Annotated in this window: 112 protein-coding genes, 2 tRNA genes and 1 pseudogene (2 of these 115 only partly in view); 63 read left to right on the forward strand and 52 right to left on the reverse strand. The window is 67.9% G+C overall.

Annotated elements, in window-relative coordinates; genetic code table 11:
- The 4 genes in view from secD to D3218_RS01395 are tightly spaced (at most 23 nt apart) and all read left to right on the forward strand, a layout consistent with a single transcriptional unit that may run on beyond the window.
- Window positions 1–1,269 carry the 3' end of a protein translocase subunit SecD gene (gene secD, locus D3218_RS01380; protein WP_119538098.1) on the forward strand. The gene continues 1,320 nt to the left of window position 1, outside the view, so the window shows 1,269 of its 2,589 coding nt (coding positions 1,321–2,589); its start codon lies off the left edge, out of view; the stop codon is at window positions 1,267–1,269.
- A 1-nt stretch (window position 1,270) separates the two neighbouring features.
- On the forward strand, window positions 1,271–1,654 hold the full coding sequence (locus D3218_RS01385; RefSeq protein ID WP_119538465.1) for an Mth938-like domain-containing protein: 384 nt from the start codon (window positions 1,271–1,273) through the stop codon (window positions 1,652–1,654).
- Complete coding sequence (locus D3218_RS01390; RefSeq protein WP_119538099.1) at window positions 1,651–2,481, forward strand: phytoene/squalene synthase family protein; 831 nt, start codon at window positions 1,651–1,653, stop codon at window positions 2,479–2,481. The genes D3218_RS01385 and D3218_RS01390 overlap by 4 nt, the downstream gene beginning before the upstream one ends.
- A 23-nt stretch (window positions 2,482–2,504) precedes the next feature.
- Window positions 2,505–4,241: a DUF4153 domain-containing protein gene (locus D3218_RS01395; RefSeq protein ID WP_119538100.1), complete on the forward strand. Its 1,737-nt coding sequence runs from the start codon at window positions 2,505–2,507 to the stop codon at window positions 4,239–4,241.
- 12 nt (window positions 4,242–4,253) lie between these two features.
- Here the strand turns inward: D3218_RS01395 and trmFO are convergent, their stop codons facing one another.
- On the reverse strand, window positions 4,254–5,669 hold the full coding sequence (gene trmFO, locus D3218_RS01400) for a methylenetetrahydrofolate--tRNA-(uracil(54)-C(5))-methyltransferase (FADH(2)-oxidizing) TrmFO (RefSeq protein ID WP_119538101.1): 1,416 nt from the start codon (window positions 5,667–5,669) through the stop codon (window positions 4,254–4,256).
- Window positions 5,670–5,847: 178 nt separating this feature from the next.
- Complete coding sequence (locus D3218_RS01405) at window positions 5,848–5,991, reverse strand: DUF1127 domain-containing protein (protein ID WP_119538102.1); 144 nt, start codon at window positions 5,989–5,991, stop codon at window positions 5,848–5,850.
- A 332-nt stretch (window positions 5,992–6,323) separates the two neighbouring features.
- Between D3218_RS01405 and D3218_RS01410 the strand changes: the two genes are divergently transcribed.
- From D3218_RS01410 to D3218_RS01445, 8 genes are all read left to right on the forward strand, one after another.
- Window positions 6,324–6,407 (forward strand) — tRNA-Leu (locus D3218_RS01410).
- A gap of 424 nt (window positions 6,408–6,831) precedes the next feature.
- The gene (tig, locus tag D3218_RS01415) at window positions 6,832–8,190 is read left to right on the forward strand and encodes a trigger factor (protein ID WP_119538466.1); all 1,359 of its coding nucleotides are present in this window, start codon (window positions 6,832–6,834) and stop codon (window positions 8,188–8,190) included.
- 186 nt (window positions 8,191–8,376) lie between these two features.
- Window positions 8,377–10,797, forward strand: a complete 2,421-nt coding sequence (locus D3218_RS01420) for a mechanosensitive ion channel domain-containing protein (protein WP_168990381.1) — start codon at window positions 8,377–8,379, stop codon at window positions 10,795–10,797.
- A 142-nt stretch (window positions 10,798–10,939) separates the two neighbouring features.
- Entirely contained in the window at window positions 10,940–11,572 is a 633-nt protein-coding gene (locus tag D3218_RS01425) for an ATP-dependent Clp protease proteolytic subunit (RefSeq protein ID WP_119538104.1), read from the forward strand.
- A 242-nt stretch (window positions 11,573–11,814) separates the two neighbouring features.
- Window positions 11,815–13,083: an ATP-dependent Clp protease ATP-binding subunit ClpX gene (gene clpX / locus D3218_RS01430; protein WP_119538105.1), complete on the forward strand. Its 1,269-nt coding sequence runs from the start codon at window positions 11,815–11,817 to the stop codon at window positions 13,081–13,083.
- 249 nt (window positions 13,084–13,332) lie between these two features.
- On the forward strand, window positions 13,333–15,756 hold the full coding sequence (lon, locus tag D3218_RS01435) for an endopeptidase La (RefSeq protein ID WP_119538106.1): 2,424 nt from the start codon (window positions 13,333–13,335) through the stop codon (window positions 15,754–15,756).
- 173 nt (window positions 15,757–15,929) lie between these two features.
- Complete coding sequence (locus D3218_RS01440; RefSeq protein ID WP_119538107.1) at window positions 15,930–16,232, forward strand: HU family DNA-binding protein; 303 nt, start codon at window positions 15,930–15,932, stop codon at window positions 16,230–16,232.
- Between the two features lie 166 nt (window positions 16,233–16,398).
- Window positions 16,399–17,544 carry an amidohydrolase gene (locus tag D3218_RS01445; protein WP_119538108.1) on the forward strand — a complete coding sequence of 382 codons (1,146 nt, stop codon included), beginning with the start codon at window positions 16,399–16,401 and terminating at the stop codon, window positions 17,542–17,544.
- Between the two features lie 19 nt (window positions 17,545–17,563).
- Here the strand turns inward: D3218_RS01445 and D3218_RS01450 are convergent, their stop codons facing one another.
- Window positions 17,564–18,604, reverse strand: coding sequence for an HWE histidine kinase domain-containing protein (locus D3218_RS01450; RefSeq protein ID WP_119538109.1), 1,041 nt, complete (start codon window positions 18,602–18,604; stop codon window positions 17,564–17,566).
- A gap of 114 nt (window positions 18,605–18,718) precedes the next feature.
- Here D3218_RS01450 and D3218_RS01455 point away from each other — a divergent pair, with 114 nt between their 5' ends.
- Window positions 18,719–19,042, forward strand: coding sequence for a BLUF domain-containing protein (locus D3218_RS01455; RefSeq protein WP_119538110.1), 324 nt, complete (start codon window positions 18,719–18,721; stop codon window positions 19,040–19,042).
- Between the two features lie 73 nt (window positions 19,043–19,115).
- Here D3218_RS01455 and D3218_RS01460 read toward each other — a convergent pair whose 3' ends face one another.
- The 4 genes from D3218_RS01460 to D3218_RS01475 form a co-directional block, all read right to left on the reverse strand.
- Window positions 19,116–19,862 carry a superoxide dismutase gene (locus D3218_RS01460; protein ID WP_119538111.1) on the reverse strand — a complete coding sequence of 249 codons (747 nt, stop codon included), beginning with the start codon at window positions 19,860–19,862 and terminating at the stop codon, window positions 19,116–19,118.
- A gap of 102 nt (window positions 19,863–19,964) precedes the next feature.
- A complete protein-coding gene (locus D3218_RS01465) occupies window positions 19,965–20,471 on the reverse strand; it encodes a copper chaperone PCu(A)C (RefSeq protein ID WP_119538112.1) in 507 nt (168 codons plus the stop codon).
- A gap of 91 nt (window positions 20,472–20,562) precedes the next feature.
- Complete coding sequence (locus D3218_RS01470; RefSeq protein WP_119538113.1) at window positions 20,563–21,930, reverse strand: PepSY-associated TM helix domain-containing protein; 1,368 nt, start codon at window positions 21,928–21,930, stop codon at window positions 20,563–20,565.
- Between the two features lie 139 nt (window positions 21,931–22,069).
- A complete protein-coding gene (locus D3218_RS01475) occupies window positions 22,070–22,597 on the reverse strand; it encodes a DUF2946 family protein (protein WP_136625031.1) in 528 nt (175 codons plus the stop codon).
- A 99-nt stretch (window positions 22,598–22,696) separates the two neighbouring features.
- On the opposite strand from D3218_RS01475, the gene zwf reads away from it, so the two are divergent.
- The 3 genes from zwf (at window position 22,697) to D3218_RS01490 (ending at window position 27,045) form a co-directional block, all read left to right on the forward strand.
- Window positions 22,697–24,214 carry a glucose-6-phosphate dehydrogenase gene (gene zwf, locus D3218_RS01480; RefSeq protein WP_245414876.1) on the forward strand — a complete coding sequence of 506 codons (1,518 nt, stop codon included), beginning with the start codon at window positions 22,697–22,699 and terminating at the stop codon, window positions 24,212–24,214.
- A 144-nt stretch (window positions 24,215–24,358) separates the two neighbouring features.
- Window positions 24,359–25,495: an HlyD family secretion protein gene (locus D3218_RS01485; RefSeq protein ID WP_119538116.1), complete on the forward strand. Its 1,137-nt coding sequence runs from the start codon at window positions 24,359–24,361 to the stop codon at window positions 25,493–25,495.
- Window positions 25,492–27,045 (forward strand): DHA2 family efflux MFS transporter permease subunit, encoded by a 1,554-nt coding sequence (locus D3218_RS01490; RefSeq protein WP_119538117.1) that lies wholly within the window; start codon window positions 25,492–25,494, stop codon window positions 27,043–27,045. The genes D3218_RS01485 and D3218_RS01490 overlap by 4 nt, the downstream gene beginning before the upstream one ends.
- A 15-nt stretch (window positions 27,046–27,060) precedes the next feature.
- Here D3218_RS01490 and D3218_RS01495 read toward each other — a convergent pair whose 3' ends face one another.
- Both D3218_RS01495 and D3218_RS01500 read right to left on the reverse strand, forming a co-directional pair.
- Window positions 27,061–28,953, reverse strand: coding sequence for a bifunctional sugar phosphate isomerase/epimerase/4-hydroxyphenylpyruvate dioxygenase family protein (locus D3218_RS01495; protein WP_119538118.1), 1,893 nt, complete (start codon window positions 28,951–28,953; stop codon window positions 27,061–27,063).
- A gap of 162 nt (window positions 28,954–29,115) precedes the next feature.
- Window positions 29,116–30,267, reverse strand: coding sequence for a M24 family metallopeptidase (locus tag D3218_RS01500; RefSeq protein WP_119538119.1), 1,152 nt, complete (start codon window positions 30,265–30,267; stop codon window positions 29,116–29,118).
- Window positions 30,268–30,446: 179 nt separating this feature from the next.
- Between D3218_RS01500 and D3218_RS01505 the strand changes: the two genes are divergently transcribed.
- The 3 genes from D3218_RS01505 to D3218_RS01515 all read left to right on the forward strand — a co-directional run bounded on the left by D3218_RS01505 (window position 30,447) and on the right by D3218_RS01515 (window position 35,217).
- Entirely contained in the window at window positions 30,447–31,343 is an 897-nt protein-coding gene (locus tag D3218_RS01505) for a DMT family transporter (protein WP_119538120.1), read from the forward strand.
- Window positions 31,344–31,437: 94 nt separating this feature from the next.
- Entirely contained in the window at window positions 31,438–32,607 is a 1,170-nt protein-coding gene (locus D3218_RS01510) for an acetyl-CoA acetyltransferase (RefSeq protein WP_119538121.1), read from the forward strand.
- 225 nt (window positions 32,608–32,832) lie between these two features.
- A complete protein-coding gene (locus D3218_RS01515) occupies window positions 32,833–35,217 on the forward strand; it encodes a bifunctional diguanylate cyclase/phosphodiesterase (protein WP_168990383.1) in 2,385 nt (794 codons plus the stop codon).
- Between the two features lie 61 nt (window positions 35,218–35,278).
- On the opposite strand, the gene D3218_RS01520 is transcribed toward D3218_RS01515, so the two are convergent.
- The 4 genes from D3218_RS01520 to D3218_RS01535 all read right to left on the reverse strand — a co-directional run bounded on the left by D3218_RS01520 (window position 35,279) and on the right by D3218_RS01535 (window position 37,950).
- Window positions 35,279–35,602, reverse strand: coding sequence for a hypothetical protein (locus D3218_RS01520; protein ID WP_136625032.1), 324 nt, complete (start codon window positions 35,600–35,602; stop codon window positions 35,279–35,281).
- Between the two features lie 265 nt (window positions 35,603–35,867).
- Entirely contained in the window at window positions 35,868–36,647 is a 780-nt protein-coding gene (locus tag D3218_RS01525) for an SDR family NAD(P)-dependent oxidoreductase (RefSeq protein ID WP_119538124.1), read from the reverse strand.
- Window positions 36,644–37,504, reverse strand: a complete 861-nt coding sequence (locus D3218_RS01530; RefSeq protein WP_119538125.1) for a fumarylacetoacetate hydrolase family protein — start codon at window positions 37,502–37,504, stop codon at window positions 36,644–36,646. Before D3218_RS01530 ends, D3218_RS01525 begins: the two co-directional genes overlap by 4 nt.
- A gap of 14 nt (window positions 37,505–37,518) precedes the next feature.
- Entirely contained in the window at window positions 37,519–37,950 is a 432-nt protein-coding gene (locus D3218_RS01535; RefSeq protein WP_119538126.1) for a cupin domain-containing protein, read from the reverse strand.
- 151 nt (window positions 37,951–38,101) lie between these two features.
- Between D3218_RS01535 and D3218_RS01540 the strand changes: the two genes are divergently transcribed.
- On the forward strand, window positions 38,102–38,626 hold the full coding sequence (locus D3218_RS01540; RefSeq protein WP_119538127.1) for a MarR family winged helix-turn-helix transcriptional regulator: 525 nt from the start codon (window positions 38,102–38,104) through the stop codon (window positions 38,624–38,626).
- Here D3218_RS01540 and D3218_RS01545 read toward each other — a convergent pair.
- From D3218_RS01545 to D3218_RS01560, 4 genes are read right to left on the reverse strand one after another with little or no spacing between them, the layout of a single operon-like run.
- A complete protein-coding gene (locus tag D3218_RS01545) occupies window positions 38,607–39,011 on the reverse strand; it encodes a RidA family protein (protein WP_119538128.1) in 405 nt (134 codons plus the stop codon). The two genes, D3218_RS01540 and D3218_RS01545, sit on opposite strands and share 20 nt — an antisense overlap.
- Entirely contained in the window at window positions 39,008–39,421 is a 414-nt protein-coding gene (locus tag D3218_RS01550) for an acyl-CoA thioesterase (RefSeq protein ID WP_119538129.1), read from the reverse strand. The genes D3218_RS01545 and D3218_RS01550 overlap by 4 nt, the downstream gene beginning before the upstream one ends.
- 14 nt (window positions 39,422–39,435) lie before the next feature.
- Complete coding sequence (locus D3218_RS01555) at window positions 39,436–40,224, reverse strand: SDR family NAD(P)-dependent oxidoreductase (RefSeq protein WP_119538130.1); 789 nt, start codon at window positions 40,222–40,224, stop codon at window positions 39,436–39,438.
- Complete coding sequence (locus D3218_RS01560; RefSeq protein ID WP_119538131.1) at window positions 40,221–42,533, reverse strand: bifunctional salicylyl-CoA 5-hydroxylase/oxidoreductase; 2,313 nt, start codon at window positions 42,531–42,533, stop codon at window positions 40,221–40,223. Before D3218_RS01560 ends, D3218_RS01555 begins: the two co-directional genes overlap by 4 nt.
- A 404-nt stretch (window positions 42,534–42,937) precedes the next feature.
- Here D3218_RS01560 and D3218_RS01565 point away from each other — a divergent pair.
- Window positions 42,938–43,612: pseudogene (locus D3218_RS01565) on the forward strand (TetR family transcriptional regulator C-terminal domain-containing protein); the annotation flags it as partial.
- A 61-nt stretch (window positions 43,613–43,673) separates the two neighbouring features.
- Here D3218_RS01565 and D3218_RS01570 read toward each other — a convergent pair.
- Genes D3218_RS01570 through rutA form a run of 5 tightly spaced genes read right to left on the reverse strand, consistent with a single transcriptional unit; the run spans window position 43,674 to window position 47,220 of the window.
- Window positions 43,674–44,192 carry a flavin reductase gene (locus D3218_RS01570; protein WP_119538132.1) on the reverse strand — a complete coding sequence of 173 codons (519 nt, stop codon included), beginning with the start codon at window positions 44,190–44,192 and terminating at the stop codon, window positions 43,674–43,676.
- Window positions 44,189–44,980, reverse strand: coding sequence for a pyrimidine utilization protein D (gene rutD / locus D3218_RS01575; RefSeq protein ID WP_119538133.1), 792 nt, complete (start codon window positions 44,978–44,980; stop codon window positions 44,189–44,191). Before rutD ends, D3218_RS01570 begins: the two co-directional genes overlap by 4 nt.
- The gene (gene rutC, locus D3218_RS01580) at window positions 44,977–45,366 is read right to left on the reverse strand and encodes a pyrimidine utilization protein C (protein ID WP_119538134.1); all 390 of its coding nucleotides are present in this window, start codon (window positions 45,364–45,366) and stop codon (window positions 44,977–44,979) included. The genes rutD and rutC overlap by 4 nt, the downstream gene beginning before the upstream one ends.
- Before the next feature lie 13 nt (window positions 45,367–45,379).
- Window positions 45,380–46,132 (reverse strand): pyrimidine utilization protein B, encoded by a 753-nt coding sequence (gene rutB, locus D3218_RS01585; RefSeq protein WP_119538135.1) that lies wholly within the window; start codon window positions 46,130–46,132, stop codon window positions 45,380–45,382.
- The gene (gene rutA, locus D3218_RS01590; protein ID WP_119538136.1) at window positions 46,129–47,220 is read right to left on the reverse strand and encodes a pyrimidine utilization protein A; all 1,092 of its coding nucleotides are present in this window, start codon (window positions 47,218–47,220) and stop codon (window positions 46,129–46,131) included. The genes rutB and rutA overlap by 4 nt, the downstream gene beginning before the upstream one ends.
- 729 nt (window positions 47,221–47,949) lie before the next feature.
- Here rutA and D3218_RS01595 point away from each other — a divergent pair.
- Window positions 47,950–49,179, forward strand: a complete 1,230-nt coding sequence (locus D3218_RS01595) for a tyrosine-type recombinase/integrase (protein ID WP_119538137.1) — start codon at window positions 47,950–47,952, stop codon at window positions 49,177–49,179.
- A 69-nt stretch (window positions 49,180–49,248) separates the two neighbouring features.
- On the opposite strand, the gene D3218_RS19440 is transcribed toward D3218_RS01595, so the two are convergent.
- From D3218_RS19440 to D3218_RS01610, 4 genes are all read right to left on the reverse strand, one after another.
- Window positions 49,249–49,617, reverse strand: coding sequence for a hypothetical protein (locus D3218_RS19440; protein ID WP_136625033.1), 369 nt, complete (start codon window positions 49,615–49,617; stop codon window positions 49,249–49,251).
- 91 nt (window positions 49,618–49,708) lie between these two features.
- Window positions 49,709–50,362, reverse strand: coding sequence for an SOS response-associated peptidase (locus D3218_RS01600; protein ID WP_119538138.1), 654 nt, complete (start codon window positions 50,360–50,362; stop codon window positions 49,709–49,711).
- A 65-nt stretch (window positions 50,363–50,427) separates the two neighbouring features.
- Window positions 50,428–50,952, reverse strand: coding sequence for a hypothetical protein (locus tag D3218_RS19445; protein ID WP_136625034.1), 525 nt, complete (start codon window positions 50,950–50,952; stop codon window positions 50,428–50,430).
- A 58-nt stretch (window positions 50,953–51,010) separates the two neighbouring features.
- The gene (locus tag D3218_RS01610; protein WP_136625035.1) at window positions 51,011–51,733 is read right to left on the reverse strand and encodes a hypothetical protein; all 723 of its coding nucleotides are present in this window, start codon (window positions 51,731–51,733) and stop codon (window positions 51,011–51,013) included.
- 16 nt (window positions 51,734–51,749) lie between these two features.
- Between D3218_RS01610 and D3218_RS01615 the strand changes: the two genes are divergently transcribed.
- Window positions 51,750–51,980: a hypothetical protein gene (locus D3218_RS01615; protein WP_119538141.1), complete on the forward strand. Its 231-nt coding sequence runs from the start codon at window positions 51,750–51,752 to the stop codon at window positions 51,978–51,980.
- A gap of 7 nt (window positions 51,981–51,987) precedes the next feature.
- Here the strand turns inward: D3218_RS01615 and D3218_RS01620 are convergent, their stop codons facing one another.
- The 3 genes from D3218_RS01620 to D3218_RS20350 form a co-directional block, all read right to left on the reverse strand.
- Complete coding sequence (locus D3218_RS01620; protein ID WP_168990384.1) at window positions 51,988–52,500, reverse strand: helix-turn-helix domain-containing protein; 513 nt, start codon at window positions 52,498–52,500, stop codon at window positions 51,988–51,990.
- Window positions 52,497–52,838, reverse strand: coding sequence for a DUF4258 domain-containing protein (locus D3218_RS20345; RefSeq protein WP_119538143.1), 342 nt, complete (start codon window positions 52,836–52,838; stop codon window positions 52,497–52,499). Before D3218_RS20345 ends, D3218_RS01620 begins: the two co-directional genes overlap by 4 nt.
- Window positions 52,839–52,938: 100 nt before the next feature.
- Window positions 52,939–53,403 carry a helix-turn-helix domain-containing protein gene (locus tag D3218_RS20350; RefSeq protein WP_119538144.1) on the reverse strand — a complete coding sequence of 155 codons (465 nt, stop codon included), beginning with the start codon at window positions 53,401–53,403 and terminating at the stop codon, window positions 52,939–52,941.
- Window positions 53,404–53,512: 109 nt separating this feature from the next.
- On the opposite strand from D3218_RS20350, the gene D3218_RS01635 reads away from it, so the two are divergent.
- The 15 genes from D3218_RS01635 to D3218_RS01690 all read left to right on the forward strand — a co-directional run bounded on the left by D3218_RS01635 (window position 53,513) and on the right by D3218_RS01690 (window position 60,882).
- Entirely contained in the window at window positions 53,513–53,800 is a 288-nt protein-coding gene (locus tag D3218_RS01635) for a hypothetical protein (protein WP_136625036.1), read from the forward strand.
- Window positions 53,801–53,863: 63 nt separating this feature from the next.
- Window positions 53,864–54,277 carry a hypothetical protein gene (locus tag D3218_RS19605; RefSeq protein ID WP_168990385.1) on the forward strand — a complete coding sequence of 138 codons (414 nt, stop codon included), beginning with the start codon at window positions 53,864–53,866 and terminating at the stop codon, window positions 54,275–54,277.
- Window positions 54,274–54,552, forward strand: a complete 279-nt coding sequence (locus D3218_RS19610) for a twin-arginine translocation signal domain-containing protein (protein WP_168990386.1) — start codon at window positions 54,274–54,276, stop codon at window positions 54,550–54,552. The genes D3218_RS19605 and D3218_RS19610 overlap by 4 nt, the downstream gene beginning before the upstream one ends.
- Complete coding sequence (locus D3218_RS01645) at window positions 54,552–54,995, forward strand: hypothetical protein (RefSeq protein ID WP_119538147.1); 444 nt, start codon at window positions 54,552–54,554, stop codon at window positions 54,993–54,995. The genes D3218_RS19610 and D3218_RS01645 overlap by 1 nt, the downstream gene beginning before the upstream one ends.
- Before the next feature lie 2 nt (window positions 54,996–54,997).
- Complete coding sequence (locus tag D3218_RS01650) at window positions 54,998–55,378, forward strand: Rieske (2Fe-2S) protein (RefSeq protein WP_119538148.1); 381 nt, start codon at window positions 54,998–55,000, stop codon at window positions 55,376–55,378.
- Window positions 55,378–55,824: a hypothetical protein gene (locus D3218_RS01655; RefSeq protein ID WP_119538149.1), complete on the forward strand. Its 447-nt coding sequence runs from the start codon at window positions 55,378–55,380 to the stop codon at window positions 55,822–55,824. Before D3218_RS01650 ends, D3218_RS01655 begins: the two co-directional genes overlap by 1 nt.
- 140 nt (window positions 55,825–55,964) lie before the next feature.
- Window positions 55,965–56,321 carry a hypothetical protein gene (locus D3218_RS01660; protein ID WP_119538150.1) on the forward strand — a complete coding sequence of 119 codons (357 nt, stop codon included), beginning with the start codon at window positions 55,965–55,967 and terminating at the stop codon, window positions 56,319–56,321.
- A gap of 161 nt (window positions 56,322–56,482) precedes the next feature.
- A complete protein-coding gene (locus tag D3218_RS19450; RefSeq protein WP_136625037.1) occupies window positions 56,483–57,229 on the forward strand; it encodes a hypothetical protein in 747 nt (248 codons plus the stop codon).
- Window positions 57,230–57,351: 122 nt separating this feature from the next.
- Window positions 57,352–57,576, forward strand: a complete 225-nt coding sequence (locus D3218_RS01665; RefSeq protein WP_245414877.1) for a DNA-binding protein — start codon at window positions 57,352–57,354, stop codon at window positions 57,574–57,576.
- 5 nt (window positions 57,577–57,581) lie between these two features.
- The gene (locus D3218_RS19455) at window positions 57,582–57,782 is read left to right on the forward strand and encodes a hypothetical protein (RefSeq protein WP_136625038.1); all 201 of its coding nucleotides are present in this window, start codon (window positions 57,582–57,584) and stop codon (window positions 57,780–57,782) included.
- Entirely contained in the window at window positions 57,779–58,078 is a 300-nt protein-coding gene (locus D3218_RS01670; RefSeq protein WP_119538151.1) for a winged helix domain-containing protein, read from the forward strand. The genes D3218_RS19455 and D3218_RS01670 overlap by 4 nt, the downstream gene beginning before the upstream one ends.
- Window positions 58,075–58,287 carry a hypothetical protein gene (locus D3218_RS01675; protein ID WP_119538152.1) on the forward strand — a complete coding sequence of 71 codons (213 nt, stop codon included), beginning with the start codon at window positions 58,075–58,077 and terminating at the stop codon, window positions 58,285–58,287. The genes D3218_RS01670 and D3218_RS01675 overlap by 4 nt, the downstream gene beginning before the upstream one ends.
- Entirely contained in the window at window positions 58,284–59,717 is a 1,434-nt protein-coding gene (locus tag D3218_RS01680) for a replicative DNA helicase (RefSeq protein ID WP_119538153.1), read from the forward strand. Before D3218_RS01675 ends, D3218_RS01680 begins: the two co-directional genes overlap by 4 nt.
- On the forward strand, window positions 59,714–60,604 hold the full coding sequence (locus D3218_RS01685; protein ID WP_136625039.1) for a hypothetical protein: 891 nt from the start codon (window positions 59,714–59,716) through the stop codon (window positions 60,602–60,604). Before D3218_RS01680 ends, D3218_RS01685 begins: the two co-directional genes overlap by 4 nt.
- Window positions 60,604–60,882, forward strand: a complete 279-nt coding sequence (locus tag D3218_RS01690) for a hypothetical protein (RefSeq protein ID WP_210209619.1) — start codon at window positions 60,604–60,606, stop codon at window positions 60,880–60,882. Before D3218_RS01685 ends, D3218_RS01690 begins: the two co-directional genes overlap by 1 nt.
- A gap of 5 nt (window positions 60,883–60,887) precedes the next feature.
- Here D3218_RS01690 and D3218_RS19460 read toward each other — a convergent pair whose 3' ends face one another.
- The gene (locus D3218_RS19460) at window positions 60,888–62,198 is read right to left on the reverse strand and encodes a hypothetical protein (RefSeq protein WP_136625040.1); all 1,311 of its coding nucleotides are present in this window, start codon (window positions 62,196–62,198) and stop codon (window positions 60,888–60,890) included.
- 113 nt (window positions 62,199–62,311) lie between these two features.
- On the opposite strand from D3218_RS19460, the gene D3218_RS01695 reads away from it, so the two are divergent.
- The 9 genes from D3218_RS01695 to D3218_RS01745 are packed head-to-tail and all read left to right on the forward strand — an operon-like array spanning window position 62,312 to window position 71,014.
- Window positions 62,312–62,548, forward strand: a complete 237-nt coding sequence (locus D3218_RS01695) for a hypothetical protein (protein WP_119538155.1) — start codon at window positions 62,312–62,314, stop codon at window positions 62,546–62,548.
- On the forward strand, window positions 62,548–64,959 hold the full coding sequence (locus D3218_RS19900) for a phage tail tip lysozyme (RefSeq protein WP_119538156.1): 2,412 nt from the start codon (window positions 62,548–62,550) through the stop codon (window positions 64,957–64,959). Before D3218_RS01695 ends, D3218_RS19900 begins: the two co-directional genes overlap by 1 nt.
- A 6-nt stretch (window positions 64,960–64,965) precedes the next feature.
- The gene (locus D3218_RS19465) at window positions 64,966–68,139 is read left to right on the forward strand and encodes a hypothetical protein (RefSeq protein ID WP_136625041.1); all 3,174 of its coding nucleotides are present in this window, start codon (window positions 64,966–64,968) and stop codon (window positions 68,137–68,139) included.
- Window positions 68,140–68,148: 9 nt separating this feature from the next.
- The gene (locus D3218_RS01720) at window positions 68,149–68,505 is read left to right on the forward strand and encodes a hypothetical protein (RefSeq protein ID WP_119538160.1); all 357 of its coding nucleotides are present in this window, start codon (window positions 68,149–68,151) and stop codon (window positions 68,503–68,505) included.
- A 12-nt stretch (window positions 68,506–68,517) separates the two neighbouring features.
- Window positions 68,518–68,772, forward strand: coding sequence for a hypothetical protein (locus D3218_RS01725; protein ID WP_119538161.1), 255 nt, complete (start codon window positions 68,518–68,520; stop codon window positions 68,770–68,772).
- A 9-nt stretch (window positions 68,773–68,781) separates the two neighbouring features.
- The gene (locus D3218_RS01730) at window positions 68,782–69,051 is read left to right on the forward strand and encodes a hypothetical protein (RefSeq protein ID WP_119538162.1); all 270 of its coding nucleotides are present in this window, start codon (window positions 68,782–68,784) and stop codon (window positions 69,049–69,051) included.
- Window positions 69,048–69,281, forward strand: coding sequence for a hypothetical protein (locus D3218_RS01735; protein WP_119538163.1), 234 nt, complete (start codon window positions 69,048–69,050; stop codon window positions 69,279–69,281). The genes D3218_RS01730 and D3218_RS01735 overlap by 4 nt, the downstream gene beginning before the upstream one ends.
- Before the next feature lie 21 nt (window positions 69,282–69,302).
- Window positions 69,303–69,755 carry a hypothetical protein gene (locus D3218_RS01740; RefSeq protein WP_119538164.1) on the forward strand — a complete coding sequence of 151 codons (453 nt, stop codon included), beginning with the start codon at window positions 69,303–69,305 and terminating at the stop codon, window positions 69,753–69,755.
- Window positions 69,756–69,757: 2 nt separating this feature from the next.
- Window positions 69,758–71,014, forward strand: coding sequence for a phosphoadenosine phosphosulfate reductase family protein (locus D3218_RS01745; RefSeq protein WP_136625042.1), 1,257 nt, complete (start codon window positions 69,758–69,760; stop codon window positions 71,012–71,014).
- A 25-nt stretch (window positions 71,015–71,039) separates the two neighbouring features.
- On the opposite strand, the gene D3218_RS01750 is transcribed toward D3218_RS01745, so the two are convergent.
- Window positions 71,040–71,312 carry a hypothetical protein gene (locus tag D3218_RS01750; RefSeq protein WP_119538166.1) on the reverse strand — a complete coding sequence of 91 codons (273 nt, stop codon included), beginning with the start codon at window positions 71,310–71,312 and terminating at the stop codon, window positions 71,040–71,042.
- Window positions 71,313–71,442: 130 nt separating this feature from the next.
- Between D3218_RS01750 and D3218_RS01755 the strand changes: the two genes are divergently transcribed.
- Complete coding sequence (locus D3218_RS01755; protein WP_119538167.1) at window positions 71,443–71,919, forward strand: hypothetical protein; 477 nt, start codon at window positions 71,443–71,445, stop codon at window positions 71,917–71,919.
- 123 nt (window positions 71,920–72,042) lie between these two features.
- Here the strand turns inward: D3218_RS01755 and D3218_RS01760 are convergent.
- Window positions 72,043–72,132, reverse strand: a tRNA-Ser gene (locus D3218_RS01760).
- A 211-nt stretch (window positions 72,133–72,343) separates the two neighbouring features.
- Here D3218_RS01760 and D3218_RS01765 point away from each other — a divergent pair.
- The 5 genes from D3218_RS01765 to D3218_RS01785 all read left to right on the forward strand — a co-directional run bounded on the left by D3218_RS01765 (window position 72,344) and on the right by D3218_RS01785 (window position 77,909).
- A complete protein-coding gene (locus D3218_RS01765) occupies window positions 72,344–73,705 on the forward strand; it encodes a LysM peptidoglycan-binding domain-containing protein (RefSeq protein ID WP_119538168.1) in 1,362 nt (453 codons plus the stop codon).
- A 181-nt stretch (window positions 73,706–73,886) separates the two neighbouring features.
- Window positions 73,887–75,734: an ABCB family ABC transporter ATP-binding protein/permease gene (locus tag D3218_RS01770; RefSeq protein WP_119538169.1), complete on the forward strand. Its 1,848-nt coding sequence runs from the start codon at window positions 73,887–73,889 to the stop codon at window positions 75,732–75,734.
- Window positions 75,735–75,860: 126 nt separating this feature from the next.
- Complete coding sequence (locus D3218_RS01775) at window positions 75,861–76,559, forward strand: phosphatidylserine decarboxylase (RefSeq protein ID WP_119538170.1); 699 nt, start codon at window positions 75,861–75,863, stop codon at window positions 76,557–76,559.
- Between the two features lie 5 nt (window positions 76,560–76,564).
- Window positions 76,565–77,341 (forward strand): CDP-diacylglycerol--serine O-phosphatidyltransferase, encoded by a 777-nt coding sequence (pssA, locus tag D3218_RS01780; protein ID WP_119538171.1) that lies wholly within the window; start codon window positions 76,565–76,567, stop codon window positions 77,339–77,341.
- A 13-nt stretch (window positions 77,342–77,354) separates the two neighbouring features.
- Window positions 77,355–77,909 (forward strand): pyridoxamine 5'-phosphate oxidase family protein, encoded by a 555-nt coding sequence (locus D3218_RS01785; RefSeq protein WP_119538172.1) that lies wholly within the window; start codon window positions 77,355–77,357, stop codon window positions 77,907–77,909.
- Between the two features lie 6 nt (window positions 77,910–77,915).
- Here D3218_RS01785 and D3218_RS01790 read toward each other — a convergent pair whose 3' ends face one another.
- The 11 genes from D3218_RS01790 to D3218_RS01840 form a co-directional block, all read right to left on the reverse strand.
- Window positions 77,916–78,656 carry an SDR family NAD(P)-dependent oxidoreductase gene (locus D3218_RS01790; RefSeq protein WP_119538173.1) on the reverse strand — a complete coding sequence of 247 codons (741 nt, stop codon included), beginning with the start codon at window positions 78,654–78,656 and terminating at the stop codon, window positions 77,916–77,918.
- 39 nt (window positions 78,657–78,695) lie between these two features.
- Window positions 78,696–80,171 (reverse strand): amidophosphoribosyltransferase, encoded by a 1,476-nt coding sequence (gene purF / locus D3218_RS01795; RefSeq protein ID WP_119538469.1) that lies wholly within the window; start codon window positions 80,169–80,171, stop codon window positions 78,696–78,698.
- A 159-nt stretch (window positions 80,172–80,330) separates the two neighbouring features.
- A complete protein-coding gene (locus D3218_RS01800; protein WP_119538174.1) occupies window positions 80,331–80,966 on the reverse strand; it encodes a CvpA family protein in 636 nt (211 codons plus the stop codon).
- Between the two features lie 80 nt (window positions 80,967–81,046).
- Window positions 81,047–82,435, reverse strand: a complete 1,389-nt coding sequence (radA, locus tag D3218_RS01805; protein WP_119538175.1) for a DNA repair protein RadA — start codon at window positions 82,433–82,435, stop codon at window positions 81,047–81,049.
- Window positions 82,436–82,518: 83 nt separating this feature from the next.
- The gene (locus D3218_RS01810) at window positions 82,519–84,003 is read right to left on the reverse strand and encodes a replicative DNA helicase (protein ID WP_119538176.1); all 1,485 of its coding nucleotides are present in this window, start codon (window positions 84,001–84,003) and stop codon (window positions 82,519–82,521) included.
- Window positions 84,004–84,149: 146 nt separating this feature from the next.
- Window positions 84,150–85,424, reverse strand: coding sequence for a cyclopropane fatty acid synthase (locus D3218_RS01815; protein ID WP_119538177.1), 1,275 nt, complete (start codon window positions 85,422–85,424; stop codon window positions 84,150–84,152).
- Window positions 85,425–85,590: 166 nt separating this feature from the next.
- Window positions 85,591–86,172 (reverse strand): 50S ribosomal protein L9, encoded by a 582-nt coding sequence (gene rplI, locus D3218_RS01820; RefSeq protein WP_119538178.1) that lies wholly within the window; start codon window positions 86,170–86,172, stop codon window positions 85,591–85,593.
- 24 nt (window positions 86,173–86,196) lie between these two features.
- Window positions 86,197–87,120: a DUF2232 domain-containing protein gene (locus D3218_RS01825; protein ID WP_119538179.1), complete on the reverse strand. Its 924-nt coding sequence runs from the start codon at window positions 87,118–87,120 to the stop codon at window positions 86,197–86,199.
- A gap of 168 nt (window positions 87,121–87,288) precedes the next feature.
- A complete protein-coding gene (gene rpsR, locus D3218_RS01830) occupies window positions 87,289–87,537 on the reverse strand; it encodes a 30S ribosomal protein S18 (protein WP_062011642.1) in 249 nt (82 codons plus the stop codon).
- Window positions 87,538–87,975 carry a 30S ribosomal protein S6 gene (rpsF, locus tag D3218_RS01835; RefSeq protein ID WP_119538180.1) on the reverse strand — a complete coding sequence of 146 codons (438 nt, stop codon included), beginning with the start codon at window positions 87,973–87,975 and terminating at the stop codon, window positions 87,538–87,540.
- A gap of 271 nt (window positions 87,976–88,246) precedes the next feature.
- The gene (locus D3218_RS01840; RefSeq protein ID WP_168990388.1) at window positions 88,247–89,941 is read right to left on the reverse strand and encodes a putative bifunctional diguanylate cyclase/phosphodiesterase; all 1,695 of its coding nucleotides are present in this window, start codon (window positions 89,939–89,941) and stop codon (window positions 88,247–88,249) included.
- Window positions 89,942–90,198: 257 nt separating this feature from the next.
- Here D3218_RS01840 and fabD point away from each other — a divergent pair, with 257 nt between their 5' ends.
- The 7 genes from fabD (at window position 90,199) to gmk (ending at window position 96,539) form a co-directional block, all read left to right on the forward strand.
- Window positions 90,199–91,140: an ACP S-malonyltransferase gene (gene fabD, locus D3218_RS01845; protein WP_119538182.1), complete on the forward strand. Its 942-nt coding sequence runs from the start codon at window positions 90,199–90,201 to the stop codon at window positions 91,138–91,140.
- A 27-nt stretch (window positions 91,141–91,167) separates the two neighbouring features.
- Complete coding sequence (gene fabG / locus D3218_RS01850) at window positions 91,168–91,905, forward strand: 3-oxoacyl-[acyl-carrier-protein] reductase (RefSeq protein ID WP_119538183.1); 738 nt, start codon at window positions 91,168–91,170, stop codon at window positions 91,903–91,905.
- 173 nt (window positions 91,906–92,078) lie between these two features.
- A complete protein-coding gene (locus D3218_RS01855) occupies window positions 92,079–92,315 on the forward strand; it encodes an acyl carrier protein (RefSeq protein ID WP_026358398.1) in 237 nt (78 codons plus the stop codon).
- 41 nt (window positions 92,316–92,356) lie between these two features.
- A complete protein-coding gene (fabF, locus tag D3218_RS01860; RefSeq protein ID WP_119538184.1) occupies window positions 92,357–93,622 on the forward strand; it encodes a beta-ketoacyl-ACP synthase II in 1,266 nt (421 codons plus the stop codon).
- Between the two features lie 141 nt (window positions 93,623–93,763).
- The gene (gene mltG / locus D3218_RS01865) at window positions 93,764–94,915 is read left to right on the forward strand and encodes an endolytic transglycosylase MltG (protein ID WP_245414878.1); all 1,152 of its coding nucleotides are present in this window, start codon (window positions 93,764–93,766) and stop codon (window positions 94,913–94,915) included.
- A gap of 47 nt (window positions 94,916–94,962) precedes the next feature.
- Entirely contained in the window at window positions 94,963–95,853 is an 891-nt protein-coding gene (locus D3218_RS01870) for a YicC/YloC family endoribonuclease (RefSeq protein ID WP_119538186.1), read from the forward strand.
- A complete protein-coding gene (gene gmk, locus D3218_RS01875) occupies window positions 95,850–96,539 on the forward strand; it encodes a guanylate kinase (RefSeq protein ID WP_119538187.1) in 690 nt (229 codons plus the stop codon). The genes D3218_RS01870 and gmk overlap by 4 nt, the downstream gene beginning before the upstream one ends.
- Window positions 96,540–96,543: 4 nt before the next feature.
- Here the strand turns inward: gmk and rsmA are convergent, their stop codons facing one another.
- From rsmA to D3218_RS01905, 6 genes are all read right to left on the reverse strand, one after another.
- Window positions 96,544–97,374: a 16S rRNA (adenine(1518)-N(6)/adenine(1519)-N(6))-dimethyltransferase RsmA gene (gene rsmA, locus D3218_RS01880; RefSeq protein ID WP_119538188.1), complete on the reverse strand. Its 831-nt coding sequence runs from the start codon at window positions 97,372–97,374 to the stop codon at window positions 96,544–96,546.
- Window positions 97,371–98,411, reverse strand: a complete 1,041-nt coding sequence (gene pdxA / locus D3218_RS01885) for a 4-hydroxythreonine-4-phosphate dehydrogenase PdxA (RefSeq protein ID WP_119538189.1) — start codon at window positions 98,409–98,411, stop codon at window positions 97,371–97,373. The genes rsmA and pdxA overlap by 4 nt, the downstream gene beginning before the upstream one ends.
- A gap of 1 nt (window position 98,412) precedes the next feature.
- Entirely contained in the window at window positions 98,413–99,354 is a 942-nt protein-coding gene (locus D3218_RS01890; RefSeq protein WP_119538190.1) for a SurA N-terminal domain-containing protein, read from the reverse strand.
- A gap of 103 nt (window positions 99,355–99,457) precedes the next feature.
- Window positions 99,458–101,905: an LPS-assembly protein LptD gene (locus D3218_RS01895; protein ID WP_245414879.1), complete on the reverse strand. Its 2,448-nt coding sequence runs from the start codon at window positions 101,903–101,905 to the stop codon at window positions 99,458–99,460.
- Window position 101,906: 1 nt separating this feature from the next.
- Window positions 101,907–102,986, reverse strand: a complete 1,080-nt coding sequence (gene lptG, locus D3218_RS01900) for an LPS export ABC transporter permease LptG (RefSeq protein WP_119538191.1) — start codon at window positions 102,984–102,986, stop codon at window positions 101,907–101,909.
- Entirely contained in the window at window positions 102,983–104,173 is a 1,191-nt protein-coding gene (locus tag D3218_RS01905) for an LptF/LptG family permease (protein WP_119538192.1), read from the reverse strand. Before D3218_RS01905 ends, lptG begins: the two co-directional genes overlap by 4 nt.
- Before the next feature lie 250 nt (window positions 104,174–104,423).
- Here D3218_RS01905 and D3218_RS01910 point away from each other — a divergent pair, with 250 nt between their 5' ends.
- Together D3218_RS01910 and D3218_RS01915 are read left to right on the forward strand one after the other, a co-directional pair.
- Complete coding sequence (locus D3218_RS01910; RefSeq protein ID WP_119538193.1) at window positions 104,424–105,923, forward strand: leucyl aminopeptidase; 1,500 nt, start codon at window positions 104,424–104,426, stop codon at window positions 105,921–105,923.
- 7 nt (window positions 105,924–105,930) lie between these two features.
- Complete coding sequence (locus D3218_RS01915; RefSeq protein WP_119538194.1) at window positions 105,931–106,383, forward strand: DNA polymerase III subunit chi; 453 nt, start codon at window positions 105,931–105,933, stop codon at window positions 106,381–106,383.
- 7 nt (window positions 106,384–106,390) lie between these two features.
- Here D3218_RS01915 and D3218_RS01920 read toward each other — a convergent pair whose 3' ends face one another.
- From D3218_RS01920 to D3218_RS01930, 3 genes are all read right to left on the reverse strand, one after another.
- Window positions 106,391–107,185 (reverse strand): alpha/beta fold hydrolase, encoded by a 795-nt coding sequence (locus D3218_RS01920; RefSeq protein WP_119538471.1) that lies wholly within the window; start codon window positions 107,183–107,185, stop codon window positions 106,391–106,393.
- Between the two features lie 166 nt (window positions 107,186–107,351).
- Window positions 107,352–109,250, reverse strand: coding sequence for an ABC-F family ATP-binding cassette domain-containing protein (locus tag D3218_RS01925; protein ID WP_119538195.1), 1,899 nt, complete (start codon window positions 109,248–109,250; stop codon window positions 107,352–107,354).
- A gap of 51 nt (window positions 109,251–109,301) precedes the next feature.
- Window positions 109,302–109,808, reverse strand: a complete 507-nt coding sequence (locus D3218_RS01930; protein WP_119538196.1) for a DinB family protein — start codon at window positions 109,806–109,808, stop codon at window positions 109,302–109,304.
- A 29-nt stretch (window positions 109,809–109,837) separates the two neighbouring features.
- Between D3218_RS01930 and D3218_RS01935 the strand changes: the two genes are divergently transcribed.
- Window positions 109,838–109,900, forward strand: the start of a protein-coding gene (locus D3218_RS01935) for a glutathione S-transferase family protein (protein ID WP_119538197.1). Its footprint extends 633 nt past the window's final position; 63 of the gene's 696 nt are visible here — the first part of the coding sequence; the start codon lies at window positions 109,838–109,840; the stop codon falls past the right edge of the window.

A 109,900-nucleotide genomic window follows, 5' to 3' on the forward strand; every position in this document is an offset into this window, starting at 1 on the left:
GATTCGAACGTCCTGATCTACGAGCGCATTCTCGAGGAGCGGAGAAACGGTCGCTCGGTGGTGCAGTCCATCGACGCCGGCTTCCACAAGGCGCTCGGCACCATCATGGATGCGAACGTCACGACGCTGATCGCGGCGGTGATCCTGTTCTTCCTGGGTTCCGGCCCGGTGCGCGGCTTCGCCGTGACGCTGGCGCTCGGCATCTTCACCACCATCTTCACCGCGCTGACGCTGACGCGCTGGCTCGTGGCCTTCTGGGTCCGCCGGCGCCGCCCGAAGGAGGTTCCGAAAGGCTGGGTCTCCTTCGTGCCGCACGGCACGGTGATCCGCTTCATGGCGATCCGCAAGTGGGCTTTCGCCATCACCATCGGCCTGTCGCTCGCCTCGATCGGCAGCCTGTTCGTGGGTGGGCTCAACTTCGGCATCGACTTCACCGGCGGCACGGTTCTGGAGGTGAAGTCCACGGCACCGCAGGCCGACGTCGCCAAGATCCGCGAGGACCTGACGCCGATCATCGAGGGCGACGTGCAGGTGCAGGAATTCGGCTCGCCGCAGGACGTGCTGATCCGCTACGCCGTGCAGGAGCAGGACCAGCAGACGCCGCAGGCGAGCGTCAACGCGGTGCGTGCCGCGCTGCAGGCCGACTACACGTTCGAGCGCGTCGAGGTGGTCGGGCCGACGGTGTCGGGCGAGCTCGCCTGGGCGGCGATCGTCGGCGTCGCCGCCTCGCTGCTGGCCATCGCCGCCTATGTCTGGATTCGGTTCGAGTGGCAGTTCGCGATCGGCGCGCTGCTGGCGACCGCGCACGACGTCGCCATGACGATGGGTTTCCTCGTGGTGACGCAGCTCGAGTTCAACCTGACCTCGATCGCCGCGCTCCTGACCATCGTCGGCTATTCGCTGAACGACACGGTCGTGGTGTTCGACCGCATCCGCGAGAACCTTCGCAAGTACAAAAAGATGCCGATTTCCGACATCATCGACCGGTCGCTCAACGAAACCCTGTCGCGCACCATCCTGACGGCGGCGACGCTGGTCCTGGCGCTGGTCGCACTCTACGGCTTCGGCGGCGACGTGATCCGCGTCTTCGTGGCGCCGATGCTCGCGGGCGTGCTGGTCGGCGTCTACTCTTCGGTGTTCATCGCGGCCCCGGTCCTGATCTACTTCAAGCTGCGGCCGGAGACGATCCGCGGCGGCGAGGCGGAGGAGAACGCGGACGGGACCAAGAAGCCTCGCGTCGGCAACGCGCCGCGTGCCGGGCGGGCCTGAGGTGAACGGCGAGGTTCGCGACGCGCACTATCCGCGTCGCGCCCCCATCGACGCCTACGGCAACGGTGGGTTCCGCTTCGCCGACATGTCGCATCGCGGCTCGATCCTCTGCCTGCCGTCCGGCATCTACGGCTGGTCGGCCACCGCCGAGCAACCGTTTTCGGGGGATCGCCTGATGAAGGTGCTGGAGGAAGCCGACGACATCCGCTTCCTTCTCTTCGGCACGGGAGCGGACATCCGCCGGCCGCCGGCACCGCTGCTGGCACGCCTGCGCGATCGCGGGATCTCGTGCGATCCGATGTCCACCGGCGCGGCGGTGCGGACCTACAACATCATGCTTTCGGAAGGCCGCCCGGTCGCCGCCGCGCTCGTGGCGGTGGAATGACGCGAGAGCCGGCTTTCGCCGACGCCTATGCCGAGTGCGCGCGCATCGTGCAGGAGGGCGACCCGGATCGGGCCGTCTCGGTCGGCTTCGCCCCGGAATCGTGCCGGGACGGTCTCTGGGCGCTCTACGCCTTCGCGCTGGAAACGGCGCGGGTGCGCGATCACGTGAGCCAGCCGTTGCCGGGCGAAATCCGCCTGCAATGGTGGCGCGACCGTCTGAACGCCGAGGATGCGGAGCCGGAGGCGGCGGGGCAGGGCTCGCCGATCGCCACCGCGCTGGCCGACACGGTGCGGCGCCACGACCTGCCGCTGGACGCCTTCGACCGGTATCTCGACGCCCGGATCTTCGATCTCTACGCCGACCCGATGGGCGACCGGCCGGAATTCGAGGCCTATGCCGGTGAGACGCAGTCGGCCGTCATCATGCTGGCCGCGATGATCCTCGACCGGGCCGAGGCACCGAAGGCGGCGGACGCGGCGGGCCATGCCGGGGTCGCGGCCTGCGCCGCCTGGATCGTGCGGGACGCCGCTCGGCACCGCGCGCGCCATCAGGTGTTCGCGCCGGCCGATCTCCTGGCGGCGACCGGGCTGGACGCTTCCGGCTGGCTCGTCGGCGGAAGCGCGGCCGAACCGGCCCGCCAAGCCGTGATCGCCTTCGCGCGGGAGCACGAGCAGCGTGCGGAGGCACAGGTCGCTCGGCTCGCGCCGTCCCTTCGCCCCGCCTTGCTGCCGGCGCTCTTCGCGGCTCGCTCGATCGAGCGGACAAGTCCCTCGGTTTCCGAGCCGATGCGCCGCCTTTGGTTCTATTGGCGGACCATGCGCCGCTGAGGCGCCGGCAGGGAGTGCCCGACATGCTGCGCGCCGTCCTTCGACCCGTCCGTCTCCTGCGCTCGCTCTCGGTGCGGGCCGGCCAGGCCACCTTCCGCTTCCCGGCCGCGGCGGCAGCGATCATCGCGATCGGTTTGATCGCGAACTGGACGGTGCGACGCGACTTCGATGTGGCCGAACCGCTGGCCCGCGTGCTTCTGGCGCTGACGGCGGGGGCGGCGGCCTCCGTCGCCATGACGCTCCTTGCGGAAAGTCGCGGCGCGGTCGCGATCGCCGCACGGCTGGCCGGTGGGCTCGCGCTCGCGGCGACGGCCGCCGCCGTCGGCTTCGCGCATCCCTTTCTGCTGCATGGACCCGCGCTGACGATCGCGATCGTCGCGGCCGTGCCGCTCGCGCCGTTCGTCGGGCGCGGGTCGTCGCGCGCCTTCTGGGACTTCGCTCTCTGGACCGCGCTCGGCGTCACGCTCGGATGGTTCTCCGTGCTGATCTTCCTGCTGGGCTTCACGGCCATCTTCGAGATGGTGCGGACGCTGTTCGGCTTCGGCCTCGGCGGCGACGCCTACAGCCATCTCTTCGCCACCGGCCTGACGCTCGTCGGGCCGCTGTTCGCCCTCGGACGGATTCCCCATCCCGGCGAAGTGGAGGCGCGGGACTGGGCGGGCGATCGCCTGGAGCGCGCGGTGCGCCCGCTGTTCGAATGGATCACGGCGCCGCTGGTCCTCGCGGTCGCCGTCATCATCCACGCCTATGCCGCGCGGATCGCGCTGACCGGCAACGTGCCGATCGGCGAGATCGGCTGGGTGGTGCTCCTGTATGGTGCCTTCGTGCTGTCCTTGCGCGTCGGGCTCGAGCCGTTCCTCGCGCACTTGCCTCAGCCGGCACGATTCGTGGCGCATCGCTGGGCCGCCATGCTGGTCGTACCGCTCGCGCTTTTCGCCTATGCCCTGGCCGTGCGGGTGGCCGCGGAGGGATGGACGGTGGAGCGGTACTTCGCCGCCGCCTACGGCGTGGCGGCGGCCCTTGCCGTCCTGCTGCAGCTTGCGCCGCGCACGCGGTCGGACATCCGTCTCGTGGTCGCCGTCCCGCCCGTTCTCCTGGCGCTGTCGACGTTCGGCCCCTGGGGCGTCGCCGATACGGTGGGGCGCAGCCAGGTGGCGATGATCGAGCGGCGCGACGGCGAGGCGCTGCGTGGGGGCGCCGAGACGATCCGCGGCCTGGACGCGCCCGCGCGCCAGTCGCTTCTGTCGCGGCTCAGCGTCCTGGAGACGGTGGAACGGACGGATCGTCTCGCGCCGCTTCTCGGTGCGGTCGGAAGCGGGGATGCCGCGCAGCGCGTCGCCGCGCTTCGGGGCGCGTTGAACGAGGGCGCGGCCCTCGAGACGCAGGCGGCGGAAGCGGAGAACCAGAGCTTCTCGGTCGACGGCGCCTTCGATGTGGGCGGCTTCGACCGCGTCTTCCCGGCGCTCGATGCGGCCGTCGGACGAACCGATGGCAGCGTGCCCATGCGCCTCGACGGGCGATGGCTCGTGGTCACCTATCGCGGACGGACGGACCGCTTCGAGCTTCCGCCGACGCTCGGCCGGCCGAGCGGGCGCGCGCCGAGCGGAGGCCTTCCGCCGCTGGTGATCGATCTGCGGTCGGCGGAAGGACGCAGCCTGCGCCTGCGTCTCTCGCGCGTGCGCCGGGACGCGCAAGGCGTTCCGGTCTTCGTCCAGGGCTCGCTCGCCCTGCGGCACGGCGAATGGGCGAGCCCGCCCTGACGGGCGAAGCGCCTATTCGGCGGCCGTGAGCAGGACGCCGTTCTCGTCGGCGAGCCAGGTGGCGAAGTCGGCTAGGGCCCGGCGCGACAGGGCGCGCTTCTTGGCGATGGTCTTTTCCTTGCCGCGCAGCCGCTTCCCCTCCTCGCGAGGAACTTCGACCGGCGGGAACAGCCCGAAATTGACGTTCATCGGCTGGAACGAGCGCTTTCCGCCTTCTTCGTCCGCCGACAGGTGCCCGCCGGTGATGTGCGCCAGAAGGGCGCCCATGGCGGTCGTCGCCGGCGGCGGCGCGGCGGCGCGGCCCAGCGCCTCGGCGGCAGCGAAGCGGCCCGCCATCAGCCCGACGGAGGCCGACTCCACGTAGCCCTCGCAACCGGTGATCTGTCCCGCGAAGCGCAGCGACGGCCGGCTCTTCAGGCGCAGCGTTCCGTCGAGCAGCGTCGGCGAGTCGAGATAGGTGTTGCGATGGAGGCCCCCCAACCGCGCGAACTCGGCGTTCTCGAGGCCCGGGATGGTGCGGAAGACGCGCACCTGATCGGCGTATTTCAGCTTCGTCTGGAAGCCGACCATGTTGTAGAGCGTGCCCAGCGCGTTGTCCTGGCGCAACTGGACGACTGCATAGGCCTTCACGGTCGGGTTGTGCGCGTTGGTCAGGCCCATCGGCTTCATCGGCCCGTGACGCAGCGTTTCCGGTCCGCGCTCGGCCATCACCTCGATCGGGAGGCAGCCGTCGAAATAGGGCGTGCCTTCCCACTTGCGGAACTCGGTCTTGTCGCCTGCCACCAGCGCGGCGACGAACGCCTCGTACTGGTCGCGATCCATCGGGCAGTTCACGTAGTCCTTGCCCGTGCCGCCGGGGCCGACCTTGTCGTAGCGCGACTGGAACCACGCCTTGTCCATGTCGATCGTGTCGAAATGCACGATGGGCGCGATGGCGTCGAAGAAGGCGAGGGCATCCGCCCCCGTCTCGGCCCGGATCGCCTCGGCGAGGCCCGTCGCGGTGAGCGGGCCCGTCGCGACGATGGCGCGGCCCCATTCGGCCGGAGGCAGCGCGCCGATCTCCTCGCGCACGATCCGAACCAGCGGATGCGCGGCGAGCGCGGCGGTCACGGCATCGGCGAAACCGTCGCGGTCCACCGCCAGCGCGCCGCCGGCCGGCACCTGGTGCGCGTCGGCGCAACGCATGATGAGCGAGCCCGCCAGCCGCATCTCGGCATGCAGGACGCCGACCGCGTTGGTTTCGGCATCGTCGGAGCGAAAGGAGTTGGAGCAGACCAGCTCGGCCAGGGCATCGGTCTTGTGCGCGTCCGTGCCGCGCGTGCCGCGCATCTCGTGCAGGACGACCGGAACGCCCGCCTGCGCGAGTTGCCATGCGGCTTCGGAGCCGGCGAGGCCGCCGCCGACGATGTGGATGTGATCGTGTGCCATGGCGCTTGATAGCACCGGGGGCGGACGGGCGGAACACCCGGAAACGACAACACCCGCCGGGGGAGGACCGGCGGGTGTCGTTGGAAAGCCCGCGGATGGGAGGAGGAGACCGCGGGCTCGGATCCGCTCGGGCCCTTTGGGAGGAGGATGGGCCCTCGCGAAAGCTGTCTGGTATGTCTTAGCGCGTCGCCTGGCGGGCCAGGTCGCGGATGTCGGAGCGGGCGATCCCGAGGTCCGAGAGCTCGCGGCTCGAAAGCCGGTTCAGCTCGGCGCAGGTCTCGCGGTAACGACGCCAGTTGTTGTAGGAGCGGACGATGTTCATGGGTTTGCCGGGGGCTCGAACGTTGTGACTGAGAAGCGAAAGCCATTCGCCATCGCTTCGATGAGGTGAATATAATCGGTTCAAGCGAGTGGAGTGATAAGGAAGATTGCATGGCTGCCCTGCGACTTGTGCAACGCACAATGGCGCGAGTTCGCCGCCCCGGCGCATTTTCGTTCACGCTTTCGAAAGGATGCTTCCGATGGGAGCGTATCGCCGCCCCGCGGCCGTGAAGCCCACCGGCGCGGACGCGAGGCGGCGGCTTTTCGCCTTGGCTGTTGGCGAGACGCGATGATATAGGGGCGCTGCGTGTCTTCTCGGATACGCGCGGTGCTGCGGGTGTGGCGAAACTGGTAGACGCACTAGATTTAGGTTCTAGCGCCAAAAGCGTGGGGGTTCGAGTCCCTCCACCCGCACCAGCCGCTGCAGCAGCGGATGGTTCTCCGCTCACCCGCCCGGCGTTTCTTGACGGTGTGCCTTGGAGGCCAATTCCGTCGGTGTCGGCGCGCCCGGCGTCTCCCGTGCTCTGGATGACGGGGGGCGGGCAGGGCATCCGTTTCGACCCTGGACGTGCCATGATGCGGTGCGGCAAGGTGTTTCGGGATCGGCGCTTGCGGCATGGTCGGCGCCGTTCGACGGCATGGTCCATGCCGTCATCACCACTTGATCCACCAAAGTCCCTCAACTACAAGGCCCCGGATGGCCGGGTGGCGGGTGTTGCGTTCCGACAGCCCGCGGCGTGAAGGTCCGTTTCCTCGGCCCGCGCCGGCTCGGCGGCAACAAGATTCAATCAGGATCGGCGGCGGGACTTGGGCCGCCGGTCGAGACCATGAAGGGTTGACGATGCAGGTTAGGGAAACCAAGGCCGAAGGCCTGAAGCGCGAGATCGAGATCGTCGTGCCGGCGTCCGATCTGGAAGCGCGGCTGCAGACTCGCCTCTACGAGATCAAGGACCAGGTCAAGCTCAAGGGCTTCCGCCCCGGCAAGGTGCCGATGAGCCACATGCGCAAGTCGTATGGCCGCTCCGTCATGGCCGAGATCGTCAACCAGATCATCAACGAGACCCCGCGCTCCGTGATCGCGGAGCGCAACGAGCGCTCGGCCATGCAGCCCGAGATCCAGATGACCGAGGACGAGGGCGAGGCCGAGAAGGTTCTGCGCGGCGAGAGCGACTTCCGCTTCACGGTCGCCTACGAGACCCTGCCGGCCTTCGAGCTGAAGGAGACCGACGGCATCAAGATCGAGCGTCCGGTGGTCGAGATCGCCGACGAGGAGGTCGAGGACCAGGTCAAGCGCATCGCCGAGAGCGCGCGGACCTTCCAGCCCAAGGACGGCGCCGCCGAGACCGGCGACCGCGTCACGATGGACTTCGTCGGCAAGGTCGACGGCGAGGCGTTCCAGGGCGGCTCCGCTCAGGACTCCAACCTCGTGCTGGGTTCGGGCCAGTTCATCCCGGGCTTCGAGGACCAGCTCGTCGGCGCCAAGGCCGGCGACGAGAAGACCGTCGAGGTCAAGTTCCCCGAGGACTACGGTGCGGCGCACCTGGCCGGCAAGGACGCGGTGTTCGACGTCACCGTCAAGGCCGTCGCTTCGCCGGACGCGATGGAACTCGACGACGAGATGGCCAAGAAGCTCGGCCTTGAGTCGATCGCCCGCCTGCGCGAGATCGTGCGCGGCCAGATCGAGAGCCAGTTCGGCCAGGCGACCCGCCAGAAGGTGAAGCGCCAGCTTCTCGACCAGCTCGACGCCGAATACAGCTTCGAGCTGCCGGAGAAGCTCGTCGAAGCGGAGTTCAACAACATCTGGAACCAGGTGTCGCGCGAGCTCGAGCAGAGCGGCAAGAGCTTCGAGGACGAGGACACGACCGAGGAGAAGGCCCGGGCCGAGTATCGCAAGCTCGCCGAGCGCCGCGTCCGCCTCGGGCTGGTGCTGTCGGAGATCGGCGAGAAGGCCGGCGTCACCGTCTCGGACGAGGAGCTGCAGCGCGCCGTGATCGAGCAGGTCCGCCAGTACCCGGGCCAGGAGCAGCAGGTCTACGACTACTTCCGCAAGACGCCGGAAGCGATCCAGAGCCTGCGCGCGCCGATCTACGAGGAGAAGGTGGTCGATCACCTGCTCGCCACGGTCGACGTGACGGACAAGACCGTCTCCAAGGACGAGTTGATGAAGGACGACGAGGACGAGCTGTCCTCGGCCGCCTGAGGCATCACTGCCTCCTGTATCGCGGGCCGCCCCTCGGGGCGGCCCTTTTTCGTTCGCGGGTGCGAGAAGTTCGCCGCCTTGCCATGGCTCTGACGCATCCGGACTCTAGTTCGGCCGATGAGCCGACCGGGACCCGTCCTCCGACAGCCCGGCGAAGACACAAAGCCCGCCACGGACCGGAGCTTCATGATCCGACACACCGGTGTTCGAGCGCTGCTCCTTGCGCTTCTCTACGTTCTCCCGTCCCTCGTTCTCGCGGGACCCGTTTCCGCCCAGACGCCGAGCCTCCTGCCGGGGCTGCCCACCTCGTCGACGTCCTCGACCCCCTCCACCGAAACGGCACCCTCGGCGACGGATCGGCAGCAGCTCGACGAGCTGATCCGCATCCTGGAAACCGAGGCGACGCGCGACCGGCTGATCGAGTCGCTGAAGGCCGCCGCCTACCAAAGCGCACCCGCCGACGAAACGGCGGGGACGGCCGCGCCGTCCGGCGAGGCGGACCTGGCCGAGTCGGTGCCAGCGCATCTCGCCTCCTACACGCGGTCCACGGTGGCCGCGTTGCAGGAGGGGGCGGCCGAGATCGGCGGCCTCGTGGCGCAAGCCGGATACTTCCTCTCTGGCGCGCAGGCCATCAATCTGCCCCGCGTGTGGAACGCCATCCTGCCGGTCTCCACGATCGCCTTTGCGACCCTCGCGGCGCTGGCGCTGGCGTCGTTCGTCCGTCGGCGCATCGCGCGCTGGCTCGGATCGAAGGCCAAGCCCAAGGCTCCGGTGCTCCGCCTCGCGCTGGCGACGGTGGCGATGCTCGCCGACGCGCTGACGGTGATCCTGGCGGCGGCGGCCGGCCATGCGACCTCGCTGTTCCTGACGGGCGGCCCGCCGGACATCAACGAGGCGCTCTTCCTCAACGCCTTCGCCCTGACCGAACTCATCAAGGTCGGGCTCGCGGCCTTCGTGTCGCCGCACGTGCCATCGCTGCGGCTGACGCCGTTCAGCGACGGGCAAGCGCGCTACTGGTACCGCCGCCTCGCGCTGGTCGTCACGCTGCTCGGCTACACGTTCCTGTTCGTCGCGCCCGTCGTGCAGTCGATTTCGAGCGTCGCCGCCGGGAACGCGGTGCGCTTCATGGTCGTGACCGTTTCGTTCCTGTTCGTGCTTTGGCTGATCCTGGCCAACCGCGAGCGGGTGAAGCTCCGGCTTCAGCGTTCCTACCGGGAGGGGGCTCGCAACCCGCAGTCCCGCTTCTATCAGTTCCTCGGCCATGTCTGGTGGCTGCTGGCGGCTTCCTTCGTCACGGCACTCTTCGCGCTGTGGATCAGCAGCCCGCGCAGCGGCTTCCAGTTCATGCTCAGCGCGTCTCTGGTCTCGGTCGCCGCGATGGCGATCGGCGGGCTCGTGGTGTCGATCCTGACCCGGATCATCGTACGTGGCATCCGCGTCTCGGACGCCACGCGCGACCGCTTCCCGCTTCTGGAACGTCGGATCAACTCCTTCATCCCGAAGCTGCTCCTCGTGCTGCGGATCATCGTCATCGCGACGGTGGTCGCCGTGATCCTGGACGCCTGGTCGATCTTCGACCTCGACACGTTCTCCTCCAGCGCGTTCGGCCGTCGATTCTCGGGAGGTCTTCTCGGCGCTCTCCTGATCCTCACGGTCGGCTTCGCGATCCATCTCGTGTTCTCGTCCTGGGTCGAGTATCGCCTGAACCCCAATTTCGGGTCGGTTCCGACGGCGCGCGAGCGCACGCTCCTGTCGCTGTTCCGAAACGCCTTGACGATCGCTCTGGCGCTGATGGTCCTGATGCTGGTCCTGTCCCAGATCGGCATCAACATCGCGCCGCTCCTGGCCGGCGCCGGCGTGGTCGGCCTGGCGGTCGGCTTCGGCGCGCAGAAGCTGGTGCAGGACATCATCACCGGCGCCTTCATCCAGATCGAGAACGCGCTGAACGAGGGCGACGTGGTGCAGCTCGGCTCCGTGTCGGGCGTGGTCGAGAAGCTGACCATCCGCTCGGTGAGCCTGCGCTCGCTCGACGGGACCTACTACCTGATCCCGTTCTCTTCGGTGGATCAGGTCGCCAACATGACCAAGGACTTCTCGAACTTCGTCGCCGACGTGTCCGTCGCCTTCCGCGAGGACGTTGCCGAGGTGAAGGATCTCATGCAGGAAGCCTTCCGGCGCGTGCGCGAGAGCTCGGAGGGGATCCACATCATCGCCGACTTCGAGATGCTGGGCGTCGAGACGCTGGGGGACAACGCGGTGCTGGTCCGGGGGCGCGTCCGTACGCTTCCGGGCAAGCAATGGGGCGTCGGCCGCCTCTACAAGGAGGTCGTCAAGAGCCTCATGGACGAGCGGGGGATCGGGATTCCGTTCCCGCAGACCACCGTATGGTTCGGCGAGTCGAAGACCCACGAGACGCCGCCGTTGCGGGTTGCCGGGGCAGCCGGCACGGCGCTCGGCGACGCCGAGGACGGTGCGAGGGGGCGCGCGGCTGCCTCCGGTGCGGGCGCGGGGCGGAACCTGCGAACCGCGACGCGCAACCCGGACGGAACGCCGATCCCTCCCGATCCGAAGGACGACGACGCCGACGAGGGCGATCCCGCGCGTTGATGCGGAGGGCCGGCGCGGAGCTTCCCCGAGGCTGGGGGGCGCTGCTTGCGCTGGCCGCCCCACGCACCCTATCTAGGCAAGCGAAATACCGAGCCCGATTCGGCCGGCACGACGTCGGCCAGCCCCTTCACGAGAGACCACCATGAAGCATCCCGTCGAGACCATGATGAACCTTGTTCCGATGGTCGTCGAGCAGACGAACCGGGGCGAGCGGGCCTATGACATCTTCTCCCGCCTTCTGAAGGAGCGCGTGATCTTCATCACCGGCCCGATCGAGGACGGGATGGCGACGCTGGTCTGCGCGCAGCTCCTGTTCCTCGAGGCCGAGAACCCGAAGAAGGAGATCGCGCTCTACATCAACTCGCCCGGCGGCGTGGTGACGAGCGGCATGGCGATCTACGACACGATGCAGTTCATCAAGCCGGCGGTCTCCACGCTGTGCATCGGCCAGGCGGCCTCGATGGGCTCGCTGCTCCTGTGCGCCGGCCACAAGGACATGCGCTTCGCCACGCCCAACGCGCGAATCATGGTCCACCAGCCTTCCGGCGGCTTCTCCGGCCAGGCGTCGGACATCGAGCGCCACGCGCTGGACATCATCAAGCTCAAGCGCCGCCTCAACGAGGTCTACGTCCAGCACACCGGCCAGGACTACGAGACCATTGAACGCACGCTGGACCGTGACCACTTCATGACGGCGGACGAGGCCAAGGACTTCGGTCTGATCGACAAGGTCCACTCGACCCGCGACGCGATCGAGACCGCGATCTCGTCCTGAGGCCCGTCGCGCCCTCGTCCTTGATGTCGCCACGAGCCGACCCTAGCCTTCAGGGCTCGGCTCCGATTAAGCGTCGATCAAGGATAGCGTCGCTAGACTGTCACGGATGCGAGAGGGCCAAGGCCGGGATCGCGCTCGTGGCAGGCGGTTGCTTTGTGCGCGTTGCAGCATAGGATGAGTCACGGGTCACGCGACCTATCTCCGGACCTCCACGTCCGAGGTGCGGAACGGAAGGAAGAACGATGAGCAAAGTGAGCGGCGGCGACAGCAAGAACACGCTCTACTGCTCTTTCTGCGGAAAGAGCCAACACGAAGTCCGCAAGCTGATCGCCGGGCCGACGGTCTTCATCTGCGACGAGTGCGTCGAGCTCTGCATGGACATCATCCGGGAGGAGAACAAATCCTCCATGGTGAAGTCGCGCGAGGGCGTGCCGACCCCGCAGGAGATCATCAAGGTTCTCGACGATTACGTCATCGGCCAGTCCTTCGCCAAGAAGGTCCTGTCGGTCGCGGTCCACAACCACTACAAGCGTCTGGCGCACGCGTCGAAGAACAACGACGTCGAGCTGGCGAAGTCCAACATCCTGCTGATCGGTCCGACCGGCTGCGGCAAGACGCTGCTCGCGCAGACGCTCGCCCGCATCCTCGACGTGCCCTTCACCATGTCGGACGCGACCACCCTGACCGAAGCGGGCTACGTCGGCGAGGATGTCGAGAACATCATCCTGAAGCTGCTCCAGTCGGCCGACTACAACGTCGAGCGTGCGCAGCGCGGCATCGTCTACATCGACGAGATCGACAAGATCAGCCGCAAGTCGGACAACCCGTCGATCACGCGCGACGTGTCGGGCGAGGGCGTCCAGCAGGCGCTCCTGAAGATCATGGAAGGCACCGTCGCTTCGGTTCCGCCGCAGGGTGGCCGCAAGCATCCGCAGCAGGAGTTCCTGCAGGTGGATACGGCCAACATCCTGTTCATCTGCGGCGGCGCCTTCGCGGGCCTCGACCGGATCATCTCCGACCGCGGACGCAAGACCTCGATCGGCTTCGGCGCGAACGTCGAGAGTCCCGAGGACCGGCGCACGGGCGAGCTCTTCCGCAAGGTGGAGCCCGAGGACCTGCTCAAGTTCGGCCTGATCCCCGAGTTCGTCGGCCGCCTCCCGGTTCTGGCGACGCTGGAGGACCTGGACGAGCCGGCGCTGGTGCAGATCCTGGTCGAGCCGAAGAACGCCCTGGTTAAGCAGTACCAGCGCCTGTTCGAGATGGAGAACGTCGAACTTTCCTTCCACGAGGACGCGCTCAAGGCGATCGCCCGCAAGGCGATCGAGCGCAAGACCGGCGCGCGCGGCCTCCGCTCCATCATGGAAGCCATGCTGCTGGACACGATGTTCGATCTGCCGACGCTGGAAGGCGTGCAGGAGGTCGTGATCTCGGAAGAGGTCATCGACGGCAACGCGCGGCCTCTCTACATCTACTCGGACCGCAAGGACGAGAAAGAGCCCGCGAGTGCCTGACGCACCCGCCATCCGCATCGTCTGAGACCATCAGGCCCGCTCCGGAGCGCCGGGGCGGGCTTAACTTTTCGATGGGTCGGCTTCCCGACCGCACCGTTCACTTTCGACGCAACCCTGCGGGACCGACCGCGGGTTGAAGGGAGGGCGATCGGCGACCACATTGCCAAATGTAAGAAGGCCTTTCGACCCGGCGCCAGATGGGCCGGTCGCAAAGGGCCTCCCGCGGCTGATGCCGTAGAAAGGACAAGCATGTCAGACCCGACGTTCCAAGCCGACGCGCCCGCCGAGTCCGGTCCCTACCCGGTTCTCCCGCTGCGCGACATCGTCGTGTTCCCGCACATGATCGTTCCGCTCTTCGTGGGGCGCGAGAAGTCCATCCGGGCTCTCGAGGAGGTCATGGGCGCGGACAAGCAGATCCTGCTGGCGACCCAGAAGAACGCGAGCGACGAAGACCCGGCGCCCGAGGCGATCTACGACCTCGGCACGCTCGCCAACGTGCTCCAGCTGCTCAAGCTGCCCGACGGCACCGTGAAGGTGCTGGTGGAGGGCATCTCGCGCGCCCGCATCTCCGGCTTCACCGAGCGGACCGACTGGCACGAGGCGATCGCGACCATCGTTCCCGAGGTCGAGGAAGACCCGGTCGAGGTCGAGGCGCTCGCGCGCTCGGTGATCTCGGAGTTCGAGAACTACGTCAAGCTGAACAAGAAGATCTCGCCCGAGGTCGTCGGCGCGGCGGGGCAGATCGACGACTATTCCAAGCTGGCCGACACGGTGGCCTCGCATCTCGCGATCAAGATTCCCGAGAAGCAGGAGATGCTGGGCATCGTCAGCGTGCAGGAGCGCCTCGAGCGCGCCCTGAGCTTCATGGAGGCCGAGATCTCGGTCCTTCAGGTGGAGAAGCGCATCCGTTCGCGCGTCAAGCGCCAGATGGAGAAGACCCAGCGCGAGTACTACCTGAACGAGCAGATGAAGGCGATCCAGAAGGAGCTGGGCGACGGCGAGGAAGGCCGCGACGAGCTCGCCGAGATCGAAGAGCGCATCAAGAAGACCAAGCTGTCCAAGGAAGGCAAGGAGAAGGCCTCGGCGGAGCTGAAGAAGCTGCGGCAGATGAGCCCGATGTCCGCCGAGGCGACGGTGGTGCGCAACTATCTCGACTGGCTGCTCGGGCTGCCGTGGGGCAAGGCTTCGAAGGTGCGCATCGACCTCAAGAAGGCCGAGGAGATCCTCGAGGAGGAGCACTACGGCCTCGACAAGGTCAAGGAGCGCATCGTCGAGTATCTGGCGGTGCAGAGCCGTCAGGCGAAGCTCAAGGGGCCGATCCTGTGCCTCGTCGGGCCCCCGGGCGTCGGCAAGACCTCGCTCGCCAAGTCCATCGCGCGGGCCACGGGCCGCGAATACGTGCGCATGGCGCTCGGCGGCGTTCGCGACGAGGCCGAGATCCGAGGCCACCGTCGTACCTATATCGGCTCCATGCCGGGCAAGGTGATCCAGTCGCTCAAGAAGGCCAAGCGGAACAACCCGCTCTTCCTGCTCGACGAGATCGACAAGATGGGCCAGGACTTCCGCGGCGATCCGTCTTCGGCGCTTCTCGAGGTGCTCGACCCCGAGCAGAACGCCACCTTCATGGATCACTACCTGGAGGTCGAGTACGACCTGTCGTCCACGATGTTCGTGACGACGGCGAACACGCTCAACATCCCGGGTCCGTTGATGGACCGCATGGAGTTGATCCGCATCGCCGGCTACACGGAGGACGAGAAGATCCAGATCGCCAAGCGGCACCTCTTGCCCAAGGCGATCAAGGATCACGCCCTGCGCCCCGAGGAGTTCTCGGTGGCCGATGACGCGCTTCGCGAGATCGCCCGGCGCTATACCCGCGAGGCCGGCGTGCGCTCCTACGAGCGCGAGCTGTCCAAGCTGGCGCGCAAGGCGGTCACGAGCATCCTCAAGGGCGAGGTGACGACGGTCGAGGTCTCGGCCGCGAACCTCTCCGACTATCTCGGCGTGCCGCGCTATCGCTACGGCGAGGCCGAGGCGGAGGATCAGGTCGGCGTTGTCACCGGGCTCGCCTGGACGGAGGTCGGCGGCGAGCTGCTGACGATCGAAGGCGTCATGATGCCCGGCAAGGGCAAGATGACGGTGACGGGCAACCTCAAGGATGTGATGAAGGAGTCCATCTCCGCCGCCGCGTCCTACGTCCGCAGCCGTGCCATCGAGTACGGCATCCAGCCGCCGCTCTTCGATAAGCGGGACATCCACGTCCACGTGCCCGAGGGCGCGACGCCGAAGGACGGGCCGTCCGCAGGCATCGCCATGGCGTCGGCCATCATCTCGGTGATGACCGGCATCCCGGTCCGCCGGGACATCGCGATGACCGGCGAGGTGACGCTGCGGGGCAGGGTGCTGCCGATCGGCGGCCTCAAGGAGAAGCTCTTGGCCGCGCTTCGCGGCGGAATGACCAAGGTCCTGATCCCGGCCGAGAACGCCAAGGATCTGGCCGACATTCCGGACAACGTGAAGAACAGCCTGGAGATCGTTCCGGTCTCGCGCATGGGCGAGGTGCTCGAGCACGCGCTGGTCCGCACGCCGGCGCCGATCGAATGGTCGGAGGACGACGCGGCGGCCCACCTGGCCGACAAGTCGGACGACTCGCAGGGTGCGATGGCCCACTGAGCGGGGCTTCCCGGAGCGAAAACGACGAAAAATGCCGCCCACGGGGCGGCATTTTTCGTTCGGGGCCCTTGTTTCCGCGGGTTTGACCCCATCTCGGCCTTGAAGGTCGCTCGTCTTTTACGCAGTGTGGCGCACCGAGTCGATGCGACTTCCTTCAACGCTGGAGACTGTGCATGAACAAGAACGAACTGGTCGCCGCCGTGGCCGACAAGGCCAAGCTGTCGAAGCAGGAAGCCACGGGCGCCGTGGACGCCGTCTTCGACGCGCTTCAGGATGCCATGGCCAAGGGCGACGACGTCCGGCTCGTCGGCTTCGGCACGTTCTCCGTTTCCCACCGCGCGGCTTCCAAGGGCCGCAATCCGTCGACGGGTGCCGAGGTCGACATTCCGGCCCGCAACGTCGCCAAGTTCACGCCCGGCAAGGGCCTCAAGGACGCGGTGAACGTCGACGCCGCGCCGAAGTCGAAGTCCAAGTAGGACCGCGAGGCGATGGAGGCGCCGATTGCGGCGCCTCCATCGCGAACACCCTTCCGGCGCCGCGGTCGCGTCGCCGCGTACCGTGACCGAAACATCGGTGCACCCGCCGCCCGTTGCGGCTTGGACCCACCTCGGCGGGAGCCGGGGAAACCACGAGAGATCGGCCATGCCGACGCCCGATGCTCTGTTGGCGGAGATCGTCGCGTTCCGCCGCCATCTCCACGCTCATCCCGAGATTTCCGACCAGGAAGCTGCGACGGCCCACACAGTCGCCGAGTTCCTTCGCGGCTGCGGAGCCGACGAGGTCGTCACCGGGCTCGGCGGCCATGGCGTCGCGGCGGTGTTCGCGGGGGCCGGCGAGGGGCCGACGCTCCTGATTCGCTCCGAACTGGACGCCTTGCCCATCTTGGAGATCGGCGAGCGGGAGCATCGCTCGCGCCGCGACGGGGTCGGGCATCTGTGCGGTCATGACGGTCACAGCGCGATCCTCGCGCTGGTGGCGCGATGGCTCGGCGTCAGGCGACCCGCGCGCGGGCGCGTCGTGCTCCTGTTCCAGCCGGCGGAGGAAACGGGCGAGGGCGCCGCCCGCATCCTCGCCGATCCGGCCTTCGCCGCACTGGCGCCGGACTATGCCTTCTCGCTGCACAACCTGCCCGGCCTGCCGCTCGGCGAGGTCGCGCTTCGGACGGGGCCGGTCAACTGCGCCTCGCGGGGCATGCGCGTCTCCCTGCGGGGTCGAACCGCGCATGCCTCCATGCCTTGGGACGGCGTGTCGCCCCTCTCGGCCGTGGCGGAGATGTTGGCGCTCCTTCCTTCGCTCGGCACGGGAGGCGAGCTGGACGAGGCGTTCCAGCTCGTGACCGTGACGCACGCTCGGCTCGGCGAGCCGGCTTTCGGGATTTCGCCTGGCGAGGCCGAGGTCTGGGCGACGTTGCGTGCCCTGCGCGACGAGCGGATGGACGCCCTGTGCGCGCGGGCGGAGGCGGGCGCTCGGGCCTGCGCCGAGCGTCACGGGCTGGGCGTGGAGATCGCCTACGACGACGTGTTCCGGCACTGCGAGAACCATCCCGACGCCGTGGCCATCCTGCGCGCCGCGATGGATGCGCGGAGCGTCGTGCATCGGCCGGGGGAGCCGATGTACCCGTCGGAGGATTTCGGGCTCTTCGCGAGCCACGCGCGGTCGGCGATGTTCTTTCTGGGCGCTGGCGTCGACCACCCTCGGCTGCACAATCCAGACTACGACTTTCCCGACGCGTTGATTCCCGTCGGCGCAGGGATCTTCGAGCAGGTGATCCGCGACCTCCTCGGCTGAGGCGGGCGACCAGGAATCGTCAGGGAAAGGTCCAGCTCGTCGCCTCGTGCTCCAGCGGATGGAGCGGCGCACGCAGCTGCAGCGTCAGGCCCTCCGTCGCGAAGTCGATCTCGGCCGTGCCGCCGAACTCCGCCGCCAGCACCCGCTCGACGATGCGCGTCCCGTAGCCCGAGCGCGATGGCGGGCGCACGCTCGGGCCTCCGCGCTCGCGCCACCCGAAGGCGAGTTGATCGTCCTCGATGCGCCAGCGGACGTCCACGGTGCCCGTGCCGTTCGACAGGCTGCCGTGGCGGAGCGCGTTTTCGGCCAGCTCGTGGACCGCGAGCGACAGCATGGTGGCGATGCGCGGCTTGAGGCGAACCTCCGGGCCCTCCACCGTCAGGCGGTCGCCAACCCTCGTATGCAGCGGCTCGAGCGCGCCTTTCACCACGTCGCCGAGCGCCGCGCTCGCCCAGGCCTCGGCGGTGAGAACGTCGTGGCTGCGCGCCAGCGCCTGGATGCGGCCGAACACGGCGGAGGTCACCTCCGAGGGAATCCGCGCGTCGCGCAGCGTCTGCAGGACCACGCTCTGCACCGTCGCCAGCGTGTTCTTGACCCGGTGGTCGAGCTCGCGGTTCAGAAGGAAGCGATGCTCCTCGGCCCGCTTTCGCTCGGTGACGTCGAACTGCGATGCGAAGAAGAACGTGAGCTCGTCGCCCTGGAACACCGGCGACACGAGCAACGCGTTCCAGAAGGTCGAGCCGTCCTTGCGGTAGTTCAGGAGGTCGATCTCGATCGACCGGCGCTCCTCGACGGCGCGGCGGAGCTTCAGAACGTCGTCCCGGTTCGTCGCCGGCCCCTGGAGGAACCGGCAGTTCCGGCCGAGGATCTCGTCGCGGTCGTAGCCCGTCAGCCGGACGAACGCGTCGTTGCAGAAGACAATCGGGTTGTCCGCGGTCGCCGGGTCCGTGATGATCATCGGCATCCGGGTCGTTCGCACGGCGGATGCGAATGGGTCGGCGGTGTTCCCGCTCGCGACGTCGATTTCGTGGTCGATCCGCCGGCGTTCCTGCTCGCTCATGGTCGCCTATGCCGCCTGTCCCGGATCGCCGACGTGATCGCGTTCGACCAGTCTCCCGGTCTGCTTGCGTCGTCCCGCGGCGGATGGCAATGGTCCGAACGCCTGGAGGCCCGAATGTTGCTGCGATTAGTCTACGTATCCCACCTTTCCGACGACGTGTCGCAGGAAAAGCTCGACGGAATCGTGGACCGCTCGCGCGTGAGGAACGAGCGCGACCATGTCACCGGCATGCTGGCCGTGGACGGTCGGCGCGTGCTCCAGGTTCTGGAGGGGCCGCCCGAGGCGGTCGGGCGGCTCTACAGCCGGATCTGCGAGGACGAGCGTCATCGCGATGTGGTCGAGATCGACCGCAGGATGGTGGAGACCCGCCATTTCGGCGATTGGGGCATGGTGCGCCGGAGCATGGTCGATGTCGTCGTGCAGGCGATGACGCTCTGACGCCCATGGAATCTCTCTGAAGGGCGGAGGGCGCGCGAACGCGCCCCCGGCCCATGTGGTGGCCGCCGGCGATTCAGCGGGCGGCGGCTTCGGCGTAGTTTTCCGAGACCTTGGTCCAGTTCACCGCGTCCCACCAAGCCGACAGGTAGTCGGCGCGGCGGTTGTTGTAGGTCAGGTAGTAGGCGTGCTCCCAGACGTCGTTGCCGAGGACCGGCGTGCCCTTCGTCTCGGCGACGTCCATCAGCGGGTTGTCCTGGTTGGGCGTCGATGTGATCGCCAGCTTGTCGTCGTCGCCGACGATCAGCCAAGCCCAGCCCGAGCCGAAGCGGCCGGTGCCGGCGGTTTGGAAGGCCTGCTTGAATTCGTCCATCGAGCCGAAGGCCTCGTCGATCGCCGCGGTCAGCTCGGCCGAGGGTTCGCCCCGCTCGCCTTCCGGCGCCATGATCTGCCAGAAGAACGTGTGGTTCCAGTGGCCGCCCGCACTGTTGCGAACCCCCGCCGGCCGCTCGCCCGCCGAGGCGACGATCTCCTCTAGCGACAGTCCAGCAAGCTGCGGGTCCGCCTCGGCGGCGTTGTTCAGGGCGGTCACAAAGGCCTGATGGTGCTTGGAATGGTGCAGCTCCATCGTCTGCGCGTCGATGATCGGCGCCAGCGCATCGTAAGCGTAGGGCAGTTCGGGCAGCGAGAAGGGCTGCGACTGGGTCGCCTGCTGGCCGGACGCCGGCGAGGTCTGCTGCGCGGCGGCGACCTGCGGCAGCGCCAGCGCGCCGGCGGTCAGCGTCAAGGCGGCAAGGGTTCCGGCGAGGGGGAGATGGCGCATCGTTGGGCTCCGCATGGACCGAGGAAAATCGGATGCGGAACGGCGCCCCGAGGGCGCCGTTGCAAAAACAAGTCGTGATCGCACGTCTCGATGCGGGGCAAGCTAAGGCGTATGCGCCGCGTGCGCGCCCGGCGCGCCCATGGCGTCGACCTTGAGCTCCACGTCCACTGCGCCCGCCCGCTCGAAGGTGAGGTGCAGCGGCACCATCTGCCCTTCGCGGAACGGCTCCTTGACGCCGAGCAGCATCAGGTGGAGCCCGCCCGGCGCCAGCCGCGCCTCGCCCCCTGCCGGGACGGCAAGTCCCCCCTCGACCTGTCTCATGGTCATCACGCCATCCTTCACCGACATGTCGTGCACCTGCACCTCCGTCGCCGCCGGAGACGTGATCGACACGAGGCGATCGGGCTCCGTGCCGTGGTTGGCCAGGGTCAGGTATCCCGCCCCGGTGCGCGCGCCCGGCGGCATGGCCCGGCTCCAGGGATGGCCGATCTCGATCGCGCCGATCTTATAGCCGTGCGCGAAGGCGGGGGCGGGGGCGACGGCGGCCAGCGCGAGACACACGGCCGTAGCGGGTGCGGCCAGGCGGCGGGCGGGGGATAGGGGGAACATGGCGGTCTCCTACGAAAGCGGATGGGGCGCCGCGCCTCTCGCCGCGAGACCCCTCTCGGGACCGGGCGCAAGACGCGGCGGGTGGGTGCGTTCAGGCGGCGGCGGGGCGGCGACGCATCCTCGCGACGGCGAGATCCAGCGCCAGCATCACGAGCAGCGAGGCGCCGACCAGCGGGAACACGACGCCGCCGATCGCCAGGAGGGCAAGGAGGCCTCGGAAGACGCGCGGATCGCGGGGCATCGGCGGCACGCCCATCGAGCGGCTGGGGCGGCGCTTCCACCACATCGCGCCCGCCGAGACGGCGAGCACCACGTTGCCGATGCAGACGAGAACGAGCACGATCTGGTTCGGCAGCCCGAACTGCTGCCCGAGATGGACGCTGATGCCCCATTCCAGCGCCCTTCCGAGCGGACCGTAGTCCGCATAGCGCATGTCGAGAAGGGGGTCGCCCGTGTAGCGGTCGAGATGGACCACGCGCTGCTCGGCGACGTCGTCGGGATAGACCGACCCCGTATACACGCCGGTGGGCGTCGTCGGCAGCGCGACCGCATAGCCGTGGTGGAGGCCGAGCCGATCGAACGTGGCCACCGCCGCGTTGAGCCCGATCGACGGTCGCGACGACGGCGCGGATTCCGGGACCTGAGCCTCCTGCATCGACCAGCTCGTCGTGCCCGCCTCGGACAATCTCTGCCCGGACATGGGAACGTCGACGCGCACGCCGGACGGGTATCCGAAGTTCGAGCCGTTCGCCCACTGGTTCACCTGGCCGCCCCAGACCTGCGACCAGGGCATGCCCGTGACCGCGAGGAACACCAGGAACCCGCCGACCGCGATGCCGGTCACCGCATGCGCGTCGCGCCAAAAGACACGCCGGGCGGGCGTGCCGCGCACCGTGACGACGCCGCCCGCCTGCCCGCGTGGCCACCAGAGGTAGATGCCCGTGATCACCAACAGGACCGACCAGCCCGCGGCGATCTCCACCGCGCCGCGTGCGACGGGGCCGAAGAACTTCAGGCTGTGAAGGTGCCGGACGGTCCACATGATGGTTCCCTGGTCCGGCAGGGCGCCGAGAACGCGGGCATCGTGCGGATCGACATAGACCGCGAGCCGCTCGCCCGCGTCCGTGCGCACGGTGACCTCGGCGGAGGCGTCCGGGCTTGCGGGATCGGTGAACTTCAGCGCGGTGCCGGGATGGGCCGCCAGCGCGGCGTCCACCATGGCCGAGGGCCGGGCGAGCGACGTGTCATTGGCGGTCGCGACGCGCTTGAGGTCGGAATGGACGAGGGCGTCGATCTCGTCGCGGAAGACGTAGAGACCTCCCGTGATCGAAAGGGTGACCAGGAAGGGCAGGACGAACAGTCCCGCATAGAAGTGCCAGCGCCACACGGCGCGATAGAGATCGACCGACGCGCCCGAGCGCGCGGCGCGCTCGGGGCGGTCGAGAGTGAGGTCGGACATGGAAGGGTCTCGAAAACGGGGAAGGTCGCCGTGGCGCGGTGTCGAGCTTGCCGGCCTTGCTCGCGCTCAACCCTGCCGCGCCGGAGGGGCGGGGAGGGGAGGCGGCGTCGGTCTGCGTCTCGACGTGGAAGGGCCGTCGTCAGAGGACGGCCGGTGGCCCGCGTGTGATTCTCGGCGTTTCCGGGACGGAGGCCAGCACGTTCGCATAGGACACGAAGACGGCAGGCGGCGCCGCGACGGCGGTGGCGACTGCCTCGCCCGAGGCGGGCGGCGCCGCCGATGTCCCAGCGAACATGCTGCAACCGAGCCAGCAGCACGACATCTTGCCGGAATGGTCGTCGTGAGACCGATGCGAGCCGTCGTGGTTGATCTGATCGGAAGCGTGGCACAGGACGTTGCCGAACTGATCGCGCGGGGCCGTGTCGGCCGAGGCGCCTTGCGAGAACGCCAGAAGCGCGGCGTGCACGACGAAGAGCAGCGCGACGAGGCGCACCGTCCATTCGCTCCAGCCGCTTCGCCGTCCAGCCACGCCCCGCGTCCCCTCGGATACCGCTTCGATCGACGGATAGCACGCGGCGCGGCCGGACGGAACGTGGGCATATCGCCCGAGGGAAGCTCGGCGGTCACCCGTGCGGGCGGCGATTGGCAAACCGGCATCGCGGACCATTTACGCCCCGAGTTTCGCAGCCCCGCCTCACGGCCGGCCCCGTGGATGCGGGGCACCGGTCCCGAACCGCGCCCCTTCCGCCAAGCCTGGAACATGCACATGACCGCACCTGCCATCGCGCCTGCCTGCACGCTCGTTCTGTTCGGAGCGGCGGGCGACCTCGTGAAGCGGCTCCTGATGCCGTCGATCTACGATCTCGCCGTATCGGGAGTCCTCGATCCGGGCTTTCGCGTCGTCGGCGTGGATCGCGCCGACATCTCGACGCAGAGCTGGCGTGACGGGCTGAACGCGGCGCTGCACGAGATGGCGTCCGATCCAGCGGCCGAATTCAATGCCGGCGCGATCCGCGAGGACGTCTGGCAGGATCTTGCCGGGCGGCTCGAGTTCATGCGGGGCGACGTGACGGACGATGCGACGTTCGAGGCGCTCGCGAAGCGGATCGACGGCAACGCCGTCTTCTACTGCGCGGTGGCGGGCCGCTTCTTCGCGCCGATCGCCGAAGGGTTGGGCAAGGCGGGCCTTCTCCGCCGGCCGGGTGGCGGGTTCCGCCGCCTCGTGATCGAGAAGCCGTTCGGCGACGATCTGGCGTCGGCGCGCGCGCTCGACGCCGAACTCCTGTCGCTGGCCGCCGAGGAGCAGATCTATCGGATCGACCACTTTCTGGGGAAGGAAACGGTGCAGGCGATCCTGGCGCTTCGCTTCGCCAACCGCATCTTCGAACCGCTCTGGTCGGCCGAGCACCTCGACCACGTGCAGATCACGGCGGCGGAGACGCTGGGCGTGGAAGGCCGGGGAAGCTTCTACGAGCGCGCCGGCGCGCTGCGGGACATGGTGCCGAACCACCTGTTCCAGATCCTGGCCATGGTGGCGATGGAGCCGCCGGCCGATCTCGGCGAGCGTGCGGTGCGCGATGCCAAGGGTCGGCTTCTGTCGGCGGTCCGGCCGGTCGCGCCGGACGACATGGTGCGCGGCCAGTATGCCGCCGGCTCGCTCGGCGGGGCACACCGCGTCGGCTACCGCGAGGAGCCGGGCGTTGATCCCCGGAGCCGGGTCGAGACCTATGCCGCGCTGAAGCTCGACATCGACACGCCGCGCTGGGCGGGCGTGCCCTTCTACCTGCGCACGGGCAAACGGCTGGCCGCCCATTGCACGCAGATCGTGCTCCAGTTCAAGCCGCCCGCCCATGCGCTGTTCGGCGCCGGCTCGCAGCCCAATCGCCTGACGCTGCATATCGACGGTGACAAGGGATTGCGCACCGCGTTCGACATCAAGGCGCCGGGGCCGGGCTGGGCTTTGGCGCCGGTGGCCGAGGCGTTCCGGCACGACGACTTCTTCGAGCACGTCCCCAACATCGGCTACGAGTCGCTCCTCTATGCCTGCATGATGGGCGACGCCTCGCTGTTTCAGCGGGCCGACGCCATCGAGGCGCCCTGGGCGGTAGTGGAGCCCGTGCTGGAAGCCTGGAAGGCGGGCGAGCCCGAACCCTATCCGGCCGGCAGCGCGGGCCCGAGCGGAGCCGACGCGCTGTTGGCGCGCGACGGCCGCGCCTGGGCGCCGTTGCAGCCGGAGCCGGACCGGCGCTTCGGTCGGCGGACGGGGGGCGAAGCGCAGGGCTGAGCGGCCGGCGCCGGGCGTCTCCACGCTCAAGGGACAAATCGTCCGCCGTCGGTGAGTTGACTTTCACGTGAGCGACGAAACGTTCCTGTCGAAAGGCGCGGCGGTTTCGGAACGCGATCCGGGCTTGCGCGGTCGGTGTCGAGAATGGACCAGGTCAACCGGCGTATCGAAGAAGGCGGCGACGACGCCGCGACGGCGGGGGACGCGCCCGCTCAGCCGAAGGCGGAGCGGCGGTCTCCCTGGCGTCGCCGCCTGCTGCTCGGCGCCGGGCCGGTGGTGCTCGTCGTCGTGGCGCTGGTCCTGTACTTCCGGGGCGGCGGCACGGTGAGCGAGGCGGACTCCTACGTCGGTGCGCCCAACGTCACGATCACGGCGCAGGTGGCCGGACAGGTCGTCGAGGTGGACGTCGCGGAGAACCAGCGGGTGGCGGAAGGGGCGGTGCTGTTCCGTCTCGACCCCGAACCCTTCCAGATCGCGGTAAACCAGGCCAAGGCGCAGCTCCAGGAAACGCGGGAGAAGCTCCAGGGCCTCGTGCTGACCTATCGGCAGGCCGAGGCGGAGGTTCAGCAGAACCAGGCCGACGTGACCTATGCCCAGCAGCAGTTCGACCGCGCCAGCAGTCTCGTGGACAGCGGCGTCGGCACGCGCTCCGACGCCGACGCGGCGCGCCGGGACCTTCGTGTCGCGCAGGATCAGCTCGTGGCGGCACGGGCCTCCGCCAGCTCGACGCTGGCGCAGCTCGGCGGCTCCGCCGACACGCCGACCGAGCAGCAGGCGACCTATCTGCAGGCGCAGGCCGCGCTGCAGAGCGCCGAGCGCGACCTGCGCCTCGCCACCGTCACGGCGCCCTTCGCGGGCATCGCGACGCAGGTCGACAACATCGCGGTCGGCTCGTACCTGACGGCGGGCCGGTCCGCGTTCACGCTGGTCTCCACCGATGCCTGGGTGGACTCCAACCTCAAGGAGACCGACCTCGTCCATGTGAAGGTCGGCGACGAGGCGGACGTCGTGGTGGACAACTATCCCGATCTCGTCCTGCGGGGAAAGGTCGCGAGCGTCGCCCCGGCGTCCGGCTCGGTCTTCTCGCTGCTGCCGGCGCAGAACGCCAGCGGCAACTGGGTCAAGGTCGTGCAGCGCATCCCGGTGCGGGTAACGCTGGACGACGTACCCGACGGCGTGGCGCTGCGGGTGGGGTCGAGCGCGACCGTATCGATCGAGACGGGCTACCACCGCACGCCGCAGACCCTTTGGGACGACGTTCTGGGCCTCGTCGGGCTATGAACGCGCCGCGCGGTCCGGCGCCCGAGGAGATCAGCTCGGGCCAGCGCGTGGCGATCACCGCCTGCGTGATGATCGCCACGCTGATGCAGGCGCTGGACTCCACCATCGCCAACGTCGCGTTGCCCTACATGCAGGGCTCGCTCGCCGCGACCAGCGACCAGATCAACTGGGTCCTGACCTCCTACATCGTCTCGGCCGCGATCATGACGCCCACCACCGGCTGGCTGGAGCGCCGATTCGGCCGCCGCCGCGTGTTCATCACCTGCGTGGTCGGCTTCGTGGTCGCGTCCATGCTCTGCGGCACGGCGACGAGCCTGACCGAGATGGTGCTGTTCCGAGTGGTGCAGGGCGTCTTCGGCGCGCCCCTCGTGCCGATCGCGCAGTCGACCCTCCTGGACACCTATCCCGCCAGCACGCGCGGCCAGGCCATGGCGGTGTTCGGGCTCGGCGTGATGCTGGGACCGATCATCGGCCCGACCCTCGGCGGCTGGCTGACCGAATACTACGACTGGCGCTGGGTCTTCTACGTCAACGTGCCGATCGGCGCGGCCGCGCTGGCGCTGGCGCTCGGCTTCCTGCCGCGGCGCGGCGCCGACCCGTCGGCGCGCATCGACATCTTTGGCTTCGCCACGCTCGGGCTCGCGATCGCCTCGCTCCAACTCTTCCTCGACCGGGGCGAACAGCTCGACTGGTTCTCGTCCGTCGAGATCCAGGCGGAACTCGCGCTGTTCCTGCTCGGCCTCTACCTCTTCGTGGTCCATACGGTGACGGCTCGGCGCCCGACGTTCGTCGACCGCCGCCTGTTCGCGGACCGGACCTTCGTGATCAGCCAGCTCCTGGTCTTCGTGGTCGGCGCGGTCCTCCTGGCGACGCTCGCGCTGCTCAGCCCGTATCTGGAGAACCTTCTCGACTATCCGGTGCTGACGGCCGGCCTCGTGCTCGCCCCGCGCGGCATCGGCACGATGATCGCGATGGTGGTGGTCGGCCGCCTGATCGGACGGGTCGACGCGCGCCTTCTGCTGGGCTTCGGCTTCGGGCTCACCGCCTTCGCGCTGCACGAGATGAGCCTCTATACGCTGGACGTCTCGGAGGCGACGATCATCCGGACCGGGATCATCCAGGGGTTCGGCATCGGGTTCGTGTTCGTGCCGCTCTCCACCGTCGCCTTCGCCACGCTGCCGTCCGAGCTGCGCACGCAGGGCACTGGGTTCTACAGCCTGATGCGCAACATCGGCTCCAGCGTGGGCATCTCCATGATGTCCTTCCTTCTGATCCGCAACGGACAGATCCTCCACTCGTCGCTCGGCGAGCACATCTCGCCCTTCGCGCGCGGGGTGCAGTGGCTCGGCGACACGGTGGACCTCACCACGGAGCAGGGACGGGCGACGGTCAACGACCTCGTCGTCCAGCAGGCGGAGGTGATCGCCTATGCCGACTGCTTCCGCCTGATGATGTTCGCCAGCCTCGCCGTGCTGCCGCTGATCCTCCTGGTCCAGAGGGCCGACCGTCCGGTCGGCAAGCCCGCATCGGCGGGAGCCGAGATGCACTGACGGCGAGGGGCGGCCCTAGCGCAGGGGAATGGCGGCCGGCGCGTCGCGCGCCTGCGTGGCGAGGCGGATCGGCGCGTTGGCGGCGCCGAGACCGCGATAACCGCGCCGCTCCACGATCTCGATGAAGAAGCCGCCGTCCAGCGCGCCGAGGTAGATCTGGAAATAGTCCCCGGCGTCGTCCCGGTCGTAGAGGATCCCGGACTCGCGCATGGCCGCGAGGTCTGCGGCGTCGAGCTCGAACTTCGCGTCGAGGTCGTCGTAGTAGTTCTGCGGGATGTGAAGGAGGGGAACGCCGTTCGCCCGCAGGGCACGCGCGGTGGCGAAGATGTCGGGCGTGCGGAACGCCACGTGCTGGACGCCCGGTCCGACGAAGCGCGACACGAAGCGGGCCGACAGCGTGCGCGGCGACTGCGAGCCGTTGATGACGAGGCGCAGGCCGCAGTCCTCGCTTTCCAAGACCTGGCTGCGCACGAGCCCGCCGGGATCGGCCACCTCCACCGGAGCCAGCGGCGTCAGCGCGAAGATGGAGCGATAGAACAGCGTCCAGGACAGGATGTCCTCGTAGCGAACCGTCTGCGCCACGTGGTCCACCGCCGCGAGCCCCGCGCCGTCATGCGCATCCCAGCCCGGCTCCAGCGCGAAATCGGTTTCCCACTGGACGGTCAGCGCGTCGGCCTCGGGCACCAGGTAGACCAGGCTGCCGCCGACGCCGCGGATGGCCGGCAGCTCACGCTCGCCGGGCCCCACGGGCTGGCGGAACGGCGCGGCCAGCAGGCCCTCCGCGCGGAGCAGCGCCTGTGCGGGGTCGGCCACCCTCAGCCCGAGCGCGCAGACATTGGTGCCGTGGACCACGTAGGACGAATGGGCGAAGCCTTCGGTCTCCGTGTTGACCACGACCCGCAGGGGGCCTTGCGCGTAGAGCTCGACGTCCTTTGAGCGGTGCGTGCCGGCGTGGCGGAAGCCGATGGAGGTCAGGAGGTCGCCGAGCGTGCGGCCCGAGGCCGCGTCGGCGGCAAATTCCACGAAGGCGACGCCGCCGGTCGGCACCGGCGGAGGAAGAGGCGCGCGCTCGGACGGCCCCTTCATCGCCCGCCCCTCCGCCTTCAGGCGGTCCATCGTGAAGATCAGGGAACGGCGTCCGTCCACGGCGGTCTGCCGGGCCGAGCCCGCGCGGAACTGGTCGTTGAAGATCTCCAGCGAGTAGTAGCCGTCGTAGCCCGTGGCCTCGACGGCGGCCATGAAGTCCGCGACCGGAAGGTCGCCCTGTCCGAGCATGGCGCGATAGTGCCGGCTCCAGGACAGGAGGTCGAGGTCGAGCCGGGGAGCGTCGGCCATCTGGACGATGAAGATCTTGTCCTTCGGGATGGCACGGATCGAAGCCGGGTCGATGCCGCGCGCGAGCGAATGGAAGGAGTCGAGAATGATGCCGACATGGGCATGATCGGCGCGCCGGACGATCTCCCAGGCGTCGCGATGGTCGTTGACGAACCGCCCCCAGGCCAGCGCCTCGTAGCCGACGCGCACCCCATGTTCGCGCGCGAGGTCGCCGAGCGCGTTCAGGTCCTCCGCCGCGCGGTCGATGCCGCCGAGCGCGAGCGGCGAGACCGACGAGCATACGAGGATGAGATCGGTGCCGAGTTCGTTCATGGTGCCGAACTTGCGCCGCGCGCGCTCGAAGGCGCGGCCGCGCTGGGGTTCGGGCAGGCCCTCGAAATCGCGGAACGGCTGGAACAACGAGATTTCCAGCCCCGCGTCGCGCACCATGCGCCCGACGTCCCGCGCGCCCCGGTCGAAGGCGAGGAAGTCGTTCTCGAAGATTTCCACCGCGCCGTAGCCCGCGGCGGCGATGGCCGACAGCTTCTCCGACAGGTCGCCCGACAGGGACACGGTGGCGATCGAGGTCTTCATGGTCTGTCTCCTGAAGCGATGGTCGGCATGGGCCTGTGGAATCGCAAGGGGGACGCATCTTCGCCCGCGCCAGAAACGGGCATGATCCGAGGCCGCGTCAAGGGCACCCCTTGCGTTCTCCGCGCTGCGTGGAGCCTCCCTTGCGCCGGCCGGTGTCGCGCCTCAACGCCGCGCGGCCGGGCTGTCGTCGGGTCGCGTGAACCATTCCGGGCCGGTGTCGGTCATGTGGACATGGTCCTCGAGCCGGATGCCGAAGCGGTCCGGCATGACGATCATCGGCTCCACCGAGAAGCACATTCCGGTCTCCAGCGGCGTATCCGCGCCACGCACGAGATAGGGCGCCTCGTGGATCTCGAGGCCGAGCCCGTGGCCAGCCCGGTGCGGCAGGCCCGGCAGGCGGTAGTCCGGCCCGAATCCGTGGCGGGCGAGGACGGCGCGGGCCGCCTCGTCCAACGTGCCGCAGGAGGCGCCGATCCGCGCGGCCGCGAAGACCGCGTCCTGCGCCTCCCGCTCGATCCACCAGATACGCTCGACCTCGGGCGACGGCGTGCCGAGCACATAGGTGCGCGTGAGGTCGGAATGATAGCCGTCGAGCCGGCATCCGGTGTCCACCAGGATCACGTCGCCGTCGGCCAGGGTCTGCTCGCCGTCCGCGCCGTGGGGGAGGGCGGTCGCGGCGCCGAACGAGACGATGGCGAAGGTGGAGCCGTCGTCGGCTCCGAGGCGCCGGTGCTCGGCGTCGATCGTGGCGACCACGTCCGAGGCCCGGACGCCCGGCCGCATCATCGCCCGGACGTCCTCATGAATGCCGAGCGTGATGCCCATCGCGTGGCGGATCAGGGCGATCTCGGCCGGCGACTTGCGCATCCGGAGCGCCGAAACGACCGGCCCGCCGTCGCGCAGGCGCTCGGCGCCCAGCGCCCGTGCCAAGCGATGGAACTGGAAGAGGGGAAGCTGATCGTCCAATGCCAGGAGGCCCGTCGCTCCCAGGAGGTCCGCCACGTGTTGCGCCGGGTCTTCCTCCTCCTGCCACGGGACGATGTCGCCCGGCAGCCGGGGCAGCGTCTCGACACGCGAGCATTCGAAGCCGGGCACGAGGTAGAGGAGCCGGTCGCGCGTCACCAGGGCACCGCAGAAACGCTCGCTTCCGTGCCAGACGAGGCCGGTGAAGTAGCGCAGGCTGGCTGTCGACCCGAGAAGCAGTCCCGCCAGCCCCTGCGCGTCGAGGCCCGCGCGCAGTCGTTCCACCCTCTCCATGCGCTCGGCGTCCGCGATGCGGGGCACCGGATGGTTCCAGGTGGATCGAACGCTCATGCCGAGTGGCTCCGACGACGGTGGCTGCGGGTCGCGGCAGACATGCCGTGACGCGCGGCATTCGGCAAGCCGGGGTGGGACGGCGTACCGCATGTCTGGTGCTTGCCAGGAGCCGGCGTGTTCGCCAGAGAGGGCGGGGGCACAGGGTGTGCGTCTTGGTGTCATTCGAAAGAGCCGTCATGGCGGATCCGCAGCCACGCCTTTCGGTGAGCCTCGCCCTGCTGCTGGCGCTGGCGACGCTGTGGGGCGCGTCCTACACGTTCCTCAAGATCGGCGTCGCGACGATCCCCCCGATCACCCTGATCGCCGCGCGTACGCTGATGGCCGGGATGCTGATCCTTCTCGTGCTGCGCCTGCGGGGCCTGCGTCTGCCGACGGACCGGCGCAATCTCGGGCGCTTCATGGTCCAGGCCTGCCTAAACTCCGTGGTTCCGTTCGTCCTCGTGGCCTGGGGCACGCGGTATGTGGACGCGGGGCTGGCGACGATCCTCAACTCCCTGACCCCCGTCTTCGCCTTCCTGATCAACTGGGGCATCACGCGGCACGAGACCGTGACGGGCATCAAGGCGTTCGGCGTCGCGGCGGGGCTGCTCGGCATCTGCCTCGTGGTCGGACCGGCGGCCCTCGGCGGGGCGAGCCAGGAGTTGACGGCGCAGCTCGCCATCGTCCTCGCCGCGATCGCCTATGGCGCCGCCGTCACCTTCGGGCGGACGTTCCGCGAGCTCGACCCGATGATGCCGGCCGCGGGGTCTCTTCTGTTCGGCGCGGTGATCTTGGCGCCCTTCAGCCTCGTGCTGGATCGGCCATGGACGCTGGAGCCTTCGTCCGCCTCGCTCGCGGCGCTCCTGGCGCTCTCCGTGTTCTCCACGGCGCTCGCCTTCGTTCTGTACTTCACGCTGCTGAAGCGCCTGGGCTCGGTCGGAACCACGGCGCAGGCCTATCTGCGCGTGCCGATCGGCGTCGGCATCGGCATGCTGGTGCTCGGCGAGACGCCGCAGCCCAGCGCCTGGGTGGGGCTCGCCTTCGTGGTGGTGAGCGTCGTCGCGATGACGCTGCCGTCGCGGCGAAGGGCATAGCGGCATCGGCGCCCCTGACGCGGGCCGGTTCAAGAACTATCCTATCTCGGAGGCAACGCCGGGGCTTCGGCCATCGGCCGGGAGGAGACCGTTCATGAGCGAACCGCAGATCGTCGGCTGGGCGCATTCGCGCTTCGGCAAGTCGGAGGCGCGGGACACGCGCGAACTGATGGCCGACGTGGCGCTGCCCGCGCTGGAGCACGCGGGGCTCGCCCCCGAGGATGTGGATGGGCTGTTCGTCGGCGTCTACAACAACGGCTTCACGGCCCAGGACTTCCAGGGCGCGCTGGTCGGCATGGGAGCCGAGGCGCTGGCGCGCACGCCGGCGATGCGCACCGAGAACGCCTGCGCCACGGGCTCCGCCGCGATCCACGCGGCGATGGACTTCATAGCCGCCGGTCGGGGCCGGGTGGCGCTGGTGGTGGGCGCCGAGAAGATGACCGGCGTGCCCACGGCTCGGGCGGGCGACATCCTCCTGTCCGCGTCCTTCCGCGAGGAGGAGGCGGAGGTGGACGGCGGCTTCGCCGGTCTCTTCGGCCGCATCGCGCAGGCCTATTTCCAGCGGCACGGCGACCGGTCGGAGGAACTGGCGATGATCGCCGCCAAGAACCACGCCAACGGTCTCGCCAACCCCTATGCCCACATGCGCAAGGACGTCTCGGTCGAATTCTGCAACACCGTGTCGGACAGGAACCCCTATGTCGCCGCACCGCTGCGACGCACCGACTGCTCGCTGATCTCGGACGGCGCGGCGGCCCTGGTGATCGCCGATGCCGAGGTGGCGGCCGGCCTGCAGCGCGCCGTCGCCTTCCGCGCCCGGGTCCACGCCAATGACATCCTGGCGCTGTCGCGGCGCGACCCCATCGCCTTCGACGGGGCTCGCCGCGCCTGGACGCAGGCGCTGGATGCGTCCGGTCTGTCGCTCGCAGACCTCGACTTCGTGGAAACCCACGACTGCTTCACGATCGCCGAGATGATCGAATACGAGGCCATGGGCCTCGCCGAGCCGGGCCAAGGCTGGCGCGTCGCGCGCGACGGCACGACGCGAAAGGACGGACGGCTTCCGGTGAACCCGTCCGGCGGCCTGAAATCCAAGGGCCACCCGATCGGCGCCACGGGTGTCTCGATGCATGTCATGGCGGCGATGCAACTCTGCGGCGAGGCCGGCGAGATGCAGCTCGACGGCGCAAGCCGCGCGGGCGTGTTCAACATGGGAGGGGCGGCGGTGGCCAACTACGTCTCGATCCTGGAACGCGTGCGATAGCCCGACCGGGGCGGCCGAAGCCCCGCATCGCGTGAGGCCCGCGTCGGCAGATCGCGACAAATATCGTTTCCTGGCTGTCAAAAGAACCGTGGGGACACGTCGCGCGCCGTCGCCGCTTATCCGCTTCATAAGCACTCGCGCGATAGTTTTCCTCACAAGCGAAGCGCGTACCGGACGATGGTCCGGCCCATCGGCGCGCTGGGAGTCGGAAGGCGGGTGCCGGGCATGATGACGGTCATCGGGTGTATCGTCTACGAGCACAACTTGTGGCTCGTCCTCGTCGCCGCTGTGATCTGCGGCTCGGGATCCTGGGCGATGGTCCGCCTGTTCCTGCGCGCCGCCAACGCCCGGGCGACGGAGCGACTCGCCTGGATCGTCCTCTCGGCATTCCTGACGGGCGCATCGATCTGGTGCACCCATTTCGTGGCCATGCTGGGCTACGAGCCCGGCGTGCCGGTTGCCTTCGACCCGGTGCTGACGATCGTATCGCTGCTCGTCGCCATGGTCGGCTCCGGCATCGGCTTCTGGATCGCCGCCGGCGGCCGACCCATGGCTCCGGCGATCGGCGGTGCCATCGTGGGCCTCGCGATCGTGGTCATGCACTACACGGGCATGCTGGCCTACCGGGTCCAGGGAATCATCGCCTGGGATCGAACCTATCTGATCGCCTCCGTCGCGATCTCCTGCGTCCTCGCGGCGCTCTCCATGCATGCGGCGATGCGCGGCCGGAACGAAGCGCTGCGCCCGCACTTCGCCACCGGGTTTTTCTTCCTCTCGATCATCGGGCTGCACTTCACGGGAATGACGGCGTTCGAGGTCACGCCGATGCGTATCGACGGATCTTTCTCCAATCCCGAAGCCCTGAACGCCTTGGCCTTCGCCGTGGCCTGCATCGGCCTCGCCATCGTCGCGTCGGGCTTCGCCAGCAGCTTCATCGACAACAAGGCGCGCGCCACCGCTGCGGACGCTCTGTCCAACATGTCGAACGGTCTGACGGTGATCTCGTCCTCGGGGCACATCACCCTCTTGAACGAACGGGTTCGCGAGCTCTTCCGGCTCCAGGAGAGCGACGTGTGGATCGGCATGTCGTTGGAGGCCTTTATCGACGCCATCGGCGCGCGGGCCGGCTGGGATGCGCCAAGAATCCAGCGCGTCGTCGCCAACCATCGCACGTGGTTCGGCGTCGACCATCCGACGCGCATCGAGCAGCATCTGGACGACGGGCTGATCCTCGATATCTGCTGCCAGCCCGTCGGCCGCGGCGGCGCGATCCTCACCTACGAGGATGTGACGGAAGCGCGCAACGGCCAGAAGACGATCGCGCACATGGCGTTCCACGACGCTCTGACCGGGTTGAAGAACCGACGCATGTTCGCCCAGTCGATGGACGCTCTCCTGGCGCGCGGCGAGGTCACGATGCTGATGATCGACCTCGACCGCTTCAAGGATGTGAACGACCGCCTGGGTCACGCGTTCGGCGACGGGCTCCTGAAGGAAGCAGCGGAACGGATCGAGGCGCTTCTTCGCCCCGAGGAGGAGGCTTTCCGCCTGGGCGGAGACGAACTCGCCGTTCTCAGCATCGCCGGGCCTGAGCGGGCCGAGGCGCTGGCGCGCGACCTCGTCGTGTCGCTCGGCATGCCCTTCGAGATCGGGCTGCACGCGGCGACCATCGGGTGCAGCATCGGCATCGCGACCGCATGCGCGGGGGACGACGCCTCCACGGTGCAGAAGAAGGCGGACCTCGCCCTCTACGCGGCCAAGAACGCCGGCCGAGGCCGCTTCGAAGTCTACCGCGAAGGGATGTTGGAGCACGAGGCCAGCAAGCGCGTCTTCGAGCAGGATCTCGCCGAAGCCCTCGCGCTCGGCCAGTTGGAGCTCTGGTATCAGCCCCTGTTCTGCCTGCCCGAACGGCGCCTCGTCGGCTTCGAGGCCCTGGTCCGCTGGCGTCATCCCGAGCGCGGCCTCGTCCCGCCGAGCGAGTTCATTCCCGTGGCGGAAAGCTGCGGGCTCATCTCCTCGATCGGCGCATGGGTGATGGACGAGGCCTGTCGCCGCGCCGCGCAGTGGCCGGACGACCTCTACATGTCGATCAACGTGTCGGCCGTCCAGCTCCGCTCCGCTACCCTGTCGAGCCATCTCCACCAGGCGTTGACCCGGCATCGGCTTCCGGCCTCGCGCATCGAGCTCGAGATCACGGAGACCGCGATCGTCGAGAACAGCGAACACCTCGCGGTGGTCCTGGCCGGCCTGCGCGCCATCGGCGTGCGGATCGCGATGGACGACTTCGGTACGGGATACTCGTCGCTCGCGCACCTGCGCGAGTTCAAGGTCGACCGCATCAAGATCGACCGCAGCTTCATCGCGGCCTACGCCTCCGACGACGGCTCGGCGGCGATCGTGCGGGCCGTGCTATCCATGGCCGGTCAATTGAGCATCGACACGACGGCCGAAGGAATCGAGCAGGAAGACCAGCTCCACAGCCTCATCGAGCTCGGCTGTGGGACGGCTCAAGGCTATCTCCTCGGCCGGCCGCTAGAGGCGGGCGCGGCGGATGCACTGGTCCATGCCGACCAGCCGTCGGGGCCGCAGGCCTTGCCGAGCGTCGCCTGAGGCTGGCGAGCGGCGGCCCGCGCCGAGCGATCCGGCGAGACCCGACGTGCGCAAGGGGGCGCTAGCGAGCCTGTTCCAGCTGCGCCCGCAGGAGGCTTTCTCCGGACGCGCAGAACTGCTTCAGCTTGCCTTCCTTGCGCAGGCGCGCCGTGAGGTCGGTCGCCGCCTTCGCAAGCACCTGCTCGGCCGATTTCGGGCTGATCCCGCGGTCCTTGGCGAAGGATGCGATACCCGCATCGGTGACGGCCTTGCTGACCTTCATCGGGCATGACTTCTTGATCGTCGCGATGACGACCGCTCCGTTGGTCACGGCCGGCGTCGCCGCGACGCCCTGACCCGAAGTCGCCAACAATGCGGCGGCAACCGCCAAACCAAGCTTCTGCATCCCGTACCCCCCGAATACACCCTATGGTTGTATATGCCCGAAGGGCATCCGTGTGGCAATGCCGAAGCCGCCCCGGTCGTCCGGTTCTGCCACGGATAGAGGCAGACCGCGTTTTGGCAGCGCGGGGGGAATGGGCGTCGATGGCGAAATGGGTCGGGGCGCAGCGGTTTCGGGCCGTGCGGTATCCGTCCCGGTCGATGGTTCGGCCGGGACGGGGGAGTGCCTGCTGCGGGTGACCCGGCAGGGCCGCCCGCCGGACCTTGTGTCAGAAGATGCCGGTTTCCTGTGCGACGCGTCGATAGGCGGCTCCGGCGGTGAAGCCGCCGTCGATGACGATGTCCTCGCCGGTGATGAAGCCGGAGGCGTCGCTGGCGAGGAAGAGCACGAGTTCGGCGATCTCCTCGGGGGCGCCGGAGCGGCGCATCGGCGTCATCTCGATCATCGGAGTCAGGTGCGGGCTGTCCTTGTTGAGGCCGGTGACGACGAGGCCGGGGCAGATCGCGTTGACGCGGATGCCGGCGCGGGCGAACTCCAGCGCGGACGAGCGCGTGAGGCCGCGAAGGCCCCATTTCGAGGCGGTGTAGGCCGGGTCGTAGTGGCCCGAGAAGCCGCTGTTCGACGAGATGTTGACGATCGACCCGCCGCCGTTCGCCGTCATCAGCGGCACCGCGGCCTGGATGCCGAGGAAGGCGCCGGTGAGGTTGACGTCGAGCACGCGCTTCCAGGCGTCGAGCGCGGTGGAGGCGACGGTGGTGCGGTTGATGATCCCGGCATTGTTGACGAGGATGTCGAGGCGGCCCTTCCACAGGCGGCAGGCCTCGATGGCGTCCGCCCAGTGCGTGGGGTCCGTCACGTCGAGCGGCCGGAAGCGTGCGTCGAGCCCCTCGGCCCGCAGGGCCTCCGCGTGGGCCTCGCCGTCCTCCACGAGCACGTCGCCGATGAGGACGCTCGCGCCCTCGCGCGCCAGAAGCGCAGCCTCCGCCGCGCCCTGACCGCGGCCGCCGCCGGTGACGAGGGCGACCTTGCCGTTCATGCGTCCACTCATCGACCGCTCTCCCTGGTGGCTGCGACGGTGCGCTGGCGCTGCTCGCCGAGCCCTTCGATGCCGAGGCGCATCTCCTGCCCCGCGCGCAGGAAGACGGGAGGCTTGAGGCCGAGGCCGACGCCCGGCGGCGTGCCGGTCGCGATGATGTCGCCGGGCTCAAGCGTCATGAACCGTGAGAGGTAGGAGACGAGACCGGCGACGCCGAAGATCATGGTGCGCGTGTTGCCGGTCTGGCGGCGCACGCCGTCGACCTCGAGCCAGAGGTCGAGGGCCTGCGGATCGGGGATCTCGTCGCGCGTCACCAGCCAGGGGCCGGTGGGCCCGAACGTGTCGTGGCTCTTGCCCTTGGTCCACTGGCCACCGTGCTCGGACTGGAAGGCCCGCTCGGACACGTCGTTGACGACGCAGTAGCCAGCGACGTGATCGAGGGCGTCGGCCTCGCCGACATACTTGGCGCGCGTGCCGATCACGACGCCGAGCTCGACCTCCCAGTCGGTCTTGGCGGCGCCGCGCGGGATCTCGACGTCGTCGTTCGGGCCGACGACCGCGCTCGTCGCCTTCATGAAGACGATCGGCTCCGGGGGCGGCTCCTTGCCGGTCTCGCGCGCATGGTCGGCGTAGTTGAGGCCGATGCAGATGAACTTGCCGGGGCGGGCGACGCAGGAGCCGACGCGCGCACCCTCGGGCGCGAGCGGCAGGGCGGCGGGGTCGAGGGCGGCAAGGCGCCGGAGCGAGGCTGGCCCGAGCGCGTCGCCGGTGAGGTCGGGCAGCACCGCGGACAGATCGCGCACCGCGCCTTGCGCGTCGAGGAGGCCCGGCTTCTCGGCGCCGGGTTCGCCGAAGCGAAGGAGCTTCATGACCTCGCCCCCCGTCAGCGTGCCGGGGGGATGTAGCCGACGAGCGTCTCGTCCGGCACGTCCTCGAGGTTGACGACGATGTTGTCGGGCGTCCGGCAGGTCATCCAGACCAGCTCTTCCGTGGTGGACATGTTGACTTCGACATGCGGCATCAGCGGCGGCACGAAGACGAAGTCGCCCTCCGTCATGTCGATGAACTCGGCGTAGTTCTCGCCCCAGTAGATCCGGCCCTTGCCCTTCAGCACGTAGCCGCCGGTCTCGGCCTCGCCGTGGTGATGGGGCAGCGAACGGTAGCCCGGCTCATTGGACACCTTGCCGAACCAGATGCGGGTGGCGGGCGTGTGCTGCGGGCTGACGCCGGAGATGCGCCTGGCGCCGCCGGACTGGCCGGTGCCGGCATGCTCCTGGTCCTTGCGGGTGACGATGGGCTTGACCGATGCCGTCATGGGGTTCTCCGGTGCGCGGGCTTCTCGCCGCTTCGATACGGAAGGCTTCGCGATATTAGTTTAGATGTCAAGTATTGCGCGACGGGCCGGCTTGGCAGGGGCTGCGCCGGCTGGCATAGCGGGGTCGGATGCAGGGAAGGGGCCGAGAACGATGAGCGACGCCTCGAAGGTCTGGATCGACGCCGAGACCAAGATCGACGACGCGCTGGGCGACGAGCACGACCAGCTCCGCCTGTGGCTCCGCCTCTACAGCGTGTCGCGGCTGATCGAGAACGAGGTACGGCGGCGGCTCCTCCAGGAGTTCGACACCACATTTCCGCGCTTCGACATCCTGTCCCAGATCGAGCGAGCGCCGGACGGGCTGAACCTCGGCGAGCTGTCCCAGCGCCTCATGGTCTCGCCCGGCAACATCACCGCCGTCATCAAGCGCCTCGTCGAGGACGGGCTGATCCGGCGCGAGCAGAACCCGAAGGACCGGCGCGAGAGCTTCATCCACATGACCCCCGTCGGTCGAGCCACCTTCGCGCGGATGGCCGAGGCGAACGAGGGCTGGATCCGCTCGCTGACGGCGGGGCTCGACGCAGGCGAAACGCGCCAGATGCTCGGCCTCCTGCGCAAGATGAAGGGCTCGGCCCGGCAGGTGCTGGCCGAGCGGCTCAGCTCGGACCGGGAATGACCGCGCTCGCCACGATCTCGACCTGGGCGCGATCCTCCATCAGCGCCACGACCTGCACGGCGGCCATCGGCGGGAAATGGCGGCCGATGATGGCGCGGTAGGCTGCGCCGACGCGCTTCATGCTCGCCTTGTAGACCTCGCGGTCCGTGACGTACCAGGTCATCTGGACGATGTGCTCGGGCTTTGCGCCTCCTTCCTCCAGGACGCGCACGATGTTCCGAAGCGTCTGCTCCACCTGGTCGGCGAAGTCGTCGGATCGGAACTCGCAGTTCTCGTCCCAGCCGATCTGGCCGCCGACCTGCAAGAAGGTGCCGGTGGCCTTGATGCCGTTGCCGTAGCCGACGGGTTTGGCCCAGCCTTCGGGCTGGAGAATCTGGTGGCTCATTCGGAAGGCTCCAGGTAGCGGGACAGGCCGGCCCGCACGTCGTCGGGCCAAGGGTGGGACTTGTGGTTCTCGAGCGACGTGGCGACGATGCGCTGCCGGACGGTCCAGATCGTCTCGCCGCGCACGCTCACCACGGTCTGCAGGTCCAGCGACGCGCGTCCGACGGCGCGCACGTGGACGGCGAAGTCGAGCACGTCGCCATAGGTCGAGGGGCGCACGAACTCGACGTTCAGCGTCACGGTCGGCAGGCCGATCCGGCGCTCGAACATCAGCGCCTTCCAGGTGACGCCGAAGGAGGCGAACATCGCCTCGTTCACATCCACCAGCATCCCGAAATAGGCCGGGTGGTAGGCGATGCCGGTGAGGTCGCAGTCGCCGAAGCGGAGCGGCTTGGATTGGGTGAAGGGCATGGGTCCTGTCCTGTTCAGCCGGCCATGACCTCGCCGCCCGCGACGGCGACGGCCTGGCCCGTGATGGCGGAAGCGGCGGGCGAGGCGAGCCAGAACACGGCGTCGGCGACCTCCTCGGGCGAAACGAGCCGTCCTTGCGGGTTGGCCCGGGTAAACTCCCGCAGGGCCTCCTCGCGCGTGCGCCCGGTCTTGGCGACGAGGCGCTCGACGGCCTCGGCGATGATCGGCGTGTCGGTGAAGCCGGGGCACACGGCGTTGACGGTGACCCCGGTTCTCGCCAGCTCGAGGGCAAGGGCGCGCGTCAGGCCCACCACGCCGTGCTTGGCGGCGCAATAGGCGGTGACGTAGGCGTAGCCGACGAGCCCCGCCGTGGAGGCGACGTTGACGATGCGCCCGCCGGCCCCGCCGGCGCGGATGTCCGGCAGGGCGGCCTGCGTCACGTTGAAGACGCCCGTGAGGTCCACCGACAGGACCTTGGCCCAGAGATCGCCGCCGGTCTTCTCGAACGGCGCGCTCGGCGCCTCGCCGGCGTTGTTGACGAGGATCGAGACGGGGCCGAAAGCGTCCCGCGCCGCCGCCACGCCGGCCGCGACGGCGGCGGGATCGGTCACGTCGAAGCCGGCGGCGACGCGCGTGTCGGGCCCGAGCCGCTCGGATAGGGCACGCAGCGGCGCCTCGCGCCGCCCGGCGAGCGTCACCCGCGCCCCGGCCAGCGCCAGCCGCGTGACGATCGCCGCGCCGATGCCCGAGCCCGCGCCGGTGACCAGCGCGTGGCGGCCATCAAGGGTGCGTTCGGCGATCATTGCGCCGCCGCCCGTTCGAGATTGGTCTCGAACTGTCGCTTCGCCGATTGGTACTGCCGGGGCCAGGGCACCTGCCGGATGCCGATCCTGGCCGCCTCGTGCAGCGCCCAGGCGGGATCGGCCAGATGCGGCCGGGCGACGGCGCACAGGTCGGCGCGGCCCGCCGCGATGATCGAGTTGGCGTGGTCCGCCTCCGAGATCGCGCCGACCGCGATGGTTGGGATGCCGACCTCGTTGCGGATCTTGTCGGAGAAGGGCGTCTGGAACAGACGGCCATAGACCGGCGCCTCACCCTTCCAGACCTGACCCGACGAGCAGTCGATCATGTCGGCGCCCGCGTCCTTGAACAGGCGTGCGAAGACCGCCGCATCGTCCGGCGTGTTGCCGCCCTGGAACCAGTCGTGCGCGGACAGGCGCACCGAGATCGGCCTGTCCTCCGGCCACGCCTCGCGCACGGCGCGGAAGACCTCCAGCGGATAGCGCGCCCGGTTCTCGTGGCTGCCGCCGTATTCGTCGTCGCGCCGGTTGGTCAGCGGCGACAGGAAGGAAGACAGAAGGTAGCCGTGGGCGCAGTGGAGCTCCAGCCAGTCGACCCCGGCATCGGCCGCGCGGCGCGCGGCGGCGACGAAGTCGGCGAGCACCCGGTCCATGTCCGCCCGGTCCATCGCCTTCGGCACCGCGGAATGCGCAAGGTAGGGCAGGGCCGAGGCCGACAGGAGCGGCCATGCGCCCTCCGTCAGCGGCTCGTCGATCCCGTCCCACGCGAGCCGGGTCGCGCCCTTGCGCCCGGCATGGCCGAGCTGGATGCCGAGCCGGGCGTCGGTCGAGCCGTGCACGAAGTCCGCGAGGCGCCGCCAACCTTGCGTCTGCGCGTCGTTCCACAGGCCGAGGCAGCCCGGCGTGATGCGCGCGTCCGGCGAGACGCAGGTCATCTCGGCGAACACCAGGGCTGCGCCGCCCAGGGCGCGGGCGCCGAGGTGGACCAGGTGGAAGTCGCCGATCAGGCCGTCGCTCGCCGAATACATCGCCATGGGCGACACCACGATGCGGTTCTTCAGGGTGACGCCCCGCGCGCGATACGGCGTCAGCATCGGCGGCAGGGGGCGCTCGCCCTCCGGCGCGGACGGCGCGCCCGCCTGCGCCGCGAACCAGCGTTCGTAGCCTTCCAGCCATTCGGGGTCGCGCAGGCGCAGGTTCTCGTGGCTGATGCGCTGCGAGCGCGTCAGCATGGAATACATGAACTGCTCGGGCGCAAGCTGGTCGGCATAGCGCTCGCCCACCACCTCGAACCACTCCATGGCGTTGCGCGCCGCGTTCTGGATGCGCGCGACGTCGACGCGGCGGATCGCCTCGTAGTCGTCGAGGACTGCGGGAATGGCGTCGCGCTCATGGCCGTGTGCGTTGAACTGGCGCGTCAGCTCGATCGCATCCTCCAGCGCGAGCTTGGTGCCCGATCCGATGGCGAAATGGGCGGTGTGCGCCGCATCGCCCATCAGCACGACGTGGGAATGGCCGTTGAAGTGGCTCCACTTGCCGCAGACGAGGCGCGAGAAGTTGAGCCAGGCGGAGCCGCGCAGGTGCCGCGCGTTGCTCATCAGCGGCGCGCCGTCCAGCGTGTCGGCAAACAGCCTCTCGCAGAAGCTTATCGATTCGTCCTGGCTCATCGCTTCCAGCCCATGCCGCTGGAACGCCTCCTCCGTGGTCTCCACGATGAAGGTCGAGGTCTTGTCGTCGAACTTGTAGATGTGCGCCTGGAACCAGCCGTGCTCGGTCCTGCGGAAGTCGAAGGTGAAGGCGTCAAACAGCTTCTCGGTGCCGAGCCAGACGAAGCGGTTCGGCCGCTTCGCGAGGTCCGGCTCGAAGATGTCGGCATAGGCGTTGCGGACCTTGGAGTTGAATCCGTCCGAGGCGATCACGAGGTCGGCGTCGGGGAAGTCCCGGTCGCCGTTCGCCTCCGTCTCGAAGCGCAGCTCGACGCCGAGCGCCTCGCAGCGCGCCTGCAGGATGTTGAGCAGCTTACGGCGTCCGATGCCGACGAACCCGTGGCCCGTGGTGCGCTGGCGGGTGCCCTTGAACAGGAGTTCGATATCGTCCCAGTGGTTGAAGGCGTCCTCGATCTCGGCCGCGCTCTGCGCATCCCACCGGCGCATCGCCACCATCGTGGCGTCCGAGAAGACGACGCCCCAGCCGAAGGTATCGTAGGGCCGGTTGCGCTCCACCACCGTGATCGAATGCTCCGGGTGGTTCTTCTTCATCAGCAGCGCGAAATAGAGCCCGGCAGGACCGCCGCCGATACAGACGATACGCATGGGATGGGCCTCTTGGTTCGCGCGTTCGGCAAAATGATTTAGGTCTAAAATAAATCTGCGCTCGTGGGCGGTCAAGGGCTCGGCGAGGCGTCGGCGTCCGGAGAGGCACCATCGCAGCCGAACTCCTCCTCCACGCTGACATGGAAAATGCCCGTGTGAGATTTCCCTCGGCACACGCCGAACTTCGGACGAGGCTTGCTCTCGCGGATGGCCGGACACCACGAAGGCGGCGTTCGACGAGCGGCCCGCGGCCTTCGGGCGGCTTCGGCGGGAGCGGGATGGCCGGAGACAGCCTCCGGCAAAGCCCATTGCCTTCCAGTTCCCGTCGCCTCTACGAGAGATGGGCGCGCGCAAGAGACGTCATGGGCTGCGGGGCGCGGATCGCCATCGGGCAGGGAGACGGCATGGGCCGAAAGGGGACAGAACGGCCGGAGACGCGGTCCGCGATGCCGACGACCCGCATTCAAGCGGCGACGCGGGCGGTAATCCTGGACGCCGCGCTGGACGTCTTCTCGCGCCACGGCTTTCGAGGGTCGACCGTGGACGACATCGCGGCGAAGGCCGGCCTGTCCAAGGCGAACCTCCTCTACTACTACCGCCGCAAGCAGGACCTCTACGAGGCCGTGCTGGAGCGCACCCTCAAGGAATGGCTGCAGCCGCTCGAGGCCATGGCCGCGGACGGCGACCCGGTCGAAGAACTGCGGCGATACATCAACGCCAAGCTCGTGATGTCGGCCGAGCGCCCCGAGGCGTCGCGCCTGTTCATGAACGAGATCCTGGCCGGCGCTCCGGTGATCCTGCCGACCCTCGAAACGACGCTTCGCGTGCTGGTGTCGCAGAAGGCCGCGATCATCCGGACATGGGTGTCGGACGGGCGGTTGGCGCCGGTGGATCCGGTCCATCTGATCTTCGCGATCTGGGCGACCACGCAGCACTACGCCGATTTCGATACGCAGATCCGCGCGGTCCTCGGACCGGATGGCGCCCGGCCGGGCTTCCACGACGAGGCCGCCCGCGCCGTCCTGGCGATCATCCTCGACGGCGTGCGCCCGCGCGCGCCCATCGCCGACGATCACCCGCCGGCCGGGCGCCCGGGGCCGGTGAAGCCGAGGCCGCAGGCAGCGCCCGCGAAACGACCGCTCATATCTCGCGGTACGATCGGTCGACGTAGATCAAGGCGCCTCCGTCGCTCCGGGAGTTGACCGAGAGAACGCGGCAGAACAGCACCTCGTGGGTGCCCGCGCCCGTCGCCGTCACAATCTCGCAACCGATCGACACCAGCGCGCCCTCGAGTTCGGGCGTGCCGGACGCGTTCTCGGTCCAGGTTCCCGTTCCGAACCGTTCCACCATGGGGGTGCGGCCTCCGAACAGGCGGCTGAGGTCTGCCTGTTCGCCGGCAAGGACGTTGATGCAAACCCGCCCGTTGCGCCGCACGGCCGCATGGGCCGACGAAGCGCGGTTAAGGCAGACCAGCAGCGTCGGAGGATCGTCGGTCACGCTGCAGACGGCGGTCGCCGCGAACCCGGCGCGCCCGCCGGGTCCGTCGGTGGTGACGATGGTCACGGCCGCGCCGAGCCGGGCCATCGCGTTGCGGAAATCGAGGCGGTCGACCTCGGGGGCGGTTGTGCGCGGGCCAGCGGGGGCGGGCAGGGCGTTCATGGGGGTGGCGCCTTTCCCGTTTCGGTCAGGAACGACCGGAGAGCCGCGTTGAACCAGGCCGCTTCGGTGATGTTGACCGCATGGGCCCCAAAGTCCGAGAGCGCGAGGGCGGCTTGCGGCATCGCCTCCGCCAAAGCGAGCGAGCGCGTATAGGGCACGAGGAGGTCGTCCCTTGCAGCCACCACAAGCGTCGGCACCGCGATCTCGCCGAGACGCGCTTCCACGTCGAAGGCCCGCAGCGCAGCGATACGAGACAGGACGTTCTCGCGCCCCTGGAAGTGCGCGATCGCGTGCGCGACCTCCGCCTCGACGCGCTGGTGGTTCTCGGCCATCCACGCTCCGGGATAAAGAAACAGCGGCTGCGCGCGGACGAAGGCTTCGACGCCCGCTTCCCGGAGCAGCGTGATGCGGGTGTCGAAGCAGCGGCCGGACTGGGCGTCGGCCCGTCCCCAGGCGTTGACGAGGACGAGGCTCTCCACCGGAGAGTCGGCCCGCAGCGCAAGGTCGAGACCGATCAGACCGCCGAGCGCGTGGCCCATGAAATGGAAGCGGCCGAGCCCGGCGGCGGCCGCGACCTCCAGAACGTCGTCGGCCATGGCCGAGATGCCGCCGGCCGCGACGCCGCCGCTTCGGTTCGTGCCGCGATGGTCGTAGGTGACGACGCGAAAATGCGAGGCGAGCGCCTCGATCTGTGGCGCCCAGTAGGCGCCGGCGCCGCCGAGCCCCGAAGAGAGGACGATCGTCGGCGCGTCGTCGCACCGGCCCTGGATCTCGTGATGCAGGCTCATGGGCGGCCGATATGGGCGACGGTGGCGATCTCGATCAGCGCCTCGGGCTTCACCAGGCCGCAGAGGATGCAGTAGCGCGCCGGCTTGTCCCCCGGAAAATACTCGGCGTAGACCGAGTTGACGGCGGCATAGTTCGCCCAGTCGGTGAGGAAGATGTGGTTCATGGTCACATCCTCCATCGACCCGCCCGCCGTCTCGATGACGGTCTTGATGGTTTCGAGGACATGGCGCGTCTGCGCCGCGGCGTCGCCGACATGCACGACGTCGTTGTTGCGGTCGAAGGGCAGGGTTCCCGAGACGTAGACCACGCCGTCGGCGAGCGTGCCGGGCGAGAAGGGCGCGATCGGTTTCGACGTGCCTTCGGGAACGACGATGGATTTGGGCATAGGGTCTCCTGGTTCAGATCGAAGGGGTGGGAGAAGCGGGCGCGGCCTGCGAGACGGCGCCGCAGAAGTCGCCGACCGTCGAGACCCAGCCGAAGAAGGTCTCGATGTTGTAGGCGGCCGCCTCCTGGATCGAAGCGGGGCCCAACTGATGGGTCGCGTCCTCCAGCATCACCGCGAAATATTCGAGGTGGAAGGCGTCGCGCAGCGTGCTCTCGACGCAGACATTGGTGGCGATGCCCACGAACACGAGGTTGCGGATGCCCCGCGCTCGCAGCGTGCTGTCGAGGGTGGAGTTGAAGAAGCCGCTGTACCGGGTCTTCGGCACGAGGAGATCGCCCGGCTGGGGCTGCAGGGAATCGACGATCGCGTAGTCCCACGTGCCTTTCGCGAGCAGCGTCCCCTGCAGTTCGGGGTGCCGGCGCATGGTCTTCAGAGCGTTCGACTTGTGCCAGTTGGGCGAGCCTGGCCCGCCCGCCTCCTCGTAGCCCTGGTCCCAGCCGTTCTGGAGATAGACCACCAGCAATCCGGCGGCTCGCGCCGCCTCCAGCGCCTTGGCAATGGCGCCGATCGTGCTCTGCGCGCCGGAAATGTCGAAGCCCGCGAGGTCGACGTAGCCGCCGAGCGTGGCATAGGCGTTCTGCATGTCGACCACGACGATGGCGGTCTCGTGGGGCGTCAGGGACAGGGGCTCGGGGCGCGCGGGCAAGGTCACGCTGCCGAGCGCCTGCGGCCGGGAGACATGGCCGGCGACCGGAGGCGCGCTCATTCCGCCGCCTCCCGCTGGGAGACGACGTGGCGGCGGGAGGCCATCAGCGGCTGGACGCGGGTGCCGAACGCCTCCACCCCTTCCACGAAGTCGTCGAAGGTGAGCAGCACGCCGCCGGTGCCCGGCACGGCCGCCACCTCGTCGAGGAGACGCGCCACCGTCTCGTAGGAGCCGACCAGGGTCCCCATGTTGATGTTCACGGCGGAGACCGGGTCGGCCATCTGGCGGACGTTGGTGTCCGCCCCGGACTTGGTGTCGGCCGCGCCCTGGATCCCGAGCCAGGCGATCGCCTCCGCGTCGGCGCCGGCCTTGTAGTGTTCCCATTTGGCGCGGGCCGCCTCGTCGGTCTCGTCCGCGATGATCATGAACAGGACGAAGGTGGAGACGTCGCGCCCCGTCTCGTCCGTGGCCGCCTTCAGCCGCTCGGTGTTGCCGGAAAAGGCCCGGGGCGTGTTGACCCCGACGCCGAAGCAGAAATTGTAGTCGGCGTGGCGGGCCGAGAAGGCCATGCCGGCATTGGACGAGCCGGCGCAGATGATCTTGACCGGCGCCTGCGGCCGGGGCGACAGGCGGCAGTCCTCCATCTGGAAGAACTCGCCCTTCAGATCGGAGTGCGCGCTCTCCCAGAGTTCGCGCAGGATCGTCGCGTATTCGGCGAGGTAGTCGTAGCGCCGGGCGAAATACTCGTCGCCCGGCCAGAGGCCCATCTGCGAATATTCCGGCCGCTGCCAGCCGGTGACGAGGTTCAGCCCGAAGCGGCCGTCGGAGATCGAATCGATCGTGGCGGCCATGCGCGCGACGATCGCCGGCGGCATCACCAGGGTCGCGGCCGTGGCGAAGAGGCGGATGCGCGTGGTGACGGCGGCAAGGCCCGCCATCAGCGTGAAGCTTTCGAGATTGTGGTCCCAGAACTCCGTCTTGCCGCCGAAGCCGCGCAGCTTGATCATCGACAGCGCGAAGTCGAAGCCGTGCCGCTCTGCGCTGAGCACGATCGCCTTGTTGAGCGCGAAGCTCGGCTTGTACTGCGGAGCGTTCTCCGAGATCAGCCAGCCGTTGTTCCCGATAGGGATGAAGACACCGATTTCCATCCGTCCTCCTGCTCCCGCAGAGCGGTCCGATCGCCGCTCCGTTGATGCAGCAACTCGCGTGCCAGACGGAATTTCTCGTTAAGCATCAGTGCGTTGTCGATTCGCGCGCTCGGGGATCGCTTGGTTCGGTCCGAAAAACTGACCAAATGGACAAAAATCAATGGTGGGTTGCGGAAATCTGCGCCACGAGGTGCACACGCGTTTTGCAGTCGGATGGAAGATACGGCTCGGCCCCGGCAGATCGGAGGGCGTGTGCCGATCGCACGCTGTCGAACTTTTCAGCAGGAAACGCAGATCGATGGAGGGAACGCCCGCTTCGCCATGCGCCATTCCCCATCAACCTCTTACGGTTTCGCGCCGATACGTTTGATCAGCAGGCGAGCGACGACGGCATGGCTCGCCTCGAGCAAGTCGGCTTGCGCAAATGCCCCGCTCCCAACGAGCGATGTCCGCATGCCGGCCGTCAGCGATGGTTGCGTGGTCGACAGACCTCGGTCGGATCGAACCCACACGAGTGTCGCGCAATCGAGCGTTCACGAAGGTTTGCAGAGCGAGCTGACGGGGTGCGGCATGGCGGAGAGGATGTCCGACGAACTGACATCTCTGCACGTCCCCCGTTCTATCATAAGGCCGTGCGCTGCCGGGGTTCTCATTCTCTGGTCGTATCCCGTCATCTCCGGTAATATCCCGACATCCCAACTTCAAAGTGGGGAAGGAAGTGGGGAAGGCATGGCACGAGGCGGGAACAAGCTCACCGACACGGCGGCGAAGTCGAGCGCGCTCAAGGCCGGCCGGCATTCGGACGGGGGCGGGCTTTACCTGAACGTCTCGGCCTCGGGCTCGAAGTCCTGGCTGTTCATGTGGGTGGTGGCCGGCAAGCGCCGTGAGATGGGGCTGGGAGCCTATCCCATGATCGGGTTGGCAAAGGCGCGCAAGCTCGCGAGCGACTGTCGCGATGCCGTGGCCGAGGGCAGGGACCCGATCGCCGAGAAGAAGGCCGAGGCGCCTAGCGAGCCGACATTCGGGGAATGCGCCGACGACCTTATATCGTCCATGAAGGGCTCCTGGCGAAATGCCAAGCATCGCGACCAGTGGATGACGACCCTAAGCCGGAAACGCGACGACGACGGCGCCCTCGTCCGCGACGGGTACTGCCTCAAGCTGATCGACCGGAAGGTGAGCGCAATCGGCACGGACGATGTGCTAGCGGTACTCAAACCGATATGGGCGACCAAGGCCGAGACCGCTTCTCGGCTCCGCGGTCGGATTGAGCGCGTGCTGGACTATGCTAAGGCCAAGGGCTGGCGAACGGGCGAGAACCCGGCGCTCTGGCGCGGCCATCTCGCCAACATCCTGCCGGCCCGCCAGAAGCTCCAGCGCGGCCATCATGCGGCGATGCCATACGATCAGGTGCCGGCATTCCTTCAGCAGGTGAGGGGAGCCGAGGCGCTGGCAGCTCGTGCGCTGGAACTGACGATCCTGACCGCCGCCAGATCCGGAGAAACTTTGAACGCAGTTTGGTCGGAAATCGATCTGGAGCGCGCCGTGTGGACCATCCCGGCCGGCCGCATGAAGGCTGCGAAGGAGCATCGCGTGCCGTTGGTCCCGCGCGCGGTCGAGATCCTTAAACTGCTGCACGAGGCGAGAACGGGCGACCATGTGTTCCCCGGCCAGAAGCCGGGCCGGCCGCTCTCCAACATGGCTATGGAGATGCTGCTTCGGCGCATGAAGGTGGACGTGACGGTTCACGGCTTCCGCTCGGCGTTCCGCGATTGGGCCGGTGAGGAAACCAGCTTCCCGCGCGAGGTGGCGGAACAAGCCCTGGCGCACACGGTAGGGGATGCGACCGAGCGGGCCTATCGACGCGGCGACGCACTGGAGAAGCGCCGGAAGCTCATGGAGGCGTGGGCGTCATATCTGACGCCTGCGCCGGAGGGGGTGGTGAAGCTGCGGGCTTAGCGTCTGGTCCACCATCCATCAGACGGATCACGGCTCGACACGGCACCATTGTCAGGTCATCGAAGCGCGTCATCGTGCGGGCAGCACGAACACTTTGCATGGCCCCTCTACCTTTATCAGTCGGTAGCCCATCAAGCGGTACCATCGCTCAACCTTCGGGTGGGGGCTGTAACAGTAGGAAACGACTGGCAGGTTGCCAGCTTCGGCTTGAATCTGGCGCATGTAGCGGCGACCAAAGCGAACGGACGGCACGTCCGGCTCATAGAAACGATCGGTTGCGAGGAACGTGGTGGCCAGGGCTTCTCCCTCGGCTGTCTCTTCCCACGCCATCAAAGCGACGTTCGCGCCATTGTGAACTAGCGTTGCAGCGCACCCCGCCTTGATGGCGGCCTTTATAGCCTCTTTCACGTCCGCAAGCGTTACGTCGGCGAACTTCATTTCCTCGTGGGTGCGCACCGACAAGTTTCGCGATACGGCTCTGAAGTCTGCGAGCGAACTCGGCTTCGCTTCCATACGGCAACCCCTCCACCTACTCGGCGCTATCGCTGCGATGCCCCCTGGTCACGATCTTGAGCCCGTCGTCCGGTAGCGGGCGCTGGAGCTTCGTCGCCTCCGACCAGTCCGCCCGCATCCACACGTCGAACTCCTCGGGCTCCGTCAGGATCACGGGCATAGCCTTCGGATGGATCGGCCCGACCACACCGTTCGCGTCCGTCGTCAGGAACCCGTAGGCGTCGGTCGTGATCTCGCCCTCGGCCTTCTTCCGGGTCGACGTCCATTCCGTCCAGATGCCGGCGAAGGCCATTAGGGGGCGGTCCTCGTCGGCCGCGAACCAAACCGGCACCTTCTTCCCATCCACGGTGTCGTACTCGGAGAACGAGGTGAACGGTACGAGGCAGCGGTGAGCCGGCCCGAGCCAGCGGCGCCAATGCGGGCTCTTCGTGTTCCGCACGTTCGTCACGCCCGGGTCAGTCGTGCGCCCCTTCAGGGCGAACTGTGGGGACGGCATGCCCCAGCGGGCGAGCTGCAACGTCCGATCGCCGTCTCGCGTGGTGACGATCGGCGCCGCGGCGTCGGGGAAGATGCCCGGCATCGGTGGGAGGTTGCCCGTCCGGTCCTGCGTTGCACGAGTGAAGGCGACGATTGCGGCCTGGCCCTTTGTGAGCGAATAGAGGTTGCACATCAGGCCGGTTCTCCAGACGGATGAGCGCAGCTTGCTTCAGAAGTTTGTTAGGCCATCATGGCGGGTCAAGCTGACGCCATCCGTGCGGTCAAAGCGCTTTCGTAAAGCGGGCTGCCATGGCGGGACTGTCTCTCATCAGCCGAATTCCAGATGCGCCAGTCGAATGTGACCCAGTCGCGGAAGACGCCGTCGTAGATTTTCGCGGTCTTGAGGTTGATGAACTGGAGGGTGCTGTGCCGCTCACCGTAGCCGTTATCGACCGACAAAAGTGGTCCATCTGGCGAGAGCGTGATCGCGCCCGACACTTCACCCCGCTGACGCCCGCCGACTGAACTCCGGTCAGGCTGCGCTTCCAAAACCCAATCGGCCCCATAGCAGTAGACGTCTGCGGTAGCGGCTCCAAGTTGGGCCTGATGAAGGTAGGGAGGTACGCTTGTATCCAGCGGGATCACGCAAAAGAACCTCCTGGATGGATGAGGTTCGTTCAGTGCTAGGGCGAGCGAAAAACCGGCGTGAAATTCACCAAGAGCCAACTCGCCTCCGGTCATCAAACGTACTTCTTTAGTCTCGTATCCCGGCACCGTCCGCATTCCGCTTCCTCTCACAGGCATTGGTTGGGGTGGCTTCAGTCTCTGAAGTGCGAAGGCGTCACAGCCGTGCGTTAGGAGGCGGGGCTATATTGGCCCAGCGCTCGGCGATCGAGGTGCATGCGGCTTCCATCGATGCAAATCGCCGCGCGGAGTCCGTTGGCGCTTGGTAGACGACGCCACTGTGGGCGTCGATCGTCAAGCACAGCCCATTCTCTGGTGTCGCATCCGGGTCATGGGTGGTCCTGGCTAGGTAGCCAAGCAGGAACGCCGACTGCCATTCGCCAACGGCTGGCGGCAGTGGCTTGCGCTTTGCGTACCTAAGCGCAGCGGCCCCCAGCCGTCGGCGGTTGTTGCGGGTCGTCCGCTCCAGCATCAGATGAAGCTCAACCGTCACGCGCATGCCGCCCACCATTAGCGGCTGCCGATCGCCTGGCGGTAGGCGCTCTACGTCGGGCAGCTCAATGGCCGCGCTGACTTCCGCAAAGCGCTCGATATAGTCGGCATTGTGCTGGTTCGTGTCTGCTTCGAACGGCGTGTCCGCCATTCGGTCTCGCAAGCTCTCCACCTGCTCGCGCAGGTATCCTGCGTCCGCGTCGCCCCGCAGATATCGACCGATGGCCAACTTGGCGTCGTCGTGCTGTAGAATGCGCGCGACCGGCTGGTACTTGCACGAGCGAACGAGCGTGCGGCGTACCTGTTCGGAAGCCGCCATAAAGTCGGCGAGGGTGCGCATATTGATTTGCGGGCGCGCAACCTCACGATGCGTGCGCTGATCTGACACGATGGCTCCAGGTGGGATGATGGGAAGCTACTATTTCAGCAAACAGCTCGCTGACGGCGCCACGCTCTGCCTGGCGCCGTTAACGAACGATCAGCTCGCATGCAGCGGCCAAGAGGTCGCAGATCCGAGCGGCTACTTCCTATATGAGCGGGCAGGCGACGGGCAGGCATCTCGCGTCGAGATCCTGGCGCAGGTCTTCTCTCAAGAAGGCCTCGATAGGCTACGACAGGTTTTCGACCTGACGTGATGCACGCTTACGCTGCGCGCGCGTCATCGGTCCACCGCTGGCCGCAGTAGATCATCACCACGTTGTCGGACGTCTCATCGCTTTCGTTGAGGCGTCGCAGTCGTGCCAGGAAGTCGTTGAGCAGCACGCCCCGCTCCTGTTCGGGTACGAACGAGAGAAGGTAGATGACGCGGAGCGCAAAAACGGCCGCGCCGTTGGCTTCGCATTGCCCCTTCTCCCAACGCGCAACGCTCTGGTCGGATACGCTCAGCATGCTCGCAAGCTCGCTCTGGGTCATATCCAACTCGTTGCGCAGGAACCGCAGCTCCTTGCCAGAGGGCGCCTTCCGCTCAAGGACAATATGCATGCCAATGGCCTTATGCAGACCATCCACGTCCTTGACCGTCAGAAACTCCTCGCCATCATCCAACTCGCGCGTGAACCCGTTACGCAGGATGATGTTGTCCAAGCCGCAATCCTTGTAGTGGTAAGGCGTGGTGTTGATGTCCTCGCCTGTCCTCATGAAGTGCTGGACGTTCATCTGATGTCTTCCCATTCGACCGTTTTGACGTTCAAGCGACCGTTCTTAACAAGTAGAACGACCACGCCGACGTCCCGGCGTCCTCGCATATTGCGAATGAATTTGGCCTTCAACTCGCCTGGATACTTTCCAAGCTCGATAGGGCCAACGACGTCTCCTTCTCGAAGAACGTATAACGCTTGACGGATCGTGATATCCCGCTCTGCCATCCGATCGAGCGCGTGCTGTGACCACCGCACGTTTTCGGAATTGGCAGCGAGCTGCCGAACTCGCTGGGCAACAACGTGAGGCTTCGGGACACAGACCGAAACTCGTTGGGGAGGAGGATCATCCGTCATTGCCTATCATTATGATAGGTGGAGAATGCCTGTCAACCGTTAAGGTTGCGTAACCCGCGAACAGATCGGAGCCCTAGAGGCGTGAGGGCAGCGCCCATCATCACTTCGACTTCGCATCTCGCGTAGCGATGAAACGATCCCATGTGGCCTCCCCTGCGTCGATCGCAGCTTGGATTGCTCCTCGGCCTTCCAGATATGCCTCCAACTCCGGCCAGTCGGCCGCATCTGGCATGGTGCGGTCCATGCGAGCATCGCCAATGAAGTCGCCGACGGGGTCGTTCGTCTTCTCGGCCTGACGAATGAACTGGAGGAAGGTCAGCGGCCCAGCCTTCCGCAGCCGCACGCCCGGCCCCTGGCCGTTCTCGTCGATGAAGATCACGCCGGCCTCCTGGAGGGCAGCGACCACGGCCGAAACGTTGTTCGGCATACCGACAGCGGGTCCGTCGCTGGCCTCCATCCGCTTCAACGTCGGCACTGAAATACGCGCGGCTTCGGCAAGCGCACTCTGGGAAAGCCCTGCCAGCGTCCGAGCGGCGGCAAGCTGGCGACCGTGCGGTTTATCCATTTAGCTCGTTTTTATCTAAAGGTGTTGACATAAAGATCGATATGATCCAAATGTATCACATCGAGACCGATGCACAAGGTCAATAGCCATGCACAACCGATCCGCTTTCATGAAATCCGTCTGGGCGCACTTCCGCCGCGTCGCCAGCCCCCACCGGCCGTTCTGCCGCAAGCTCTTCTCCCAGGTGCTCGCCTTCATGTGGAAGTCCGAGCGCGTCCGCATCCAGGCCGCCCGCGAGGCTGCCGTCCGCGTCGCCGCCACCCCGATCGTCGTCTCGGCGCCGGCCCGCCCGCTGTCGCCCATGGAAGCCCGCATCGACGGCCTGAAGTACCTGTCCGCCCGCTACCGCATCGACCTCATGGCCGCGGAGATCCGCGCCGAATACGCCAACGCTTGAGATTACCCGATCCGCTTAGGACTGAGCGCATCGCCTGACCCCTCACAATCTGGAGCCTATCCCATGTCGAACCGCACGGTTCCGGCAGCCGCCGAAGGCTTGCCGATCATCACCCGCCGACAAGCTCTTCGCACGCTCGCCGCCGGCTCCGCTGCTGGCGCCCTGGCCGGCGGCCTCTTCACTCTCGCCGTGCCGGCCGCCGAGGCCGCGGCCGATCCCTGCCTCGCGTTCGTCACCGCATGGGACGCGGCGTCCGATCAACTCGCTGCCGCGCCGCACGATGCGCAGGAAGACGTTTGGAAGGCTCGTTGCGAGCCCTTCGACCGCGCCGCCTTCCGAGGCGAGATCCCCGCCGCCACGACCGCTGCCGGTGCTGCCGCAGCGATCCGCAAGGCCATCAACTTCGGCGACATGCAGGAGCAGGACGAAGCCCTCGTCCGCGCCGCTCTCGCCTATCTCGACGGAGCCGCATCATGAACCGACGTTCCTTCCTCCAACGCCTTGGCATCGCCGCCGCGATTGGTGCGACCGGCTCCGCTCTGGCAACGCCGAGGCCGACGCGCCAGCAGCTTGAGAGGTACTACGCCCTTCTGTGGCGCGAGCATCATGCCTTGGCGAAAGAGCTGGGTATCGACATGTTCGAGCACGACATCGTTCTGGATGCCGGGCACCGCGAAGCTACCTCGGCGGCGCTGGTTGGTCCCCCGTCCTCACGCGCCATTGCGCTGCTGACTGCGGCGGGGTGCGCGTGATGGTCAGCCGCCGCCAGTTCCTCACCACCACGGGCGCCGTCGCATCCCTTGGCCTCTGCGCCGGCATCGTCGCTGGCGTGCCCGGCTGCACTCCCGCGCCGGCCGCCGAGCCGATCAATGCGGACCTCGCCTTTGCGATTGAGCGTCACCGCGCCGCTCTGGCCGACATGGAGGCATCGGGCCGCGTGCAGGAAGCCTGCGAGAGCGCCATGCGCATGCTGGAGACGCCCGACACCCGTTCGGCCTTCGACGCAGCGGACGACGCCTTTGACCTCGACTGCGAGCGTGAGCAGGCCGCTCATAACCGGGTGATCGCCGCGCCCATCTTCACCTTAGCCGACATGCGCGCCAAGGCGTCGTACCTCGCCAGCGTCTCCCAGCACATGATCCACGATGGCGACACCATGGCGGCGCTCCTGACGAGCATGGGCGGGGAAGCCTGACCATGGCGAACTATCTCGACGCCAACTCCGACGAACGGCTGATGGTCGAACACCACCGCCATGACGGAAGCGGGATGATCCCTGTCGCCGCTGATGGAATGCTCGACGCCATGGTAAGCGCTCGCTGCATCAACGGCTATGCCCTTAGCTCTCCGCTTCCTGTCGCTGATTACGTCGTCGGCTTGAAACTGCTGGGCAATCGGTTTTCGGTGTTCCGCGATAGCCGAGGCCATCAGCGGGTCGGCGTCATCTTGCCGGTGGACGAGCGGCCCGCCTCTTGGGCCAGACACGAACGAGCCATTGAGGCGGCTTTCGGCATACATTCGAGCCGCGCCGACGAACTGGTGGAGTTCCTTTTAGAACGCGATGGGGAGGCCCTGTGATGCTCTCCCGTGCTCTGCCCCAACCCGCCCGTGCCCTCGACGTGCTTTCCGCTGTCCCGGCCGGCTGCGTCGTCCACCGCGAGCGCGACGACACCAACGCCCCGCACATCCGAGCCGGCGAGAGCATCATCGCCGATCCTGCCGACTGCGAGCCCCTACGCGGTGAACTGTTCCTGATCGAGTGGAGCGGCGGCCGGCGCGACGTGATGCAAGCCGTCCTGCGGCGAGAGCCCGGCATCGTGCAGTCTGACGGATCGCGAGCCGAGCAGGACATGTGGACCCTGACCGGGCTCAGCTTCTGCCTGGCTGAAGGGCCGATGTCGGAAGCGCATCTGCGGTCGAAAATCGTGAGTCGAGTGATCGGCCTCTACGATCCGGCATTCGAGGCACGAGCGGAATGCCTCCCGGTCGCGCTCCGGCCGCGCGAGACGCAGCCGCCGACCTGACGGCACCCACTCCGACGCGTCAGAACTGACGCTTTTCGCGAAAGCCGCATCACCCCGACCAAACCCCTGCGGCGCAAAGGGTCGACACGATTTTTCGGCCGGTTTTTGGCCTGCCGCATCACCCCCATTCCGAGGTCGCCATGAACGTCCATATCCGACCGGCGCATGTCGCCAGTCTGCCCGCCATCCTTCGCGATGTCGCCGTGTCGCCGGCGGTCCTGGCCGAGCCCGAGGCACCGCCGGCCATTGCCCTCCTGTGCGCCTCGATCGGCAGGACGGCGGCGGACGTGGCGGCGCTCCTCTTCACGTTGCCGATGCCCGAATGCCTTCGCGAGGTGTTCGAGGTCGAGATCCGACAGGCCATCGTCGCCGAGCTGCTGACCCGGCCGGCGATCGACGACGTGGAGCGCAAGCACATGGAGGACGTCGCGTGGATCGCGTTCGACCGCCGGCTAGAGCGTCACGAGTGGCGCTGCGCGCTCGGCGGGAAGGCGTGACCATGCGGCTCGCCTGTGAACAATTGCAGAACGGGATCTCGCCTCGGCTGTCCCGATCGCCCTATATTCGAATGGCGCGGGGCCGGCCGGCCAGCCGTCGCATTCCACCACCGCCGGAATGCTTGCCCCGCGTCACCCCTCGGCGGTTGGCGGTGACGTGCATGCACGGGAAAGACGCTTTACATCCGGCCATGACCGCGACGCGGTGGACGCTCGGCGAAGCGTTGGCTTGGATCGCAACCCGCCAGCCTGAGGCTATCAAGGGCAACGATGGTGCGGCCGACCTTTGCGTCTGGATGGCACTGAACCCCGCCCATCAACCGTACCCGTACCCGGAGCCTTCGGAAGCCTGGGTTGCGCTGTCGGAGGCGATGGCCTTGGGACTTCATGGCCTCGGAACGTCTGTGCGAATGTTCTGGAATGGCGGGCCGGTTCAACACACGGTCGGCGTTCCGTTTCCGCCGAAGGAGCAGCTGGGCGCTGCTCTCGACTACGGTGTCTACAGCGAGAGGCCATCCATCATCCGTCCAATCGAAGCGCTAGGTGCGCACAGTTGGGTGGAGATCCACGACCTTTCCTTCTGGCGAGCAGACATCATGGCGTGGTTTCCCGCGCTTAGTATGCCCGTGTCGAGAGCCGAAATCGTGGGCGATGCGGGGCGTGGCACGGATGCTCGTCCGCTGAGAGCTGGCCGGCGGCGGGGTGCACCATCGCTCGCAAACGCAGATGAGGACGCGCTTAGCCGCATGCGGCTGCTGTTCGTTTCCGGCGGTGACATGAACGTCACGAAGGCCGCGAGTATCGTTGTGGCAGAGGGTGGCGTTGCTGGCGACGGCACCGACGAGAGCAAAGCGAAGCGCCTTGAACGCCGGTATCGCTCCGCATTTCCCGCTGGCCCTATTGGGTAGGGAGAGAATGGGAGCGAATTGCGTCGAATATTCTCCCAAGTATCGCTCCCATTCGATCCCGCGCTCTCCATAGTATTCGTGCGGCAAGACGCGTTCTCTGTGCATCTCAATAGGAGACGCACATGGACGACGCAGCAAACCCCAACAGCTTCACCGCCGAGCGCGGCGCCATGTCGGTGCCCGAGTTCTGCACGTGGGCGACGATCAGTACGGCGAGCTTCTACCGCGAGGTCACGGCCGGCCGCATCACAATCCGCAAAATCGGTCGCAAGTCCGTCGTGACGATGCCCGATGCGCTGGCGTGGCTCGCCGCACTCCCCGTCGCCAAGTTTCGCGAGGCCGCGTAAGCACCATGCCCCTCAACGAAGAAACCCGCCGCACGGGCATGTGCGGGCGGGCTTCGAATGTGTCTCTTGGCAGCGACACTTTCGATCTAGCCCACACCGACCTCATTTTCAATCAGGCAGCACGGATCGCACGACGCTTTGTCGTGAGCGACGCCCTGGCGCGCACCATTGCCGAGCACGCCTTCAGCAATGGAGGCTCGGCATGAGCCGCTACACCGTTCTCGCTCGCATCCTTCCTGACGGCCAGCCTATGACGATCATCGGGCGGGACGCTTGGTGCCTCGAGCGCCTCCTGGCGGCCGGCGCACGCGGCTGCACACCGATCGAGCAGCCGGCCCCGCGCTGGAGCCACTACGTCTGGAAGCTGCGCACCCGTCACGGCATCGTCGTGGAGACAATCGACGAGGGGCACGGCGGCCAGTTCGCGGGCACCCATGCCCGCTACGTCCTGCGCTCGAATATCGAGATCCTGCGCGACGATGACCAACGGAGCGCAGCATGAACCCGGCGCCCGATCATTCCGACGCCATCGCGGCAGCCGCGTTCGCGCGCTACGCCGAAGCTTCGACGCGTTTCCAGCAGACGCACCGCCCGGCCGACGCCGCAGCCGCACGCCGCGCCTATCGCGGGTTTGTCGAGGCTTTCCTGACGCCCGCCGAGCAAGCCGGGCTTGCGGCGGCCGGCGTGCCCGGTCTCGGGAGGCGCGCATGAGTGTCGATCCGAACGGCGAGGGCTTCATTCCCGAACTGGAGCAGTCCCTTCTTGGGGCTCTCCTCCTCGGCCAAGGACTTGCTCGCGTGCGCCCCATCGTGCGCGCCGAACACTTCGTGGAGCCGATTCATCAGGACATCTTCGGCGCCATCTGTGACGCGCACGAGCGCTCCGGCTCGCACGGCGTGCCGCTCGTCGCCAAGCTGATCCCCGAGCGCGTCCACATGGCGCTCAAGCTGCGCACCGACATGAACGTGCTGGGCTACCTGTCTCGGATGGCGGCCGATACGGTGCATGGCGGTTCGCTGATCGAGAAGGCAGCGAAGGCCGTCGTCGAGCAGTGGGCGCGTCTCAACGTGGCGGTTCATTGCGAGCAGATTGCCATCGCAGCGCGCGACCCAGCCGCCGACCCGTCCATCCTCGGCCGACAGATCGGATCGGCCGTGGAGGGCGTCCTGTCCGACGTGCGCGGCTCCGGCGTCCGGCGCTCGCGCTTCTCCATCGGGCAGGCGGCCGAGGCGGCCATCGCGTCGGCTCGGGCGGCCAAGGAACAGGGGCACGGCCTCACCGGCCTGTCATGGGGCCTGACGGACGTAAACCGCCTCACGGGCGGCATGCAGCGCAAGGATCTGATCCTCGTCGGCGCCCGGCCTTCCATGGGTAAGACGTCGCTCTTGATCTCGTCGGCGCTCGCTACGGCCCGCGCCGGCCACGGCATCGGCATCCTGTCCATGGAGATGGACGCCGAGAAGCTGACGGCGCGTGCCCTATCGGACCTGTCGTTCAACGGACACGTCCAGGTGCCCTATGCCAGCATCATCAGGGGCCAGCTCGACGACGGACAATTCGCCGCGGTGGAGGAGATGGGGCGCCGCCTTGACCAGTTGCCCATCGCGATCGACGAGGCGTCGGGCACGACCTTCGACATCCGCGTGAAGATCGAGACCATGATGGAGCAGTTCGAGCGCGCCGGCTGGCCGCGCCTCGAATGCCTGATGGTGGATCACCTGGGCTTCGTGCAGCCCTCGGCTCACTACCGCGGCAACCGCAACAATGAGGTGGGCGAGATCACGCGGGCGCTCAAAGGCTATGCCAAGGAATACGGCCTCGCCATCGTGCTCCTGTCGCAGCTCTCGCGCCAGCTCACCCAGCGCGACGACAAGCGTCCCCAGCTCTCCGACCTTCGGGATAGCGGCAACATCGAACAGGACGCTGATGTCGTCGTGTTCCTGCATCGCGAGGCCTACTACCTCGATCGGGAACGAGCGACCGGCGACCGCGAGACCGAACGCGTCGAGAAGCTGGCGGCCTGCCAGCACCAGCTCGAATTCATCATCGCCAAGCAGCGCAACGGACCCGTCACGACGGTGGACCTGTTCTGCGACATGGCGTTTTCGGCCGTCAGAAACGGCGATCGGAGGTCGCTTTGAGCCGCCAACCTTGGATGAAATTCTTCCCCGCCGACTGGCAGTCTGACGTGCTGCTTCGGTCCTGTTCCATCGCCGCGCGGGGCCTCTGGATCGAGCTTCTATGCATCATGCAGAAGGCCGAACCGGTGGGGCATCTGCTGGTCAACGGCAAGGCTCCGGCGCCCTCGCTGCTGGCAGTCCTGTGCGGCACTTCCGAGAAGGAAATCAGGCGTTTGCTCGACGAGCTGCGGGAGGCCGGCGTGTTCGACGAGGCTGACGGGGTTATCGTCAGCCGCCGCATGGTGCGGGACGCGGAGAAGGCCGAGAGGGATAAGACCAACGGCAAGAAGGGCGGCAACCCGGCGGTTAAGGCGGGGGTTAACCCCCCGGTTAAGCCTTCGGTTGAGGGGGGGATAAACCCCATATTCCAGAAGCCAGAAGCCAGAAGCCAGAAGAATACTCTTGGTGCATCCGCACCGATTGAGCCGGCTGCGCCGGACCCGTTCGAGGTGTTCTGGAGGCTCTATCCGAAGCGCGATGGCTCAAATCCGAAGAAGCCAGCGAAGGAGAAGTTCGAGAAGCTAGTGAAGGCTGGCGCCGATCCCGAACAGATCACCGCCGCGGCCATCCGCCTCGCAGCTAAACATCCGAAGCCGACGCCCTACGTGCCGCAGGCTCTCAAATGGCTTGGCCAGGAGAGGTTCAACGACGACGACACCAGCGCGACGATCCACGCCCTGGTCGGCGACGAGCAATGGAGCAAGCGCCTCGCCTATGCTCGTCGTGAGCGTCAGTGGGCCAGGATCGAATGGGGCCCAATGCCCGGCGAACATGGGTGCCGTGTTCCCACACACCTCCTCCAGCCCGATGACGGCCAAGGTTGGACAGCTCAGAAGGAGGCTGCGTGATGCCTCATGTACTACCCGTCCTCATGCGGCCCGAAGAGATTATCGATCTGAAGGAAGCGGTCTATCGCACCGGCAAGAACGAGAAGACTATCCGGCGCTGGTGCAAAGAGGATGGGATCGGTCGGCGCACTTCGCCTGGCGCGCCTTGGGAAATCTCGGCCGTTGCGCTCGAGGCGAAGCGATACGGCGATGTAGAGGCGCTGGAGGAGCTGCGGGTAAACTCGGGCCGCACCGCCAACAGCGCCCGCTACCGAGCCATGCTTGGCATGCCGAAATAGACGGCTCAGTTTAATCCCTCGTCGGCGGGATGTTCAACTACATATTGCTCCAAATTATTTCGACTGAGGATCGCTGATATCTCGGTGGAGGGTATTTTCTTTGCAGCGTAGCAAGCTGCGATGAAGTCTGTGTAGCCTCCACTACCAATCAAGTCGGATACACCGTCGTCCGCGGATTTCGCGATTTTCTCAAGATCCTCCGCTGTTATGAATTGGGAAAACTTCACCATAAATAACGATGAATAACTGTTCGTGCTCGCCCAGCTTCGGGAACTGGCGAATAAAGTTACAGCTCTCTCGACGACTTCGCGAGCAGGATCGGATATAAGATTTCCCAATTCTTCTGCTGATAGCTTGCTTACTTCAAGCCTCGCTTCAGTTTTCAAATAAGATACTAGCAACGCCTTATTGAGAAGGTTTGGCCGCTCGACGAGCTTTTCATCCTGGATCAGAGCTTTGAGTGTGGAATGATCTTCTGGTGGAACTTTCTCGCCAATATCTAAGCTTCTCACCAAGATTGCAGCGGCGAAACGGATCGAATCTTTTTCGGTTCGCCGAAGTAGTTTGATGCAGTTTGCCAAAACGCGCGGCGCTGCTTCCCGTCGGTCCATTTCGAGAATGGCCAGCACAGATCTGACGACGGAATTCTTTTTGTAAAATCCACTCGCCTTATCAGGCCACCCGAACATTAGGGTGTCAACGATAGACCTTATGAGTGCGGGCCTCGCGTTTTTAAGCTCAGTTCCGCTAAGTCTTGACACCGCATCTTTAATTGTCTCGGGAAAATACGTTGACAGGATTACGGCGCCCACAGCGTCGACGGCAGCTTTACCGTGTCGCGGCGGCTGTGTCAGAACAAGATTTAGCGCGTTCACGATATGTAAGCGCGCCAGTTCTGCGTTCGGCGCGTATGGAAGCGATGAATTGAGATAGGTTGGGTGCGCGCATCTATGCCGATCAGAACGCAGCCTGTTCATTTCCTCGAATTCGCTCTTCCCGAAGAAGCCGAATTTGTCTCTGAAGGTTTCCAGCAAGCCTCGCTCAAAATCTAGCAGCTTCCTGAGCGCTTCGGTTTGCCCTTTCTCAAGGGCGTCTTGCCGATTTTCTAGCTTCTTGATCTCCTCCCCCGCCTCTTTGTCTCCTATCGCCGATAAAGAGCGTAGTTTCTCAATGAGATCAAAGCATACAGCTATATATGTAGTAACAATTGCCGCTCTATACGCGCCGCTTTCATAGCATTTGATAGCTTCTGCAATATGTGATTTAGAGCTGTCATTTGTGCATCTAGAAGTAAGTTCGTCGAAACTCGCAATCATCACATTCTACTCGCGGCGTTGGCGGGATCGTCCGGACATGTCCGGACGTGTCCACTGAACATGATTCGCAACGTGTGGTCGAATGCTCCTCAATCGAAAGAGGAGAACCGCCCGTGTCCCGAACAGTCCCGCTGTTTCTAAGCGGTGCAAAGGTCGAAGAAGGCTTCCGCTCGGCCTTATTCGATGCAGCTAACCGCGCCGGTATCACCCCCAACGAGTTCGCCATCGTCGCCGCCGCCGAGAAGTTGGCGCGCTGCGGGCGCACCTTCCCCGGCATCTTCCGCAAAGGCGATTTCGAGATGGTCGGCTTCAATCCCGCGCAGGGCACGCAGGTTGGGGGTGCTGTCTGATGGCGCTCCCCCAGTTCATCTTCGGTGGCGACACGGGCATGACGCCCGCGCAGTTGAAGAAAAACCGCGCCATCGCCGAAGCTCTCAGGGAAGGCGCATCCCGCGCCCCTCGCAACGTCGGCGAGGGCATCTCAGCCATCGGGCAGGCGCTCGCCTACCGGATCCGCGAGGGGCAGAATGACAAGGCCGAGAAGGCGCTCGGCGAGAAGCAGCGTGAGATTTCGGGCACGCTCGGCCAAGAGTATGCGGCGGCTCTCGCTGGTGGCGGTTCGGACTTCGGCGCGGGCGCTGGTTTCGGTTCGGCCACCGGCCCCATTGGCGACGCCTCGACGGCCATCCCTGCGGGCGAGCGCGCCACCTACATCCGCTCCGGTCTCGTGTCGCGCGGACTGCCCGAGCATGTCGCGGACGGCTTCCTCGCGAATTTCGAAGATGAGAGCGGCCTTGATCCTGGCATCAACGAGCGCAACCCGACCGTGCCCGGCTCGCGTGGTGGCTTCGGGCTGTATCAGCTCACCGGCCCCCGTCGCGACGCATACGAGGGCTTTGCCGCCAGCCGTGGCGTCGATCCCTCGGACATCGACACGCAGTTGGACTTCATGGTCGGCGAGCTGGGCGTCGGTGAGGGGGCGAAGGAAGCGCCGTGGTACGGGTCGGAAGGCAAGGCCGCGCGCAGCATCATGGCCGCGCCCGACACGGCCGGCGCCGCTCAGGCCATCGTGAACAACTTCCTGCGGCCGGCGCCCGAGCACCGGTCCTCACGGGCGGCGAAGTATGCCCGTCTCGCGGGCGCGGCGGCTCCGGTTCAGGTCGCTTCGCTCGACCGGGCCGCCGGTATGTCGTCCGTGCCAGAGTTCGGGGCCGAGGACGTCGCGGCGCTCGAGGCGCGCCCGAAAGACCCTCGCGCAGTGCCGTACCAGGGCCCCGGAGCGACGATCGACCCGCGCGACGTGGAGCGGTTCCAGCCCGGAAACGTGCTCGCTGCGCCGGGCTCGATGTCGCCCGAGGATCAGCGGCTCTATGACGAGCGCATTCGCGGGCGCGGTGCCCAACCGGACCCGGCCGGAACCGTTCCGTATGCCGGCCCCGGTGCCCGCATCGACGACCCGAACGCTATGCAGGGTGGCAGGCAGCCGCCGCAGCGCGCGGACCCGCCCGGCACGAAGAACATGGCAGTCGCGCGCGCGCTCGGCATCCAACCGCAGCCGTTCACCCCTCCATCCATGTCGGCCGTTGCCTCCGCGCTCAATGGCCGGCCGGTGCCCACGCCGACGCCGCGCCCCGAACAGATGGCCGATGCGCAGCCCGGCGCCGATCCGTCGCAGGGCGGCGACCCGTGGGCCGGAATGCGCCCGCAGGACATCGCGCGGCAGAGCGGCGCGCTTCAGGTGGCGCAGGCCAACGCGAGCCAGCCGTCGCCCTTCGACGTCGCGCGCGCCAACGGCCAGACCATCGAGACCGACGCCCCGACGTACATGGGCCGGTCGGTCGATACCTTTGACCCGCAAGTCCTCATCGGCGTGTTGCAAAACGAGTATGCCAGCCCCGACCAGAAGGCCATGGCGCAGGACATTCTCCAGTTGCAGATGAGGCGCCAGCAGACGACCCAGGCGCAGCAGTACGACATGCGCAAGACGCTGGAGGGCCGGGCCTATGAGGAACAGAAGGCCGCCCGCGAGCGCGCCGCCGGGAACGAGGACTATCTGACCCGGAAGAAAATCGACCTCCAGTTTCAGAAGCCCGAGGGCGTCGATTGGCAGGAGCTGCCCAACGGCGACTATGGGTATTTCGACCCGCAGAAGCGCCAGTTCACCAAGCTCGGCAACGCGCCCAAGCCTGCCTCTAGCGGGATAACGATCGGGCCGGATGGGACGGTTCAGATCGGCGGCGGCCCGAAGCTACCGGCCAACTTCATGCCGGACCCGGAAAACCCTGGTGCCGTGAAGCCCATCCCCGGCGGCCCTGGCGAACAGCTTCCGGCCGAACTGGCGGGCCGCATCGCCATCGCCGATAGCTTCCTGGGGCAGGCCGGCGCTCTTCGCGAGCAGCTTGCAGCCGGCGGCGCAACCGGCCTGCTCGATCGCTTCCAGGCAGGAAACAACGCATCGAGCGATCAGGCCGGGATCTATCGGCAGCTCCAATCCGGTGCCGACGCGCTTCAGCGCCTCCTCACTGGCGCCGGCATGACGGAGAGCGAAGCCGCGATCTACGCCGGCCGCTATCTGCCGGGTTACACGGACAGCGCCGAGAGCGCGGTCGCGAAGCTCGACCAGATGACGCGCGAAATCGAGAACGCCCGCGCCGCCGCCCTGCGTGGGCGAGGCGGCATCGGTGCGGACGTCACGCCCAATGGGGCCAATGCGCCCAAGGGTGCCGCCGCCGACTACAAGACGAAATACGGGCTGGAGTGAACGACGATGGCGGACCTCGACCTCGCCCGCGTGAAGCGCAACGTCGCCAAGATGGCAGGCATGAATGCCCCCATGGAGGACATCGACGGCTATATCGCATCGGAGGGCACGACCGTTGACGCGGTGCGCGCCTTCAGGCACGGCGCCACATCCCAGCCCGGCCAGTTCGCCGGCCCGGCCATGAACGCCACGGCCGGCATGAACGAAGCGATCTATGGGACGCTCGGTGCCCCGGTGGATCTGATGCGCGGCGGCATGAACCTCGCGGTTCGCGGCTTCAATGCCGTGACGGGTTCCGAAGTGCCGACGATCCCCGAGAACAGTTTCGGCGGGTCGCGATCCATCGGCGAGGCCATGGGCAGCATTCGGCCCGAGCTCGACCCCACGAACACCGTGGCGGCTGATGCCGGCGACCGCGTGGCCCGTGGCGTCGGCCAAGGCGTCGCGGGGACGGTCCTGCCGGCCGCCATTGTCGGCGGCGCCGCGCGGGCTGGCGCGATCGGACCCCAGGCGGCCGAGATGGGCGCACAGGTCTTCGGGCGGTCGAACAGCGTCCGCAACGTCGGCGCCGAGGCATTGACGGGCGCGGCGGCCGGCGCTGGGTCCGCGACCGCCGCCGAGTTCACGCCCGAGCAGTATCGCAGCATTGGCAGCTTCGCGGGCGGCCTTGCTGGTGGCGGCATCGGCGCGGCTCTCACCGGCATTCCTGCGCTTGTGCGGCAGGGTGCCAGCGCCGCCGGCCGCTATCTCGAGCCCTTCACCGAGGGCGGGCGCGAGCGGATGGCGGGTCGCGCCTTGCGTAATGGCGCGACCGATCCGCAGGCTGCGATTGACGCTATCGAGACGGCGCCTCGCGACCTCGTGCCTGGCTCGCAGCCGACGACGTTCCAGTTGACCGGCGACATGGGCCTGGGTGCGATGGAGCGCGGATCGCAGGCGCGATACCCCGCCGAATTCGGGCAGCGCCGCGCCGACCAGAACCAAGCCCGTGTCACCGCCCTTGAGGGCATCCAGCCCGGCGGCGCCCCGGAGAAGGTGGCGCAATCCGTCCGATCTTTCCTCCAGCAGATCGAGGACGAGGCCGAGGCAACGGTGGGCGCCGCGACCGAGCGGGCACGAACTGGCGCGACCGGCCTCGGTGTGGGAGCGCAGGCGGACGAGGCGGGCGCGGCCATGCGTGCGAACCTCGAAAGCGCCCGCGCCGCCGCCAAGGCCCGCGAGAACGCCCTGTATGCCGCCGTCGATCCCAGCGGCACGATGACGCTCGGCCTGGCGAACACCCGGAAGAGCGCGCAGGGCATCGCTGAGGAAATGTCCCCCTTGGCGCAGCCGCTCAGCGAGACCGAGCGCCAGATCTATGGGGCCATCGGGCAGGCGGGAGAGGCCGTGCCGCTCCGCGCGATGCGAGACCTTCAATCGAACCTGAAGGCGGCCATGCGCGCCGAACGCTCGACAAACGGCGAGAGCCCTGCCTATCGTCGCCTGTCGATCGTCTCGGCCGGCATCGCGAAAGACTTTGACGACGCGGTGGCTGGGAAGGTCGCACAAGAGGCGCAGGCAGTGGCGCGCGGCGAGATCCGCGCCGAAGATACGATCGAAGCTGCAATGCTTCGACAGCGTGAGGAATGGGTTGCAGGACGACAGGCAACAGCAGGCACCCAAGCCCGAGCGTCTGGGGCTGATAGTGCAGCGGGTTTTGGAGCCCCTGGACTTGGCCGATCGACCTCTGTTCCTTCAGCACTTGGAGGCCAAGGCCAAGCAGGAGGGCGACTTCCAGACCCTTCGGGCGATCCGCGACTACAGGTCGATGGCGCAGCCACATTCGACGGAGCCGCCCAAGAGCGCTTGAGGGCTGCGAACGCTGCCACGCGCGAGCGTGCCGAGACCTTCGACAATCCGCTTCTCGCCCCGCTCCGCCGCAAGTCCGCTACCGAGCTTCCGAACGCCACCGTTGCGCGCCGCATCTTCTCGGGGTCGTCTGAAAGCTTCGAAGCCGTTCAGACCTTCCGCCGCGCGGTCGGCGATGCGGAGGCGACTGCGACCCTCACGCCATACGCAGTGGGGCAGGCCCGTCGCGCCGCGCTGAACGAAGACGGCACGTTCGACCCGGCGAAGCTCGACCGATGGCGCCGGCAGCACGCCGACGCCTTGCGCGCGATGCCCGAGCTCGGCACGCGCCTCGGCGACGTCAACCGGCTGTCCGACACCCTGGCCGAGACGGTCGCGACCGAGCGTCAGAGGGTGGAAACGGCGCAGAAGGGCGCGCTCGGCCGCTTCATCGGCAACGAGAACCCCGACGAAGTGTCGAAGACGATCGGCGGCCTTCTCACCCGGCAGGACGGCGCCCGCCAGCTCGCCGAGATCCGCCGTGCGATCGGCAACGATCCCGAGGCGCTAGAGGGCCTGCGCAAGGCGGCGGCCGACTTCATCACGGGCCGGCTGATCGGGAACACGGAGGTCGGCACGTCCGGCCAGGCTGGCATCCGCGTCGAGCAATATCAGAACTTCATCCGTCAGAACGCGGAGGCGCTTCGGACCATCTTCTCGGATGCCGAGATCCTGTCCATGGAGGGCATCGCCGCCGATATGCAGCGCGCCGGTCGGTCCATCTCGGCCGTGAAGACCCCCGGAACGCCCGGCACCGCGCAAGACCTCATGGCGGCGCAGGGCGATGACAGCCCCGTGTCGATCCTGGCGAAGATTGTCGGCGCCTCTGCAACGACGGGCGGCAGCGTCACGGCGGTCGGCGGCCCGGTCGCCGGCACCATCGCAGGCGTCGGCACGCTGTTTGGCGCTGCCCTGCGCGAGAACGGCATCCGCCGCGTCGAGGACTTGGTGAAGGACGCGCTTCTCAATCCCGATCGCGCGGCGGCGCTGATGAGCGGCGTACGGCCCAGTAAGCCCGAGCGCGAGACCGCCATCGCACGGCGCTACCGCGCTTCCGTCGCGGCGTCTGGTGCGATGGCTTTGCCGGGAGACGATGAGGACGCGCCGCCGCCTCGCAGCGAGCGCCGATCCAGTCTGACCCGCGAAATGCGGATCATGGCAGCCTTGCAGGGGCAGGCGCCAACGGCCCGTAGCGAGACGGTCGCGGAAGCTCTGTTGGCCGGGCGTCGGCGGTCGCCGGCCGAACCCGCAACCCCCAACGCGGTGGCGCGCGCTCTGCGGGCGAGGGCATAGGAGGGCATCATGAACGACAACCCCGCGACGCCCTCGGCCGTCTACGTCGGCAAGCTGCTGGACCGTCTCATCAAGGGGCTGGACGGCCCGTCCGAGCCCGAGCGCGCGATCGGCCTCCTGTCCGCGCTTGTCGGCTCCCGCTGCGAGACAACCGCGGACCTCCTGGCCCTTGTCGCGCATGGCAACGACCTCGTGCGCCAAGCGTGCCTCCTGCTGGAGGACGAAGACATGCCGATCGACCAAGGCGAGGTCTCGCGTTTCCTCCTGTGGTCGATCCTCATCAACGCCCGTGTGCTCGATGCGCTGGAGGGCGCAACGGGGCTGCCCGCATCCGGCTTCCTCGGCACCGGCCCGACGATCAACTGACGGGAGCACCCCATGAGCTTCATTTTCGACGCGAACGAGACGCCCGAGCAGGCCGCCAAGCGCCGGCAGATAGGCATGGACGCCCTCCGGGCTGGTGCAACTCGCCAGCCCCAAAACATGGGCGAGGGCATGTCCGCCGTGGCCCAGGCTCTTGCCTATCGATCGATGCAGAACAGCCAAGCCAAGGCCGCCGCCGATCCGTGGTCGAGCATGCGCCAGCCAGCCGGCGCGGGGTTCTTCGCCCGCCTCGGCGGCATGTTTCGATAGGAGGACATCATGAACAACATCGCCCGCAGGCTCCGCCGTCTCGAAGACGAACAGGGCGGAGATAGCCGGATCCTCGTCGTGTTTTCAGGCGGAGCGACCACGCAGGAGGTCCACGACATGCTGCGGCGGGATCACGGCATCACGGTAAGCCCCCGCGACGAGCTCGTTCACTTCGCCACCATCTACGAGGATGAGGACGGAAACCCGGATCCGAACCCCGCGCCGCCGCGGTATGTGCCGACGCGCGAGGTCGGCGACTTTAGCCGGGGGCGTCGATGAGCGCTCTCCTGCGCCGTGTCCGCAGGCTGGAGCGGGAGCACGAACCGAAGACCGGACGACTGATCGTAATCGGTTCTCCCTACACGTTGGCCGAGGAAGCCCGCGAGGCTTTCCTCCAGCGCGAGGGCATCCGGGTCGCGGACGCGGATCTCGTCATCTGGGTTCTCAGCTTTGTGACAGCGCCCGGGCCGGTGATGCCTCGCCTGATCCGCAACACGCCACTGGCTTGAAAACAATCAAGAGGAAATCAAGTGTCGCAGCACGGCGGGCCCCGGCAGGGGGCAGGACGGAAGAAGGGCAGCGTCAGCGTCCGGTCGGTCGAGACCATCGCGGCTTCCCTGCCGAATGGTGTGTCTCCGGTCGAGTACATGCTGGGCGTCCTGCACGATCCGGCATCGGATGAGAAGTCGAAGGCTTGGGCCGCTGAGAAGGCCGCACCGTTCGTCCATCCGAAGCCCGCGCCAGCGCAACGGCTGGTGAAGATCGAGCTTCCGGCGACGGACACAGCGGAAGGGGTTTCTGCCGCGCTGGGCAAGCTCATTCAGGCCGTCGCGACCGGGGATCTCGCGCCGAGCGAGGCGCAGAGCGTTGCTGCGTTGATCGAAGCGCAGCGCAAGGCCATCGAGACGAACGACGTCCTCGCACGGCTCGACGCGCTTGAGGAAGCGCAGCGTCGGCCCGGCGGTCCCAAGCTGGTGGCTTGAGCATGGACACGCTTGTCGCCCACAACCAACGGGCCGCCGAGGCTCGCGATATGCTGGCCCACATCTTTGCCCGTCATGACCGCGTGTTCCTCGCCTTCTCGGGCGGCAAGGAAAGCCTCGCCCTCGCTCGCCTCTGCGATCCATGGGCCGGACGCTTCCGCCTCCTTTGGGCCAACACGGGGTACGCCTTCCCGCACGTCGAGGCACTGATCCGCTCCTATGGCGAGCGCTACGGGCTTGACGAAAGGCGGTCGGACCTCATCGCCAACTGGAAGGCGAACGGCTTGCCGTCGAACGTCGTGCCGATCCCGAACGCCCTCGGCGGCGGCCTGCATGCGGAGCCGAAGCTCCAGGCGTGGCCCGCCTGCTGCGGCGCGCTGCGCTCGGCGCCGATGCTGGATATGCTCCAGGCCGAGACGGCGCCCGTGGCAGTGATCCACGGCCAGCGGCATGAGGACCGGACGCCAGGTCTCGGGATGTCGGGGTGGCCCGTGCCCGAATGCGTCGAGGTCGTCGCGCCGCTCGCGGACTGGAGCAGGGCCGACGTCCTGGCGTTCCTCGAGCATGAAGGCGTGGACCTTCCGGCGCACTATGCTGACGTCCCCGATAGCCTCGACTGCTGGCTCTGCCCGTCCGCGTTCGGCGAGGCGAAGGGGCCGGCCCGAGCGGCCTACATGCGCAAAGCCTATCCCGAAATGCTCGAGGTGGTAATGCCGGGCGTGCGGCGGACCCGTGAAGCCGTCGCGGCCGTGGTCGGCACCATCGGCATGTCGGTCGAGAGCGCCCAGCCCCCGCGGGACGAGCTGCGCCCCGTCGCCCAGCATCCCGATCGGCTGGGGGATTGCGTCATTGCCGCGCTGGCGACGATCCTCGGCCGCACCTATCCCGAGACGGCAACGCTCCTCGGCTTTCCCTGCGATCCTGCGACCGGGCACCCTGTCGGCCTGCACAAGGCCGGCGTGCCTATCACCATGCTCGCCGCCCCGCTTCTCGCCGCCGGCATCCCGTCCACGATCATCGTCTCAGATGAGTTCGCCGCGCGCGTCGGCGATGTGCCCGGCGTCGGGCTCGCTCGGGACCGGCTGCACCAGATGCTTCGCGGCCGGCGTGCGGTGGTGATGATCGAAGAGCGCCACGATGACGGCTTCGAGATGCACGCGCTCGGCTGGGTTGGCGATCGGCTATACGACTGCCGACCGCCGGCACCGAACGAGCGCCCGATCGATGGGGTAGAGATCCTGGCCGCCGTTGTCATGTGAGGGCGGCCAGGAGGATCGCACCCCGCTACCGCCTGAAGCGGTTCATGATGCGCGCGATCCAACGAGCGACAGCGGCGCGATGCGCGTGCCGATCGAACCCCGGCTCGCGCGCAGGATCGAGCGTGTAGGCGATCATCTGCGCCAAGGCGGACAAGGCAGCGCACATGGCGCCGTTGCGCCCCGCTTCGAGAGCGGTCGCGGGCTCAAGCCCGTCGAGGGCGCTGAAGCACCACAGGAGGGCCGCCACCGCCGCGAGGACGATGGCGAGGAGGGCGGAAATCAGACGGACCTTCTTCATGGCAAAGTCTCCTGTGCCGGGTTGGCACGAAAAGAAGGCCCGAGAACCTGGCAACCCATCATAGGGCATGCATTCACAAGTTCGTGAGTGCTGCGGTTCGTGCTAGGCCGGGGAACGGGAGGGAGAGGGAATGGCGAAGGCGAAGCGCGGACGGCCTCGGAAGCAGCCTCCTCCAGAGGCGTACTACGTCATCGAAATCACGAGCTGGGAATGGCGGTATTGGATCAACGGAGCGCGCCACAGCTTCGACATGACCGCAGTCGTCGAGAACCGCGACATCATCATCCACGGCATCGTGCGCGGCCCGAAGCTCGGGAAGGTAACGAAGGCGGAGGTCCACCTCGAACCAGGTTGGAAGCTCGAAGAGGTGAAGCAGCCTAGGGATGGTGAGGAGATTCTGATCGGCTCGATCTGGATGACGACGGGTGTCTTCCAGGCCATGCAGCGGATTACGAACGAGGCAGCCGCGTCGATCCTCCAGATGCTAATCGCGGACAAGATCCGGTTCGCGTGCGTGACGACCACCCCGCTCCACTACCGCACGGGCGAGATGCGGCGCCTCACCTTGCAAATGGAACTGGGCGAAGACGAGGACGTCGAACCATAGCGGTCGGCGCCCTCAAGGCACCTTTCGAAAGTGCAGCGAACCGACGGAGTGGGGAAAGAAGTGGGGAAGGATCACAAGCCAGCTCGTATTAATCAATGAGAACAGAGGCTTGGCACGAAGTCGTGGCGGAGAGGATGGGATTCGAACCCACGATACCGTTCCCGGTATACTCCCTTAGCAGGGGAGCGCCTTCGACCACTCGGCCACCTCTCCGACGCGGTTTCGAGTATCGGAAGCCTCCGCAATGTTCAAGGGGCAAACGCCGCACATGCGGGAGGCGCGCATGGGGCGGCGCTTCCGCTCGGTACCATAGGTCGCCTATGTCATCTCATTCAAGTTGCAAGGCTAATCGGATTGTGGCAGGGCGTCGCGCGCGATAGGGTCCTGCTTGTCTGGACCTTGAACACGAAGGAGCCGCCACGCGATGATCAGACGGAAGGGCCCGATCCTGGCGGCCGCGGTGATCGCGGCCTTCGCCCTCGGCTGGTATCGCGGGCTCTTCGGGGTGGACGAGGCGAGCGCCCCAGCCGTGCCGGCGACGGCGCCGACGCTGGAGACGGCCGCGACCCGGACCGAGCCCGCCCCGGTGGCCGGGCCCGATGGCGGCGCGGCGCCGGAAGCGTCGGGGACGCGGGACGCCTCCACGCCCGACACGCGCGCGACGCCCGGCTTCGACGTGGTGCGGGTGGAGCCCGACGGGTCCGCCGTGATCGCCGGCAAGGGGGCCGCCAACGAGGCGATCAGCCTGACGGACGGGACCCGGACTCTCGGCGAGGCACGCACGGATGCCAACGGCGATTTCGTGATGACCCTTTCGCTGCCCCAGGGCAGCCACCGGCTGCAGCTCGCGCAGCGCGACGACGTGGTGTCCGACGATGCGGCGGTTGTGAACGTGCCGCCCAAGGGCCGGGCCGACCAACTCCTGGTGATGGTGCAGCGGCCGGGCGAGGCGAGCGAGATTCTTCGACGGCCGGAGGAGCAGGGCTCCGCCGCGACGGTGGCGGATGCCGATCCGGCACCCACGGCGGACGCGCCGTCCGTTCGGCCCGAACCGGACACGGAGGTCGTGGCGGCCACTCCCGCGCCGCCGGCCACGGAGGCGCCGCGCGACGCCGCGTCGTCGCCGGCCGGGCTGTCGGTCGAGGCCGTCGAGATCGAGGGCGACCGGCTGTTCGTCGCGGGTTCGGCCAAGACCGGCTCCACGGTGCGCATCTATCTGGACGATCGGCCGGTGGCGGAAACCCGCAGCGGCGCGGGCGATCGGTTCATCGCCAGCGCGCGGGCGGACGTGTCCGTCGGGGACCATACGATCCGCGCGGACACCGTGGAGGGCGGCAGTCGCGTCGTCGGGCGGGTCGAGGTGCCGTTCCGGCGCCCTGACGCTCCGTCCATGGCGGCGATCGCCGCGCCGCGCGACACGACGCCGGCTCCCGCTCCCGCTCCCGCGGCCGCTCCGGCGGCGCCGAGCGAAACGGCAGCGGTCTCGCAAGGTGCGCCCGCGCCCGGCGAGCGCGCCGCGACCGGCACTGCCGCGACGCCGGCCACCCCGGGCATGGAACCGGAGGCCGTTCGCCAGGCTCCGCTGCAGGCCGCGGCGTCGCGGGTCATCATCCGGCGGGGCGATACGCTCTGGCGGATCTCGCGCGACACCTATGGCCTGGGCAGCCGCTACACGGTGATCTACCTCGCCAACGGCGACCAGATCCGCGACCCGAACCGGATCTATCCCGGTCAGGTGTTCCGCATGCCGGACGGCGAGCCGCCGGACGCGCCGCCGCGCGGCTGACCGCCGCCGATCGAGGTCGCGCGCCCGGTCCCCGCGAGGAGCGGGGTGGCCCTTCACGGCTCGGAGAGTTAGAAGCGCTCCAAATGGGCGGGTGGCCGACGAGCGGGCCCGCTTCCAGCGACGGAACGCCCCAGCCTTGTCCGATACGTCCCAACCATCCGCCGCCGGCGAGAGCCGGGTCATGTGGCGCACCCTCAAGAGCCTTTGGCCCTACATGTGGCCGGAAGGGCGGCCGGATCTGCGCACCCGCGTCGTCTGGGCGAGCGTCTATCTGGTGCTCGCCAAGCTGCTCACCGTCGGCATTCCGTACTTCTTCAAATGGGCGACCGACGCGCTGGACGGCGCCCACACGGCGCAGCAGTGGCTTCCGCTGATCCTGACCGGGGCGGTGACCCTCGTCGTGGCCTACAACGTGGCGCGCATCGTGTCCGTCGCGCTCAATCAGCTTCGCGACTCGCTGTTCGCCAGCGTCGGGCAGCACGCCGTCCGGGTGCTCGCGTTCAAGACCTTCGTGCACATGCACCAGCTCTCGCTGCGCTTTCACCTGGAGCGCCGGACGGGGGGCCTCAGCCGCATCATCGAGCGCGGCACCAAGGGCATCGAGACGATCGTGCGGTTCACGATCCTGAACTCGGTGCCGACCCTCCTGGAGTTCGCGCTGACGGCGGCGATCTTCGGCTTCTCCTACGGCTGGCGCTATCTCGCCGTCGTCGCGGTCACCGTGTTCGCCTACGGCTGGTTCACCATCAAGGCCAGCGACTGGCGCATCGCGATCCGCCGCGAGATGAACGATTCCGACACCGAGGCGAACACCAAGGCGATCGATTCGCTGCTGAACTTCGAGACGGTGAAGTATTTCGGCAACGAGACCATGGAAGCCGAGCGCTTCGACCGTTCCATGGCGCGGTACGAGAAGGCCGCGACCCAGACCTGGACCTCGCTCGGCTGGCTCAACTTCGGCCAGGGCGTCATCTTCTCGGCGGGCATGGGCCTTACGATGGTGATGTCGGCGATGGAGGTGCGGGCGGGCACGCAGACGCTCGGCGACTTCGTCTTCATCAACGCCATGCTGATGCAGCTTTCGGTGCCGTTGAACTTCATCGGCTTCGTGTATCGCGAGATCCGCCAGGGCCTGACGGACATGGAGGAGATGTTCCGGCTCCTGCGCATCCGCGAGGAGGTGCGCGACCGGGAGGGTGCGCCAGACCTCACGGTGGGCCAGGGTTCGATCCGCTTCGAGGACGTCCATTTCAGCTACGACGCGGACCGGCCGATCCTCAAGGGGGTGAGCTTCGAGGTGCCGGCCGGCAAGTCGGTGGCCATCGTGGGTCCGTCCGGGGCGGGCAAGTCCACCATCTCTCGGCTTCTGTTCCGCTTCTACGACGTGCAGTCGGGCCGCATCATGATCGACGGCCAGGACATCGCCACGGTTCGGCAGGCGAGCGTGCGCGCGGCGATCGGCATCGTCCCGCAGGACACGGTGCTGTTCAACGACACGATCGCCTACAACATCCGCTACGGCCGCACGGAGGCTGCGGAGGACGAGGTGCGGCGCGCCGCGGCGCTCGCGCAGGTCGCGACCTTCATCGAGACGCTGCCCGAGGGCTACGACACGATGGTCGGCGAGCGGGGCCTGAAGCTTTCGGGCGGCGAGAAGCAGCGCGTCGCCATCGCCCGCACGATCCTGAAAAGCCCGCCGATCCTGGTTCTGGACGAGGCGACCTCGGCCCTCGACACCCACACGGAGCAGGAGATCCAGAGCGCGCTCCAGCTCGTCTCGCGCCAGCGCACGACGCTCACCATCGCGCACCGTCTGTCGACGATCGTCGACGCGGACGAGATCATCGTGTTGCGCGCCGGCACGATCGTGGAGCGGGGCTCGCACAGGGCATTGCTCGCCGCCGGCGGCCTCTACGCCGAGATGTGGACGATGCAACGCGAGGCCAGCGAGGCGGAGGAGGCGCTCCGGCGCGCGCGCGAGGCGGATGCGCTCGGCGTGATCGAGCGGCGGCGCCCGGCGGGCGTCTGAGCGGTTTCGGGCCGTCGCGGCGCGCTCCGCGCAGCAAGCCCACGCGGCGGCGTTGAGCGCAGGGCGGTTTGCCCCTATGTGTCGGAGCCGGCCGCTTCAAGGCCCTGGATAAGGAACTCCGCCTCGATGGATATGATCGCCTCGATCCGAAACGTCTTCGTTCCGATCCATCGGGCGGGCTATCCCTTCATCGCCGGATTCTTCGTCGCCTCCGTGCTACTCGGCCTCCTCTGGGAGCCGCTGCTCTGGATCGGGCTGATCCTCACGGTGTGGTGCGCCTATTTCTACCGCGATCCCGCGCGCACGACGCCGGTCGGCGAAAATCTCGTGGTGAGTCCGGCCGACGGCAAGGTCTCGCTGGTCGGCCTCGTTCGCCCGCCGGCCGATCTCGGCCTCGGCGACGAGCCGCTGCTGCGCGTGTCGATCTTCATGAACGTCTTCGACTGCCACGTGAACCGGGCGCCGGTGCGCGGGCGGATCGACCGGATCATCTACCGGGAGGGCCTGTTCAAGAACGCCGAGCTCGACAAGGCGAGCGAGGTCAACGAGCGTTCCGGCATGGTGATCGCCGCCGCGCAAGGCGAGGTCGGCGTGGTGCAGATCGCCGGCGCCGTGGCGCGGCGGATCATCGTCTTCTCGCGGGCGGGCGAACACCTGGAGACCGGCGAGCGTTTCGGCCTGATCCGCTTCGGCTCGCGCCTCGACGTCTATCTGCCGGACGGCGCCGTGGCGCGGGTGGCGGAGGGGCAGAAGGCGGTCGCCGGCGAGACCGTGATCGCCGAGTTCGGCGCAGGCCAGGCGGCCTGGACCTGGCGTCGGGACTGAGGGCGATGAGCGATCCCGTGGAAACGCCGCCGGCCCCGACCTCGCGCATCCCGTTCCGGCAGATCCTGCCGAACATCGTCACCATCCTGTCGATCTGCGCCGGCGTCACCGGCATCCGCTTCGGCTTCGAGGGGCGTTTCGAGCTCGCCGTCGGCCTGGTGCTCGGCGCCGCCTTCCTGGACGGGATCGACGGGCGTATCGCGCGCCTCGTCAACGGGCAGAGCCGCTTCGGCGCGGAGATGGATTCCCTGGCCGATATCGTGAACTTCGGCGTTGCCCCGGCGCTGCTGCTCTACGCCTATACGCTGCACGACGTCGGCTCGTTCGGCTGGATCTGCGCGCTGCTCTACATTTCGGGCTGCGCGCTGCGCCTCGCCCGCTTCAACACGATGCTGGACGAGCCCAACAAGCCGGCCTGGAAGAGCGCCTACTTCACCGGCGTCCCGTCTCCGGCAGGGGCGGGGCTCGCGCTGTTCCCGGTCTATCTCGGCTTCACGAGCAACCTGGAATTCCCGGACATCACGCCGGCCGCGGCGGCGATCTATCTCGTCGTCGTCGGCGTCCTGATGGCGAGCCATATCCCGACCTATTCGGGCAAGACGATCGGCATCCCGCTGCGGCGCGAATACGTCGCTCCGGCCGTGCTCTTCGTGGTCCTCTATATCGGGCTGCTGCTCAGCTTCTTCTGGGAGACGCTGACGGTTTCCGCGATCGTCTACTACGCGACGATCCCGTTCTCGATCCGCTCCTATCGCAATCAGACGCGGCGCACGGCCGCCTGACGGGGCACGGACCATGGCCAAGCAGTTCGACCGCATCGAGCCGGCCCACCGCGAGATGATGGCGCGGCAGGCGATCTTCTTCATGGGATCGTCGGCCGGCGACAGCCGCGTCAACATCCCGCCGCGCTCCACCGCGCATTTCCACGTGCTCGGCGATCTCGCGGTGGCCTATCTCGACCTGACCGGCAGCGGCAGCGAGACGGCGGCGCATGCCCGCGCGGGCGGGCGCGCCACCATCATGTTCTGTACGTTCGAGGGCCCGCCGCAGATCCTTCGCCTCTACGGGCGCCCGCGCATCGCGTTCCGGGGCTCGCCCGACTATCGCGCCTTTGTCGCCGAGCGCTATCCGCAGGGCGAGCCCGCGGGCGCGCGGCAGGTGGTGACCATCGACCTCGACCTCGTCCAGACGTCCTGCGGCTACGCCGTGCCGCTCTTCGAGCATGTCGGCGAGCGGCCGGTCCTCGATCGCTGGGCCGAGGCCAAGGGCGAGGAGGGCCTCGAGGCCTATCGGCGCGAGAAGAACATGGAGAGCATCGACGGGCTTCCGACCGGCCTCGGCGAGGCCTGATCGGCCTCAGTCCGGCATATGGTATGTCATAAACCGGTTCTGCCGCACGTCGAACAGGCGACCGGTGTCCGCGCAGGACGGATAGGCCAGCGGCACGATCCTGGAGGCGACGTCGGAGGGCGTCGGCAGCGTATCGGGGTCCTCGCCCGGCATGGCGAGCGCCCGCATCGCCGTCCGCGTGCCGCCGGGATTCACGCTGTTGACGCGTAAGGGAAGGTTCTGCGTCTCCGCCGCCCAGGAGCGGCCGAGCGCCTCCAGCGCGGCCTTGCTGGCCGCGTAGAGGCCCCAGAAGCCCTTGCAGGAATGCGCGGCGCCCGACGACAGGAGGATGGCTCGACCGGCGTCCGAGACGCGCAGGAGCGGGTCCACGCTACGGATCAGCCGCCACGCCGAGGTGACGTTGATCGCCATGGTCCGGTCGAACACCTTCGTCTCGATGTGGCCGATCGGGCTCAGCGTGCCGAGCGCGCCGGCATTGACGACCAGGACGTCGAGCTTGCCCCAGCGTTCGTGGATGGCGGCGCCCAGCCGGTCGACGCCGGGCCCGTCCGTCAGGTCCAGCGGCACCAGCGTCGCGGAACCGCCGGCCGCCTGGATCTCGTCGTCGAGCTCTTCCAGCCCGCCCACGGTGCGGGCCACGGCCACGACGTGTGCACCTTCCGCAGCGAGCTGCTTGGCCAGGTGATAGCCGATGCCGCGCGAGGCGCCGGTGACGAGCGCGACGCGCCCTTCGAGCTGGCCGGGCATGGGAAACTCTCCTGACTGATCGGGGAAGGGGCGGGCGGCTCAGCCGCTCGCCATCACCGCGAGGCGGTGGATGTTGCTGGCCGCGTCCTTGTCCTGGAGGCGGGTCGGATATTCGCCGGTGAAGTAGTGATCGGTGAACTGCGGCCGCGACGCGTCGCGCGGCGCACCGCCCACCGCATCGTAGAGCCCGTCCAGCGACAGGAAAGCGAGGGAGTCCGCGCCGATGAAGCGGCACATCGCGTCTAGCGAATCGTGCTGGTTTGCGAGGAGCTTCTCTGCGTCCGGCGTGTCGATGCCGTAGAAGTCCGGATAGTAGATCATCGGGCTCGCGACGCGGATATGCACCTCGCGCGCGCCCGCGTCGCGGATCATCTGCACGATCTTCACCGAGGTGGTGCCGCGCACGATCGAATCGTCCACCAGGACCACCCGCTTGCCCTCGATCATCGCTCGGTTGGCCGAGTGCTTGAGCTTCACGCCGAAGGCGCGGATCTGCTGCGTCGGCTCGATGAAGGTGCGGCCGACATAGTGGTTGCGGATGATGCCGTATTCGAACGGAATGCCGCTCGCCTGCGCGAAGCCGAGCGCCGCCGGGGTGCCGCCGTCGGGCACGGGCACGACCACGTCCGCCTCGACCGGCGCCTCGTTCGCCAGGTTGTGGCCCATGTTCTTGCGCGCCACGTAGACGCTGCGGCCGCCCACCACGGAGTCCGGCCGTGCGAAATACACGTACTCGAATAGGCAGAGGCGCTCGGGCGGAGGGGCGGGAGCCTTGCGCGTGTCGATCGTGATCGAGCCGTCCGGCTGGACCTCGCAGATCACCACCTCGCCGTTCTCGACGTCGCGCACATAGCGGGCGCCGATGATGTCGAGCGCGCAGGTCTCGGAGCAGAAGATCGGCTTGCCGTCGAGCTCGCCCATGACCAGCGGACGGATGCCGATCGGATCGCGCGCCGCGATCAGCTTGGTCCGGGTGAGCGCCAGCATCGAGTAGCCGCCCTCGACGCGCCGGATCGCGTCGATGAAGCGGTCCGACGAGGACGAGTGCTTCGAGCGGGCGATCAGGTGCAGCACGACCTCGGTGTCGGAGGTCGACTGGCAGATGGCGCCATCGGCGATGAGCTGGCGCCGCAGCGTCAGCCCGTTGGTGAAGTTGCCGTTGTGGGCGACCGCGATGCCGCCCACCTCGAGCTCGGCGAAGAGCGGCTGGACGTTGCGCAGCGCGACCTCGCCCGTGGTGGAGTACCGCGTGTGGCCGATGGCGACGAAGCCGGGCAGCTTCGCCAGTGTCGCGGGGTCCGTATAGTGGTCCCCGACGAGGCCCATGCGCTTTTCGGTGTGGAACTGCTGGCCGTCGAACGTGACGATGCCGGCCGCTTCCTGCCCGCGATGCTGCAGGGCGTGGAGCCCCAGCGCGGTCAGGGTCGCGGCGTCCGGGTGCCCCAGGATGCCGAACACGCCGCACTCCTCGTGCAGGGTGTCGCCGTCGATGTCGTCGAAGGAGGCCTTGGTCATCTCACACCCGTTCTGGCCGGTCGCGGCCCGCTGCCCGGTTCCGCCCGGCATATGGGGGCGTGACCAGGGTTTCGCGAACAAAAATGCGATCGGCGCGAGACGATCGCGCCGACCCTTGCCTGTCCCCCCTTGAGCCGGCGGAGGATACCCCGCCGGCGATCAGTTGGCCGGCGCGTCGGCCGGCTGGTCCTCGCTGTCGCGGATCGCGTCCTCGATCGAACCGGGCTGCTCGGCGGCGGGATTCTCGCCCGCCGGTGCGCTGTCCGTGCCGGGCGCCGGCGTGCCGAAGCGCTCGCGGATGGTTTCCTGCGGGTCGTCCGGGAGCGCGCCGACGAGGCGGTTGCCGAGGTCGTCCAGCATCGGCTTGGAGCGCGCCTGCGACACCCAGGTCGGCTGGTTTCCGGACTGAGGCGGCGTCAGCCAGTTGAAGAACACCATCGCCACCACGACGAGGAGCAGCCCGCGCGCCGCGCCGAACAGGAAGCCCAGCGTGCGGTCGATCGCCCCGACGCGCGAGTCGATGATGAAATCGGCGATCTTCAGGGTGATGAAGGAGACGACGATCAGCGTCCCGAAGAAGATCGTGGCGGCGGACGCTACCAGCGCGACCTTCTCGTTGTGGATGTAGTTCGACATGAACGGCGTCAGCCGTCCGTAGAAAAGATAGGCCGCCGCGGCGGCCGCGACCCAGCTCAGCACCGACAGGATCTCGCGCGAGAAGCCGCGCACCATCGCCAGAAGCCCGGAAACGAGCATGATGGCGATCAGGATCGCGTCCAGCAGGGTGACGGTCATTCGATTTCCGGTCTGGCTTCCTTCGGGCGGCGGCGCCGACGCCCGTCATTCGTGTCTTACACTGCGAAGACGCCCGAAAATCAAGTCTCCGATTGCACTTGTCGTCCCGCGACCCGGGCGACGAGGTGAGGAAGGCTCTCGATCTCGTGCGCCGCCACGTCCCGGCTGCGCGGCAGATCCGAGCTTGCCGAGGGGAGCACGGACTGCCGGAAGCCGAGCTTCTCCGCCTCCTTCAGCCGCTGCGCCGCGTGGGCGACGGGGCGCACGGAACCCGACAGGCTGATCTCGCCGAAATACACGCAGTCCGTGGGCAGCGGCTGGCCGGACAGCGACGAGACCAGCGCCGCTGCCACCGCGAGATCGGCCGCCGGCTCCTGGATGCGATAGCCGCCCGCGACGTTGAGGTAGACGTCGTGCTGGCCGAGCCGGACGCCGCAATGCGCCTCCAGAACCGCCAGCACCATGGCGAGGCGCGGCTGATCCCAGCCGAGCACGGAACGGCGCGGCGTGCCGAGCGTCGACGGTGCGACGAGCGCCTGGATCTCCACCAGCACCGGGCGAGTTCCCTCCATGCCGGCGAAGACCGCCGCGCCGGGCGCCTGTCCGTTCCGCTCGCCCAGGAAGAGTTCCGACGGGTTCTGCACCTCGCGCAGGCCGATGTCGCTCATCTCGAACACGCCGATCTCGTCGGTCGGGCCGAAGCGGTTCTTGACCGTGCGCAGGATGCGATAGTGGTGGCCACCTTCGCCCTCGAAGTAGAGGACGGCATCGACCATGTGCTCGACCACGCGCGGACCGGCGATCTGACCTTCCTTGGTGACGTGGCCGACCAGGATCACCGCCGCGCCGCTCGACTTGGCGTAGCGGATCAACGCCTGCGAGCCGGCGCGCACCTGCGTCACCGTTCCGGGGGCGGATTCGGCCATGTCGGTCCAGACGGTCTGGATCGAATCGATGATCACGAGGTCCGGGCGCTTGTCTTCCGCCAGGGTCGCCAGGATGTCCTCGATATTGGTCTCGGCCATGAGCTGGACGCTGGTGTCGGATGCCTTCAGCCGCTGCGCGCGGAGGCGCACCTGCGCCACCGCTTCCTCGCCCGAGACGTAGATCACCTTGTTGCCGCCGCGCGCCAGGGCGGCGGCGGCCTGCATCAGCAGCGTGGATTTGCCGATGCCGGGATCGCCGCCCACCAGCAGCGCCGAGCCTCGCACGAAGCCGCCGCCCGTCACGCGGTCGAGTTCGGCGATGCCTGAGACGATGCGCGGCGCCTCCTCGGTCTCGCCGGAAAGCGGCAGCAGCGCGGCCGGGCGCCCCTTGCGCTTGGAGCGGAGCGGACCGCCGCCGATGCCGTTGGTGTCGCTTTCCTCGACGATCGTGTTCCACTCGCCGCAGGCTTCGCACTTGCCCTGCCAGCGATTGAACACCGAGCCGCAGTTCTGGCAGATGAAGGACGTCTTGTTCTTGGCCATGCGCATCGCGAAGGAGGGAGACCGGCCCTAGATGGCATGAGAACAAACGGGAAACAAGACGCCCGGGCCCCGTACCGCCGCTCCTACTCGTAGCGTTCGGGCAGGTGGCTTTCCTCCGCGAGGTCGGTGAAGCGGGTGAACTCCGCCTGGAAGGCGAGCTGCGCGGCGCCGGTCGGTCCGTGGCGCTGCTTGGCGATGATGACCTCGGCCTTGCCCCGCGCGTCGTTCATCTCCTGCTGCCACTTGAGGTGCTCGTCGGTGCCGAGCTTCGGCTCCTTGGCCTGCAGGTAGTACTCCTCGCGATACACGAACATCACGACGTCGGCATCCTGCTCGATTGAGCCCGATTCGCGAAGGTCCGAGAGCTGGGGGCGCTTGTCGTCGCGGTTCTCGACCTGGCGCGAGAGCTGCGACAGCGCGATGATCGGGACGTGGAGCTCCTTGGCCAGCGCCTTCAGGCCCGTGGTGATCTCGGTGATTTCCTGAACGCGGTTGCCCGACGTCTTGGACGAGCCCTGCATGAGCTGCACGTAGTCGATCACCATGACGTCGAGCCCGCGCTGGCGTTTGAGGCGACGCGCGCGGGCGGCGAGCTGGGCAATCGATATGCCACCGGTCTGGTCGATGTAGAGCGGCGCCTTCTGCATCATCTCGGTGCAGGCGACGAGCTTTGAATATTCCGCATCGGTGATCGACCCGCGTCGGATCTTCGACGAGGAGACCTCGGACTGCTCGGAGATGATACGCGTCGCGAGCTGCTCGGCGGACATTTCCAGCGAGAAGAAACCGACCACGCCCCCGTTCGCGGCCTTGAACGAGCCGTCCGCCTGTTCGGCGGGCTCGTAGGCCCCGGCGATGTTGAACGCGATGTTGGTGGCGAGCGAGGTCTTTCCCATGGCCGGGCGCCCAGCCAGGATAATGAGGTCGGAATGCTGGAGACCGCCGAGCCGGCGATCCAGCTCGCGGATGCCGGTGGAGATGCCCGACAGACCGCCGTCCCGGTCCTTGGCGGCGCCCGCCATCTCGATGGCGAGCGCCATCGCGTCCTCGAAGGACTGGAAGCCGCCGTCGTAGCGGCCGGTCTCGGCCAGCGAGAAGAGGGCCTTCTCCGCCTCCTCGATCTGCTCCTTCGGCTCGGCGTCCACCGGCGCCTCGAAGGCGGCGTTGACCATGTCCTCGCCGATGCGGATCAGCGAGCGGCGCAGCGCCATGTCGTAGACCGCGCGGCCGTAGTCGTTGGTGTTGATGATCGTCGTCGCCTCGGCGGCGAGCCGCGCGATGTACTGCGCCATCGTCATGTCGCCGACGCGGTCGTTGGCGGGCAGGAACGTCTTCAGCGTCACCGGCGTGGCGATCTTGCCCATGCGGATCATGGTCGACGCCTTGGAGAAGATCTCGCGATGGATCGGCTCGAAGAAGTGCTCCGGCTTCAGATAGTCGTGGACGATGTAGTAGGCGTCGTTGTTGACCAGGATGGCGCCGAGCAGCGCCTGCTCGGCTTCGATGTTGGCCGGCGCCTCGCGGTAGAGAGGGGTCTCCTCCTCGAACTTGCGTGCGGCTTCCGCCATCGCTCGACCTCACGGGAATTGGGTAAAAATTCCTCATACCCGAGATCGCGCCGCCGGGCCAACGCTAAGGGCGCGATGGCCGACAAAAAGACGCCGATGGGGTCGGGGCTGTGGAGCGCCGGTGGGAAACCTGTGGAGCGGCCGTATCAGCCGGCCGCCTCCAGCGCCGGTCGGAGGCGGCCGTCGTCCGTGGCCGCCTCCCGGTCCCGCAGGCGCGCCTCGTTCTGCGCCATGTAGTCGCGCGTGATCGGCAGGGCCTCCGTCCGGCGGGCCAGTTGAATCTGGAACACGACGAGCCCCTGCCAGCGGAAGCCGGCTTCGGCGATGGCGAGATAGAACTCCCACATGCGGCAGAACCGCTCGTCGTGCAGCGAAAGGGCCGCCTCGCGGCGCGCGATGAACGCCTCCCGCCACAGCCGGCACGTCTCGGCATAGTGCAGGCGCAGGACCTCGACATCGGTGACGATCAGCCCCGCCCGCTCGATGGCGGGCAGCATTTCGGACAGGGAAGGGGTGTAGCCACCAGGGAAGATGTGCCGCTGGATGAAGGCGTTGGTGTCGGCCGGTTCGGTGGAGCGCCCGATCGTGTGCAGCAGCATCACGCCCTCGGGCCGCAGAAGCTCGGCGGCGCGCCCGAAGAAAGCCGCGTAGAACTCGCGGCCGACATGCTCGAACATGCCCACGGAGACGATGCGGTCGAACGTCTCGGTGATGTGGCGATAGTCCTGGAGGCGGAAGTTCACCCGGGACGCGAGGCCGTCGGCCTCCACGCGCTCGCGCGACAGGGCAAGTTGCTCGTCCGAGAGCGTCACGCCGGTCACGCGCGCGCCGGCGGTGCGGGCGAGGTAGAGCCCGAGGCCGCCCCAGCCCGAGCCGATGTCGAGCACGTCCAGCCCCTCGCGGTCGAGGTTCAGCTTGGCGGCGATGTGGCGCTTCTTGGCGAGCTGCGCCTCGGCGAGGCTCTGCTGCGGGTGCTCGAAATAGGCGCAGGAATATTGCAGGTCGGGATCGAGGAACAGCGCGTAGAGCTCGCGCGACAGGTCGTAGTGGTGCTGGACGTTGCGGCGCGAGCGAGTCGGCACGTTGTTCTGCCGAAAGCGGCGCACGAGGCCGCGCGCTCGGACGATGAGCCGCATCCACAGTTCCGACGTGGCGTGGACACCGGCATTCTCGCAGGCGAGGCGGACGAGATCCATGATCGATCCCTCCGCCAACTCCAGTTCGCCGTTCATGTAGCACTCGCCCAGCGCGAGGGCGGGATCGTGTGCGATCGCCCGTTCCGCCTGATGGCTGGCGAGGCGTACGGCGACGGCCGGCTGGCCGCCGTCGCCGAACCGGTGGACCGTACCGTCGGCGGTGCGCACTTCGAGGCGGCCGCGGCGGAACAGGCGGCGGCAATAGAACGCGAGCAGAGGATACATTCGCAACGCCCTCCAACGCTATTCGGGTGAGACGCTAAGGCGGCCTTCCCATACGTATGATGACGCGTTCGTGAAAAAAGAAAAGGAGCCCGAGGTCCGGGACCTGGGCTCCTTCCAACATTGAATCGTGCGACGCGAACGAATCCGCGTCGCAACCTGTGCGCGATCAGGCGCGGTCTTCGTCCTCCTCGCCGCCTTCCTCGAAGAACTCGCCGCCGCCGGGGACGATCTCGTCCTCGTTGGCGCCGTAGATGGCGTCGGCCGAGTTCAGCGTCTCGCCGCGCGCCTGGCGCTCGGCCTCGTCCTGCGAACGGGCGACGTTCACCTCGATCGAGACCTGCACTTCCGCGTGGAGAGCGAGCTTCACCGTGTGGATGCCGATCGCCTTGATAGGAACGTTCAGCTCAACGGAGTTGCGGTTCACCTGGTAGCCCTGCTCCTTCAGGATGTCGGCGATGTCGCGCGCCGAGACGGAGCCGTAGAGCTGGCCGGTCTCGCCGGCGGAGCGGACGATCACGAGCCGCAGGCCGTTGAGCTGGTCGGCCACGCCCTGCGCCTCGGTGCGGCGCTCCTCGTTGCGGGCGACGAGCTGCGCCTTCTGCGACTCGAACTTGGCGCGGTTCGCGTCGTTGGCGCGCAGTGCGCGGCCGGTCGGAAGCAGGTAGTTGCGAGCGAAGCCGTCGCGCACGCGGACGGTTTCGCCAAGGCCGCCGAGGCGGGCGATACGCTCGAGAAGAATGACTTCCATGGTCTTTATCCTTGGTTTGAGGTGTCAGGTCTGGGGATTGTCCGCCCCGCGGTTCCGTGCGGTGTCGAAGACGCCGAGAACCAGGAAGGCGAGAAGCGGAAAGGTCAGGAGGAAGATCGCGCCGTAGGCCGAGAACAGCACGAGCCCGCGCGCCGGACGCTCGCGCGTGCGGCGATGCATGGTGGCCAGTCCGACGAGCGTGAAGCCCGTGCCGAAGGCGCCGGCGACCACCGCGCCGAGCGTTCCCGCCGTGCCCGGCAGAAAGGAGGCGGCGAGCGCGAGGGCGAACAGCGGCAGCGCGATCCGGGGAAGGCCCGCCGTCGCCGGAATGTCGTCCTTCGGCCGCTGCAGCCGGCCGCTCAGCCGCACGATCGCCGCCGCCACGTAGAGGCACGCGGCGAGGGTCAGCACGGTCAGCGTCGGCTGCACGAAGGGGATCGCCGCCACGACCAGCCGAACGAAGCTTTGCACCTGCTGCGGATCGGAGATCGGGCTGTCTGGCTGGGACGACAGGGCGTCCGTCACCGCGGCTTCCAGCCCGGCGGCGTCGTAGCCGAGAAGCGCGCCGAGCACCACGACGGTCGCCGCCGCGATCGCCACGAGCGCGAACAGGAGGCGCGAGAGCGGATACCAGTCGAGGCTCGTCCCGTCCTCGCGCGGCCGGGCAAGGCCTGCCATGTGCCCGATCACGGCGGCGGGAAGCCCGGACCCGAGCAGCATGGCCGCACCGGACAGGATCGACTCCATGAAGCTCGCAATGGCGACGGCGGACGTGCCGGCGGCGATGAAGCCGGCGCGGCTTCCCCAGCCGAGGCTGGCGATCAGGACGGGAACGGGAGCGGCGAGGGCCAGCACGACCGCGCCGGGCGACTGGGTGACCAGTCCGGCGAACAGGAGGGCCGCGGCCAAGCCGGCGACCAGTCCGATGGGGAGGGCGGTACGGTTCATCTCGTCGTTTCGCTGTCCTGCGCGCGGGCAGTTAGGGGCGGGGCCCCAACTCGGCTCTGGTATCGTTACGCTCCGCCGGTGCCGAACGCGGCGGAAGCGAGGAGGCGGCGGACCCGTGGCCCGCCGCCCGAGATCGCGGCCCGTGCCGGACGGCGCGGTAGGCGTTTCCTACTTCAGGACGTAGGGCAGCAGGCCCAGGAAACGGGCGCGCTTGATCGCCTGGGCGAGGGCGCGCTGGTTCTTCTGGGACACCGCAGTGATGCGGGACGGGACGATCTTGCCGCGCTCGGAGATGTAGCGCTGCAGGAGACGCACGTCCTTGTAGTCGATCTTCGGCGACTCGCCCGACGCGAACGGGTCGGACTTGCGGCGACGATGGAACGGACGGCGCGTGGGGAGCTGGGCGATGTCGACCATTTACGCGGCCTCCTCGGTGCGCGGACGGCGCGGACGATCGTCGTCCTCGCGACGCGGGCGATCCTCGCGGCGCGGACGATCGCCGCCGTCGCGGTCACCGCGGCGCGGACGGTCGTCGCGCTTCTGCATCATCGCCGACTGGCCCTCGTCGTGCTCTTCGACGCGGATCGTCATGTAACGCAGGATGTCCTCGTTGAAGCGCATCTGGCGCTCCATCTCGTCGACGGCCGCCGAAGGGGCGTCGATGTTCATCAGCGTGTAGTACGCCTTCCGGTTCTTCTTGATCCGGTAGGTGAGGGTCTTGAGACCCCAATTCTCGACCTTGCCGACCTTGCCGCCATTGGCCTCGATCACGCCGCGGTACTGTTCCACGAGCGTCTCGACCTGCTGGCCGCTGATGTCCTGTCGGGCAAGGAAAACGTGCTCGTAGAGAGCCATGGCGTTCGCCTTTCCATCGGTTGCGCATATGCCCGGCGACAGCGGCTAAGCCTCTGCGACTCTCCTGTTGGCTCCGAGGGAGCCGGGGGCGGAAAGGCGCGTCGATAGAGACGGTCGAGAGCGGGAACACGGGAAGTCGGAATGGGCGGAGCCCATGCCCAGCGGCCCACGAATGAACCGCCTTCCGTTCAGCCCCCGGCTGACGCTCGGGCAATGACGTGGCAGCCCTTAAACGAATGTCGCCGCCGAGACAAGGCGTGCCGGCCCGGAATCAGCCGGACGCTTCGTCCGCCCTGCGCCCGCTGGCGCGGAGCGTCTCCGCTTCCCGCTCGCCGAAAAAGGCGCCCTGCGCCCGGAGACGACCGAGCCGGCGCAACTGGTCCCACTGCTGCGGGGTCTCGATGCCGTCGGCGGACATCTCGATAGCCAGCCGCTGGCACAAGGTCCAGATCGCGCCCGTCAGCGCGTCCGCGTCTGCTTCGCCGAGCATGCGCACGGCGATCGAGCGGTCGAACTTGATGCGCCCGACCCCGAGCGACCGAAGGTAGCTCAGGTCGTGACGGTGGGAGCAGAAGCCGTCGATCGCGATCCGGACCCCGGCTCCGGCGAGATGACGCATAACGGGCGCGAGGTCGCTGCCGGTCGCGAGGACCGAGCCTTCCGCGATCTGGATCTCCAGCCGCTCCGGCGGCAGCTCGTGTTCGGCCAGGATGCGCAGGATGGCGTCGGCCGTGTCGGCGCGCAGGAGCGTCGTCGTGGCTACGCCGATGGCGACACGGGGGCAGGCCCAGCCGCCGTCGCGTCGCTCGGCGAACCGGGCGACGGCCGTCCGGATCGTCCATAGGTCGAGGAGGTGCGACAGACCCGCTTCCTGGGCGAGCGAAAGCAGTGCCTCGGATCCGATCCGCTGGCCGTTGCGGGCGTTGGTCCAGGTGATCGAGACCTCCGCGCCGGCCAGTTCCGCGTTGTCGCTGTCGAACTGCGGCAGGAACGCGAGCTCGAGACTGTTGTCGGCGATCGCCAGCACGAGATCGGCCTGAAGCAGGCGGCGGTCCAGAAGGGCCTGCTCCTGTCTCGGATCGAAGCAGGCGACGTTGCCCCGGCCGGCTCGCTTGACGTCGTAGAGCGCGAGATCGGCCGCCCGATGCAGGGCGTCGCGCTGCGTTCCGTCGAGCGGCCCGGATGCTATGCCGACGGAGCAGCCGATCACGATCTCATGCCCGAGCACCGTCATGGGGCGCCGGAGGTCCTCCACGATGCGCCGGCCGACCGCGACGGCGGCCGTGCGAGAACCGCCTTCGGCCAACACGAAGAACTCGTCGCCGCCGAAGCGGAACACTTGGCCCGCCTCGGCGACCGCCAGGCGGATGCGGTTCGCCGCCTGGCGCAGCACGAGGTCGCCCATCGCGTGCCCGTGCACGTCGTTGACTTCCTTGAACCGGTCGAGATCGAGCGCCATCGCATGGACCTCGACCTCCCCGTGTCGGAGGCGCCTCTCCAGGGCGTCCCAGACGGACTGGAGCAGCGTCCGGTTGCCGAGCCGCGTCAGCGGATCGTGGTGGGCCAGGAACTCCGCGCGTTCGGTCGCCCGCTTGAAGTCGGTGATGTCGGTCAGGCTGACCACGAAATCCGTCTGACCCGCGCCGCCGAGTTTGGCGACGCTCGCCGTCACCTGGCGCTCGGTCTCCAGGTCGGAGACCGTGGCCTCGAACTGATGGCCGTCGTGCAGGTGGGCTCGCAGCGCCCGTCCGTCGACGGGGCGCAGCGTGTCGACGAGGTTCGGGACCGCCGTTCCGTCGCCGAAAAGGGCGTGGGCCGCATCGTTGGCATAAAGGAGTGTCGTGTCGCCCCGCAGGACCAGCACGCCCACGGGCACCGTTTCGAGGATGTGGAACTCGTGATGGGATACGGCGGCCGACATCAGGCCGGAGCCGTACCGCCCGGAATTGTCCGTGCGATGCGTCAATCGATTCGCTCCCTGCCTATGCGTCCGATGGCTCGAGGAGCCTGCGCCTTCGCGCATGCGAAATTAAGGCTCCGCAGGCCGGATTTGCACCCGGGACTGACGCAGCGTAAGGGCTGGTCGGTTTCCGAAACGTTAACGAGATATCTCGCATCGGACATGTCGCGGAGACGTGGTCGCCGGGGTGGATCGCCCAGTCGCCTTGACAGCCAGGGCTGCGCTGCCCACTACCCGGGCAACCAACGAACAGGGAGGCCGCGATGACGCTTGCCGTGATTTTTCCGGGACAGGGTAGCCAGGTCGTCGGCATGGGGCGGGAACTGGCGGACGCCTATCCCGAGAGCCGCCGCGTCTTCGAGGAAGTGGACGACGCGCTGGGTCAGAAGCTCAGCGAGGTCATCTGGAACGGCCCGGAAGACGCGCTCACGCTGACCGCCAACGCCCAGCCTGCGCTCATGGCCGTCTCGCTGGCGGCGCTGCGGGCGATGGAGGCGAGGGGCTTCGACCTTGGCGCGTCCGCCGCGTTCGTGGCGGGGCATTCGCTCGGCGAATACTCGGCGCTCGCAGCGACGGGATCGCTGTCGATCGCCGACGCCGCGCGTCTCCTGCGCATCCGGGGCGATGCGATGCAGGCCGCGGTGGCGCCGGGAGAGGGGGCGATGGCCGCCATTCTCGGCCTCGACCACGATGCGCTGAAGGCCGTGTGCGCGGAAGCCGGGCAGGGCGGCGTGTGCCAGATCGCCAACGACAACGGCGGCGGCCAGATCGTGATCTCCGGCACCAAGCCTGCGGTGGAAAAGGCCATGGAGGCCGCGCAGGCGGCCGGCGCCAAGCGCGCGATCGCGCTCGCGGTGTCCGCGCCGTTCCACTCGATGCTAATGCAGCCGGCCGCCGAGCGCATGGCCGAGGCGCTGAGCGGCGCGGCGCTTTCGGCGCCCCGCGTGCCGCTGGTCGCCAACGTGCTGGCCTCGCCGATCTCCGATCCGGAGGAGATCCGCGCCCGCCTGGTCGAGCAGGTGACCGGCCAGGTGCGCTGGCGCGAAAGCATGAGCTACCTCGCCGACGGCGGCGTCGATCTCCTGATCGAGGTCGGCAGCGGCAAGGTCCTGTCCGGGCTCGCCAAGCGCATCGATCCGCGCCTGTCCGCGATCAGCGTCGGCAAGCCGGCCGACATCGAGCCCGCGCTCGCCCGCCTCGGCTGACACCAACGAACTGGAAGGAAGCGGCATATGTTCGATCTCACCGGCCGCAAGGCCCTCGTCACGGGCGCCAGCGGCGGCATCGGCGAAGCCATCGCCCACACGCTCCATCAGGCGGGCGCGACCGTCGGCCTGCACGGCACGCGTCGCGAGAAGCTGGAGGAACTGGCCGGCACGCTCGGCGAGCGCGTCCACGTCCTGCCCGCCGACCTCGGCAGCCGCGAGGGCCAGGCGGGTCTCGCGGAGGCAGCCGACAAGGAGCTCGGCGGCGTCGACATCCTCGTGAACAACGCGGGCATCACCAAGGACGGCCTGTTCGTGCGCATGTCCGACGAGGACTGGGACCGCGTGATCGAGGTGGACCTCACCGCCGTGTTCCGCCTGACCCGCGCCCTGACGCACCAGATGATGCGGCGCCGCTATGGCCGCATCGTCAACATCACGTCCATCGTCGGCGTGACCGGCAATCCGGGGCAGGCCAACTACTGCGCCGCCAAGGCCGGCATGATCGGCTTCTCGAAGTCGCTGGCGCAGGAGATCGCCTCGCGCAACGTGACCGTCAACTGCATCGCGCCCGGCTTCATCGAGAGCGCGATGACGGGCAAGCTCAACGAGAAGCAGACGGAGGCGATCATGGGCGCCATCCCGATGAAGCGGATGGGCCAGCCGGCCGAGATCGCGGCCGCCGCTCTGTATCTCGCCTCGGAGGAGGCTGCCTACGTCACGGGCCAGACGCTCCACGTCAACGGCGGCATGGCGATGATCTGACGGCGCTTGGCCTGCGCGGCGCCGACATGCTAAGCCGCAGGCCTCGCCGGATTCACCGATCGTCCCACATCTCGAAAGCGTGGGCGCGGACCAACGTCGACGGGGTAACGCTTGATTAACGGGACCCCGGCGTCTAACGAAACGGCGAAAGCCATCGCAACAGAGGAATGACCATGAGCGATACCGCTGAACGGGTGAAGAAGATCGTCGTCGAGCACCTGGGCGTCGAGCAGGAAAAGGTCACGGAGAACGCTTCGTTCATCGACGACCTTGGTGCCGACAGCCTCGACACGGTCGAGCTCGTCATGGCGTTCGAGGAAGAGTTCGGCGTCGAGATCCCGGACGACGCGGCCGAGACGATCCTCACGGTGGGCGACGCCGTGAAGTTCATCGAGAAGAACCAGGCCTGACGAACGGGCGGGCGCGCCCGCCACTGTACCAAGAGTTCGGAATGAGACGAGTCGTCATCACCGGCATCGGCATGGTCAGTCCCTTGGGGGCCGGTGTCGACGTAACCTGGAAGCGTCTCCTGGAAGGCCGTAGCGCGGCGAGCCGGGTCGAAAGCTTCGAGGTTTCGGACCTGCCGTGCCAGATCGCCTGCCAGATCCCTCGCGGCGACGGCGCGGACGGCACGTTCAATCCCGATCTCTGGATGGAGCCCAAGGAGCAGCGCAAGGTCGACGATTTCATCGTCTACGCCGTGGCCGCTGCCTCCGAGGCGCTCGACGACGCCAACTGGCATCCCGAGAGCTACGACGACCAGTGCGCCACCGGCGTGCTGATCGGCTCGGGCATCGGCGGGCTGGAAGGCATCGAGCGGCACTCGCTGGTTCTCGCCGAGAAGGGGCCGCGACGGATCAGCCCCTTCTTCATTCCCGGAAGCCTCATCAACCTGGCTTCCGGCCACGTCTCCATCCGCAACGGTCTGAAGGGTCCGAACCATTCGGTGGTGACGGCCTGCTCCACCGGCGCCCATGCGATCGGCGACGCGGCGCGCCTTGTGATGCTGGGCGACGCCGACGTGATGGTGGCCGGCGGCGCCGAGTCGCCCGTCGGGCGCCTGTCGCTCGCCGGCTTCGCCGCCTGCCGCGCCCTTTCCACCGGCTACAACGATGACCCGACCGCCGCTTCGCGTCCCTACGACAAGGGGCGCGACGGGTTCGTGATGGGCGAGGGCGCCGGAATCGTCGTCCTCGAGGAGCTGGAGCATGCGCGCGCGCGCGGCGCGCGGATCTACGCCGAGCTGATCGGCTACGGTCTGTCGGGCGACGCGCATCACATCACCGCCCCGGCGGAGGACGGCGACGGCGCGTATCGCTGCATGAAGGCGGCGCTGAAGCGCGCCGGCATCACGCCGGACCAGATCGACTACATCAACGCGCACGGCACCTCGACACCGCTCGGCGACGAGATCGAGCTACGCGCCATCGAGCGTCTGGTCGGGGACGCGGCGTCGAAGATCTCGATGTCGTCCACCAAGTCGGCGATCGGGCATCTTCTCGGCGCCGCCGGCGCGGTGGAGGCGATCTTCGCGACGCTGGCGATCCGCGACAACGTCGCGCCGCCGACGCTCAACCTCGTGGACCCGTCCGTGGAGACGCGGATCGATCTCGTTCCGCTGAAAAAACGCGAGAAGCGCATCGACATCGCGCTGTCGAACTCCTTCGGATTCGGCGGCACCAACGCTTCCGTGGTCCTGCGTCGCTTCGAGGGCTGACGCCTTCCGGCTTTCGCCACATTCGGATGCTGCTACCTGCGGACGATACCGGCAGGAAGCGCGGCCGCGCGCACCGGCAAACAGTCTGATGGAAGCGCGACCGACGGGCGCTTTCCCGCAAATGGCAGAGGGAGGTCCCCCGTGACCCACGGTCCCGACGAGCAGTTCGAGCCGACAGGCCAGGTCGCGGGACGCAGGTCCAAGCCGAAGCGGCGGTCCCGCCACGCCCGAAACGGCTTCGTGATTCTCCTGAACTTCGCCTTCAGCCTCGCGCTTGTCGCGGCGATCGCCGGCGGCGTCGCGCTCTACTGGGGAAAGCGGCAGTTCGACGGTCCCGGCCCGTTGCAGGCTGAGGCCACCTATCTCGTGCCGTCGGGCGGCGGTCTGGAAAGCACCGCCAACGGGCTGGAGCGCGCCGGCATCGTCAGCGACGCGCGCATCTTCGAATACGGCGTTCGCCTGGAATCGATGGAAGGGCTCAAGGGGGCCGGCGACACGGGCATCCGCGCGGGCGAATACGCCTTCGCGCCCGGCGCCAGCATGCGCGACGTCATGGACATCCTGCGCAGCGGCAAGTCGATCCAGCACGCCGTGACCGTCCCCGAGGGTTGGACCGTCCACCAGATCTACGCGCGGCTCGCCGCCAACCCGGTGCTGGTCGGCGACATGCCGCCGATGGTGGCGGAAGGCACGCTGCTGCCCGAGACCTACACGTTCACGCGCGGCATGACGCGCGCCGCCATGGTCGACCGCATGAAGGCGGCACAGACGGAACTCGTGAACGAGATCTGGGCCGGGCGTCAGGATGGGCTCCCGGTCAAGGACATCGGCGAGTTCGTGACGCTCGCGTCGATCGTCGAGAAGGAGACGGGCGTCGCGGCCGAACGGCCGCACGTCGCCTCCGTCTTCGTCAACCGCCTGCGCGACGGCATGCGGCTCCAGTCCGACCCGACGATCATCTACGGCGTCTGGGGCGGGGAGGGAAAACCGTCCGACGAGCCGATCCGGCAGTCCCACATCGCCGGCGCGACGCCCTACAACACCTATGTCATTCGCGGCCTGCCGCCCGGCCCGATCGCCAATCCGGGCCGCGCGTCGCTGGAGGCCGTGGCACATCCCCTGGACACGAAGGATCTCTACTTCGTGGCCGACGGCACGGGCGGCCACGCCTTCTCGAGCACGCTCAACGAGCACAACGCGAACGTCCGGCGCTATCGTCAGATCGAGCGCGACGCTGCGGCCGCGCGTGCGGAGGCCGAGCAAGCGGCGGATGCGCCGGCGGTGGCGCAGTAAGGCCGGCGTCGCGGGACGCGGGACGTTCGGGTCGGGTCGAGGTGGCGATGTCCGTGAACAGCATGACGGGCTTCGCCCGGGTCGAGGGCGAGACGCGGGATGCCGCCTTCGTCTGGGAGCTACGCTCCGTGAACGGCAAGACGCTGGAGGTCCGGCTTCGTCTGCCGCCCGGCATGGAGACGCTGGAGGGCGAGGTGCGGCGCGCGGTCGGCGCCCGTGTGGCGCGCGGCAACGTCCAGGCCTCGCTCAGCCTCCGGCGCACCGCGGAGGACGTGCCGCACTTCGTGATCCACCGCGAGATGCTGGAGGCGGTCATGCGCCTTGCGGGCGAACTGGTGCGCGACGGACATGCGACGCTGCCGTCCGCCGACGGCCTCCTCGCGCTGCGCGGCGTGATCGATGTCGCCGAGCGCGTGCCGAGCCCGGAAGAGGCGGCCACGCGGCAACGCGACGTGCTGGCGGGACTTGCGCAGGCGGTGGATTGTCTCGCCGAGGCTCGGCGGGCGGAAGGAGGCCAGCTCGCCTCCGTTCTGGAAACGCGGCTTGCGGAGATCGAACGCCTGGTTGATGCGGCCGAGCGAGACCCCAGCCGCGAGGTCGCGGCGATCCGCGAGCGCCTGGCACGGCAGGTCGCCGAGCTCCTGGACGGTACGTCGGCCTTCGATCCGGCGAGGCTCCATGCCGAAGCGGCTCTGATCGCGACCCGTGCCGACATACGCGAGGAGCTCGACCGTCTGCGCGCCCACATCCAGGCCGCGCGGGACCTTCTGTCCCAAGGCGGACCGATCGGGCGGCGGCTGGACTTCCTGGCGCAGGAATTTAACCGCGAATCGAATACCGTGTGCTCCAAATCCAATGCGACCTCCCTGACCGCCATCGGCCTGGATCTGAAGGTCGTCGTGGATCAGCTTCGCGAACAGGTTCAGAATCTCGAATGAAACTATCGGCCGACATCGAATCTCCCATCGCGATCGCCCGCCGCGGTCTGATGCTGGTGATCTCCTCGCCGTCCGGCGCGGGCAAGTCCACAATCGCGCGCAGCCTCCTCGACCAGGATTCGCGCTTCTCGCTCTCCGTCAGCGTCACCACGCGGACGCGGCGCCCGAGCGAGATCGATGGCGTTCACTACCATTTCATCTCGCGCGACGAGTTCTTCCGCCTGCGGGACGGAGAGGCCCTCCTTGAATGGGCCGAGGTGCACGGCAACCTCTACGGCACGCCCCGCGCCGCGGCGGAGAAGGCCATGCGCGAAGGGCGGGACATGCTCTTCGACATCGACTGGCAGGGCGCGCTCCAGCTCCAGGAGAAGGCCAAGGGCGACATCGTCTCGATCTTCATCCTGCCGCCGTCGATGGCCGAGCTGAAGGCTCGGCTGTTCCGCCGGGCCGAGGACTCGAGCGAGACGATCGCGATGCGGCTGCGCAACGCCAAGGTCGAGATCGAGCGCTGGCGAGACTACGAATACGTGGTCGTCAACGACGACCTCAACCGTGCCTTCTCCGCCGTGCAGTCGATCGTCAACGCCGAGCGCCTTCGCCGCGACCGACGCCCCGGCCTGTTCGACTTCACGCAGGTTCTCCTGGACGAGGCCTCCGCCGACCTCGGCAAGCTCGACGAGGGCTGACGGCTCAGGCTCCGAGCGCGTTGGCGAGGGCGACGAACTCCGCCACCGACAGGGTCTCCGCCCGGCGCGTCGGGTCGATGCGGACGCGGCCGAGCAGGGTCTCGCCGCCGACGGGCTTCAGGCTCTGGCGCAGCATCTTGCGCCGCTGGCCGAAGGCGGCGGCCGTGACCCGTTCCACATCCGGCAGCCGCGCAGGGAGCGGCTCCGCCCTGGGGACGATGCGAACGATCGCCGAAGTCACCTTGGGCGGGGGCGTGAAGGCCTCGCGCGACACGTCGAACAGAATCTCGGCCTCCGTGCGCCAGCCGCAAAGGACGCCCAGCCGACCGTAGTGGTCGTCGTCCGGCCCGGCGACGATCCGCTCCGCGACCTCCTTCTGGAACATCAGCGTCAGGTCGGTCCATCGCGGCGGCCAGGACGGTCCGGTGATCCAGTCGAGCAGGAGCTGGGTCCCGACGTTGTAGGGCAGGTTGGCGACGATCTTGAACGGGCCCTCGCAGAGCGTCGACGGGTCGACCGCCAGCGCATCGCCCTCCACGACTTCGAGGCGGCCGGGATAGTGGTGTGCGATCTGCTCCAGCGCCGGCAGGCAGCGCGGATCCTTCTCGATCGCGACCACCTTGCCCGCGCCGTGCGCCAGGAGCGCCCGCGTCAGCCCCCCGGGACCCGGCCCCACCTCCACCACGGTGGCGCCCTCCAGCGGCATCGCCTGGCGTGCGATCCGTCCCGTTAGGTTGAGATCGAGCAGGAAGTTCTGGCCGAGCGCCTTGCGCGGATCGAGACCGTGCGCCTCCAGCACCTGGCGAAGCGGCGGCAGACCGTCGAAGGCATTCATCGGCCCGATGCATCCTCGCCCGTGCCGATACCCGCCATGCGCCCGGCGAGCCGCAGGGCCGCGATGAAGCTGTTCGGCCGCGCAGCGCCGGTCCCCGCGAGATCGGCCGCCGTGCCGTGATCGGGCGAGGTGCGGATGATCGGCAGGCCGAGCGTGACGTTGACGGTCTCGTCGAAGGCGAGCGTCTTGGCGGGGATCAGCGCCTGGTCGTGGTACATGCACAAGGCCACGTCGTAGCGTCGCCGCGCGTCGGGATGGAACATCGTGTCGCCGGGCAACGGTCCGACGACGTCGAAGCCTTCGCCGCGCAGGATCTCGACCGCCGGCCGGATCACGGTCTCGTCCTCGCGCCCGATCGCGCCGCGCTCGCCGGCATGCGGGTTGAGCCCGGACACGGCGAGGCGCGGACGCTGGAGGCCGAACCGCTTCGCGAGATCGTGGGCGACGATCCGCGCGGTAGAGAGGATGAGCTCCGAGGTCAGCGCGCCGGGCACGTCAGCCAGCGGGATATGGATGGTGACGGGCACGCAGGACAGGTCCGGCCCGGTGAGGAGCATCACAGGCTGGCACGGCTTGCCGATCAGAGTGCCGCAGAGTTCGGCGAGATATTCGGTGTGCCCCGGATGGCGGAAGCCGGCGTCGTAGAGCGCCTTCTTGTCGATCGGGTTAGTGACCAGGGCGGCGGCGACGCCGTCCAGCACGAGGCGCGTGCCGCGGTCGATCGCCTCGATCGTGCCGGCCGCGTTGGCGGGGTCGGCGCGTCCAGGCTCCTCGGAATGCGGGTTCACCAGCGGCAGGACGTCCAGGCTGCGCGGGTCGGCGCCCCATTCCTCCGGCCGCCCGATGGTGCGGACCTGCACGTCCAGACCGAGGCGCTCGGCGCGCCGTGCCACCATTTCGGCGTCGGCGATCAGGAAGAAGGGCGGCAGGTCCAGCGACTGGCGGCGGGCGAAGGCCGCCAGCGTGACGTCGGCGCCGACGCCGGACGGCTCGCCGATCGAAACGGCGATCGGGAGGGAAGGCGAGGATTGCGACACGTCAGCGGCGGACGATCGTCGCCTTGTCCTTCAGCTTGGCGAGATAGTCCTTGTCGGGCTCCTTCTTGCCCATCGCCGCCAGGTCCTTTTCCTGGAACACCATGGCGGCGACCTGATCGTCGGAAACGGTGCGCGTGTCGCAGACGCCGATCAACTCGACGCCGCGCTCCGTGGCCTGCGGCTTGGTCGCCCGGCCGCGCGAGGTGTTCTTGACGTCGTCCTTCCAGCGGGGCGGAAGCTCGGGCTCGGCGACGCGTCCGAGGTCGCGCACGGTGACGTCGCGCAGGCCGCGCGCCGTGTCGTAGCTGCCCTGGCAGCTCGTGAACCGCTGGCGGAAGCTGTTGGCCTCGGACATGCGGCGATCGAGCTGCGAGGCGCGCTTGTCGTTGGGAACGACGAAGATCACCTGCTGAAGCGTGTATTCGGTGGTGCTCGGCTTGGCGCCGCCCTGCTGGAGCATGCGCTGCACGACCTCCTGCTCCGACAGGCGCTCGGTCTGGCGCACATTGGCGAGGACCGCCTGGCCCCAGCCCATCTGGACGCGGATGTAGTCCTTGAAGCCCTTGGCCGAGAAGCCGGCCTGCGAGAGGACCTGGGTGAGCTGCGCTTCGGTCAGCTTGTTGTCCTTGGCGAAGCGTCCGAAGGCCTCGTCCACCGCGGCATCGGGAATGCTGATGCGCCGGCGGGCGATCTCCTGGCGCTTGACGGCCTCGTCGATCAGCTCGTTGGTCGCCGCCTCGCTGCCACCCGGCGCGCGGCGCAGCTTCAGGAAGGCGGCGCGCTGCTGGATCTGGTAGCTGGTGATCGGCTGCTTGTTGACCACGACCTTGATCTCGGACGCGGCAAGGCCCGGCGTCGACACCGTGGCGGCACCGGCGAGCGCAAGAGGCGAGGCCAGCAGCGAACAGACCGCCAGACGGACGGCGAAGGAACGTGCGATCATGGCCTCTCGTATCTCCCGATTCCCAATCGACCCGCGCGAACGGTGACGCGCCCGACGACGTCTAGCGTCGGGCTTTGGCGAAACGATGGTGTTCTAGCCGCAATCAGCCGCCGCTTCCAACCCCGAAACCGAAATCGGCGTCCACCAGTGTGCGCAGCGCGAGCTTGAACATCACCTTCGACTCGGACGACTCGAGATTGTAGCGGTCGTTGGTGTTGCGGTACTCGGCGATCAGGCTGAAGCACTCGTCGGCGTACCCGACGCCGAACGACCGGTTGATGAGCGCGTCGTTCTCGATGTCGTAGGAGATCGAGCCGAAGGTGCGCAGCTCGTTGGTCACCTTCAGCGATGCCGAGGTCGTGATCTGGTGCCGATCCTCGGGGAAGCTGTAGATCGGCTGCGCACCGATCAGCGAATAGGTGATCGACGTGTCGAGGCGACCGATCGTGACGCCGCCCATCACGTCGGCTCGATTGACGTCCAGCGTCTCCTCGTCGAAGCGTCCCTGCGCGCCGAGGCTGATGCCGTAGGGCGTGGAGAGCGCGATGGCCGAGACGTAGTCCGAGCGGTCGGTCTCCAGGCCGGAATCGAAGCCGACCAGCGCGTAGTCGAGCTGGGCGTAGGGATTGTCGCCCGCCAGATGGTACGACTGGCCGACCAGGGCATCCAGCGAGTAGCCGGCACCGAAGACGCCGCTGTACTGGACGCCCACGTTGGCGCGCGTGCCGCCCTCGATCCGGTCGTAGCCCGAGAACTTGTCCTCGTCGAAGAGGTTGGCCGCGTTGAACACGAGGCTCTGCGCGTCCTCGTTGGGCAGGCGGCCGGCCTTCATCTCGTCGGGGCGCACCAGGAGCTGGGCGATCGGCGTGATGACGTGCTGCGTGTTGGCCGTCTCGATGAGATATGGGTAGCGCGCCTCGAGGCCCGCCGTGGCCATCGCCCGTCCGCCCGCCTCGTCCACCTCGACGCCGCCGAGACCGAGCGCTGAGCCGTCCGCATAGCCGGTGGCGCTCATGTCGGCGCGGTACAGATCGCCGCGTCCCGAAAGGGACGGGGTGAGCTGGAGGCCCGCGTCGGTGGTGTAGGTCTCGCGCCAGCGCACGTCGAACGAGGCGCGCGAGTAGTCGCCCTCCAGCGCGTTGCGCCGGAAGTAGTCGGTGCGGAACGGGAAGGTCCCCGACTGGTCGCAAACGCCGGAGACCGTGAACTCGCTCTGGCAGATCAGGAGATAGCCGGGGCTCGTGGCGTTGCGCGTGAGATTGGTGATGTTGACGTTGTACTCGAGCTGGCCGCCGAGGACCGGATGGTCCTCGATCCGCTGGTAGTCGAGCGTCGGCCACACATAGGGCTGCACCCGGTCCGTCAGCGTGTTCTCGGTCTGCACGTCGAACTTCTGGGCGCGCAGATCGAAGAAGCTCTGGTCGCCCAGGCCCGTCAGGTAGATTTCCGACGTGCGATAGATCTGCGAGAAGTTCTCGATCTCGTACACGTTGGAGAAGTTCGAATTGCTCTGGGCGAGGATGTCCCAGCCGAAGGTCCAGCGGTCGTTGATCGCGAAGCGGCCGGTCGTGCCGATCATGCCGCGCGTCTCGTCCACGGGGTCGGCCGTGCTCGTCACGTTGTCGGACCGGTAGTCGCCGAACCGATCCGGGTCGCTCTGCGAGATGCCCGCCGTCTGGAGCGTGATGTAGCCGTTCTCGAACGCCTTGCGGTATTCCGCCTCGGCGAGGAACCCCTGCTTGGAGAAGTAGGTGCCGGCGATCGTCGCGTCCGACGACTCGTCGATCGCGAAATAATAGGGGATGCGGACACCGAAGCCGGTGTTGTCGGAAGACTTGAACGACGGCGCCAGGAGGCCGCTCTGCCGCTGCACCGTCGGATCGGGCGAGGCGAAGTAGGGCAGGTAGGCCAGCGGCTTGCCGAACAGCTCGAACCGCGCGCCGTAGTAGCGGATCACCTTCTCGTTCTGGTCCCAGACGATGCGCCGCGCCTTGACCTGCCAGAGCGGCGGACGGTCCGGGTGCTTCTCGCACGCCTCGCAGGCGGTGTAGATGCCGCGCTCGAACGTCGTCACCGCGCCGTCGCGCCGAACGGCCTGGCCGGCGGCGAACCGCGTGTTGTCGGGCGTCTCGATGCGCAGCGCCTGGACGAAGCCGTTGGCGAAGTCGTCGGTCACGTCGATCGAGTCGGCGTAGATCCGGTTGCCGCTCGGTTCCACCAGCTCGACGTCGCCCGAGGCCACAAGCCTCCGGCTAGCTTGATCGTAGACGATGTCCTGCGCCACGAGCTTGTAGGGCCCGTAGTCGATCTGCACGCCGCCGGCGGCGCGCACGACCTGGCGGTCGCTGTCGTAGGTGACGGTGTCGGCCTCGAGGAAGAGCTGCGTTCCCTCGGGCACCGAGACCGATCCGCCGAGTTCGCCGAGCGACGCCTGCGCTAGGGCGGGCGAGGCCGACGCGAGGGCGGCCATGGCCACGCCGGCCAAGAGAGCGCCTTTCGCCTTCGACCAACCCCCGGTCTCGGCACGGCGCGGGATCCCCCTCGCTGTCATTCTAGCCATCCTCTTGATGGAGCAGGATCGTCGTCCCGAACAATCCTGCCGCCACGACCGGGAACCACGCCGCCACGACGGGTGGAACCACGGAATTGCTCCCCAGCGCCTGCGCGAGGAAGGTAACGACGTAAAGCACGAAGCCGGCCGCGATGCCACTGACGATCATGCGCCCGGACTGGCCGATGCGCGTGTAGCGCACTGCAACGGTGGCCGCGACCAGGACCATGGCGACGAACAGGGCCGGGCGGGCGATCAGCGCGTTGAGCCGCATCGAGAAGGCGTCCGCGTTGTAGCCGAGGCTGCGGGCGACCTCGATCTTCGGCGCCAGTTCCCAGATCGAGATGGTTTCCGGGTCGGCCAGGCGCTGCTCGATGTATTCGGGCAGCAGCGTGGTGGGAATGACGCGCTCCCCCTCGTTCACCGGCGGCGAGCCGATTCGCGTGACGCTGGCGTTCTCGATGTGCCACGCGCCGTCGCGCAGGTGCGCGACCGGGGCGTCGATGCGCTCGTGCACCACGCCCTCGCCGTCGAGGATGAAGGCGGTCACGCCACCGAGCGTGGCGCCGCGGTCGGCCACGATCTTGGCGCCGATGATCGATTCGACACCCTTTCCGACCTGCCGCAGCCAGGGGGCGCGGTCGGTGGTCGTCTGTATCGAGCCGGCATTGCTGGTCTGCAACTGCGCCGCCTTGCCCTGGGCGAAGGAAGCGAGCGGGTTGTAGACCGCAACCGACACGACGCCGATCAGGAAGGCCCCGGCCACGAAGGGCGCCAGCATCTGCCACGCCGAGACGCCTGCGGCGCGCGCCACGACCAGCTCCATCTTCCGGTTCAGCGTCACCAGCGTGAAGATGGCCGAGAACAGGACGATGAACGGGAACGCCTGCTCGATGAAGGCGGGAACCCGAAGCGCCGAGATGGTGGCGATCGTCTCGAAGCCGACGTCGCCCGGAAGTCCGCGCCGGCTCACCTCGATCATGTCGACCAGATACACCAGCGCGAACACGGCCACGAACGTCGACAGGAAGCTGACCAGGAAGCGGCGGAAGAAGTAGAGGTTGAGCGTCCAGCGGTTCATGCGCCGGCCGCCTTGCCGGACGCGCCGCCGGGAAGCAGGCGCCGCGCACGTTCCGACAGCCACATGGTGCCGTCGGCGATCCAGCGGACCGCGCGGGTCTCGCTGACGTTGACGTTGCGCCACAGAAGCCAGAGGTCGAGCGCGATGGCGCCGAGCGGCAGTCCGTAGGCGAGGGCGGTGTAGCGCGGATTGTCGCTGACCAGCGAAAGCGACACGAAGCCGCCCGCCTTGAGGAGAAGCGCGCCACCGAGGCCGAGCGCCATGGCCGGGCCCGGACCCTGGCGGTTGGTACGCGGGTGGCCGGCCACGATCAGCGCCCACAGGGCGAAGGCGATCGGATACAGCCAGTCCGTCCGCCGCTGGGCGAGTTCCTCGGTGAAGCGGTTGGGATGGAGCTGGTAGACCCGGTCGTTCGGGTCGGGGTTGAGCAGCTCGCGCGTCGAGCGCTCGGACATGCGCACCCAGTCCCGCGTCTCGACCGGGCGCAGGTTGGCGAGGTCGAAGGCGTAGGTCTGGAACTCGATGACCGACACCGAGCCGTCGTCGTTGCGCTTGCGGTGGAGTTGCCCATCGTCGAGCACGAGATAGGACTGCCCCTCGCGCTCCACGATCGAGGCCTCGCGCGCGAAGTAGGTCAGGTCCAGCGCCGGGTCGCGCGTGTCCGCCAGGAACAGGCCCTTCACGTTGGGCCCACGCGCCTCGTTGATGCTCATCACGAGTCCGTCCTGCACCTGCTCGAAGCGTCCGGGCTGGAGGAAGAGGCTGATCGCGTCGGCGTTGATCGAGCGGATGCCGTTCTGGAACGCGCTCGAGGCCGCCGGCCCGACGACGTTCGAATTGAACAGGATGAGGCCGGCCGCGACGGCCGACAGCACGAGGATGGGTTTCGAGATCACGCTGCGCGATCCGCCAGAGGCCGCGATCACCGCGCGCTCCGAATCGGCATTCAGCGAGTTCAGCGTCTGCACCGCGCCGATCAGCAGCGCGAAGGGCAGGACCCCCGCCGCGAGGTCGGGCATCAGCATCAGCGCGATCCAGAAGATGTCGCCGGCCGCCGTGGCCGTGGTCCGTACGATGTCCAGCCTCTGGAGCACCTGGACGATCCAGACGATCAGGACAAGCGCCGTCAACGACCCGGCCGAGTAGGCGAGGGCGCGGCGGAGGATGTAGCGTTCGATCAGCTTCATGCCTTGGTCGTCTCAGCAGTCCCGTTCAAACCGCCGGTCTCCGGCGCGGCACCGAACCGCGCGGTTCGACATATCTGGCCGCCGTAGACTGGGCCAGCTTGGCTAAAGAAGGGCGAACAAGCATGGTTAACGCTTTGCCTTCCCGGCGACGACCCTTGCAATGCAACACTCCGTCACCAGAATGACCAGCGAATCCCATTCCCGCCGGGCGGCACCCTTCCCGACGGCTCGATAGCGTATCGGAGATCGCATGTCCGACCAGCCCATCATCGCCTTCGCGCCCCTCCAGATGCCGGAAACGGGCACGCTCGTGATCCTCGCGGGCCAGGAGGGTGCGCTGCCTCCCGGCGTGCCGGACGCCATGTCCGAGGTCCTCAAGAAGGCGATCGCGGTCGCGAAGTTCAAGGGCAAGGAACTGACGTCGGTCGAGGCGATCGCGCCGTCCGGATCGTCGCTCGACCGCATCGTGGTGGTCGGCACGGCCGGCGAGAAGCCCTTCGGCGAGGAGGAGTGGCTGCGCCTCGGCGGCACCATCGCGGCCGGCGCGAAGGGGACCGGACCCGTCACGGTCTGGGGCGACGGCGCCGCCACGCCTGCGGCGCCGTGCGACCTTGCGACGATCGGTCTCGGTATCCTGCTGCGCAGCTACAAGTTCGACCGCTACAAGTCGAAGAAGTCGACCCCCGGCGAGGAGCCGGAGAGCGAGACGGCGCGCGCCTTCACGATCGCCGCTGCCGCGCCGGACGAGGCCCGCTCCGCCTTCGCCGCCGCGCGCGCGCTGGCGGACGGCGTCATCCTGGCGCGCGATCTCGTCAACGAGCCGGCCAACGTCCTGACCACCACCGAATACGCCTCGCGGATCGAGGCGATGTCGTCGGACGGGCTGGAGATCGAGATCCTGGACGAGACCCGGATGGCGGAACTCGGGATGCGGGCCCTTCTCGGCGTCGCCCAGGGCTCACCCATGCCGCCGCGCCTGTGCATCATGCGCTGGAACGGCGGAGCGGAAGGCGAGGCGCCCGTGGCGTTCGTGGGAAAGGGCGTGATCTTCGACACCGGCGGCGTGTCGATCAAGCCGGCCGCCGGCATGGACGAGATGAAGGGCGACATGGGCGGCTCGGCCGCCGTGGTCGGCCTGATGCGCGCGCTGGCCGGGCGCAAGGCCAAGGTCAACGCGATCGGCGTCGTCGGCCTCGTGGAGAACGCGGTGGACGGGAACGCCCAGCGTCCCGGCGACATCGTGACCGCCATGTCGGGCACCACGATCGAGGTGCTGAACACGGATGCCGAGGGTCGCCTCGTGCTGGCCGACGCGCTCTGGTACACGCAGGACTGCTTCAAGCCGAAGTTCATGGTCAACCTCGCGACCCTCACCGGCGCCATCATCGTCGCGCTCGGCAACCACCATGCCGGCCTCTTCTCGAACGACGACGAACTGGCGAACCGTCTGCTCGCCGCCGGTCTGGAAACGGGCGAGAAGGTGTGGCGCATGCCGCTCGGCAAGGAGTACGACAAGCTCATCGAGGGCAAGTTCGCCGATATCAAGAACGTCGGCGCCGGGCGCGCGGCGGGCGCCACCACGGCGGCGCAGTTCCTCCAGCGGTTCGTCAACGACGTGCCCTGGGCGCATCTCGACGTCGCCGGCACGGCCATGGGCTCGCCGGCCAACGAGTACAACCAGTCCTGGGCCTCGGGCTTCGGCGTACGGCTTCTGAACAAGCTGGTGGAAGAGCACTACGAGGCGCGGTGAGATATCCGTGGCCGAAGTCCTGTTCTACCACCTGACCGAAAGCCGCATGGAGGATGCGCTCCCGGACCTCCTGGAGCGTTCCCTCGCGCGCGGCTGGCGGGTCGTGGTGCAGGCGGCGACGCCGGAGCGGCGGGACGCGCTCGATCAGCATCTGTGGACCTTCCGGGACGACAGCTTCCTTCCCCACGGCTCCGACGCCGATGGGGGAGGAGCCCTCCAACCGATCCTCCTGACGATCGAGCCCGAGCAGCGGGCCAACGATCCGCATGTGCGCTTCATGGTGGAGGGGGCGGTTCCCGACGACCTCGCGCCCTACCAGCGCGGCGTCTACCTTTTTGACGGTCACGACCCCGTCCAGTTGGCCACCGCCCGCGAACGCTGGAAGGCGGAGAAGTCCGCCGGCCACAGCGTGACTTACTGGCAGCAGACCGAGGATCGGCGCTGGGTCAAGAAGGCATGAGCGCCCGTCAGGTCGTGGTGCCGTCCACGAAGTCGAGCACGGCCGCGGCATAGCCGTCGGGATCTTCGAGCGGGGCCGAATGGCCGACGTCCGGAAGGATCAGGAGCTTCGCGCCGGGAATGGCCGAGGCGAGATACTCCGTGTGCTCGCGGCTGATCGCCTCGTCGTGCTCGCCGATGGCGATCTCGGTCGGCACGGGAATGGCTTCCAGCTCGGCCTGCGAGAAGTTCGGCTCGTTGGCCCAGAGCGCCTGGATCTCGAGCCGCACGTCGTCGTAGTGGCGCAGCGCGGGCCGGTTCGGGTCGTCGGGCTTGTAGCTGATTGCGCCGTCGGGCGTCGCGTTGGCGGCCTGCACGAAAAGGCGCGACAGGCGTTCGGGATGATGGATCGCGATGTCCAGCCCGATGATCCCGCCGTCGCTCCAGCCGACGAGCGCGACCTTGGGAATGTGCAGCGCGTCCAGGAGCGCGAGATAGTCGTCGGCCATCAGGTCGTAGGTGATGACCGCCTGGGTGCTGGACGAGCGGCCCTGGCCGCGGCTGTCGGCGACGATGACGCTGTGATGCTCCGACAGGGTGGCGAGCTGAGCGCGCCAGACGCGGCTGTCCGACAGCCCGCCATGGATCATCAGGATCGGCGGACCCTCGCCGTAGACCCGGAAAAACAGCTCGATCCCGTTGACGGCGGCGAATCCGGTCTGGATGGGAACCGGCTCGTCGAAGCCCCGGCTGCGCGGCTCGTCCGCCGGGAAGGCGCACAAGGCGGACAGGGCGAGAACCACCGAAAGAATGGGACGTCGCATGACGAACCGCTCGCTGGGCGGCTCCGACACGAAACTTGCCGCCGAGACCGGAAAGCTAGCGCCGTTCCGGGGCTAGCTCAAGGACTCGTCAACCATTTCGACCCGGCTCTCGGGGCCTCCCGAAGAGTCCGCCGGGTCGAAGCGGCGGTGCTTTCCGGGCGGACCCTCAGTCGGCCATCGCGGCGTCGTGTTCCTCGGTGAACTGAAGCCACTCCGCCTCGCACTTCTCCAGCGTCTTCTCCGCCGCGGACTTCTGGCGCCCGAGATCGGCCGCCCTTGCCGGCTCCTTCGTGTAGAGCGCGGGATCGGCGAGCTTGGCGTCCAGGTCCTTGATCGTCGCCTGGAGGCGGGACATCTGGATTTCCAGCGCGGAGATCTTCTTCTTGAGGGGCTTCAGCGCCTCCCGCCGCTCCGCGGCCTGCCTTCGTTGGTCGACCTTCGACACGGCCTGGACCGGCGCCTCGTCCACGAGTTCGCCCTGGTTGCCGCCGCCGGCGCGGGCGCCCGAGAGGATCAGCTTCTTGTAGTCGTCGAGATCGCCGTCGTAGCGCGATACGGTTCCGTCTCCGACGATCCACAGGCGGTCCATCGTCGCCTCGACCATGTGCCGGTCGTGGCTGATGAGGATCACGGCGCCGGGGAAGTCGTTCAGCGCGTGGACGAGGCTTTCGCGCGCTTCGATGTCCAGATGGTTGGTCGGCTCGTCCAGGATCAGGAGGTTGGGCGCGTCGATCGTCGCGAGGCCCATCAGCAGGCGGGCCTTTTCGCCGCCCGACAGCGAATCGGCCACCGTGTCCATCTTCTGCGTGGGCAGGCCCATCTGCGCGACGCGTGCGCGCACCTTGGCTTCCGGCGCGTCCGGCATGAAGCGCCGCACGTGCTGGACCGCCGTCTCGCTCGGGCGCAGGTCGTCGATCTGGTGCTGCGCGAACATCGCGATCTTGAGGCCGGGCGCGCGGGTCACCGCGCCGCGCTGCGCCGTGAGGCGCTCGGCGATCAGCTTGGCGAAGGTCGACTTGCCGTTGCCGTTGGCACCGAGAAGCGCGATCCGGTCGTCGGCGTCGATGCGCATGTCCAGCCCGCGCAGGATCGAGCGCTCCGGCGTGTAGCCCACCGAAACGCCCTCCATCCGGATGATCGGCGAGGCGAGCAGCTTTTCGGGCTTCGGGAAGACGAAGGGCGTCACGTGCTCCTCGACGATCGCCTGGAGCGGCTTCATCCGCTCCAGCGCCTTGAGGCGGGACTGTGCCTGGCGTGCCTTGGACGCCTTGGCGCGGAACCGCTCCACGAAGGCCTCCATGTGCTTGCGCGCGGCGTCCTGCTTGGCGATCGCCTTGCCGAGGAGCTCCATCTTCTCCGCGCGCTGGCGCTCGAAGCTGTCGTAGTCGCCGCGATAGAAGACGAGCTTTCTCTGATCGAGATGGATGATGGCGTTGACCGCGTTGTTCAGGACGTCGCGATCGTGGCTGATGATGAGCACGGTGAACGGGTAGCGGGCGACGAAGTTCTCCAGCCACAGCGTGCCTTCGAGGTCGAGATAGTTCGTGGGCTCGTCCAGGAGCAGGAGGTCGGGCCGCGAGAACAGGACCGCCGCCAGCGCCACGCGCATCCGCCAGCCACCGGAGAAGGACGACACCGGGCGCGCCTGCGCCGCCGCGTCGAAGCCGAGGCCGTCGAGGATGGCGGCGGCGCGCGCCTCGGCCGAATGGCTCTCGATGTCGGCCAGCCGAAGATGGATCTCCGAGATGCGCTGCGGGTCGCTTGCCGTCTCGGCTTCCTCCAGAAGGGCGACGCGTTCGAGATCGGCCGCCAGCACCACCTCCAGCAGCGACTGCTCCGTGCCCGGCGCCTCCTGCGCCACTTGGCCGATCCGCGTGTTGCGAGGCACCGAAACGCCGCCGCTCTCCGAAGCGAGGTCGCCCGTGATGACGCGGAACAGCGTCGACTTGCCCGCGCCGTTGCGCCCCACCAGCCCGACCTTGGTGCCGGCCGGGATCGACAGGGTCGCGTGATCGATCAGGAGGCGCCCGGCGACGCGGGCGGACAGGTCGGTGATCTGAAGCATGCCGGGCTTTTGCCATGTTTGGTGAAACGGCGAAAGTCCGGCCGTTCCGACCTATCCGCGGCCGATTTCGCGCTGGAAGGCGACAAGGTCCATGCTCGGCCCCGCGAGGCCGAACCCGGTCAGCACCGCATGCGCCTGACCGCGATGATGTGTCTGGTGGTTGAATACGTGAAGCAGCGTCGGCCCCAGACGCGCCTCGATCACACCGGACTGGGTGATCGGGCCGTAGCGCAGCGTGGCCGCGAGGTCCGCCTCGCGCAGGCCACAGACATAGGCCTCGATCCGTGCGTCCTCCGCGACACGGGCGTCCCGCAGCGGCTCGAACGCCTCGAACAGCGTCGCGTCGAGCCGGTCAGGCGCCTCGCCCGTCCCCGTGATGCGTCGCGTCCAGATCCGATCGGCGCACAGGATGTGATTCAGCGTCCCCCGGAGCGAACGGAAGAACACGCCGCGATCCTCGGCGAACTGCTCGGGCGAAAGAACCGCCGCCGCTTCAAAAAGCCGACGGTTGGCCCAGGTGTTGTAGCCCGCGAGCGTGACGAATTGTTCGTGATACATAGAAGCGCGTCCAGTTGGGAGAATCGGCCATGACCATACGGCTTTACGACCTCGTCGGCAGCGATCCCTCTCGTCCCTTCTCGCCCCACTGC

The organism is Aureimonas flava, assembly GCF_003583935.1.
GTDB lineage: Bacteria > Pseudomonadota > Alphaproteobacteria > Rhizobiales > Rhizobiaceae > Aureimonas > Aureimonas flava.

Excerpts from the sequence above, each read along its gene's own strand:
- D3218_RS01390 (WP_119538099.1), top strand. The coding sequence starts at position 1,651 with ATGACGCGAGAGCCGGCTTTCGCCGACGCCTATGCCGAGTGCGCGCGC.
- D3218_RS01395 (WP_119538100.1), top strand. The coding sequence starts at position 2,505 with ATGCTGCGCGCCGTCCTTCGACCCGTCCGTCTCCTGCGCTCGCTCTCG.
- trmFO (WP_119538101.1), bottom strand. The coding sequence starts at position 5,669 with ATGGCACACGATCACATCCACATCGTCGGCGGCGGCCTCGCCGGCTCC.
- D3218_RS01405 (WP_119538102.1), bottom strand. The coding sequence starts at position 5,991 with ATGAACATCGTCCGCTCCTACAACAACTGGCGTCGTTACCGCGAGACC.
- tig (WP_119538466.1), top strand. The coding sequence starts at position 6,832 with ATGCAGGTTAGGGAAACCAAGGCCGAAGGCCTGAAGCGCGAGATCGAG.
- D3218_RS01420 (WP_168990381.1), top strand. The coding sequence starts at position 8,377 with ATGATCCGACACACCGGTGTTCGAGCGCTGCTCCTTGCGCTTCTCTAC.
- D3218_RS01425 (WP_119538104.1), top strand. The coding sequence starts at position 10,940 with ATGAAGCATCCCGTCGAGACCATGATGAACCTTGTTCCGATGGTCGTC.
- clpX (WP_119538105.1), top strand. The coding sequence starts at position 11,815 with ATGAGCAAAGTGAGCGGCGGCGACAGCAAGAACACGCTCTACTGCTCT.
- lon (WP_119538106.1), top strand. The coding sequence starts at position 13,333 with ATGTCAGACCCGACGTTCCAAGCCGACGCGCCCGCCGAGTCCGGTCCC.
- D3218_RS01440 (WP_119538107.1), top strand. The coding sequence starts at position 15,930 with ATGAACAAGAACGAACTGGTCGCCGCCGTGGCCGACAAGGCCAAGCTG.
- D3218_RS01445 (WP_119538108.1), top strand. The coding sequence starts at position 16,399 with ATGCCGACGCCCGATGCTCTGTTGGCGGAGATCGTCGCGTTCCGCCGC.
- D3218_RS01450 (WP_119538109.1), bottom strand. The coding sequence starts at position 18,604 with ATGAGCGAGCAGGAACGCCGGCGGATCGACCACGAAATCGACGTCGCG.
- D3218_RS01455 (WP_119538110.1), top strand. The coding sequence starts at position 18,719 with ATGTTGCTGCGATTAGTCTACGTATCCCACCTTTCCGACGACGTGTCG.
- D3218_RS01460 (WP_119538111.1), bottom strand. The coding sequence starts at position 19,862 with ATGCGCCATCTCCCCCTCGCCGGAACCCTTGCCGCCTTGACGCTGACC.
- D3218_RS01465 (WP_119538112.1), bottom strand. The coding sequence starts at position 20,471 with ATGTTCCCCCTATCCCCCGCCCGCCGCCTGGCCGCACCCGCTACGGCC.
- D3218_RS01470 (WP_119538113.1), bottom strand. The coding sequence starts at position 21,930 with ATGTCCGACCTCACTCTCGACCGCCCCGAGCGCGCCGCGCGCTCGGGC.
- D3218_RS01475 (WP_136625031.1), bottom strand. The coding sequence starts at position 22,597 with ATGGTCCGCGATGCCGGTTTGCCAATCGCCGCCCGCACGGGTGACCGC.
- zwf (WP_245414876.1), top strand. The coding sequence starts at position 22,697 with ATGACCGCACCTGCCATCGCGCCTGCCTGCACGCTCGTTCTGTTCGGA.
- D3218_RS01485 (WP_119538116.1), top strand. The coding sequence starts at position 24,359 with ATGGACCAGGTCAACCGGCGTATCGAAGAAGGCGGCGACGACGCCGCG.
- D3218_RS01490 (WP_119538117.1), top strand. The coding sequence starts at position 25,492 with ATGAACGCGCCGCGCGGTCCGGCGCCCGAGGAGATCAGCTCGGGCCAG.
- D3218_RS01495 (WP_119538118.1), bottom strand. The coding sequence starts at position 28,953 with ATGAAGACCTCGATCGCCACCGTGTCCCTGTCGGGCGACCTGTCGGAG.
- D3218_RS01500 (WP_119538119.1), bottom strand. The coding sequence starts at position 30,267 with ATGAGCGTTCGATCCACCTGGAACCATCCGGTGCCCCGCATCGCGGAC.
- D3218_RS01505 (WP_119538120.1), top strand. The coding sequence starts at position 30,447 with ATGGCGGATCCGCAGCCACGCCTTTCGGTGAGCCTCGCCCTGCTGCTG.
- D3218_RS01510 (WP_119538121.1), top strand. The coding sequence starts at position 31,438 with ATGAGCGAACCGCAGATCGTCGGCTGGGCGCATTCGCGCTTCGGCAAG.
- D3218_RS01515 (WP_168990383.1), top strand. The coding sequence starts at position 32,833 with ATGATGACGGTCATCGGGTGTATCGTCTACGAGCACAACTTGTGGCTC.
- D3218_RS01520 (WP_136625032.1), bottom strand. The coding sequence starts at position 35,602 with ATGCAGAAGCTTGGTTTGGCGGTTGCCGCCGCATTGTTGGCGACTTCG.
- D3218_RS01525 (WP_119538124.1), bottom strand. The coding sequence starts at position 36,647 with ATGAGTGGACGCATGAACGGCAAGGTCGCCCTCGTCACCGGCGGCGGC.
- D3218_RS01530 (WP_119538125.1), bottom strand. The coding sequence starts at position 37,504 with ATGAAGCTCCTTCGCTTCGGCGAACCCGGCGCCGAGAAGCCGGGCCTC.
- D3218_RS01535 (WP_119538126.1), bottom strand. The coding sequence starts at position 37,950 with ATGACGGCATCGGTCAAGCCCATCGTCACCCGCAAGGACCAGGAGCAT.
- D3218_RS01540 (WP_119538127.1), top strand. The coding sequence starts at position 38,102 with ATGAGCGACGCCTCGAAGGTCTGGATCGACGCCGAGACCAAGATCGAC.
- D3218_RS01545 (WP_119538128.1), bottom strand. The coding sequence starts at position 39,011 with ATGAGCCACCAGATTCTCCAGCCCGAAGGCTGGGCCAAACCCGTCGGC.
- D3218_RS01550 (WP_119538129.1), bottom strand. The coding sequence starts at position 39,421 with ATGCCCTTCACCCAATCCAAGCCGCTCCGCTTCGGCGACTGCGACCTC.
- D3218_RS01555 (WP_119538130.1), bottom strand. The coding sequence starts at position 40,224 with ATGATCGCCGAACGCACCCTTGATGGCCGCCACGCGCTGGTCACCGGC.
- D3218_RS01560 (WP_119538131.1), bottom strand. The coding sequence starts at position 42,533 with ATGCGTATCGTCTGTATCGGCGGCGGTCCTGCCGGGCTCTATTTCGCG.
- D3218_RS01570 (WP_119538132.1), bottom strand. The coding sequence starts at position 44,192 with ATGAACGCCCTGCCCGCCCCCGCTGGCCCGCGCACAACCGCCCCCGAG.
- rutD (WP_119538133.1), bottom strand. The coding sequence starts at position 44,980 with ATGAGCCTGCATCACGAGATCCAGGGCCGGTGCGACGACGCGCCGACG.
- rutC (WP_119538134.1), bottom strand. The coding sequence starts at position 45,366 with ATGCCCAAATCCATCGTCGTTCCCGAAGGCACGTCGAAACCGATCGCG.
- rutB (WP_119538135.1), bottom strand. The coding sequence starts at position 46,132 with ATGAGCGCGCCTCCGGTCGCCGGCCATGTCTCCCGGCCGCAGGCGCTC.
- rutA (WP_119538136.1), bottom strand. The coding sequence starts at position 47,220 with ATGGAAATCGGTGTCTTCATCCCTATCGGGAACAACGGCTGGCTGATC.
- D3218_RS01595 (WP_119538137.1), top strand. The coding sequence starts at position 47,950 with ATGGCACGAGGCGGGAACAAGCTCACCGACACGGCGGCGAAGTCGAGC.
- D3218_RS19440 (WP_136625033.1), bottom strand. The coding sequence starts at position 49,617 with ATGAAGTTCGCCGACGTAACGCTTGCGGACGTGAAAGAGGCTATAAAG.
- D3218_RS01600 (WP_119538138.1), bottom strand. The coding sequence starts at position 50,362 with ATGTGCAACCTCTATTCGCTCACAAAGGGCCAGGCCGCAATCGTCGCC.
- D3218_RS19445 (WP_136625034.1), bottom strand. The coding sequence starts at position 50,952 with ATGCGGACGGTGCCGGGATACGAGACTAAAGAAGTACGTTTGATGACC.
- D3218_RS01615 (WP_119538141.1), top strand. The coding sequence starts at position 51,750 with ATGATGGGAAGCTACTATTTCAGCAAACAGCTCGCTGACGGCGCCACG.
- D3218_RS01620 (WP_168990384.1), bottom strand. The coding sequence starts at position 52,500 with ATGAACGTCCAGCACTTCATGAGGACAGGCGAGGACATCAACACCACG.
- D3218_RS20345 (WP_119538143.1), bottom strand. The coding sequence starts at position 52,838 with ATGACGGATGATCCTCCTCCCCAACGAGTTTCGGTCTGTGTCCCGAAG.
- D3218_RS20350 (WP_119538144.1), bottom strand. The coding sequence starts at position 53,403 with ATGGATAAACCGCACGGTCGCCAGCTTGCCGCCGCTCGGACGCTGGCA.
- D3218_RS01635 (WP_136625036.1), top strand. The coding sequence starts at position 53,513 with ATGAAATCCGTCTGGGCGCACTTCCGCCGCGTCGCCAGCCCCCACCGG.
- D3218_RS19605 (WP_168990385.1), top strand. The coding sequence starts at position 53,864 with ATGTCGAACCGCACGGTTCCGGCAGCCGCCGAAGGCTTGCCGATCATC.
- D3218_RS19610 (WP_168990386.1), top strand. The coding sequence starts at position 54,274 with ATGAACCGACGTTCCTTCCTCCAACGCCTTGGCATCGCCGCCGCGATT.
- D3218_RS01645 (WP_119538147.1), top strand. The coding sequence starts at position 54,552 with ATGGTCAGCCGCCGCCAGTTCCTCACCACCACGGGCGCCGTCGCATCC.
- D3218_RS01650 (WP_119538148.1), top strand. The coding sequence starts at position 54,998 with ATGGCGAACTATCTCGACGCCAACTCCGACGAACGGCTGATGGTCGAA.
- D3218_RS01655 (WP_119538149.1), top strand. The coding sequence starts at position 55,378 with ATGCTCTCCCGTGCTCTGCCCCAACCCGCCCGTGCCCTCGACGTGCTT.
- D3218_RS01660 (WP_119538150.1), top strand. The coding sequence starts at position 55,965 with ATGAACGTCCATATCCGACCGGCGCATGTCGCCAGTCTGCCCGCCATC.
- D3218_RS19450 (WP_136625037.1), top strand. The coding sequence starts at position 56,483 with ATGCACGGGAAAGACGCTTTACATCCGGCCATGACCGCGACGCGGTGG.
- D3218_RS01665 (WP_245414877.1), top strand. The coding sequence starts at position 57,352 with ATGGACGACGCAGCAAACCCCAACAGCTTCACCGCCGAGCGCGGCGCC.
- D3218_RS19455 (WP_136625038.1), top strand. The coding sequence starts at position 57,582 with ATGCCCCTCAACGAAGAAACCCGCCGCACGGGCATGTGCGGGCGGGCT.
- D3218_RS01670 (WP_119538151.1), top strand. The coding sequence starts at position 57,779 with ATGAGCCGCTACACCGTTCTCGCTCGCATCCTTCCTGACGGCCAGCCT.
- D3218_RS01675 (WP_119538152.1), top strand. The coding sequence starts at position 58,075 with ATGAACCCGGCGCCCGATCATTCCGACGCCATCGCGGCAGCCGCGTTC.
- D3218_RS01680 (WP_119538153.1), top strand. The coding sequence starts at position 58,284 with ATGAGTGTCGATCCGAACGGCGAGGGCTTCATTCCCGAACTGGAGCAG.
- D3218_RS01690 (WP_210209619.1), top strand. The coding sequence starts at position 60,604 with ATGCCTCATGTACTACCCGTCCTCATGCGGCCCGAAGAGATTATCGAT.
- D3218_RS19460 (WP_136625040.1), bottom strand. The coding sequence starts at position 62,198 with ATGATTGCGAGTTTCGACGAACTTACTTCTAGATGCACAAATGACAGC.
- D3218_RS19900 (WP_119538156.1), top strand. The coding sequence starts at position 62,548 with ATGGCGCTCCCCCAGTTCATCTTCGGTGGCGACACGGGCATGACGCCC.
- D3218_RS19465 (WP_136625041.1), top strand. The coding sequence starts at position 64,966 with ATGGCGGACCTCGACCTCGCCCGCGTGAAGCGCAACGTCGCCAAGATG.
- D3218_RS01720 (WP_119538160.1), top strand. The coding sequence starts at position 68,149 with ATGAACGACAACCCCGCGACGCCCTCGGCCGTCTACGTCGGCAAGCTG.
- D3218_RS01725 (WP_119538161.1), top strand. The coding sequence starts at position 68,518 with ATGAGCTTCATTTTCGACGCGAACGAGACGCCCGAGCAGGCCGCCAAG.
- D3218_RS01730 (WP_119538162.1), top strand. The coding sequence starts at position 68,782 with ATGAACAACATCGCCCGCAGGCTCCGCCGTCTCGAAGACGAACAGGGC.
- D3218_RS01735 (WP_119538163.1), top strand. The coding sequence starts at position 69,048 with ATGAGCGCTCTCCTGCGCCGTGTCCGCAGGCTGGAGCGGGAGCACGAA.
- D3218_RS01745 (WP_136625042.1), top strand. The coding sequence starts at position 69,758 with ATGGACACGCTTGTCGCCCACAACCAACGGGCCGCCGAGGCTCGCGAT.
- D3218_RS01750 (WP_119538166.1), bottom strand. The coding sequence starts at position 71,312 with ATGAAGAAGGTCCGTCTGATTTCCGCCCTCCTCGCCATCGTCCTCGCG.
- D3218_RS01755 (WP_119538167.1), top strand. The coding sequence starts at position 71,443 with ATGGCGAAGGCGAAGCGCGGACGGCCTCGGAAGCAGCCTCCTCCAGAG.
- D3218_RS01765 (WP_119538168.1), top strand. The coding sequence starts at position 72,344 with ATGATCAGACGGAAGGGCCCGATCCTGGCGGCCGCGGTGATCGCGGCC.
- D3218_RS01770 (WP_119538169.1), top strand. The coding sequence starts at position 73,887 with ATGTGGCGCACCCTCAAGAGCCTTTGGCCCTACATGTGGCCGGAAGGG.
- D3218_RS01775 (WP_119538170.1), top strand. The coding sequence starts at position 75,861 with ATGGATATGATCGCCTCGATCCGAAACGTCTTCGTTCCGATCCATCGG.
- pssA (WP_119538171.1), top strand. The coding sequence starts at position 76,565 with ATGAGCGATCCCGTGGAAACGCCGCCGGCCCCGACCTCGCGCATCCCG.
- D3218_RS01785 (WP_119538172.1), top strand. The coding sequence starts at position 77,355 with ATGGCCAAGCAGTTCGACCGCATCGAGCCGGCCCACCGCGAGATGATG.
- D3218_RS01790 (WP_119538173.1), bottom strand. The coding sequence starts at position 78,656 with ATGCCCGGCCAGCTCGAAGGGCGCGTCGCGCTCGTCACCGGCGCCTCG.
- purF (WP_119538469.1), bottom strand. The coding sequence starts at position 80,171 with ATGACCAAGGCCTCCTTCGACGACATCGACGGCGACACCCTGCACGAG.
- D3218_RS01800 (WP_119538174.1), bottom strand. The coding sequence starts at position 80,966 with ATGACCGTCACCCTGCTGGACGCGATCCTGATCGCCATCATGCTCGTT.
- radA (WP_119538175.1), bottom strand. The coding sequence starts at position 82,435 with ATGGCCAAGAACAAGACGTCCTTCATCTGCCAGAACTGCGGCTCGGTG.
- D3218_RS01810 (WP_119538176.1), bottom strand. The coding sequence starts at position 84,003 with ATGGCGGAAGCCGCACGCAAGTTCGAGGAGGAGACCCCTCTCTACCGC.
- D3218_RS01815 (WP_119538177.1), bottom strand. The coding sequence starts at position 85,424 with ATGTATCCTCTGCTCGCGTTCTATTGCCGCCGCCTGTTCCGCCGCGGC.
- rplI (WP_119538178.1), bottom strand. The coding sequence starts at position 86,172 with ATGGAAGTCATTCTTCTCGAGCGTATCGCCCGCCTCGGCGGCCTTGGC.
- D3218_RS01825 (WP_119538179.1), bottom strand. The coding sequence starts at position 87,120 with ATGAACCGTACCGCCCTCCCCATCGGACTGGTCGCCGGCTTGGCCGCG.
- rpsR (WP_062011642.1), bottom strand. The coding sequence starts at position 87,537 with ATGGTCGACATCGCCCAGCTCCCCACGCGCCGTCCGTTCCATCGTCGC.
- rpsF (WP_119538180.1), bottom strand. The coding sequence starts at position 87,975 with ATGGCTCTCTACGAGCACGTTTTCCTTGCCCGACAGGACATCAGCGGC.
- fabD (WP_119538182.1), top strand. The coding sequence starts at position 90,199 with ATGACGCTTGCCGTGATTTTTCCGGGACAGGGTAGCCAGGTCGTCGGC.
- fabG (WP_119538183.1), top strand. The coding sequence starts at position 91,168 with ATGTTCGATCTCACCGGCCGCAAGGCCCTCGTCACGGGCGCCAGCGGC.
- D3218_RS01855 (WP_026358398.1), top strand. The coding sequence starts at position 92,079 with ATGAGCGATACCGCTGAACGGGTGAAGAAGATCGTCGTCGAGCACCTG.
- fabF (WP_119538184.1), top strand. The coding sequence starts at position 92,357 with ATGAGACGAGTCGTCATCACCGGCATCGGCATGGTCAGTCCCTTGGGG.
- D3218_RS01870 (WP_119538186.1), top strand. The coding sequence starts at position 94,963 with ATGTCCGTGAACAGCATGACGGGCTTCGCCCGGGTCGAGGGCGAGACG.
- gmk (WP_119538187.1), top strand. The coding sequence starts at position 95,850 with ATGAAACTATCGGCCGACATCGAATCTCCCATCGCGATCGCCCGCCGC.
- rsmA (WP_119538188.1), bottom strand. The coding sequence starts at position 97,374 with ATGAATGCCTTCGACGGTCTGCCGCCGCTTCGCCAGGTGCTGGAGGCG.
- D3218_RS01890 (WP_119538190.1), bottom strand. The coding sequence starts at position 99,354 with ATGATCGCACGTTCCTTCGCCGTCCGTCTGGCGGTCTGTTCGCTGCTG.
- D3218_RS01895 (WP_245414879.1), bottom strand. The coding sequence starts at position 101,905 with ATGACAGCGAGGGGGATCCCGCGCCGTGCCGAGACCGGGGGTTGGTCG.
- lptG (WP_119538191.1), bottom strand. The coding sequence starts at position 102,986 with ATGAACCGCTGGACGCTCAACCTCTACTTCTTCCGCCGCTTCCTGGTC.
- D3218_RS01905 (WP_119538192.1), bottom strand. The coding sequence starts at position 104,173 with ATGAAGCTGATCGAACGCTACATCCTCCGCCGCGCCCTCGCCTACTCG.
- D3218_RS01910 (WP_119538193.1), top strand. The coding sequence starts at position 104,424 with ATGTCCGACCAGCCCATCATCGCCTTCGCGCCCCTCCAGATGCCGGAA.
- D3218_RS01920 (WP_119538471.1), bottom strand. The coding sequence starts at position 107,185 with ATGCGACGTCCCATTCTTTCGGTGGTTCTCGCCCTGTCCGCCTTGTGC.
- D3218_RS01925 (WP_119538195.1), bottom strand. The coding sequence starts at position 109,250 with ATGCTTCAGATCACCGACCTGTCCGCCCGCGTCGCCGGGCGCCTCCTG.
- D3218_RS01930 (WP_119538196.1), bottom strand. The coding sequence starts at position 109,808 with ATGTATCACGAACAATTCGTCACGCTCGCGGGCTACAACACCTGGGCC.